The organism is Pseudomonas sp. FG98 (assembly GCF_057808595.1).
Genome location: NZ_JBMDIJ010000001.1, coordinates 56,915 through 170,730 on the forward strand (window position 1 = coordinate 56,915; position 113,816 = coordinate 170,730).

General features: G+C 63.4%; 105 protein-coding genes and 2 pseudogenes (1 of these 107 cut by a window edge). 44 read left to right on the top strand and 63 right to left on the bottom strand.

Annotation, left to right across the window (positions count from 1 at the left end):
- The first annotated feature begins 15 nt into the window (after positions 1-15).
- The 8 genes from ACODSK_RS00265 (at position 16) to ACODSK_RS00300 (ending at position 7,208) form a co-directional block, all read left to right on the top strand.
- Entirely contained in the window at positions 16-1,341 is a 1,326-nt protein-coding gene (locus tag ACODSK_RS00265) for an OprD family porin (protein WP_489013007.1), read from the top strand.
- A gap of 168 nt (positions 1,342-1,509) precedes the next feature.
- A complete protein-coding gene (locus ACODSK_RS00270) occupies positions 1,510-2,148 on the top strand; it encodes a peroxiredoxin (RefSeq protein ID WP_489013008.1) in 639 nt (212 codons plus the stop codon).
- A 333-nt stretch (positions 2,149-2,481) separates the two neighbouring features.
- Positions 2,482-3,075, top strand: coding sequence for an NADPH-dependent FMN reductase (gene ssuE, locus ACODSK_RS00275; protein ID WP_489013010.1), 594 nt, complete (start codon positions 2,482-2,484; stop codon positions 3,073-3,075).
- Between the two features lie 99 nt (positions 3,076-3,174).
- Entirely contained in the window at positions 3,175-4,140 is a 966-nt protein-coding gene (locus ACODSK_RS00280; protein ID WP_489013011.1) for a sulfonate ABC transporter substrate-binding protein, read from the top strand.
- Between the two features lie 58 nt (positions 4,141-4,198).
- Positions 4,199-5,347, top strand: coding sequence for an FMNH2-dependent alkanesulfonate monooxygenase (ssuD, locus tag ACODSK_RS00285; RefSeq protein ID WP_489013013.1), 1,149 nt, complete (start codon positions 4,199-4,201; stop codon positions 5,345-5,347).
- Positions 5,348-5,357: 10 nt separating this feature from the next.
- Positions 5,358-6,155 carry an aliphatic sulfonate ABC transporter permease SsuC gene (gene ssuC / locus ACODSK_RS00290; RefSeq protein WP_489013014.1) on the top strand — a complete coding sequence of 266 codons (798 nt, stop codon included), beginning with the start codon at positions 5,358-5,360 and terminating at the stop codon, positions 6,153-6,155.
- Entirely contained in the window at positions 6,152-6,964 is an 813-nt protein-coding gene (gene ssuB, locus ACODSK_RS00295) for an aliphatic sulfonates ABC transporter ATP-binding protein (RefSeq protein WP_489013015.1), read from the top strand. Before ssuC ends, ssuB begins: the two co-directional genes overlap by 4 nt.
- Positions 6,965-6,992: 28 nt before the next feature.
- The gene (locus ACODSK_RS00300) at positions 6,993-7,208 is read left to right on the top strand and encodes a TOBE domain-containing protein (RefSeq protein ID WP_009400132.1); all 216 of its coding nucleotides are present in this window, start codon (positions 6,993-6,995) and stop codon (positions 7,206-7,208) included.
- A 127-nt stretch (positions 7,209-7,335) separates the two neighbouring features.
- On the opposite strand, the gene ACODSK_RS00305 is transcribed toward ACODSK_RS00300, so the two are convergent.
- From ACODSK_RS00305 to ACODSK_RS00320, 4 genes are all read right to left on the bottom strand, one after another.
- On the bottom strand, positions 7,336-7,962 hold the full coding sequence (locus ACODSK_RS00305; protein ID WP_489013016.1) for a TetR/AcrR family transcriptional regulator: 627 nt from the start codon (positions 7,960-7,962) through the stop codon (positions 7,336-7,338).
- Between the two features lies 1 nt (position 7,963).
- Complete coding sequence (gene gshA / locus ACODSK_RS00310; RefSeq protein WP_489013017.1) at positions 7,964-9,547, bottom strand: glutamate--cysteine ligase; 1,584 nt, start codon at positions 9,545-9,547, stop codon at positions 7,964-7,966.
- Between the two features lie 154 nt (positions 9,548-9,701).
- Entirely contained in the window at positions 9,702-10,085 is a 384-nt protein-coding gene (locus ACODSK_RS00315; protein ID WP_489013018.1) for a PaaI family thioesterase, read from the bottom strand.
- Complete coding sequence (locus ACODSK_RS00320) at positions 10,085-12,403, bottom strand: Tex family protein (protein ID WP_489013019.1); 2,319 nt, start codon at positions 12,401-12,403, stop codon at positions 10,085-10,087. Before ACODSK_RS00320 ends, ACODSK_RS00315 begins: the two co-directional genes overlap by 1 nt.
- Before the next feature lie 241 nt (positions 12,404-12,644).
- On the opposite strand from ACODSK_RS00320, the gene ompR reads away from it, so the two are divergent.
- Positions 12,645-13,385 carry an osmolarity response regulator transcription factor OmpR gene (ompR, locus tag ACODSK_RS00325; RefSeq protein ID WP_489013020.1) on the top strand — a complete coding sequence of 247 codons (741 nt, stop codon included), beginning with the start codon at positions 12,645-12,647 and terminating at the stop codon, positions 13,383-13,385.
- Positions 13,386-13,511: 126 nt separating this feature from the next.
- Positions 13,512-14,825 (top strand): ATP-binding protein, encoded by a 1,314-nt coding sequence (locus tag ACODSK_RS00330; RefSeq protein ID WP_489013022.1) that lies wholly within the window; start codon positions 13,512-13,514, stop codon positions 14,823-14,825.
- 120 nt (positions 14,826-14,945) lie between these two features.
- Here ACODSK_RS00330 and rimK read toward each other — a convergent pair whose 3' ends face one another.
- Together rimK and rimB are read right to left on the bottom strand one after the other, a co-directional pair.
- The gene (gene rimK / locus ACODSK_RS00335; RefSeq protein ID WP_009400116.1) at positions 14,946-15,851 is read right to left on the bottom strand and encodes a 30S ribosomal protein S6--L-glutamate ligase; all 906 of its coding nucleotides are present in this window, start codon (positions 15,849-15,851) and stop codon (positions 14,946-14,948) included.
- Positions 15,848-16,330 carry a retropepsin-like aspartic endopeptidase RimB gene (gene rimB, locus ACODSK_RS00340; protein ID WP_489013023.1) on the bottom strand — a complete coding sequence of 161 codons (483 nt, stop codon included), beginning with the start codon at positions 16,328-16,330 and terminating at the stop codon, positions 15,848-15,850. The genes rimK and rimB overlap by 4 nt, the downstream gene beginning before the upstream one ends.
- Positions 16,331-16,438: 108 nt before the next feature.
- Between rimB and ACODSK_RS00345 the strand changes: the two genes are divergently transcribed.
- The gene (locus ACODSK_RS00345; protein WP_489013322.1) at positions 16,439-16,837 is read left to right on the top strand and encodes an RNA-binding S4 domain-containing protein; all 399 of its coding nucleotides are present in this window, start codon (positions 16,439-16,441) and stop codon (positions 16,835-16,837) included.
- On the opposite strand, the gene ACODSK_RS00350 is transcribed toward ACODSK_RS00345, so the two are convergent.
- On the bottom strand, positions 16,828-17,631 hold the full coding sequence (locus ACODSK_RS00350; RefSeq protein WP_489013024.1) for a phosphatase PAP2 family protein: 804 nt from the start codon (positions 17,629-17,631) through the stop codon (positions 16,828-16,830). The two genes, ACODSK_RS00345 and ACODSK_RS00350, sit on opposite strands and share 10 nt — an antisense overlap.
- A 106-nt stretch (positions 17,632-17,737) precedes the next feature.
- On the opposite strand from ACODSK_RS00350, the gene hslO reads away from it, so the two are divergent.
- The 3 genes from hslO (at position 17,738) to ACODSK_RS00365 (ending at position 21,167) form a co-directional block, all read left to right on the top strand.
- Positions 17,738-18,640, top strand: coding sequence for an Hsp33 family molecular chaperone HslO (gene hslO / locus ACODSK_RS00355; RefSeq protein WP_489013025.1), 903 nt, complete (start codon positions 17,738-17,740; stop codon positions 18,638-18,640).
- A 180-nt stretch (positions 18,641-18,820) separates the two neighbouring features.
- A complete protein-coding gene (locus tag ACODSK_RS00360; RefSeq protein ID WP_489013026.1) occupies positions 18,821-20,362 on the top strand; it encodes a phosphoenolpyruvate carboxykinase in 1,542 nt (513 codons plus the stop codon).
- Between the two features lie 358 nt (positions 20,363-20,720).
- Complete coding sequence (locus tag ACODSK_RS00365) at positions 20,721-21,167, top strand: acyl-CoA thioesterase (RefSeq protein WP_489013028.1); 447 nt, start codon at positions 20,721-20,723, stop codon at positions 21,165-21,167.
- Here ACODSK_RS00365 and ACODSK_RS00370 read toward each other — a convergent pair.
- The 10 genes and pseudogenes from ACODSK_RS00370 to ACODSK_RS00415 form a co-directional block, all read right to left on the bottom strand.
- Positions 21,148-21,804, bottom strand: a complete 657-nt coding sequence (locus tag ACODSK_RS00370; RefSeq protein ID WP_489013029.1) for a response regulator — start codon at positions 21,802-21,804, stop codon at positions 21,148-21,150. The two genes, ACODSK_RS00365 and ACODSK_RS00370, sit on opposite strands and share 20 nt — an antisense overlap.
- 154 nt (positions 21,805-21,958) lie before the next feature.
- Complete coding sequence (locus ACODSK_RS00375) at positions 21,959-23,026, bottom strand: protein-glutamate methylesterase/protein-glutamine glutaminase (protein ID WP_489013030.1); 1,068 nt, start codon at positions 23,024-23,026, stop codon at positions 21,959-21,961.
- On the bottom strand, positions 23,023-23,835 hold the full coding sequence (locus tag ACODSK_RS00380) for a CheR family methyltransferase (protein ID WP_489013032.1): 813 nt from the start codon (positions 23,833-23,835) through the stop codon (positions 23,023-23,025). The genes ACODSK_RS00375 and ACODSK_RS00380 overlap by 4 nt, the downstream gene beginning before the upstream one ends.
- Before the next feature lies 1 nt (position 23,836).
- Positions 23,837-24,340: a chemotaxis protein CheW gene (locus tag ACODSK_RS00385; RefSeq protein WP_489013033.1), complete on the bottom strand. Its 504-nt coding sequence runs from the start codon at positions 24,338-24,340 to the stop codon at positions 23,837-23,839.
- Between the two features lie 11 nt (positions 24,341-24,351).
- Complete coding sequence (locus tag ACODSK_RS00390) at positions 24,352-25,971, bottom strand: methyl-accepting chemotaxis protein (protein ID WP_489013034.1); 1,620 nt, start codon at positions 25,969-25,971, stop codon at positions 24,352-24,354.
- Positions 25,962-28,010, bottom strand: coding sequence for a chemotaxis protein CheA (locus ACODSK_RS00395; RefSeq protein ID WP_489013035.1), 2,049 nt, complete (start codon positions 28,008-28,010; stop codon positions 25,962-25,964). The genes ACODSK_RS00390 and ACODSK_RS00395 overlap by 10 nt, the downstream gene beginning before the upstream one ends.
- A 3-nt stretch (positions 28,011-28,013) precedes the next feature.
- Positions 28,014-28,337 (bottom strand): STAS domain-containing protein, encoded by a 324-nt coding sequence (locus ACODSK_RS00400; protein ID WP_489013036.1) that lies wholly within the window; start codon positions 28,335-28,337, stop codon positions 28,014-28,016.
- Positions 28,337-28,702: a response regulator gene (locus ACODSK_RS00405; protein WP_489013037.1), complete on the bottom strand. Its 366-nt coding sequence runs from the start codon at positions 28,700-28,702 to the stop codon at positions 28,337-28,339. The genes ACODSK_RS00400 and ACODSK_RS00405 overlap by 1 nt, the downstream gene beginning before the upstream one ends.
- A gap of 389 nt (positions 28,703-29,091) precedes the next feature.
- Positions 29,092-29,796: pseudogene (locus ACODSK_RS00410) on the bottom strand (methyl-accepting chemotaxis protein); the annotation flags it as partial.
- A 338-nt stretch (positions 29,797-30,134) separates the two neighbouring features.
- On the bottom strand, positions 30,135-30,605 hold the full coding sequence (locus ACODSK_RS00415; protein ID WP_489013038.1) for a YMGG-like glycine zipper-containing protein: 471 nt from the start codon (positions 30,603-30,605) through the stop codon (positions 30,135-30,137).
- Between the two features lie 581 nt (positions 30,606-31,186).
- Between ACODSK_RS00415 and ACODSK_RS00420 the strand changes: the two genes are divergently transcribed.
- Positions 31,187-31,543: a type II toxin-antitoxin system RelE/ParE family toxin gene (locus tag ACODSK_RS00420; RefSeq protein ID WP_489013039.1), complete on the top strand. Its 357-nt coding sequence runs from the start codon at positions 31,187-31,189 to the stop codon at positions 31,541-31,543.
- Positions 31,540-31,839 (top strand): helix-turn-helix domain-containing protein, encoded by a 300-nt coding sequence (locus ACODSK_RS00425; RefSeq protein ID WP_489013040.1) that lies wholly within the window; start codon positions 31,540-31,542, stop codon positions 31,837-31,839. The genes ACODSK_RS00420 and ACODSK_RS00425 overlap by 4 nt, the downstream gene beginning before the upstream one ends.
- Positions 31,840-31,897: 58 nt before the next feature.
- On the opposite strand, the gene ACODSK_RS00430 is transcribed toward ACODSK_RS00425, so the two are convergent.
- Genes ACODSK_RS00430 through ACODSK_RS00445 form a run of 4 tightly spaced genes read right to left on the bottom strand, consistent with a single transcriptional unit; the run spans position 31,898 to position 37,357 of the window.
- Positions 31,898-32,821: a sulfonate ABC transporter substrate-binding protein gene (locus tag ACODSK_RS00430; protein WP_489013041.1), complete on the bottom strand. Its 924-nt coding sequence runs from the start codon at positions 32,819-32,821 to the stop codon at positions 31,898-31,900.
- 3 nt (positions 32,822-32,824) lie between these two features.
- Positions 32,825-33,862 (bottom strand): L-glyceraldehyde 3-phosphate reductase, encoded by a 1,038-nt coding sequence (mgrA, locus tag ACODSK_RS00435; RefSeq protein WP_489013042.1) that lies wholly within the window; start codon positions 33,860-33,862, stop codon positions 32,825-32,827.
- Positions 33,863-33,873: 11 nt separating this feature from the next.
- A complete protein-coding gene (locus ACODSK_RS00440) occupies positions 33,874-35,205 on the bottom strand; it encodes an LLM class flavin-dependent oxidoreductase (RefSeq protein ID WP_489013043.1) in 1,332 nt (443 codons plus the stop codon).
- 1 nt (position 35,206) lies between these two features.
- Positions 35,207-37,357: a TonB-dependent receptor gene (locus ACODSK_RS00445; RefSeq protein WP_489013323.1), complete on the bottom strand. Its 2,151-nt coding sequence runs from the start codon at positions 37,355-37,357 to the stop codon at positions 35,207-35,209.
- 315 nt (positions 37,358-37,672) lie between these two features.
- Between ACODSK_RS00445 and ACODSK_RS00450 the strand changes: the two genes are divergently transcribed.
- Entirely contained in the window at positions 37,673-38,713 is a 1,041-nt protein-coding gene (locus ACODSK_RS00450) for a LacI family DNA-binding transcriptional regulator (RefSeq protein WP_489013044.1), read from the top strand.
- A 3,369-nt stretch (positions 38,714-42,082) separates the two neighbouring features.
- Here ACODSK_RS00450 and ACODSK_RS00455 read toward each other — a convergent pair.
- The 4 genes from ACODSK_RS00455 to epsC form a co-directional block, all read right to left on the bottom strand.
- Positions 42,083-42,799 carry a DUF4225 domain-containing protein gene (locus tag ACODSK_RS00455; RefSeq protein WP_489013045.1) on the bottom strand — a complete coding sequence of 239 codons (717 nt, stop codon included), beginning with the start codon at positions 42,797-42,799 and terminating at the stop codon, positions 42,083-42,085.
- Positions 42,796-43,278 carry an Hcp family type VI secretion system effector gene (locus tag ACODSK_RS00460; RefSeq protein ID WP_489013046.1) on the bottom strand — a complete coding sequence of 161 codons (483 nt, stop codon included), beginning with the start codon at positions 43,276-43,278 and terminating at the stop codon, positions 42,796-42,798. Before ACODSK_RS00460 ends, ACODSK_RS00455 begins: the two co-directional genes overlap by 4 nt.
- Positions 43,279-43,419: 141 nt before the next feature.
- Complete coding sequence (gene betT / locus ACODSK_RS00465) at positions 43,420-45,405, bottom strand: choline transporter BetT (protein ID WP_489013047.1); 1,986 nt, start codon at positions 45,403-45,405, stop codon at positions 43,420-43,422.
- Between the two features lie 286 nt (positions 45,406-45,691).
- Positions 45,692-46,624: a serine O-acetyltransferase EpsC gene (gene epsC, locus ACODSK_RS00470; protein WP_489013048.1), complete on the bottom strand. Its 933-nt coding sequence runs from the start codon at positions 46,622-46,624 to the stop codon at positions 45,692-45,694.
- Between the two features lie 531 nt (positions 46,625-47,155).
- Between epsC and ACODSK_RS00475 the strand changes: the two genes are divergently transcribed.
- From ACODSK_RS00475 to ACODSK_RS00500, 6 genes are all read left to right on the top strand, one after another.
- A complete protein-coding gene (locus ACODSK_RS00475) occupies positions 47,156-48,154 on the top strand; it encodes a D-cysteine desulfhydrase (protein ID WP_489013050.1) in 999 nt (332 codons plus the stop codon).
- 118 nt (positions 48,155-48,272) lie between these two features.
- Positions 48,273-49,073 (top strand): cystine ABC transporter substrate-binding protein, encoded by an 801-nt coding sequence (gene tcyJ, locus ACODSK_RS00480; protein ID WP_489013051.1) that lies wholly within the window; start codon positions 48,273-48,275, stop codon positions 49,071-49,073.
- Positions 49,070-49,744: a cystine ABC transporter permease gene (gene tcyL, locus ACODSK_RS00485; protein ID WP_489013052.1), complete on the top strand. Its 675-nt coding sequence runs from the start codon at positions 49,070-49,072 to the stop codon at positions 49,742-49,744. The genes tcyJ and tcyL overlap by 4 nt, the downstream gene beginning before the upstream one ends.
- A complete protein-coding gene (gene tcyN / locus ACODSK_RS00490; protein WP_489013054.1) occupies positions 49,741-50,490 on the top strand; it encodes an L-cystine ABC transporter ATP-binding protein TcyN in 750 nt (249 codons plus the stop codon). The genes tcyL and tcyN overlap by 4 nt, the downstream gene beginning before the upstream one ends.
- A 93-nt stretch (positions 50,491-50,583) precedes the next feature.
- Positions 50,584-52,443 carry a DUF3857 domain-containing transglutaminase family protein gene (locus tag ACODSK_RS00495; protein ID WP_489013055.1) on the top strand — a complete coding sequence of 620 codons (1,860 nt, stop codon included), beginning with the start codon at positions 50,584-50,586 and terminating at the stop codon, positions 52,441-52,443.
- Between the two features lie 238 nt (positions 52,444-52,681).
- Positions 52,682-53,122: a CBS domain-containing protein gene (locus ACODSK_RS00500; RefSeq protein ID WP_489013057.1), complete on the top strand. Its 441-nt coding sequence runs from the start codon at positions 52,682-52,684 to the stop codon at positions 53,120-53,122.
- Positions 53,123-53,125: 3 nt separating this feature from the next.
- On the opposite strand, the gene ACODSK_RS00505 is transcribed toward ACODSK_RS00500, so the two are convergent.
- The 8 genes from ACODSK_RS00505 to ACODSK_RS00540 form a co-directional block, all read right to left on the bottom strand.
- Positions 53,126-53,764 (bottom strand): NADH:ubiquinone oxidoreductase subunit N, encoded by a 639-nt coding sequence (locus tag ACODSK_RS00505; RefSeq protein ID WP_489013058.1) that lies wholly within the window; start codon positions 53,762-53,764, stop codon positions 53,126-53,128.
- A gap of 65 nt (positions 53,765-53,829) precedes the next feature.
- Entirely contained in the window at positions 53,830-54,069 is a 240-nt protein-coding gene (locus ACODSK_RS00510; RefSeq protein ID WP_489013059.1) for a DUF2789 domain-containing protein, read from the bottom strand.
- Between the two features lie 169 nt (positions 54,070-54,238).
- On the bottom strand, positions 54,239-55,639 hold the full coding sequence (locus ACODSK_RS00515; RefSeq protein WP_489013060.1) for an efflux transporter outer membrane subunit: 1,401 nt from the start codon (positions 55,637-55,639) through the stop codon (positions 54,239-54,241).
- Positions 55,636-56,511, bottom strand: coding sequence for an efflux RND transporter periplasmic adaptor subunit (locus ACODSK_RS00520; RefSeq protein ID WP_489013061.1), 876 nt, complete (start codon positions 56,509-56,511; stop codon positions 55,636-55,638). Before ACODSK_RS00520 ends, ACODSK_RS00515 begins: the two co-directional genes overlap by 4 nt.
- Positions 56,508-56,720 (bottom strand): DUF1656 domain-containing protein, encoded by a 213-nt coding sequence (locus tag ACODSK_RS00525; RefSeq protein ID WP_489013063.1) that lies wholly within the window; start codon positions 56,718-56,720, stop codon positions 56,508-56,510. Before ACODSK_RS00525 ends, ACODSK_RS00520 begins: the two co-directional genes overlap by 4 nt.
- The gene (locus ACODSK_RS00530) at positions 56,717-58,807 is read right to left on the bottom strand and encodes an FUSC family protein (RefSeq protein WP_489013064.1); all 2,091 of its coding nucleotides are present in this window, start codon (positions 58,805-58,807) and stop codon (positions 56,717-56,719) included. Before ACODSK_RS00530 ends, ACODSK_RS00525 begins: the two co-directional genes overlap by 4 nt.
- Positions 58,804-59,256, bottom strand: a complete 453-nt coding sequence (locus ACODSK_RS00535; protein ID WP_489013065.1) for a MarR family winged helix-turn-helix transcriptional regulator — start codon at positions 59,254-59,256, stop codon at positions 58,804-58,806. Before ACODSK_RS00535 ends, ACODSK_RS00530 begins: the two co-directional genes overlap by 4 nt.
- Before the next feature lie 222 nt (positions 59,257-59,478).
- Positions 59,479-60,300, bottom strand: a complete 822-nt coding sequence (locus ACODSK_RS00540; RefSeq protein WP_489013066.1) for a tetratricopeptide repeat protein — start codon at positions 60,298-60,300, stop codon at positions 59,479-59,481.
- A 209-nt stretch (positions 60,301-60,509) separates the two neighbouring features.
- On the opposite strand from ACODSK_RS00540, the gene ACODSK_RS00545 reads away from it, so the two are divergent.
- Positions 60,510-61,520 (top strand): helix-turn-helix transcriptional regulator, encoded by a 1,011-nt coding sequence (locus ACODSK_RS00545; RefSeq protein WP_489013067.1) that lies wholly within the window; start codon positions 60,510-60,512, stop codon positions 61,518-61,520.
- Between the two features lies 1 nt (position 61,521).
- Here the strand turns inward: ACODSK_RS00545 and ACODSK_RS00550 are convergent, their stop codons facing one another.
- The 10 genes from ACODSK_RS00550 to dadA form a co-directional block, all read right to left on the bottom strand.
- On the bottom strand, positions 61,522-62,388 hold the full coding sequence (locus ACODSK_RS00550; RefSeq protein WP_489013068.1) for an ABC transporter permease: 867 nt from the start codon (positions 62,386-62,388) through the stop codon (positions 61,522-61,524).
- A gap of 13 nt (positions 62,389-62,401) precedes the next feature.
- On the bottom strand, positions 62,402-63,265 hold the full coding sequence (locus tag ACODSK_RS00555) for an ABC transporter ATP-binding protein (RefSeq protein ID WP_489013069.1): 864 nt from the start codon (positions 63,263-63,265) through the stop codon (positions 62,402-62,404).
- A 4-nt stretch (positions 63,266-63,269) separates the two neighbouring features.
- On the bottom strand, positions 63,270-64,289 hold the full coding sequence (locus tag ACODSK_RS00560; protein WP_489013070.1) for an ABC transporter substrate-binding protein: 1,020 nt from the start codon (positions 64,287-64,289) through the stop codon (positions 63,270-63,272).
- Positions 64,290-64,307: 18 nt separating this feature from the next.
- On the bottom strand, positions 64,308-65,207 hold the full coding sequence (locus ACODSK_RS00565) for a TauD/TfdA dioxygenase family protein (RefSeq protein ID WP_489013071.1): 900 nt from the start codon (positions 65,205-65,207) through the stop codon (positions 64,308-64,310).
- 314 nt (positions 65,208-65,521) lie between these two features.
- Positions 65,522-67,399 carry an acetyl-CoA hydrolase/transferase C-terminal domain-containing protein gene (locus tag ACODSK_RS00570; RefSeq protein WP_489013072.1) on the bottom strand — a complete coding sequence of 626 codons (1,878 nt, stop codon included), beginning with the start codon at positions 67,397-67,399 and terminating at the stop codon, positions 65,522-65,524.
- A 124-nt stretch (positions 67,400-67,523) separates the two neighbouring features.
- Positions 67,524-67,928, bottom strand: a complete 405-nt coding sequence (locus ACODSK_RS00575; protein ID WP_489013325.1) for a c-type cytochrome — start codon at positions 67,926-67,928, stop codon at positions 67,524-67,526.
- A gap of 161 nt (positions 67,929-68,089) precedes the next feature.
- A complete protein-coding gene (locus ACODSK_RS00580) occupies positions 68,090-68,638 on the bottom strand; it encodes a cupin domain-containing protein (protein ID WP_489013073.1) in 549 nt (182 codons plus the stop codon).
- A 106-nt stretch (positions 68,639-68,744) separates the two neighbouring features.
- Positions 68,745-69,818 carry an alanine racemase gene (gene alr / locus ACODSK_RS00585; RefSeq protein WP_489013074.1) on the bottom strand — a complete coding sequence of 358 codons (1,074 nt, stop codon included), beginning with the start codon at positions 69,816-69,818 and terminating at the stop codon, positions 68,745-68,747.
- 81 nt (positions 69,819-69,899) lie between these two features.
- Positions 69,900-70,253 (bottom strand): RidA family protein, encoded by a 354-nt coding sequence (locus tag ACODSK_RS00590; protein WP_489013075.1) that lies wholly within the window; start codon positions 70,251-70,253, stop codon positions 69,900-69,902.
- The gene (gene dadA / locus ACODSK_RS00595; RefSeq protein ID WP_489013076.1) at positions 70,225-71,526 is read right to left on the bottom strand and encodes a D-amino acid dehydrogenase; all 1,302 of its coding nucleotides are present in this window, start codon (positions 71,524-71,526) and stop codon (positions 70,225-70,227) included. The genes ACODSK_RS00590 and dadA overlap by 29 nt, the downstream gene beginning before the upstream one ends.
- 155 nt (positions 71,527-71,681) lie before the next feature.
- Here dadA and dadR point away from each other — a divergent pair, with 155 nt between their 5' ends.
- Positions 71,682-72,170: a transcriptional regulator DadR gene (gene dadR / locus ACODSK_RS00600; protein ID WP_075805874.1), complete on the top strand. Its 489-nt coding sequence runs from the start codon at positions 71,682-71,684 to the stop codon at positions 72,168-72,170.
- Between the two features lie 112 nt (positions 72,171-72,282).
- On the opposite strand, the gene ACODSK_RS00605 is transcribed toward dadR, so the two are convergent.
- The gene (locus tag ACODSK_RS00605; protein WP_489013077.1) at positions 72,283-72,636 is read right to left on the bottom strand and encodes a YkgJ family cysteine cluster protein; all 354 of its coding nucleotides are present in this window, start codon (positions 72,634-72,636) and stop codon (positions 72,283-72,285) included.
- 114 nt (positions 72,637-72,750) lie between these two features.
- Here ACODSK_RS00605 and ACODSK_RS00610 point away from each other — a divergent pair, with 114 nt between their 5' ends.
- Complete coding sequence (locus tag ACODSK_RS00610; RefSeq protein ID WP_489013079.1) at positions 72,751-74,028, top strand: NAD(P)/FAD-dependent oxidoreductase; 1,278 nt, start codon at positions 72,751-72,753, stop codon at positions 74,026-74,028.
- 149 nt (positions 74,029-74,177) lie between these two features.
- Here the strand turns inward: ACODSK_RS00610 and ACODSK_RS00615 are convergent, their stop codons facing one another.
- Positions 74,178-74,408 (bottom strand): DUF1127 domain-containing protein, encoded by a 231-nt coding sequence (locus tag ACODSK_RS00615; protein ID WP_489013080.1) that lies wholly within the window; start codon positions 74,406-74,408, stop codon positions 74,178-74,180.
- Positions 74,409-74,586: 178 nt separating this feature from the next.
- Between ACODSK_RS00615 and ACODSK_RS00620 the strand changes: the two genes are divergently transcribed.
- Both ACODSK_RS00620 and ACODSK_RS00625 read left to right on the top strand, forming a co-directional pair.
- Positions 74,587-76,017 carry an aminotransferase-like domain-containing protein gene (locus ACODSK_RS00620; RefSeq protein ID WP_489013082.1) on the top strand — a complete coding sequence of 477 codons (1,431 nt, stop codon included), beginning with the start codon at positions 74,587-74,589 and terminating at the stop codon, positions 76,015-76,017.
- Between the two features lie 58 nt (positions 76,018-76,075).
- Positions 76,076-77,629, top strand: coding sequence for a phospholipase D family protein (locus ACODSK_RS00625; RefSeq protein WP_489013083.1), 1,554 nt, complete (start codon positions 76,076-76,078; stop codon positions 77,627-77,629).
- A 31-nt stretch (positions 77,630-77,660) separates the two neighbouring features.
- On the opposite strand, the gene ACODSK_RS00630 is transcribed toward ACODSK_RS00625, so the two are convergent.
- The 8 genes from ACODSK_RS00630 to ACODSK_RS00665 all read right to left on the bottom strand — a co-directional run bounded on the left by ACODSK_RS00630 (position 77,661) and on the right by ACODSK_RS00665 (position 89,160).
- Positions 77,661-78,245 (bottom strand): DUF6708 domain-containing protein, encoded by a 585-nt coding sequence (locus ACODSK_RS00630; RefSeq protein ID WP_489013084.1) that lies wholly within the window; start codon positions 78,243-78,245, stop codon positions 77,661-77,663.
- A gap of 182 nt (positions 78,246-78,427) precedes the next feature.
- Positions 78,428-79,216 (bottom strand): DUF6708 domain-containing protein, encoded by a 789-nt coding sequence (locus ACODSK_RS00635; RefSeq protein ID WP_489013085.1) that lies wholly within the window; start codon positions 79,214-79,216, stop codon positions 78,428-78,430.
- Complete coding sequence (locus ACODSK_RS00640) at positions 79,213-79,797, bottom strand: DUF6708 domain-containing protein (protein ID WP_489013086.1); 585 nt, start codon at positions 79,795-79,797, stop codon at positions 79,213-79,215. The genes ACODSK_RS00635 and ACODSK_RS00640 overlap by 4 nt, the downstream gene beginning before the upstream one ends.
- Positions 79,798-79,979: 182 nt before the next feature.
- A complete protein-coding gene (locus tag ACODSK_RS00645) occupies positions 79,980-83,153 on the bottom strand; it encodes a T6SS effector BTH_I2691 family protein (RefSeq protein ID WP_489013087.1) in 3,174 nt (1,057 codons plus the stop codon).
- The gene (locus ACODSK_RS00650; RefSeq protein ID WP_489013088.1) at positions 83,150-84,094 is read right to left on the bottom strand and encodes a hypothetical protein; all 945 of its coding nucleotides are present in this window, start codon (positions 84,092-84,094) and stop codon (positions 83,150-83,152) included. Before ACODSK_RS00650 ends, ACODSK_RS00645 begins: the two co-directional genes overlap by 4 nt.
- A complete protein-coding gene (locus tag ACODSK_RS00655; protein WP_489013090.1) occupies positions 84,091-86,160 on the bottom strand; it encodes a type VI secretion system Vgr family protein in 2,070 nt (689 codons plus the stop codon). Before ACODSK_RS00655 ends, ACODSK_RS00650 begins: the two co-directional genes overlap by 4 nt.
- 238 nt (positions 86,161-86,398) lie before the next feature.
- The gene (locus tag ACODSK_RS00660; protein WP_489013091.1) at positions 86,399-87,547 is read right to left on the bottom strand and encodes an MFS transporter; all 1,149 of its coding nucleotides are present in this window, start codon (positions 87,545-87,547) and stop codon (positions 86,399-86,401) included.
- Between the two features lie 119 nt (positions 87,548-87,666).
- A complete protein-coding gene (locus ACODSK_RS00665; RefSeq protein WP_330072790.1) occupies positions 87,667-89,160 on the bottom strand; it encodes an aldehyde dehydrogenase in 1,494 nt (497 codons plus the stop codon).
- A gap of 196 nt (positions 89,161-89,356) precedes the next feature.
- Here ACODSK_RS00665 and ACODSK_RS00670 point away from each other — a divergent pair, with 196 nt between their 5' ends.
- Both ACODSK_RS00670 and ACODSK_RS00675 read left to right on the top strand, forming a co-directional pair.
- Entirely contained in the window at positions 89,357-89,716 is a 360-nt protein-coding gene (locus ACODSK_RS00670; protein ID WP_489013092.1) for a cupin domain-containing protein, read from the top strand.
- 80 nt (positions 89,717-89,796) lie between these two features.
- Positions 89,797-90,000 carry a hypothetical protein gene (locus tag ACODSK_RS00675; protein WP_489013093.1) on the top strand — a complete coding sequence of 68 codons (204 nt, stop codon included), beginning with the start codon at positions 89,797-89,799 and terminating at the stop codon, positions 89,998-90,000.
- 124 nt (positions 90,001-90,124) lie between these two features.
- Here the strand turns inward: ACODSK_RS00675 and rpmG are convergent, their stop codons facing one another.
- Together rpmG and rpmB are read right to left on the bottom strand one after the other, a co-directional pair.
- Complete coding sequence (gene rpmG, locus ACODSK_RS00680) at positions 90,125-90,280, bottom strand: 50S ribosomal protein L33 (protein WP_003242516.1); 156 nt, start codon at positions 90,278-90,280, stop codon at positions 90,125-90,127.
- An 11-nt stretch (positions 90,281-90,291) separates the two neighbouring features.
- Positions 90,292-90,528, bottom strand: a complete 237-nt coding sequence (gene rpmB, locus ACODSK_RS00685; RefSeq protein WP_037058999.1) for a 50S ribosomal protein L28 — start codon at positions 90,526-90,528, stop codon at positions 90,292-90,294.
- Between the two features lie 363 nt (positions 90,529-90,891).
- On the opposite strand from rpmB, the gene ACODSK_RS00690 reads away from it, so the two are divergent.
- Positions 90,892-92,481 (top strand): ABC transporter substrate-binding protein, encoded by a 1,590-nt coding sequence (locus ACODSK_RS00690; protein WP_489013094.1) that lies wholly within the window; start codon positions 90,892-90,894, stop codon positions 92,479-92,481.
- A gap of 127 nt (positions 92,482-92,608) precedes the next feature.
- On the opposite strand, the gene radC is transcribed toward ACODSK_RS00690, so the two are convergent.
- Complete coding sequence (gene radC, locus ACODSK_RS00695; RefSeq protein ID WP_489013095.1) at positions 92,609-93,298, bottom strand: RadC family protein; 690 nt, start codon at positions 93,296-93,298, stop codon at positions 92,609-92,611.
- 150 nt (positions 93,299-93,448) lie between these two features.
- On the opposite strand from radC, the gene coaBC reads away from it, so the two are divergent.
- The 4 genes and pseudogenes from coaBC (at position 93,449) to argB (ending at position 97,557) form a co-directional block, all read left to right on the top strand.
- Complete coding sequence (gene coaBC, locus ACODSK_RS00700; protein ID WP_489013096.1) at positions 93,449-94,657, top strand: bifunctional phosphopantothenoylcysteine decarboxylase/phosphopantothenate--cysteine ligase CoaBC; 1,209 nt, start codon at positions 93,449-93,451, stop codon at positions 94,655-94,657.
- Positions 94,658-94,662: 5 nt separating this feature from the next.
- On the top strand, positions 94,663-95,118 hold the full coding sequence (gene dut, locus ACODSK_RS00705; RefSeq protein WP_489013097.1) for a dUTP diphosphatase: 456 nt from the start codon (positions 94,663-94,665) through the stop codon (positions 95,116-95,118).
- A gap of 126 nt (positions 95,119-95,244) precedes the next feature.
- Positions 95,245-96,618, top strand: a pseudogene (locus ACODSK_RS00710) (phosphomannomutase/phosphoglucomutase); the annotation flags it as partial.
- Between the two features lie 30 nt (positions 96,619-96,648).
- On the top strand, positions 96,649-97,557 hold the full coding sequence (argB, locus tag ACODSK_RS00715) for an acetylglutamate kinase (RefSeq protein WP_489013098.1): 909 nt from the start codon (positions 96,649-96,651) through the stop codon (positions 97,555-97,557).
- A gap of 55 nt (positions 97,558-97,612) precedes the next feature.
- Here argB and pyrE read toward each other — a convergent pair whose 3' ends face one another.
- Positions 97,613-98,254, bottom strand: coding sequence for an orotate phosphoribosyltransferase (gene pyrE / locus ACODSK_RS00720; RefSeq protein ID WP_489013099.1), 642 nt, complete (start codon positions 98,252-98,254; stop codon positions 97,613-97,615).
- Positions 98,255-98,334: 80 nt separating this feature from the next.
- On the opposite strand from pyrE, the gene crc reads away from it, so the two are divergent.
- Positions 98,335-99,114 (top strand): catabolite repression control protein Crc, encoded by a 780-nt coding sequence (gene crc, locus ACODSK_RS00725; protein ID WP_489013100.1) that lies wholly within the window; start codon positions 98,335-98,337, stop codon positions 99,112-99,114.
- A gap of 67 nt (positions 99,115-99,181) precedes the next feature.
- Here the strand turns inward: crc and rph are convergent, their stop codons facing one another.
- A complete protein-coding gene (gene rph / locus ACODSK_RS00730) occupies positions 99,182-99,904 on the bottom strand; it encodes a ribonuclease PH (RefSeq protein WP_075805853.1) in 723 nt (240 codons plus the stop codon).
- Positions 99,905-100,233: 329 nt separating this feature from the next.
- On the opposite strand from rph, the gene ACODSK_RS00735 reads away from it, so the two are divergent.
- Both ACODSK_RS00735 and gmk read left to right on the top strand, forming a co-directional pair.
- A complete protein-coding gene (locus ACODSK_RS00735; protein ID WP_489013101.1) occupies positions 100,234-101,097 on the top strand; it encodes a YicC/YloC family endoribonuclease in 864 nt (287 codons plus the stop codon).
- A gap of 13 nt (positions 101,098-101,110) precedes the next feature.
- Positions 101,111-101,731, top strand: a complete 621-nt coding sequence (gmk, locus tag ACODSK_RS00740) for a guanylate kinase (RefSeq protein ID WP_489013102.1) — start codon at positions 101,111-101,113, stop codon at positions 101,729-101,731.
- A gap of 21 nt (positions 101,732-101,752) precedes the next feature.
- On the opposite strand, the gene ACODSK_RS00745 is transcribed toward gmk, so the two are convergent.
- The 4 genes from ACODSK_RS00745 to ACODSK_RS00760 all read right to left on the bottom strand — a co-directional run bounded on the left by ACODSK_RS00745 (position 101,753) and on the right by ACODSK_RS00760 (position 107,144).
- The gene (locus ACODSK_RS00745; protein ID WP_489013103.1) at positions 101,753-103,285 is read right to left on the bottom strand and encodes an APC family permease; all 1,533 of its coding nucleotides are present in this window, start codon (positions 103,283-103,285) and stop codon (positions 101,753-101,755) included.
- A 53-nt stretch (positions 103,286-103,338) separates the two neighbouring features.
- On the bottom strand, positions 103,339-104,103 hold the full coding sequence (locus ACODSK_RS00750; RefSeq protein WP_489013104.1) for a gamma-glutamyl-gamma-aminobutyrate hydrolase family protein: 765 nt from the start codon (positions 104,101-104,103) through the stop codon (positions 103,339-103,341).
- A 148-nt stretch (positions 104,104-104,251) separates the two neighbouring features.
- Positions 104,252-105,745 carry an aldehyde dehydrogenase gene (locus tag ACODSK_RS00755; protein WP_489013105.1) on the bottom strand — a complete coding sequence of 498 codons (1,494 nt, stop codon included), beginning with the start codon at positions 105,743-105,745 and terminating at the stop codon, positions 104,252-104,254.
- 16 nt (positions 105,746-105,761) lie between these two features.
- Positions 105,762-107,144: a glutamine synthetase family protein gene (locus ACODSK_RS00760; RefSeq protein WP_489013106.1), complete on the bottom strand. Its 1,383-nt coding sequence runs from the start codon at positions 107,142-107,144 to the stop codon at positions 105,762-105,764.
- A gap of 169 nt (positions 107,145-107,313) precedes the next feature.
- Here ACODSK_RS00760 and ACODSK_RS00765 point away from each other — a divergent pair, with 169 nt between their 5' ends.
- From ACODSK_RS00765 to ACODSK_RS00785, 5 genes are all read left to right on the top strand, one after another.
- Positions 107,314-108,186: a LysR family transcriptional regulator gene (locus ACODSK_RS00765; RefSeq protein WP_489013107.1), complete on the top strand. Its 873-nt coding sequence runs from the start codon at positions 107,314-107,316 to the stop codon at positions 108,184-108,186.
- Positions 108,187-108,354: 168 nt separating this feature from the next.
- On the top strand, positions 108,355-108,618 hold the full coding sequence (rpoZ, locus tag ACODSK_RS00770) for a DNA-directed RNA polymerase subunit omega (RefSeq protein WP_009394405.1): 264 nt from the start codon (positions 108,355-108,357) through the stop codon (positions 108,616-108,618).
- Positions 108,619-108,678: 60 nt separating this feature from the next.
- Complete coding sequence (gene spoT, locus ACODSK_RS00775) at positions 108,679-110,787, top strand: bifunctional GTP diphosphokinase/guanosine-3',5'-bis pyrophosphate 3'-pyrophosphohydrolase (protein ID WP_489013108.1); 2,109 nt, start codon at positions 108,679-108,681, stop codon at positions 110,785-110,787.
- Between the two features lie 23 nt (positions 110,788-110,810).
- Entirely contained in the window at positions 110,811-111,191 is a 381-nt protein-coding gene (locus ACODSK_RS00780; protein WP_489013109.1) for a RidA family protein, read from the top strand.
- A gap of 54 nt (positions 111,192-111,245) precedes the next feature.
- Positions 111,246-111,983, top strand: a complete 738-nt coding sequence (locus ACODSK_RS00785) for a hypothetical protein (RefSeq protein ID WP_489013110.1) — start codon at positions 111,246-111,248, stop codon at positions 111,981-111,983.
- A gap of 198 nt (positions 111,984-112,181) precedes the next feature.
- Here ACODSK_RS00785 and ACODSK_RS00790 read toward each other — a convergent pair whose 3' ends face one another.
- Positions 112,182-113,042: an SDR family oxidoreductase gene (locus ACODSK_RS00790; RefSeq protein WP_489013111.1), complete on the bottom strand. Its 861-nt coding sequence runs from the start codon at positions 113,040-113,042 to the stop codon at positions 112,182-112,184.
- A gap of 197 nt (positions 113,043-113,239) precedes the next feature.
- On the opposite strand from ACODSK_RS00790, the gene exbB reads away from it, so the two are divergent.
- On the top strand, positions 113,240-113,816 hold the 5' portion of the coding sequence (exbB, locus tag ACODSK_RS00795) for a tonB-system energizer ExbB (RefSeq protein WP_489013112.1). It continues 434 nt past the right edge of the window; only the first 577 of its 1,011 coding nucleotides appear in the window; it begins with the start codon at positions 113,240-113,242; its stop codon lies beyond the right edge, outside the window.

Here is a 113,816-nt window from a genome sequence, read left to right on the forward strand (position 1 = left end):
AGGAGCAATTCAAATATGAAGAAGTCGACCCTGACTCTTGCCGTGGCCCTTGGGGTTCTGGCCCAGCAAGCGGGTGCTGCCGGTTTTGTCGAAGACACCAAAGCCACACTGAAGCTGCGCAATTTCTACATCAACACCGATAACCGCGATTCCCTGGGCAACCCCAACAAGCAGGAAGAGTGGGGTCAAGGCTTCCAACTGGACGTAACGTCCGGCTACACCCAAGGCACCGTCGGCTTCGGCGTTGACGCCATCGCTCTGTACGGCGTGCGTCTGGACTCGGGCAAGGGCACTCACTACAACCCGACCAGCTCCTCCTATGGCGGCACCATCTTCCCGACCGATAGCGACGGCCGCGCAGTCAACGACTTCGCCAGCCTGGGCGCTACCGCCAAGGTCAAGATCTCCCAGACCGAACTGCGCTACGGCACCCTGCTGCCGAAGACCCCGGTCATCTCGTACAACGATGGTCGCCTGCTGCCGCAAACCTTCGAAGGTGGCCAGATCGTCTCCAACGAGATCAAGGACCTGACCCTGACCGCCGGTCAGATCGAGCACGTCAAGGGCCGTAACTCGTCGAACAACGAAGGCCTGTCCATCGCTGGTGCCAACAACGCCCGCACCGGCCAGTTCAGCAACCAGTTCCGCTACGCCGGTGCCGACTACAAGCTGACCAAGGACCTGCTGGTTCAGTACTGGTACGGCGGCCTGGAAGACTTCTACAAGCAGCACTACCTGGGTGCCGTGCATAACTGGGCTATTGGCCCGGGTACCCTGAAGTCCGACTTCCGCTTCTTCCGCAGCACCGATGACGGCGCCAACAGCAACGATTCGCGCTACTACACCAGCGGCTACTACGGCAGCGGCGTAACCAAGGGCAAGGTCGACAACAAGCTGTGGAGCGCCCTGTTCCTGTACAGCGTCGAAGGCCATACCTTCGGTGCCGGTTACCAGCAAAGCAGCGGCGACAGCGACTTCCCATGGCTGAACCAGGGTGACGGCTCGTCCAACTACACCATCACCGACTCGCAGATCCAGAAGTTCGGCCGTGCCGGCGAGCGCACCTGGCAGGTTCGCTACGGTTACGACTTCGCCAAGGTCGGCCTGGCCGGTCTGACTGCGAACGCCGTCTACCTGAAAGGCGACAACATCGATTCCTCTATCGGCGACCGCTCCGAGTGGGAACGCGACTTCACCGTGGCCTACGTAATTCCGGAAGGTACCCTGAAAGGTCTGGGCCTTACCTGGAAGAACGCTGCATGGCGCAGCGACCTGACCAGCGCCAACCACGCTCAGGACGAAAACCGCGTGTTCCTCAGCTACACCTTCCAGCTGCGCTAACCCGCCGCGAGACATCCAACGCCCGCCCGGCTCCATGCCGCGCGGGCGTTGTTTTGTCCGTTATTTGTTATTCATTGCAGATCTAAATAAATCGATATTTATTCTTTTTAATTTCAGCGCTCCACAGGCAGAGTTGAGTCATTCAACGAACAGCCAAGGAGCCGCACCATGAGCCTCAGACTCGGCGATATCGCCCCCGACTTCGAACAGGATTCCAGCGCCGGCAAGATCCGCTTCCACGAGTGGCTCGGCGACAGCTGGGGCGTGCTGTTCTCGCACCCGGCCGACTTCACCCCGGTATGCACCACCGAGCTGGGCTTCACCGCCAAGCTGAAGGAGCAGTTCGCCGAGCGCGGGGTCAAGGCCATCGCCCTGTCGGTGGACCCGGTGGACTCCCATCACCGCTGGATCGAAGACATCAACGAAACCCAGAACACCACGGTCAACTTCCCGATCCTGGCCGACGCCGACCGCAAGGTCTCCGACCTGTACGACCTGATCCACCCCAACGCCAACGACACCCTCACCGTGCGCTCCCTGTTCGTGATCGATCCGAACAAGAAGATCCGCCTGACCATCACCTACCCGGCCAGCACCGGGCGCAACTTCCACGAGATCCTGCGGGTGATCGACTCGTTGCAGCTCACCGACAGCCACAAGGTCGCTACCCCGGCCAACTGGCAGGACGGTGACGAGGTAGTGATCGTGCCTTCGCTGAAGGACGAGGAAGAGATCAAGCGCCGCTTTCCGAAGGGCTACCGGGCGGTCAAGCCGTATCTGCGCCTGACCCCGCAGCCGAACCGTTAATGCTTTAGCCATCGCAGGGATTTTCGGGCCGTTTCGACGGCCCTTTTTTTTGCCTGCGGTTCGCCAATCCCGAACCCTGTGAAGAACCCTGTGGGAGCTGGCTTGCCAGCGATTGGGCCCTACCAGGCAACTGAGTTGCTCCTGCTGGCCTCATCGCTGGCAAGCCAGCTCCCACAGGGTTCTTCACAGGGCAGGATGCATATCTCCAATTCATATAAACAAATGAAAAAATATGATTTCTAGATATATACAACCACCTGTTAATGTCACTCCATTCCAGCGAGCCACCTAACTCGCGGGCCCTTTCAGAACAGTTCCAAGGATGCGCATTCAATGTTGGTCGTTTCTATTGGTGGAAGTCCCAGCCTGCGTTCACGCTCCGGCGTACTGCTCGAACGCGCCCGCGACTGGCTGCAAGGCCAGGGTGTGGAAGTGGTGACTTTCCAGGTGCGGGACTTCCCGGCCGAAGATCTGCTTCACGCCCGTTTCGATAGCCCTCAGGTCCAGCACTTCCAGCAGCTGGTGGAACAGGCCGACGGCCTGATCGTCGCCACCCCGGTGTACAAGGCGTCCTTTGCCGGCGCCCTGAAGACCCTGCTCGACCTGCTGCCCGAGCGCGCCCTGAATCACAAGGTGGTACTACCCATCGCTACCGGCGGCAGCATCGCCCACATGCTGGCGGTGGACTACGCCCTGAAACCGGTGCTCTCGGCCCTGAAGGCGCAGGAGACCCTGCAAGGGATCTTCGCCGACGACAGCCAGATCGCCTACGGCCAGGGCAGTGTCCCGGCCCATCTGGCGCCTGCCTTGGAGCAGCGCCTGAACGAGTCCCTGGAGCTGTTCCACAGCGCCCTGGCCCGCCGCCCGAAACCCCTGGCGCCCGGCCTGCTTAACGAACGCCTGATCAGTGCCCGCTGGAGCATCTGATCCCTAGCCACCGTTTCATCGTGTGACCCCCACCTTACTCGCCCGACAACGAGGCAAGCAGGTGCAGCCCGAACCCAATATCCGCAAAAGGAGAGCGCTATGCGCACTGTCGTTTTGCGTCGTGGTCTGGCCGCTCTGTTCGCTGCGGCTGTTACCTTCGGCGCCATCACCCAAGCCCAGGCCGAGACCCTGCGTATCGGTTATCAGAAGTACGGCACCCTGGTCCTGCTGAAGGCCAAGGGCAGCCTGGAAAAACGCCTCGCCGCCCAGGGCGTGCAGGTGCAATGGACTGAATTCCCCGGTGGCCCGCAGCTGCTGGAAGGCCTCAACGTCGGCTCCATCGATTTCGGCGTGACCGGCGAAACCCCGCCCGTGTTCGCCCAGGCCGCCGGCGCCGACCTTCTGTATGTCGCCTACGAGCCGCCAGCCCCGCACAGCGAGGCGATCCTGGTGCCGAAAGGCTCGCCGATCCAGTCGGTCAAGGAGCTGAAAGGCAAGAAAGTCGCGCTGAACAAAGGCTCCAACGTGCACTACCTGCTGGTCCGCGCCCTGGAAGACGCCGGCCTGAAGTACTCCGACATCCAGCCGGTGTTCCTGCCGCCCGCCGATGCCCGCGCCGCCTTCGAGCGTGGCAGCGTCGATGCCTGGGTCATCTGGGACCCGTACCAGGCCGCCGCCGAGCAACAGCTGCAAGCCCGCACCCTGCGCGATGGCCAGGGCATCGTCGACAACCACCAGTTCTACCTGGCCACCAAGCCCTATGCGCAGCAGCACCCTGAAGTGATCAGCGCGCTGGTGGACGAGGTCCGCGCCGTGGGCGAATGGTCCAAGGCCAACCCGCAGGAAGTCACCGACCAGGTCGCGCCGCTGCTCGGCCTGCCCGCCGACATCACCCTGACCTCGGTCAAGCGCCAGGGCTACGGTGCCGGCTTCCTGACCCCGGAAGTGGTCGCCGCGCAGCAGAAGATCGCCGACACCTTCACCACCCTGAAGCTGATTCCCAAGCCGCTGAGCATCAAGGACGTGATCTGGACGCCACCGGCCAAGGTCGCTACCGCGCCCTGACGTTTTGCCCGAGCCGGGGCGCCGCCCCGGTCTGAGCCACCCTTAGGAGACAACTCCAATGAGCCTTAACGTTTTCTGGTTTCTTCCGACCCATGGCGACGGCCATTACCTTGGCACCGCCGAAGGCGCTCGCGCCGTCGATCACGGTTATCTGCAGCAGGTGGCACAGGCCGCCGACCGCCTCGGTTTCGGCGGCGTGCTGATCCCCACCGGGCGCTCCTGCGAGGACTCCTGGCTGGTGGCCGCCTCGCTGATTCCGGTGACCCAGCGGCTGAAATTCCTCGTCGCCCTGCGCCCGGGGATCATTTCGCCAACCGTGGCGGCACGCCAGGCTGCGACCCTCGACCGGCTGTCCGGCGGGCGCGCGCTGTTCAACCTGGTGACCGGGGGCGACCCTGAAGAACTGTCCGGCGACGGCCTGTTCCTCAGCCATGAAGAGCGTTACCAGGCCTCGGTGGAGTTCACTCGCATCTGGCGCCGCGTGCTGGAAGGCGAGACCGTCGACTACGACGGCCAGCACATCACCGTGAAGGGCGCCAAGCTGCTCTACCCGCCGATCCAGCAACCGCGTCCGCCGCTGTACTTCGGTGGCTCGTCGGAAGCCGCGCAAGACCTCGCCGCCGAGCAGGTCGAGCTGTACCTGACCTGGGGCGAGCCGCCGGCCGCCGTGGCCGAGAAGATCGCCGAAGTGCGCGAGAAGGCCGCCAAGCTGGGCCGCACGGTGCGCTTCGGTATCCGCCTGCACGTGATCGTCCGCGAAACCAACGACGAAGCCTGGAAAGCCGCCGAGCGCCTGATCTCCCATCTGGACGACGACACCATCGCCCGTGCCCAGGCCTCCCTGGCGCGCTTCGACTCGGTCGGCCAGCAGCGCATGGCCGCCCTGCACGGCGGCAACCGCGACAACCTGGAAGTCAGCCCCAACCTGTGGGCCGGCGTCGGCCTGGTGCGTGGTGGTGCCGGTACAGCGCTGGTCGGCGATGGCCCGACCGTGGCCGCCCGGGTCAAGGAATACGCCGACCTCGGCATCGATACCTTCATCTTCTCCGGCTACCCGCACCTGGAAGAGTCGTACCGGGTTGCCGAGCTGCTGTTCCCGCACCTGGATATCGAACGTCCGGCACTGCCGCAGGAGCGTGGCTATGTCAGCCCGTTCGGCGAGATGGTAGCCAACGACATCCTGCCCAAAGCCGCAGCCCGGTCCTGAGGATCACGCCATGAGTCGTTCTTCTTCCTCATCCTGGGTCCAGCGCCTCGCGCCCTGGGCCCTGCCGGTGGCCTTGCTGGCGATCTGGCAACTGGCGGTCAGCGCCGGTTGGCTGTCGACCCGCATCCTGCCGGCGCCGAGCGCGGTGATCGCGGCCGGTGTCGAGCTGGTGCGCAGCGGCGAGATCTGGACCCACCTGGCGATCAGCGGCTGGCGTGCCGGCCTCGGTTTCCTGATCGGCGGCAGCATCGGCCTGGCCCTCGGCTTCATCACCGGCCTGTCGCGCTGGGGTGAGCGCCTGCTGGACAGCTCGGTGCAGATGATCCGCAACGTGCCGCACCTGGCGCTGATCCCGCTGGTGATCCTGTGGTTCGGTATCGACGAGTCGGCGAAGATCTTCCTGGTCGCCCTCGGCACCCTGTTCCCGATCTACCTGAACACCTACCACGGCATCCGCAACGTCGATCCGGCCCTGGTGGAGATGGCCCGCAGCTACGGCCTGAGCGGCTTCGGTCTGTTCCGTCAGGTGATCCTGCCGGGTGCGCTGCCGTCGATCCTGGTCGGCGTGCGCTTCGCCCTGGGCTTCATGTGGCTGACCCTGATCGTCGCCGAGACCATTTCGGCCAACTCCGGCATCGGCTACCTGGCGATGAACGCCCGCGAGTTCCTGCAGACCGATGTGGTGGTGCTGGCAATCGTTCTCTACGCCGTGCTCGGCAAGCTCGCCGACCTCGCTGCCCGTGGCCTGGAACGTGTCTGGCTGCGCTGGCACCCGGCCTATCAAGTGAGCAAGGGAGACCGCGCATGACCGTTCTCAAGGAACAGCCGCCGCGCCTGCTGCGTGGCATCCCCCTGGCGGTGCAGAAGGTCGAGAAGACCTTTGGCCAACGCAAGGTCCTGCGCAATATCGACCTGCATATCCCGGCCGGTCAGTTTGTCGCCATCGTCGGCCGCAGCGGTTGCGGCAAGAGCACCCTGCTGCGCCTGCTGGCCGGTCTCGACCAGCCAACTGGAGGTGAATTGCTGGCCGGCAGCGCGCCGCTGGCCGATGCCCGCGAAGACACCCGCCTGATGTTCCAGGAAGCACGCCTGCTGCCATGGAAACGGGTGATCGACAACGTTGGCCTGGGCCTCGAAGGCAAGTGGCAGGAGCGTGCGAAACAGGCGCTGGAGGCGGTGGGCCTGGCCGACCGCGCCAATGAATGGCCAGCGGCGCTTTCAGGTGGACAGAAACAGCGCGTGGCCCTGGCCCGTGCGTTGATCCACCAGCCACGCCTGTTGCTGCTCGACGAGCCGCTGGGCGCGCTGGATGCCCTGACCCGGATCGAGATGCAGCAACTGATCGAAGACCTCTGGCGCAAGCACGGCTTCACCGTGCTGCTGGTGACTCACGACGTCAGCGAAGCGGTAGCGGTCGCCGACCGGGTGATCCTGATCGAGGACGGCGAAATCGGCCTCGACCTGCATGTCGACCTGCCGCGACCGCGGGTGCGTGGTTCGCACCGCCTGGCCGCGCTGGAAACCCAAGTACTCAACCGTGTTCTCTCGGTCCCTGGCACCCCGCCCGGGCCCGAACCCGTAGCACCCTTGCCTACGCAACTGCGCTGGGCGCATTGACCTCAGAACCTACGAAGGAAGCAAGCAGATGACTATCAAAGCGATCAACGTGCGTAACCAGTTCAAAGGCACCGTGAAAGAAATCCTGGAAGGCCCGGTCCTGTCGGAAATCGACGTACAGACCGCCTCGGGCATCGTCACTTCGGTGATCACCACCCGTTCGGTCAAGGAGCTGGAACTGACCATTGGCAGCGAGGTGATTGCCTTTGTGAAATCGACCGAGGTTTCCATCGCCAAGCTGTGACAGATCTGCATAAAAACCTGTGGGAGCTGGCGTTGCCAGCGATGAGGCCAGCACTGGCAATAAGGTTGCCTGATCTGACGCCATCGCCGGCAACGCCGGCTCCCACAGGTTTCGTGGCGACCTTTAGTTAATGCTTGGGCAGAAACGGCGGCAGATAAAGCCCCACATACGCCTCGAACACCCGCATCCCCTCCTCCGCCATGCGCGGGGTGATCTGCCCGTGCAACTGCACCGAACGGGCATACACCCGGTCGCTCAGCTCCATCGCCAGGGCAAATACGTCCACATCATCCGGCAGTTCCGGCAAGCGGAAGTGCTGCGCGAACAGCTTGTGCATCAGGTCACCCAGCTCGATATCGTGCTGGCGGTCGGCCTGGGTCACTTCGCTCAATCCGTGCTGGGCCAGGATCAACTGCCGCGCTGCGGCGTCTTCCTGGTAGATCGCCAGCATCCGTGTTTCCACCAGCCGCGAAAGATCCCGCCAGGTGCCAAGGCTGGCAACGTCGATGGGCTCCTGCAGGCAAGCGCGGAAGGCACTGTGCACGTCGGCGGTCAGCGCTTCGAGCAAGGCCGGAACGCTGGCGAAGAAGTGATAGACCGAAGAAGGCGGGATCTGCGCGCGCTCGGCAACGCTGTAGATCGACAGGCTGGCCACGCCCTCGCTGGCCAGCAGGGTGCGGGCCGCGTCGAGGATCGAGTCGATCCGCGCCTGGCTGCGGGCGCGGGGTTTGCGAGGGGTGGTGCCGCGGCTCATGTCAGTTGCTGATCGCCAGGATGCTGGCCTGGTAAGCGCCAACGAACAGGTCGAAATCACCGACTTCCTGCTGCTCCAGGCGGCTTTGCTCTTCCAGCGAAGCACGGGCCAGGCTGTCGAAGCGGGCCTGCTCGGCGGCCGGCAGCGGCTCCTTGCGCAGGTAGTCGGCGTGCAGCTGGCTCTGGCGCAGGGCGAAGGCGGCGAAGCTTTCCTGGTGCGCGGTCATGCTGGCGAGCACCTGGGCCGACGGCGTCAGGGCCGGGTCATCGACCTTGGCTGCCTGGGTGGCCAGGGCACGGGCGTGCTCGTCGCTGCCATGGCTGCGGTCGAGCAGTTCGGCCAGCGGCGCGATGCGCGCCAGCAGCTCGGAGGCCCAGGTCTTGAGACCGACCGGCTGGCCGTTGCGCTGCAGTTGCAGGCCCGGGCGACGGCCTTCCTTGACCACGGTGAGGAAGTTGTCGGTGCATTGGCCGCACTCGCCGTTTTCCAGCAGCGGGCTGTCTTCCAGCGCGCAGAACAGCAGGAACGCATCGAGGAAACGCGCCTGCGGCAGGTCGATGCCGGTGGGCAGGAACGGGTTGATGTCCAGGCAACGCACTTCGATGTACTGGATGCCCCGGGCCATCAGCGCCTGGATCGGCCGCTCGCCGGTGTAGGTCACGCGCTTCGGACGGATGTTCGAGTAGTACTCGTTCTCGATCTGCAGGATGTTGGTGTTGAGCTGGACCCACTCGCCATCCTTGTGCGTGCCGACCTCGACATAGGGCGCATAGGGCGTGGCCACGGCGCGGCGCAGGCTGTCGGTGTAGCTGGTCAGGTCGTTGTAGCAGGGGGTCAGGCCGGCCTGGGCGTTGCTCTGGTAACCCAGGTCGCTCATGCGCAGGCTGGTGGCCCAGGGCAGGAACAGGGTGTCCGGGTCGAAGGACTCAAGTTGATGCGGGCGACCACGCAGGAAGCCGGCGTCCAGTGCCGGCGAAGCGCCGAACAGGTACATCAGCAGCCAGCTGTAGCGACGGAAGTTGCGGATCAGGGCGATGTAGGCCGACGACTGGTAGTCGCGATCGCTGCCGCTGGCGCCTTCGGCGTCACGCAGCAGCGGCCAGAGTTTTTCCGGCAGCGAGAAGTTGTAGTGGATACCGGCGATGCACTGCATGGTGCGGCCGTAACGCAGGGCCAGGCCCTTGCGATAGACGTACTTGAGCTGACCGATGTTGGAAGTGCCGTACCAGGCGATCGGGATGTCTTCTTCCGCTGGCAGCGGACACGGCATCGACGGGCTCCACAGGTACTCGTCACCGAGCTTGCTGACGGCGAAGCGGTGGATGTTTTCCAGGCTTTCGAGGGTCTGCGCCGGGTCGGCCAGGGCCGGAGTGATGAACTCCAGCAGCGACTCGGAATAGTCGGTGGTGATGGATTCGTGGGTCAGGGCCGAGCCCAGGGCCTCGGGGTGGGGTGTCTGGGCCAGGCGACCGTCCGCGGTCACGCGCAGGCATTCACGCTCGATGCCGTGCAGGCACTGCTTGAGCAGGGAGAGGTTGTCGCCCTCGCTGAGCAGGCTCAGGCGGCGGTTGAGAAGTTCGCTCAAGATGGGATTCCTTCACACGTCAGTCGCCCCGATATGGGGGTGGAGATGACGGTCTGCAAGGGTGGACAGGAGGAACTGGCGTTGTCGCCTGGTTTTCGCAGGAAATCGGCAGCGCCCGCGCACTGCCGAAAGTACCGCAGATGGCCTTTTGCGGCTAGAGCGCGGCGAACGTACCCTGGGCTTTGGCGACGAGTTTGTCGCCCTGGAATACGTCGGCGTCCAGAACAAGCGTGCGCCGTCCGGCGTGCAGAACGCGGGCGGTACATAGGACTTCGCCCTCGCTCACCGCACGCACGTAGTTGATCTTGCACTCCAGGGTGACGCTGCGCCGGTCGAAGCCATGGCTGCTGGAACAGGCCAGGCCCATGGCGATATCGACCAGGCTGAAGATCGCGCCGCCATGCAGGAAGCCGCCGCGGTTGCGCAACTGCGGCTCCAGTGCCAGGGCCACCTCGGCAACGCCCTCTTCAAGGCGTTGCAGACGGCAGCCCAGCAACTGGCTGAAGGCGCTCTGGACGATGTCCTCGGGCGCGTCCATCACTTCTTCTTCAACTGCTTGGCGTTGGCGAACAGCGCGGCCATGGCGTTGTTGGCCGGTGGCGGGGTTTCCTTGGCCCGTGCCGGCGCGCCCTGCTGCCGTGGCGCCGAGCCCGGACGGCTGCCACGGGCACCGTCGACCTTCTCGCCCGGGGTGTCGCTCATGCGCATGGACAGGCCGACGCGCTTGCGCGGGATGTCCACTTCCATGACCTTGACCTTGACCACGTCACCCGCCTTGACCGCTTCGCGCGGGTCCTTGATGAACTTCTCGGACAGCGCCGAGATGTGCACCAGACCGTCCTGGTGCACGCCGATGTCGACGAAGGCACCGAAGTTGGTGACGTTGGTCACCACGCCTTCGAGGATCATCCCCGGCTCCAGGTCCTTGAGGTCTTCGACGCCTTCCTGGAACTCGGCGGTCTTGAACTCCGGACGCGGGTCGCGGCCCGGCTTGTCCAGCTCCTGGAGGATGTCGGTGACGGTAGGCAGGCCGAAGGTCTCGTCGGTGAATTTCTTCGGGTCGAGACGCTTGAGGAAGCCGCTGTCGCCGATCAGCGAACGGATATCGCGGTCGGTGTCGGCGGCGATGCGCTGCACCAGCGGGTAGGCTTCCGGGTGAACCGCAGAGGCGTCCAGCGGGTTGTCGCCGTTCATCACGCGGAGGAAGCCGGCGGCCTGTTCGAAGGTCTTCTCGCCGAGGCGGCTGACTTTCTTCAGTGCGGCGCGGGTCTTGAACGCGCCGTTGGCGTCACGGTGGCTGACGATGTTCTGCGCCAGGGTCGCGTTGAGACCGGAGATGCGCGCCAGCAGCGCCACCGAGGCGGTGTTGACGTCGACGCCGACGGCGTTCACGCAGTCCTCGACCACCGCGTCCAGGCCACGGGCCAGCTTGAGCTGGGACACGTCGTGCTGATACTGGCCAACACCGATGGACTTCGGATCGATCTTCACCAGTTCGGCCAGCGGATCCTGCAGGCGGCGGGCGATGGACACTGCGCCACGGATCGACACGTCCAGGTCCGGGAATTCACGGGCGGCCAGCTCGGACGCCGAGTACACCGAAGCGCCGGCCTCGGAGACCATGACCTTGGTGACTTTCAGTGCTGGATATTTTTTGACCAGCTCGCTGATCAGCTTGTCGCTTTCGCGGCTGGCAGTACCGTTGCCGATGGCGACCAGTTCCACCGAGTGCTTGGCACACAGGGCGGCGAGGATGGAGATGGTGCGGTCCCAGTCGTTCTTCGGCGCGTGCGGGTAGACCGTGGTGTGGTCGAGCAGCTTGCCGGTGGCATCGACCACGGCGATCTTGCAGCCGGTACGCAGGCCCGGGTCGAAGCCGAGGGTCGCGCGCGGGCCGGCCGGGGCGGCCAGCAGCAGGTCGTGCAGGTTGTGGGCGAAGACGTTGATCGCCTCGCCTTCGGCGTTGTCGCGCAGTTCGCCGAACAGGTCGGTTTCCAGATGGCTGTAGAGCTTGACCTTCCAGGTCCAGCGCACCACTTCGGCCAGCCATTTGTCGGCCGGACGGCCCTGGTTGGCCAGGCCGAAACGCTCGGCGATCATCAGCTCGCACGGGTGCAGGGTGCCCGGCAGCTCTTCGCCGACCTTCAGCGAGGCCGACAGCACGCCTTCGTTGCGGCCGCGGAAGATCGCCAGGGCGCGGTGCGAGGGCACGCTTTTCAGCAGTTCGTCGTGTTCGAAGTAGTCGCGGAACTTGGCGCCTTCTTCTTCCTTGCCGGCGACCAGACGGGCGGACAGGGTCGCTTCCTGGGTCAGGAAGCTGCGCAGCTTGTCCAGCAGGGCGGCGTCTTCGGCGAAGCGCTCCATGAGGATGTACTTGGCGCCTTCCAGCGCGGCCTTGACGTCGACGACGCCTTTTTCAGCATCGACGAAGCGTGCGGCTTCGGCTTCGGGATTCAGTTGCGGATCGCCCAGCAGGCCGTCGGCCAGCTCGCCGAGGCCGGCTTCCAGGGCGATCTGGCCCTTGGTGCGGCGCTTCTGCTTGTACGGGAGGTAGAGGTCTTCGAGGCGGGTCTTGGTGTCGGCCAGCTTGATCTCGCGGGCCAGTTCCGGAGTCAGCTTGCCCTGCTCCTCGATGCTGGCGAGGATGCTTGCGCGGCGCTCGTCGAGTTCGCGCAGGTAGCGCAGGCGCTCTTCGAGGGTCCGCAGCTGGGTGTCATCGAGGCTGCCGGTCACTTCTTTGCGGTAACGGGCGATAAAAGGCACCGTGGAGCCTTCATCAAGTAGAGCCACGGCCGCCTCGACCTGTTGCGGGCGGACGCCGAGTTCTTCGGCGATGCGGCTGTTGATGCTGTCCATAAAACCACCTGACAAATTGTGAATGCTTGGGCCGCGGGGGCCGGCGCCAGAGGCGTCGGGGCAAGGCGGCACTCGGTGAAAAGCGGCGCATTATACCCAGCGCACAGGGCTTGCGGTGATAGCGGCTGGCCAGCCTGACGGACCATTCCGCTGGCACATGAGGAAAAATCTGCTAACAATGAGCTCGGACCCGCTAAAGATGGCTAAGCCATAATGCGCGCCGAGATTAAAGGAGCTACCCATGAGCAGCACTGCACAAACAGCCGAAGGCGAAAAAATCCTCATCGTCGACGACGACCCGGGCCTGAGCAGCCTGCTGGAGCGATTCTTCACCAGCAAAGGCTACCGCGCACGGGCAGTACCCAATGTCGAGCAGATGGACCGCCTGCTGTCACGCGAAGTCTTCAACCTGGTCGTCCTCGACCTGATGTTGCCCGGTGAAGACGGTCTTTCTGCCTGCCGCCGCCTGCGCGCGGCGAACAACCAGGTACCGATCATCATGCTCACCGCCAAGGGCGACGAATTGAGCCGGATCAAGGGCCTGGAGCTGGGCGCCGACGATTACCTGGCCAAGCCGTTCAACCCCGAGGAACTGGTCGCGCGGGTCAAGGCCGTGCTGCGTCGCCAGGCGCCAACGGTGCCGGGAGCGCCCGGCAGCGAGGACGAAACGGTCACGTTCGGCGACTACGAGCTGTCCCTGGCTACCCGCGAGCTCAAGCGTGGCGATGAAGTACACATGCTCACCACCGGCGAGTTCGCCGTGCTCAAGGCGCTGGTCATGCATGCCCGCGAGCCGCTGACCCGCGACAAGCTGATGAACCTGGCCCGTGGCCGCGAGTGGGATGCGCTGGAACGCTCCATCGACGTGCAGATTTCCCGCCTGCGCCGGATGATCGAGCCAGACCCGTCGAAACCGCGCTACATCCAGACCGTCTGGGGTGTGGGTTACGTGTTCGTGCCGGACGGCAACGCCGGCAAGTGATTCCAGGTTTCAAAGAGTGAGTCATCGAAAGCAGGGCCGCCGCAGGGCTGCCCTGCTTTTGCATGAGTCCGCCCCCGCCACGCCCGCGAGCCGCGCTCGCGCCTGCCAAGTGTGTAGCCGTCGTCCATGAAAACGCCGCTGTGGTTCCCGCAAAGCTTCTTCGCCCGCACCCTGTGGCTGGTGCTGATCGTCGTCCTGTTTTCCAAGGCGCTGACCCTGGTCTACCTGCTGATGAACGAGGACGTGCTGGTCGACCGTCAGTACAGCCACGGGGTCGCCCTGACCCTGCGCGCCTACTGGGCGACGGACGAGGAGAACCGCGACAAGGTGGCCGAGGCCGCCGGGCTGATCCGCGTCACCGGCAACGGCGTGCCCGAGGGCGAGCAGCACTGGCCGTACAGCGAGATCTACCAGCGGCAGATGCAGGCGGAACTGGGCGAGGACACCGAGGTCCGCCTGCGCGTGCATTCACCGCCGGCGCTCTGGGTACGGGCGCCAAGCCTGGGCGATGACTGGCTGAAAGTCCCTCTCTACCCCCATCCACTGCGTGGCCAGAAGATCTGGAACGTGCTCGGCTGGTTCCTCGCCATCGGCCTGTTGTCCACCGCCTCGGCGTGGATCTTCGTGCGCCAGCTCAACCAGCCATTGAAGCGCCTGGTGTTCGCCGCCCGGCAACTGGGCCAGGGTCGCAGCGTGCGCTTGCCGGTCAGCGATACGCCGAGCGAAATGACCGAGGTGTACCGCGCCTTCAACCAGATGGCCGAGGACGTCGAGCAGGCCGGGCGCGAACGCGAACTGATGCTCGCCGGGGTCTCCCACGACCTGCGCACGCCCCTGACCCGCCTGCGCCTGTCCTTGTCCATGCTGCCCAGCGAGAGCGACCTTACCGACGACATGGTCCGCGATATCGAGGACATGGACGCGATCCTCGACCAGTTCCTCGCCTTCATCCGCGACGGGCGTGACGAGCCGGTTGAAGAGGTGGACCTGAGCGAACTGGTACGCGAGGTGGTCGCGCCCTTCAACCAGCCGAAAGAGCGGGTGCGCCTGTGCCTGGAGCCGATCCCGCCCTTCCCGCTGCGCCGGGTTTCGATCAAGCGCCTGCTCAACAACCTGATCGGCAATGCTCTGCATCACGCCGGCAAGGGCGTCGAGGTGGCGGCCTATGTATCGGGTGACGTGAATGCGCCGTACGTGGTGCTGAGCGTGCTGGACCGTGGCACGGGGATCGATCCCGGCGAACTGGAGGCGATCTTCAACCCCTTCATCCGCGGCGACCGCGCCCGGGGTGGCAAAGGCACCGGACTGGGCCTGGCGATCGTGCGGCGGATCGCGGCGCAGCATGGCGGCAATGTCGAGCTGCGCAATCGCTCGGGTGGCGGTATCGAAGCGCGGGTGCGACTGCCGCTGGGACTGCTGTTGCCGAGAGATGCAGTCTGACTAAAAACCATTGGGGCCGCTCTGCGGCCCTTCGCGAGCAAGCTCGCTCCCACGGGGTGATTTGACTGTGGGAGCGAGCTTGCTCGCGAAGGGCTGCAAAGCAGCCCCAAGCGCTTCGCACTAACCTTTGCCTTTGGTCCGGGTCTGATTAGGCCCGCCATTCTTTTCCAGATGCTCGATGATCATCCCGGCAACGTCCTTGCCAGTGGTGACTTCGATACCCTCCAGCCCTGGCGACGAGTTCACCTCCATCACCAGCGGCCCGTGATTGGAGCGCAGGATATCCACACCGGCCACGCTCAGCCCCATCACCTTGGCCGCGCGGATCGCGGTCATGCGTTCTTCCGGGGTGACCTTGATCAGGCTCGCGGTGCCGCCGCGGTGCAGGTTGGAGCGGAACTCCCCCGGCTTGGCCTGGCGCTTCATCGAGGCGATGACCTTGTCGCCGACCACGAAGCAGCGGATATCCGCACCACCGGCTTCCTTGATGTATTCCTGGACCATGATGTTCTGCTTCAGGCCCATGAACGCCTCGATCACCGACTCGGCGGCCTTGGTCGTTTCGCACAGCACCACGCCGATGCCCTGGGTGCCTTCGAGCACCTTGATCACCAGCGGGGCGCCGTTGACCATCTGGATCAGGTCGGGAATGTCATCCGGCGAGTGGGCGAAGCCGGTGACCGGCAGGCCGATGCCACGCCGTGACAGCAATTGCAGCGAACGCAGCTTGTCCCGCGAGCGGGCGATGGCCACGGATTCGTTGAGCGGATACACGCCCATCATCTCGAACTGGCGCAGCACCGCGCAGCCATAGAAGGTCACCGAAGCACCGATCCGCGGGATCACCGCGTCGAAGCCTTCCAGCGGCTTGCCGCGATAGTGGATCTGCGGCTTGTGGCTGGCGATGTTCATGTAGGCACGCAAGGTATCGATCACAACCACTTCATGGCCCCGTTGCGTACCGGCCTCGACCAGACGACGGGTGGAATACAGACGCGGGTTACGCGACAGCACAGCGATCTTCATGCAGCACCTGTGGAGGGGGTAATGGTTGCCGGGAACACCGGCTTGTCCTGTACATACTTGAGCCCCGGGTTGACCACCAACTGGCCGTGGACCAGGGCCTTGGAACCTAAAAGAAGCCGATAGCGCATGGCCTTGCGGCAGGCCAGGGTGAACTCTACTTCCCAGACCCGATCGCCCAGTGCAAGTGCCGTCCGGATGACATAGCGCACCTGAGCGTGGCCATTGGAGCTCTTGATGGTCTTCATGGTCACCAGCGGCGCCTCGCAGCGACGGTGACGCAACTGCACCACCGAGCCAAGATGGGCGTTGAAGCGCACCCAGCGCTCGCCGTTGCGCATGAACGGCTCGACCTCGGTGGCGTGCAGGCTGGAGGTGCTGGCACCGGTGTCGATCTTGGCGCGCAGACCGGCCAGGCCGAGGTCGGGCAAGGCCACCCACTCGCGCAAACCGATAACGCTCAAATGATCAAATGTCTTCACGATGGGCAACCCGGAGAAATTCGGTGAACTGTAAGCAGGCAGCGGACTTTTTGCATCCGTCAGTTACGGTAGTACAGTTCCATGACCGCTATTAATTGGGGCTGTGTCATGGCTTATCAGGAAGACGACGACAAGGTTCGTCTGGACAAATGGCTCTGGGCCGCGCGCTTCTACAAGACCCGCGCCCTGGCCAAGGCTGCCATCGAGAGTGGCAAGGTGCATTGTCGCGGCGAACGCTGCAAGCCGGGCAAGGAGCCGCGCATCGGCGACGAATTCGTCCTGCGTACCGGCTTCGACGAGCGCACCGTGGTGGTCAAGGCGCTATCCATCGTGCGCCGGGGTGCACCAGAGGCACAGACGCTGTATGAGGAAACCGAAGAGAGCATCCGCCGCCGCGAACAGGCGGCGGATCTGCGCAAGGCAGGCGCCCTGGGCGTTACCACCGATGGCCGGCCGACCAAGAAACAGCGCCGGCAGATCCATCAGTTCCAGGGCAATTACGACTGAGCGCTGACCACGCTCAGACGCCCGAGCAGCGGCACGCGCGCGGCGCAGGCGAACAGCGGCTCGGTCCAGCGCAACAACGCCGCGCTGGCCTTGGCCGCCAGCGGCGTGTAGCAGCTCCAGCCGAGGGCCAGCAGCGCCATCAACAGGCCACCGATATAGTCGTCCTGCCCCCAATGAGCCCCTGCGACCAGGCGCGGCAGCATGAACAGCAGGGCCAGGCCCCAAACCACCAGGTTCTGCCACAGGCCGCGGGTAAACAGGCTCATGAACAGCGCCCAGACCAGCAGCACCGAGGCATGGTCACCGGGGAAGCTTTTGCTGGAGCGGTCCTTCAATTCCCAGGCCGACTCCAGATGCGGGTAGAAGTCGCTGAGTCGAACGGCGTTGTCGAACACCATCGATGGGCTGTGATGTTGCCAGCCCGCGGCATCCACCCACTTGGAAAACAGCGCGCGAACCACCACTAAGAGGAGCAGCGTGACGAAAAAGCCGAAAAAGGCTTCGCGCACCTGATGGGCCTTGAACACCCAATTGCCACGGATCAGCACGGCCAGCAGGATCAGGCCGACGACGATATCGAAAGGACGCAAGCTGCCAAGGGTCCAGAGGTAACGCCATGCAGCGTTATCGGCCAGCGGCGCGTTGAGGCCATGGAACAGCCACTCGTCGAAAGTCAGGCAGAGGATCTGGCCAAAAGGCCATAACCAGAAACACAGTAGTGCGATGGGCAGCAGCGTGCAGGCTGCCAATGGGCCCCAGGACCACCTCGCTTGGAACAGTGGTCGATTGTCCATAAGATACCTCTCCAAAATTGCCATGCGAGCGCCGTCAGGGCGCTCTGTCACAGGGGTTTCGACACCCTTGTAATCATTTTGTCACAATTTCGAACAGCAGATTCCCATGAGCGACTTGCCGGATACCGACTTCACCCAACGCTTCATCTTCGACGAGCGCGACGTACGCGGCGAACTCGTCAGCCTCGAAAGCAGCTATGCCCGCGTGCTGGAAAAGCACCCCTATCCGCAGCCGGTCGCGCAATTGCTGGGCGAACTGATGGCCGCTGCCGCCCTGCTGGTCGGCACCCTCAAATTCGATGGACTGCTGATTCTCCAGGCCCGTTCCGATGGCCCGGTGCCGCTGCTGATGGTCGAGTGCTCCAGCGAGCGCGAGATCCGTGGCATCGCCCGCTATGACGGCGAGGCGATCAACGCCGAGGCCGGCCTGCGCGAACTGATGCCCAACGGCATGCTGGCGTTGACCATCGACCCGCGCCAGGGCCAGCGTTACCAGGGCATCGTCGAACTGGACGGCGCCGACCTGGCGGAGTCCTTCACCAACTACTTCGTCATGTCCGAGCAGCTGGGCACCCGTTTCTGGTTCAGCGCCGACGGCCAGCGCGCCCGCGGCATGCTCCTGCAGCAATTGCCGGTGGACCGCCAGCCGGATGCCGACGACCGCGCAGAAAGCTGGGCCCACGTGTCCACCCTCGCCGGCACCCTGAGTCGCGAAGAGCAACTCGAGCTGGACAACCCGACCCTGCTGCACCGCCTCTATCACGAAGACGCCGTGCGCCTGTTCGATATCCAGCCGTTGCAGTTCCGTTGCAGCTGCTCGCGGGAGCGCTCCGGCAATGCCCTGATCAGCCTCGGCCTGGACGATGCACGCGAGCTGGTGACTGAACATGGTGGCCAGATCGAGGTCGATTGCCAGTTCTGCAACGAGCGCTATCGCTTCGATGTAGCCGATGTGGAGCAGCTGTTCGCTGGCGGTGGTGTGGACGCACCGTCAGATACTCGTCACTGAAACGTTTATGCACAGGGAATTCTCCTGTCGAATGCGCTTAAGACGCAGTTCTGACAGGAGGGCCCTACTTTTTTTGGGCGTTTCTGGCATAATCCGGCCACTTTTTTCGCTGTAGTAGTTTGTAAAGATCTACTACAAATCGTTTGGAGCACTCGGCCACCGGGCCGGATGGGGAATCTCATGACGCAAGCCAACAACGCCGTGTTCACCGATCTGAGCGTCGACGAGCTGGTAAAAGAAGCACTGAACCGCGGTGAAGGCGAGCTGGCCGACACTGGCGCGCTGGTCGTGAAAACCGGTCACCGCACCGGTCGTTCGCCGGTTGACCGTTTCATCGTCGAAGAGCCGAGCACCCAGGACGCCATCGCCTGGGGCCCGATCAACCGCAAGTTCCCCGCCGACAAGTTCGATGCCCTGTGGGCTCGCGTCGAGGCGTTCAACAACGCCCAGGAACACTTCGTTTCCCACGTCCACGTAGGTGCTGCCGAAGAGCACTACCTGGCCGTCAAGATGACCACCCAGACCGCCTGGCAGAACCTGTTCGGCCGTTGCCTGTTCATCAACCCGGCCCAGTACAACCCGGCTGGCCGCGAAGAGTGGCAAGTGCTCAACGTCGCCAACTTCGAGTGCGTGCCAGAGCGTGACGGGACCAACTCCGACGGTTGCGTGATCCTCAACTTCGCCCAGAAGAAAGTCCTGATCGCCGGCATGCGCTACGCCGGTGAAATGAAGAAAGCCATGTTCTCGGTGCAGAACTTCCTGCTGCCGGCCGCCGACGTGCTGCCGATGCACTGCGCCGCCAACATCGGCGAAGAAGGCGATGTGACCCTGTTCTTCGGTCTGTCCGGCACCGGCAAGACCACCCTGTCGGCCGACGAAAGCCGTTACCTGATCGGTGACGACGAGCACGGCTGGGGCGAAGGCGTTGTCTTCAACATCGAAGGCGGCTGCTACGCCAAGTGCATCGACCTGTCCGAGAAGAACGAGCCGGTCATCTGGAAAGCCATCAAGCACGGCGCAGTCCTGGAAAACGTCGTCCTCGACGATGCCAAGCACGCCGACTACGCCGATGGCAGCCTGACCCAGAACAGCCGTGCGGCCTACCCGCTGGAGCACGTCGAGAAGCGTTCCGAGAAGAACCTGGGCGGCGAGCCTAACGCGGTCATCTTCCTGACCTGCGACCTGACCGGCGTACTGCCGCCAGTGTCGATCCTGAACAACGAGCAGGCGGCCTATCACTTCCTGTCCGGCTACACCGCGCTGGTCGGTTCCACCGAAATGGGTTCGGGCGGCGGCATCAAGTCGACCTTCTCCACCTGCTTCGGCGCACCGTTCTTCCCGCGTCCGGCTGGCGAATACGCCGAACTGCTGATCAAGCGCATCAAGGGCTTCGGTTCCAAGGTCTACCTGGTCAACACTGGCTGGACCGGCGGTGGCTACGGCGTCGGCAAGCGCTTCAGCATCCCGACCACCCGTGCGGTGATCGCAGCGATCCAGAGCGGCGCGCTGATCGGTGCCGAGACCGAGCACCTGGACATCATCAACCTGGACGTGCCGAAGGCCGTTCCGGGCGTCGATACCGAACTGCTGAACCCGCGCACCACCTGGGCCGACAAGGCTGCCTACGACGAAGCAGCGAAAGGCCTGGCCTCGCTGTTCATCGAAAACTTCAAGAAGTTCGAAGTTTCCGACGCGATCAAGGCTGCCGGTCCTCAGCTGTAAGCTGATACCTGCTGCGCAAAAGCCCCGGCTCGAAAGAGCCGGGGCTTTTTTGTGGGCGCTGCGAATCTTGTGGGGGATTCCATGGTGGCAGGCGAGCAGATTGAGGTTGTGACTGCTGGCCTCATCGTCGGCAAGCCGACTCCCACAGGGTTCTGGCCAGCCACAGTCTCTGTGCTCGGCGCGGACCCTGTGGGAGCTGGCTTGCCAGCGATCAGGCCGGCAATGACAAAGATGTTGTCAGGTCGGGCCTCATCGCTGCGGTTCGGCGCCCCGACAAGCCAGCTCCCACAAGTCCGCATTCCACACCGGTGACATTAGCCGCTATGCTCGACGGCCACCTCCCCTCCAAGGACCGGCCATGTCCCCGACCATCCAGCGCACCGACTTCCCCCACCTGCACCCGCTCTCCTCCCGCTGGCAGGACAACGACCTCAACGGTCAGATCACCAGCTCCAAGGTCTATGGGTTCTTCGACACTGCCATCCAGGCCTGGCTGATCGAACAGGCCGGACTGGACCCGCAGGAAGGCGAGGTAGTGGGCTTCGTGGTCAGTTCCGCCTGCGATTTCTACGCCTCGGCAACCTTCCCCGATCTGCTGCAGATCGGTCTGCGGGTCGAGCGCCTGGCCGGCAGTTCGGTGGAGTTCACGGCGGCACTGTTCCAGGTCGGCCATGACCAGCCCTGTGCCGTGGGCCGGGTAGTGCAGGTGTTCGTCGAGCGCCGGTCCGGGCAACCGGCGGTGCTGCCTGTGGCCGTGCAAGGCGCACTGGAAGCCCTGCGCGGCATCAATCGTTCAACCGAATGATCCCTTCCCGTACCGCAAACAGCACCAGCCCCGGCACATCGTGAATCTGCAGGCGGTGCATGATCTGCGAGCGGTGCGCTTCGACGGTCTTGACGCTGAGCCCGAGGCCGTCGGCGATGGAGCGGGTCGATTCGCCACGGGCGATCAACCGCAGGATCTCCAGCTGCCGCGCCGTCAGTTGCATCGCCGCGCTGGCCTGCGGGCGCCGCCGGTTCTGCTTCACCGCCTGGCCGATCACCAGCGGCAGCACCGCCGACGACAGGTACTGCCCGCCCCCACGCAGTGACTGCAAGGCCAGCTCCAGCTCCTGCACCGTCGCGCTCTTGAGCAGAAAACCATGGGCACCCTGTTGCAGGCAGTGCATGACGAACTCCAGCTCCGAACGCGACGACAGCATCAACACCGTACAGGCCGGCACCCGCAGGTACAGCTCGCGCAGCAGTTCCTCGCCGGTCAGCGTGCCGAGGGCGATGTCGAGCACGATGATGTCGGGCTTGAGGGTCTCGGCCAGTTCCACGGTCGTTACCGTATCGCCTGCTTCGCCGACCACGGCATATTCTTGTTTTTGTTCGAGCAACGCTCGCAGGCCTGCGCGGAACAGGGGCGAGTCATCGGCTATCAGTAAACGGCAAAGCATAGGTTTGAGCCTGTGTCGCGTAGGTTGGACGGTGGGGTGAAGACGAATCGTCGCTGCGCTTTATTGCTCCCTTGGGGTGGACTGCCGCCCGTACGTCGCGCACCGCCCGGCGGTGTCGCCCGCGGGGCGGTCATGAAGGATGAAACGGGAATGCTCAGCCATTGCGGGCATTGATGCCGAACTGGTTGATCAGGACCGGCATGCGATCGAGCGGCTCGATGGTCTGGGCCGCGCCGAGGCGAATGGCTTCCTTGGGCATGCCGAACACCACGCAGCTGGCCTCGTCCTGGGCCACGGTGCTGGCACCCTGTTCGCGCATGGCCAGCAGGCCACGGGCTCCGTCGTCGCCCATGCCGGTCATGATGATGCCCAGGGCATTGCTGCCGGCATGGCGGGCGGCGGAACGGAACAGGACATCGACCGAGGGCTTGTGCCGGTTGACGGCGGGGCCGTCGAGCACTTCGACCAGGTAGTGGGCACCACTGCGCTTGAGCTGCATGTGCAGGCCGCCGGGCGCCAGCAGGGCGAGCCCGGTGTGCACGCGATCCAGATGCCTGGCCTCGCGCACTTCGATCTGGCACAGGCCGTTGAGACGGCGCGCGAAGTCGGCGGTGAACTTCTCCGGCATGTGTTGAACGATGACCAGGCCGGGGCAATCGCGCGGCAATTGCCGCAGAACGAACTCCAGCGCCTGGGTACCGCCGGTCGAGCAGCCAAGTGTAACGATTCGGTCGGTGGTTTGGCGCAGCGCCGGGCCGGGCGGCAGGTCTTTTTTTTCCGTCGCGGGCAAGGCGTGGCGGGCCACTGGCCGGGTTTTCGCCGCGTCCTCGATGCAGCGCACCAGGTTGCCGGCGATATTCTCCAGGCTCTGCTTGAGGCCCAGCTTGGCCTTGGTGAACACCCCCACCGCGCCAGCGGCCAGGGCCTCGACATTGAGGTCGTTGCCGGCCTCGGTGAGGGTTGAGCAGATGATGGTCGGGGTCGGTCGCTCGGCCATGATCTGGCGCAGGAAGGTCAGGCCGTCCATGCGCGGCATTTCCACGTCGAGCACCAGCACGTCGGGCCAGTCGCGGCGCATCTTGTCGATGGCGTAGAGCGGATCGGCGGCCATGCCGACCACCTGGATCCCGGGATGGTTGCCGAGGTACTGCCCGAGCACCTGGCGGACCAGGGCCGAGTCGTCGACGATGAACACGCGGATGGGAGTGGAACGCTCGATCATAAGCGCTCGAACACCGAGGGCCGCACCGGACGCAGCGGCAGGTCGAAGCCGTGGATGCTCTCGGCGTGGCCGATGAACAGCAGGCCGCCCGGGCGCAGGCGCTCGACCAGGTTGCGCACGATGCGCTGCTTCTGCTGGGTGTCGAAGTAGATCAGCAGATTGCGCAGGAAGATCACGTCGAACTGGCCAAGGCTTTCCGGCATCGGCTGGATCACGTTGACCTCGCGCAGCTGCACCTTGTTGCGCAGCCAGCCCTGCACGCGCATGCGCCCGTGCATGTCCTCGATCCCGCACAGGCAATGGCGATGTAGCCAGCCCTCGGGAAAATAGCGCGCCTGGGCCATGTCGTAGATGCCCTGTTCGGCGATCTCCAGCATGCTCTGGCTGAGGTCGCTGGCGAGGATCGACCACTCGTTGCCGCGCGCATGCTCGGCGGCGGTCATCGCCAGGCTGTAGGGTTCTTCTCCCGAGGAACAGGCCGCACTCCACAGGCGCAGCGGCCCGCCACGCTTGCTCAGCCACTGGCCGAGAAACTCGAAATGGGCGTACTCGCGGAAGAAGTAGGTTTCGTTGGTGGTCAGCAGATCTACCACCAGGCGCCGCTCGCGGGCGTACTGCGGGTACGCCAGGCAGTTGAGGTAATCCTCGTAGCTGTCGATCTGCAGATGGCGCAGGCGCTTGAGCAAGCGCCCGGCCACCAGCGAGCGCTTGTTGTTCGACAGATGGATGCCGGAGGCATCGCGCATCAGTTGCTGCAGCTGGCGAAAGTTCTGTTCGCCGAGCACCGGCAACGAGGGCATGGCAGACATGTCAGTGGACCTTCGACGCCTGGCTGAGGTGACGGATATCGTCCAGCGACAGCACTTGCAGCATGTTGAGAATGATCAGGAACTCCTGGGCCTGCTGGGCCATGCCAGCGATGAAGTCGGAGCGGATTGCCGTACCGAAGGCCGGCGCCGGCATGACCTGGCGCGGATCGATCTCCAGCACTTCGTCGACCTCGTCGACCACCAGGCCGATGCGCTGCAGGCCATCGGCAAGGGACAGCTCGATGATCACGATGCAGGTGCGCTTGCCCGGCTCGGTCAGGCTCAGGCCGAAGCGTGCGGCCAGGTCGAGTACCGGCACCACGTTGCCACGCAGGTTGATCACGCCGTGGATATAGGCCGGCATCATCGGCACCCGGGTGACCTCGGCGTACTCGATGATCTCGCGCACCAGGGCGATGGGCAGCGCATAACCCGCCTCGCGCACGCGAAAGCTCAGGTGCTGGATGGCGTCGGCTTGCGCCTCGATTCGTTGCGGCTGGCTCATGGGCACCTCGCTCAAGTGAAGCTGACGAACTGGCCTTCATCGATCAGCGCCTTCGGCCCGGGGCGTACCGGGGCCGGCAGGCTGTCGCCGCGCGGGTTGCGCACGACGACGCTGCCTTGTTCGAAGCGGAAATAGCCGATCAGTTCCTGAAGCTGGCTGGCCTGAGCGTTCATTTCCTCGGCGGTGGCCGCCAGTTCCTCGGACGCCGAGGCGTTCTGCTGGGTGATCTGGTTCATCTGGCCCATGGCGATATTGATCTGCCCGGCGGCGCTGCTCTGCTCCTGGGAGGCGGCGGTGATCTCCTGGACCAGGTCGGAGGTGCGCTGGATATTCGGCACGATCTCGCCAAGCAATTGCCCGGCCTGCTCGGCCAACTGCACGCTGCTCGATGCCACCTGGCCGATCTCCTGGGCCGCGACCTGGCTGCGTTCGGCCAGCTTGCGCACTTCCGCCGCGACCACCGCGAAGCCCTTGCCGTGATCGCCGGCGCGGGCCGCTTCGATGGCCGCGTTGAGTGCCAGCAGGTTGGTCTGGTAGGCGATGTCGTCGATGATGCCGATCTTGTCGGCGATCTGTTTCATCGCCAGCACCGTGTCGCCCACTGCGCTACCGCCCTGCACTGCATCGTTGGCGGCCTTGCCGGCGATGCCGTCGGTGATCTTGGCGCTTTCGGTGTTCTGCGCGATGGAGGCGGACATTTCTTCCACCGAGGCGCTGGTCTGCTCGACGCTGGCGGCCTGTTCGTTGGCCGCCTGGCTCAGCGATTGCGAAGTCGAGCTGACCTGCTCGGAGGCCGAGGACAGCGCGTCGGCGGAGCTGCGCACATCGCCGAGGATGCTGCGCAGGCGCTCGGTCATGTTCTGCATGGCGCCGAGCAGGCGGCCGGTTTCGTCCTTGCGATTGACTACCAGGTCCTGGCTCAGATCGCCGGAAGCCATACGGTCGGCAGCCTGCACCGCGCCGGCCAGCGGGCGGGTGATGCTGCGGGTGACCAGCACGCCGACCAGCATGCCGAGCAGGGTGGCGACCACCACCAGGATGATCATCTGGGTGCGCGAGCTTTCGGCGATGGCGGTGATCGACGCATTGGCCTCGCCGGCACGGGCCTGCTTGGCGTCGCTGGCGATGCCCAGCAGACGGTCGACCTCGTTGGCCGCCGCGGTGTTGCGCGGCATAAGCGCCAGGGCCGCGCTCATGGTTTGCAGCTCGCCGGATTGCTTGTGGGTATCGAGCATCAGGTTGGCGGCAGCGATGTATTCCTGCAGCGGCGCCTCGATGGCCTCGACCTGGGCCTTGCCCTCGCGGGTGATGAAGAATTCCTTGGAGCGGGTCAGCAGTTCGCGGGTCTTGTCCATCGCCGCGCGACCGACCGCAGCGGACTCGTCGCGAGCCTCGACGGTGGTGGCCATCAGGCTGGCACGCACCGCGCGGTTGGCGGTGAGCAACTGGATGTTCGCCTCCTGCAAGGTCGCCAGGCCGGTCACGTCGATATCGAACATGCGGTCGGACAGGTCGTTGACCTGGCTGAGGTTGCGGATGCCGATGAAGCCGATGACGGCGGTCAGCGCCACCACCAGCAGAAAGCCCAGGGTCAGGCGCACACCTATCTTCATGTTGCTGATCATTTGCATGGTGACTCTCCAAGAGGGCTAGGCATGTTCAAGGGGGTGGCCAAACGGGGTTCGCTTTCCGCGCGCTGCTGCAACTGGCGGAACAGGCTGGGGATATCGAGGATCAGCGCCACCTGGCCGGAGCCGAGGATGGTCGAGCCGCTGATGCCGGACAGGTGCTGGAACATCTGCCCCAGCGGCTTGATCACGGTCTGCAATTCGCCCAGCAGATGCTCGACGATCAGCCCGGCCTGCTGGCGGCCCTGGCTGACCACGACGATATTGCGCCGCGCCCGGGGGTCGCCGCGCAGGCCGAAGTGGCGGCCGAGGTCGACGCTAGGCAGCGGTTTGCCACGCAGGTTCAGGTGGCCACTGGTATCGCGGGCGTCGGCGCGCTCTTCCATGCATTCGGTGACCATGTCCAGGGGGATCACGAAGTGGTCGCCACCGACGCTGACCAGGAAGCCATCGATGATCGCCAGGGTCAGCGGCAGGCGGATACGGAAGGTGCAGCCCTGCCCCTCCCGGGACTCGATCTCGATGACTCCGCGCAGCTCGTCGATGGCACTGCGCACCACGTCCATGCCGACGCCGCGGCCGGACAGGTTGGACACCGCCTCGGCGGTAGAGAAGCCGGGCTCGAAGATCAGCAGGTGGATGTCCTGCTCGCTGATCTGCGCATCGGCATCGAGCATGCCGCGGGCGATGGCCTTTTCGCGGATGCGCTCGGTGTTCAGGCCACGGCCGTCATCACTCACTTCGAGAACGATCATCCCCGAGTCGTGACAGGCATTCAGGCGCAGGTTGCCCTGTTCCGGCTTGCCGGCGGCGCGGCGCTCGTCCGGCGGCTCGATGCCGTGGTCGATGGCGTTGCGCACCAGGTGCACCAGCGGGTCGGCGATGCGGTCGATGAGGGTCTTGTCCAGCTCGGTCTCGCTGCCGGACAGGCTCAGCTGGATCTGCTTGTTCAAGCCCTGGCTGACATCGCGGACCACGCGGTGGAAGCGGTTGAAGGTCTCGCCGATTTCCACCATGCGCAGCTTCAACGCGCGCTCGCGGATCTGCTCGACATGTTGCTGCACCGCCTGGACGCTTTCGATGCAGGCCGTGGAGCCGCTGCGCAGCGACTGCATATGGGCGCCGGCGGTGCTGATCACCAGTTCGCCAACCAGGTTGATCAACTCGTCGAGCTTGTGCGCGGCAACCTTGACCATGCTGCTGCCATTGCCGCTGCCGTTGCGTGGCTCGCTGCTGGTCGATGGCGGCGCAACCGGCGTGGCCGCGACCGGCGCCAACGTTTGCGCTGGAACGTCGACGCTGGCCGGCTCGGCGCTGTCGCCCTCCTCCTGCATTTGCAGGCGCAGGGTGCAGAAGTCTTCGACGAGGGCGAAGACGTCCAGCAGTTCCTCACGGCTGGCGGCGCTGCGCAGGGTCAGTTCGTAGCCCAGGTAGCAGGCCTCGGCGTCGAGGCCGTGCAGGTCCGGCACGGCCCAGGCCAGGGTCTGCAACGACTCGATGCGACCGAGGCGGTCCAGGTAACGCAGGAAGCTGCTCGGCTCGAAGCCGTTGCGCAGCAGTTCGTTGTCGAAGCGGATCGACAGGTACCACTCGTTGATCTCGCCGGCGTCGGCAGCACTTGCGGCAACTGCCTCGCCATCCGCCGCCACGGTACCGCCGAGGGCCAGCAGCAACTCGCTCTGACGCGGCGTGTGTGGCGCCAGGGTGCCATGCTGCGGATCGATGCTTTCGACCATGCCGTTGAGCTCGTCCATGCACTGCAACATCAGCGACACCAGCGGCGGGGTCAGTTGGCGCTCGCCGTCACGCACGCCCATCAGCTGGTTTTCCAGTTGGTGGGCCAGGGCGACCAGCGGCTCCAGGGAGAAGATCCCCGCCGAGCCCTTGAGGGTGTGCACCGCGCGAAACAGGGCGTTGATCACCTCGGCGTCGTCGCTGCCCTGCTCCAGGCGCAGCAGGTTGTCCTCGGCTTCCTTGAGCAGGTCGCGGGCTTCTTCGAGAAAACCTTCCAACAGTTGCGTCCACTGATCGCTATCGAACATCGCTCACTCCTCGCCAGCGCCGATGGCACCGGCCGGGTACAGGGATTCGAGGCGCAGCAGTTGCACCAGCGCGCGGGCCGGTTCGGCCAGTTCGATGACGTGTGCGCCCTGCGCCAGGGTCTTTTGCAGCGACAGCAGCAACTGCAGGCCGGCGCTGTCGATCTCTTCCAGGCCGCCGAGATCCAGGGCCCAGGGCCCCGGATCCTGTGCCAGCAAGGCAAGCAGGGTCTGTTGCGTGTCGCTGGCTTCGTAGATGGTCAGGTCGCCATGCACGCTCAGGCGCGCAGGCTCCAGGTCGCTGGCCGGATGCAGCGTGAGGCTGGCCATCAGCCGATCAGCTTTTCGACCGCCGCCACCAGTTGCTGGGGCTGGAACGGTTTGACGATCCAGGCCTTGGCCCCGGCGGCCTGGCCTTCGGCCTTTTTCGACTGCTCGCTTTCGGTGGTGAGCATCATGATCGGCGTAAAGCGGTATTCGGGCTTGGCCTTGACCGCCTTGACCAGGCCGATGCCGTCAAGGTTGGGCATGTTCACGTCGCTGATGATCAGGTTGATCTTCTGTCCGGTCAGCTTGCTCAGCGCATCGCGGCCATCGCTGGCCTCGATGATCTGGTGGCCGGCACCGGCAAGGCTGATTTTGACCAGTTGGCGCATGGAGGCGGAGTCGTCGACGATCAGGATGGTCTTGGCCATGTCAGGGCCCTCGGCAGTTAGAAAAAGGTGACGTCGCTGGCGGTGGCGGCCTGGCTATGGCCGGCGCGCTCCTCGCTGGTGGTGAAGCGCTCGCGCAGGCGCGCAAGCCAGGCCTGGGCATCGTGCAGGCGCTGGTCGCGGCGCTCGATGGCTTCGAGCAGTTGCTGCAGGTCGGTCTGAAGGTGGTCGAGCATCTGGTCGGCGCGGTCCTGGAACTGCAGGGCGACCATCACCGCGTGGATATCGCCCTGGGTCGAGCGGGCGTTGTCCTGAAGGCTGCGCGAGGCGGCGTCGAGCGCGTCGAGGTTGCCGCCCAGGCCGTCGATCACTTCGCCCAGCACCTGTTCCAGGCGGGCGAGGTTTTGCTGTTCTTCGGCGTTCAGTTCGTTGGCGGCTTCGATGCTGGCCTGGATCGCCTGGTTGATCTCGCCGACCTTGCTGTCCATCGATTGGCCGGTTTCTGCCGAGAGCCGGGAGAGCTTGCGCACTTCATCGGCAACCACGGCGAAACCGCGGCCGAACTCGCCGGCGCGGGCCGCCTCGATGGCGGCGTTGAGGGCCAGCAGGTTGGTCTGGCTGGCGATTTCCTGGACGTGGCGGGCCATCTGCTGCAACTCGCCGGTGTAGCCGCCGAGGTGGCCGATGGTGGCGAGGAATTCCTGCTGGCGACGGCTACCGGCGGCGAAGGCTTCGGTCACGCCATGCAGGCGCTGGTTGGCTTGACGCAGGTTCTCGCCGAGGCCGCCGCTGGTGAGCACGTCGTCACTCTGGTCGAGGCTGGCCTGGAGGCGCTGGCTGATATCGGTGAAGCGGTCGAGCAGGCCGCCGATGTTGTCGGCGAGCAGGCGGCGGCTCTGTTGCAGGCTGTCGGTCCAGGACGGTACGACCACCGGCAGCAGGTGTTCGAGGGCGTGGGGTTGAGGTTCGACCGGGAGATGTTCGACAGCGACCGGCTCGACGACTTTGCGCGGCCCCCAGAACAGCGCGGCGGCAACAATGGACAGGAGCCCGGCGATATTCAGCCAGTGCAGCCCGGACACCATCGCGGCGACGCACAGAATGACCCCGATCCCGATTCCTACGTGCATTCGCATCCCTTACGCCCACCGTCCTTCTGTGAAGGCCTCGCATGGTAGCGATAGTGATTTGACGTCAAAATCGGGACGCCCCTTAAGCCGACCGGGCAGTCACAAAAGTGCCATGGCAAAACAATACGGGAGTGCGCTGACCAGTCCGACAGGAATGTCGACTGAAACGCTTTAGGCGCCGCGCACCGGCAGCTTCCGAAGAGGATTAGGAGAAGGCAGGAACCGTAGGAGGATGGCTTAAGCCAAAGGTGTGATGGCGTTTAGCTTGATAAGCAATTGGTGGCAGGGAATGTGGGGGCTTTCCCGCATTCCGCCCTCCGGGAGAGCGGAATGCGGGTGATGGCTCAGTGGCGCCAGTGACGCTTGTGCTTGCGGTGGCCGTAGTGATGGCCACGGTCATGATAGCGACGGTCGTAGCCACGGCCGCGATCGCTGTAGCGGCGATCGTCTTCATCGGCCTTGTTGCCCATGTAGTTGCCCAGCGCACCGCCTGCGCCACCACCGGCTGCGGCGCCGATCAGGCTACCGGTGTTGCCGCCCATGCTACGGCCTACAACGTTGCCGCCGGCTGCGCCCAGGGCGCCACCAATGGCGGCTTCGCCGCGGCTGCGCTTGTCGGCGCCGACGGCACTACCAGCCGCGCCACCGAGGCCGGCGCCGATTGCCGAACCGGTGCTGCCACCGATCGACTGACCGACCACCGAACCCAATACCCCACCCAATGCGCCGCCAATACCGGCTTCGGCGGTGCCGCCTGCGCTGGCAACGCCACTGAGCAGGCTGAGGGACAACAGCAGAATCGAGGAGTACTTCATACGAGAGCCTCAAGGGGATGACGGCGCTGATCCTGCGTCCCGCGCATGAGGCTGACAATGGAAATCCGACGAGTAGCACGACTGTCACACATATTTCTAAGTTGTTGATTTTGTTGTGAAACTTATCGTGTTTTTGGCGGTCTTAGGTTACTTGCGAATCAAGGCTCTGACAGGAATGTCGGGGCCTTTTTTGTTTGCCATCATCCAATTACTCCTGATGGAGCCTGCAGGACTCTTCAGCCTGGCAATACTGCCAGCCAATCGCCGAACACGTGCTGAAATACTTATTCCCAGAGAAACAAGACGTGCCTGTTCGGGACATTCACACAAGGGTTTCAGCCCTTGATCTATGGACACCCCTGAAAAACGCTGGCCATAAGATCCATGTGTAGCACAAGCCCAAGTGATCCCGGCGCAAGCAAGCGCTCAAGCCGCCACGGCAAAGCGTTCCCATGCCGGTGAAACACATTCCGTCGCTCTACGATGCCTGATGCTGGTCAATGCAACCCGAGCAGGTGGTGGTCGACCACCCCCACTACTGCTCCGTTGAAATATGAACCAATTTAGGTACACTCTTCAGTATGCTGAATCAGCTTCTAGTAATGGACGCCAGCTTTTACCGCTCGGCCGCAGGCAACGAGCCGGTCCGTGAATGGCTGGCAGAGCTTCCTCGCGAGCACAAGCGAATGATCGGCACCGAGATCAAGACAGTTCAGATCGGCTGGCCGATCGGCATGCCGATTGTGAGAAAGCTTGAAAAAGATCTTTGGGAAGTGAGGGTGAACCTGAGCGATACCATCGCCCGCGTACTCTTCACCGTTTCCGGAAACCGCATGGTTCTTCTCCACGGCTTCATCAAGAAATGCCAGAAAACCCCAGCGGTCGACCTGCAAACAGCCAGGCAGCGCAAAGCATCCCTAGAGAGGAAAGCCCCATGAACCCGCACATTGGCTCCAGCTTCGACGACTTCCTCGCGGAACAGGATCTCGCTGAGGAAGTGTCCGCCACCGCGCTCAAACAGGTCATCGCCTGGCAGCTCGCCGAGGCGATGAAGTTGCGCAAGATGACCAAAAAAGCCCTTGCGGAACGCATGCAGACCAGCCGCACGGCAGTGGACCGCGCCCTGGACCAGAACGACCCCGGCATGACCCTGGCCACCCTTGCAAGTGCAGCCCGCGCCTTGGGCCAGAGGGTCGAGGTGCGATTGGTGCCGGAAGAGTTCACTCACGATTGAGCGAACGTGGACTCTGTGGGAACAAGCCCCACAGAGTCCACGGTGCTTTCGAAGGAACTCAGGGCAACGCCTTCTTCACCTCCAACCGCTTCGGCAACAAACGGTTCTCATAGAACAGATCCGCCGTCGCCTGCTGCGCCTGGATCACCGCCTCGGTGATCGGCAATACCGGCGATGGCGGCCGGTTATCCACATAGCTGGCCACTACCGCTTCAGGCAGCCCCATGGAAGCGCTCAGCACTTTCAGACTGGCTTCACGGTCGCTGTGGGTAAGTTGTTCGGCGGAGGTCAGCTCAGCCAGCAGGCTGTGGATAAACTCGCCATTTTCCGCCGCATAAGGCCGTCGCGCGGTGTAGACCGGCCCGGACAGCCCCAGCCCTTCGCCATCGGCCAGCTTGCGGCTGTGCCCTTCACTCAGCGCCAGGGACACATACGGGTCCCACACCGCCCAGGCATCCACGCTACCGTGCTCGAAGGCCGCGCGGGCGTCCGCCGGGCTCAGGTAGACCGGCTGGATATCGCGAAACGACAACCCGGCCTTGTTCAGCGCCCGCAGCACCAGGTTGTGCGAACTGGAACCCTTCTGCAGCGCGACCTTGCGTCCCTTCAGGTCCGCCACCTGCTTCAGCGCGCTGTCGTTGCGCACCAGGATCACCTCCGCCGACGGCTTGGCCGGCTCGGCGCCGATATACACCAGATCCGCTCCCGCCGCCTGGGCGAACAGCGGCGGGATATCACCGGTGGAGCCGACATCCAGGCTGCCGATGTTCAGCGCTTCGAGCATCTGCGGTCCGGCGGGAAACTCGATCCACTGCACCTGGGTCTCGGGGAAACGCTTTTCCAGCAGCCCATGCTCCTTCGCCAGCACCAGAGCGATAGATCCCTTCTGGTAGCCGATGCGCAGCGCCTGCGGATCAGCCTGGGCCACCGTCGCCAGGCCGAACAGGCCCAGGCCGGCGGCGAACATTGCCAGTAGCTTCATCGATCACTCCGCCAGCGAGGGCTTTTCCCAGAGGTTGATACCGCCTTCCACCGCATGCCGGTCGATCAGCGCCAGTTCTTCCGGACTGAAGACGAGATTGCTCAAGGCGCCGACGTTCTCGACGATCTGCTCCGGCCGGCTGGCACCGATCAAAGCCGAGGTAACCCGAGAATCACGCAGGGTCCAGGCCAGCGCCAATTGCGCCAGGCTCTGCCCGCGTGCCCTGGCGATTTCGTTAAGGGCACGGACATGCGCCAGGTTGGCCTCGGACAGGTGCGACGGCAGCAGCGAACCACCACCCGGCTTGTTGACCCGGGCATCACTGGGCACGCCGTTGAGGTACTTGTCGGTGAGCAGGCCCTGGGCCAGCGGGGTGAAGGCGATCACTCCGGCGCCCAACTCGTCGGTGACCTCCAGCAGATCCTTTTCCACCCAGCGATTGAGCAGGTTGTAGGCCGGCTGATGGATCAGCAGCGGCACCTTCCATTCCTGCAGAAGCCGGGCGATTTCCCGGGTCTTGCTCCCGGAATAGGACGAGATCCCGATATACAAAGCCTTGCCCTGCTGCACCGCCGTGGCCAGTGCGCCGGCGGTTTCCTCCAGCGGGGTGTCCGGGTCGAAGCGGTGTGAATAAAAGATATCCACATAGTCCAACCCCAGCCGCGCCAGGCTCTGGTCGAGACTGGCGAGGATGTATTTGCGCGAACCGCCGCCCTGCCCGTAAGGCCCGGGCCACATGTCCCAGCCGGCCTTGCTGGAGATGATCAGCTCATCGCGATAGCCCTTGAAATCCTCGCGCAGCAGGCGGCCGAAGTTGGTTTCGGCGCTGCCGTAGGGCGGACCGTAGTTGTTGGCCAGGTCGAAGTGGTTGATGCCCAGGTCGAAGGCGGTGCGCAGCAGGGCGCGCTGGTTATCCAGTGGCGTGCTGTCGCCAAAGTTGTGCCACAGGCCCAGGGACAGGGCGGGCAGCACCAGGCCACTGCGCCCCACGCGGCGGTAGGGCATGGCGGTGTAGCGGTTTTGCGCAGCGACGTAAGTCATGGGCGTACTCCTCAAGAGAAATAGGGATTGTTCGGTCGGCTCAGGCCGAGGTGCTCGCGCAGGGTGGTGCCCTCGTAGCGGGTACGGAACAGGCCGCGGCGCTGCAGCTCCGGCACGACGTGGCGAGCCACGTCTTCCAGGCCGCCCGGCAGATGGGGGACCAGCACATTGAAGCCGTCGGCGGCGTCGTTCTCGAACCATTCCTGCAACTGGTCGGCAATCTGCGCCGGCGTGCCGATCAGGCTGTGATGCCCGCGTCCGCCGGCAATGCGCCGGCCGAGCTGGGCCAGGTTGAGGTTTTCCCGCGCGGCCAGTTCGCTAAGCAGGTGCTGGCGGCTGCGCTGGCCGCTGTCGGTGAGCGGCAGCTCCGGCAGCGGGCCGTCCTGTGGATAACCCGACAGATCAAAGTTGCCCAGCATCCGCCCGAGCAAGGCGATGCCCACCTCCGGCTCCACCAACTCCTGAAACACCGCGAACTTATCCTCGGCTTCGGCCTGGCTCTCACCGGTCACGACAAACACCCCCGGCATGATCTTCAGCGCATCGCGGTCACGCCCATACGCAGCCAGCCGGCCCTTGAGATCGGTATAGAAAGCCTGGGCCGCCGCCAGCGAGGTCTGCGCGGTGAACACCACGTCGGCGGTACGCGCCGCCAGGTCCAGCCCGGCCGGCGACGAACCGGCCTGGACCACCACCGGGCGGCCCTGCGGGGTGCGAGCTACATTCAAAGGACCGCGCACTTTGAAGTGTTCGCCGTCGTGATTGAGCAATCGTACTGAATCTGGCTTGTAGTACGTACCGGATTTCTTGTCTCTGACGAAGGCATCGTCGGCCCAGCTATCCCACAGACCGACCACCACTTCATGAAACTCCCGGGCGCGAACATAGCGTTCTGCGTGGCCTACATGCTCGGCGAGGCCAAAATTCAAGGCTTCGGCGGCCGCATCGGAGGTTACCAGGTTCCACCCTGCCCGCCCTCCTGACAGATGATCGAGCGAAGCAAACTTGCGTGCTATGTGGTATGGCTCGTTGTACGTTGTAGTAGCTGTACCGACCAGGCCGATGCGCTCCGTGACCCCGCTCAACGCTGCTAGCAATGTCAAGGGCTCGAAGTGGTCGGAACGGGCCATCCGGCTGGCAATCTCACCCTCGGCAGCGGCAACGCTGTCGGCAACGAACAACGCATCGAAGCACGCGCCTTCGGCAACCCGGGCCAAGTGTCGGTAGTGCTGGATATCCAACCCGGCATTGGCCGGAACATCGGGGTGACGCCAGGCGGCGACGTGATGCCCAGTGGCCATTAAAAAGGCGCCGAGACTCATTTGCCGTGGGGTTTTGCTCATGTCAGAAGTCCTTGCGAAGCTGGATGCCGAAGTAACGTTCGTCATCGCGCGGAACAGCGCGGTAGACGTAGTTGCCGCCGGTGGCCAGAAGAGGTGAGTAGGATTTGTCCGCAAGGTTTTTGGCCAGCAACGCCACGCGCCAGCCTTCGTTGTAGTCCGCCAGGGCGACGCTGGCATTCCAGATGCCGTAGGCGCCCTGAATCGTGTCGGCGTTTTGGGAAATGTCGTACTGCACTTTGCTCTGCCAGCTGAAGTCCGTGCCCAGTTCGATATCCAGGCCGTTGTCCAGCGGGATGCTGTAGTCGGCGCGCACGTAGCTCTTCCAGTCCGGGCTGTAGGGCAGTGGCTTGCCGTTGACGTTGCACGACGCCGCCGCGCCCGCCGGGCAGGCGAATTCGTCGATGCGCGCCTTGGTGTAGGCCACTGCGCCGGAGAACTTCAGCTGCGAGGTGGCCTGCAGGGCGAAGTCCAGCTCGACGCCTTCGCTGCTGACGCTGCCGGCGTTGATCAGGCGGGTCACCACCTGGCCGGCGACGCTGTCGAAGAAGTTCGCCTGGTAGTTCTCGTATTCGGTGTGGAACACGGCGACGTTGGTGGTCAGGCGGTTGTTCCACAGGCTGGCCTTGAGCCCGGCCTCCCAGCTGTTGGAGGTCTCCGGCTTGAGCGCGTCGGTGTCGCGCGGCTGCATGTTGAAGAACACGTTGTAGGCCGGGCCCTTGTAGCCGCGGGAGTAGGTCAGGTAGCTGGTGATGTCGTCGGTCAGGTCGTACTGCACGCCCAGGCGGCCGGACCAGCCATCCTCGTCCACCGAACCGGAGCTGCTGGTGCCGGGCTGGATGCCGTTGACCGCCACGGTCGAGGTAGAGACCCGACGGTGGTCGTATTCGAGGTCGTCGTGGGTCCAGCGCAGGCCGGCAATACCGCGGAAACGCTCGGTGAAGTTGAGGGTGCTTTCACCGAACACCGCGTAGCTGTCGTTGGTGGTGCTGTAGTCGGCGATGCCCTGCTGGGTGGCGGTGGTGGTACGCAAGGTGCGGCGGTAGGTTTCCTCGTCCTTGCCGTGCATGTAGAACAGACCGCCGACGTATTCGAGGAACTGGCCTTTCGGCGAGGCCAGGCGCAGTTCCTGGGAGTATTGGTTGTACTCCAGCTCGCCCTTGTCCTCGATGCCGGGGAAGGCGGCGCTGATGGTCGCCAGGCGGTCGCCGTCCTGCCACTGGGTGTTGTCCCAGCCGCGCCAGGCGGTGATCGAGGTCAGGGTGTAATCCCCAAGATTCCAGTCGAGCTGGGCCGACAGGCCCTTGTTGGTGTCGTCGACATGGCTACGGTAATCGCTGACCACATCGCGGTTGTCGCTGTCGGCGCGCACCGGCGCCAGGGCATTGGAAAACGCTGGCAGCAGGGATTTCGCCACCACGCCGTTGGGCGCGTCGTCGCGGGATTTCAGGTAGTCGGCGGCGAGGGTCAGGCTGAGGTCGTCGCTGGGGGTGAACACCAGCTTGCCGCGCACACCCTTGCGGTTGTAGCCGTTGACCTCCTGGCCATTGGCCTTGTTGTCGACATTGCCGTCGTAGCTGCCGAACAGGGTGCTGATCGAGCCCTTGAGGGTGTCGGGGATCAGCGCACCACCGATGCCGAAGCGGGTACGGCTTTCATTGCCGCTGTAGTACGACTGCTCGACGAAACCGTGGGTTTCTTCAGTGGGTGCGCGGGTGGTGATGTTGAGCACGCCCGCCGAGGCGTTCTTGCCGAACAGGGTGCCCTGCGGGCCGCGCAGCACTTCCAGGCGTTCGATATCCAGCAGGTCCAGAGTCGACTGGCCCGGGCGACCGAAGACCACGCCATCGATCACCGTCGCCACGGTCGGCTCGACGCCCGGCGAAGTGGAAATGGTGCCCACGCCGCGGATGAACAGCGAGGTGTCCTTGTTCGAGGCGCCGGTGCGGAAATTCAGGCTCGGCACCTGCTGCACGATGCTCGCCACGCTGTTGCGGTTTTCCCGCTCCAGCTGTTCGCCATCCACCACCGAAACGGCCACCGGCACCTGTTGCAGCGAGGCTTCGCGGCGGGTCGCGGTGACGGTCACGGCCTTGAGGGTCGGGCTGTCGTCTTGCGCGCCAGGCGCGGTCTCGACGGCCATCACCGGGGCCATCGGCAAGGTGCTCAGCGCGAGCACGCCGAGGCTCAGGCGTTGACGGCGAATGGCCTGGGCCAAGGGAGAAATTGCGGAGGAAAACGCGGCACGGCTGTACATGGTTCGCTACTCGAAGAATGCCCTGTCCACCGCGATCGCTGACCGCGGCGCCTGATGAAACGTCAGCGCAGGGTCCTTGGGCATTCGCTCGTGCGAGTAGCAGACAAACCACTTTGTTAGCGCTAACATCGCCAGTATCATCGGGCGCCGAATAGATCGTCCAATACTGAAAAATTACTTTTATATGCCTTTAGGTTTTTAAGGACGTGCCTTGTGAGCGATGAAAAAAGCCCGCCACGCAAACGCCGTGGCGCCGGCCGCGTCACCTTGCAGGCGGTGGCGCGGGCCGCCGGAGTATCGGCGATCACCGTGTCGCGCTACTTCAACCAGCCGGAATCGGTCTCACCCGAGCGCCGCGAACGCATCGCCGAAGTGGTCGCCGAACTGGGCTACGTGCCCAACCTCGTGGCCGGTGGACTGGCGTCTGCGCGGGGGCGGATCGTCGCCATGGTCATCCCCAACATCTCCGGGCCGATCTTCGCCGACACCATCCAGGGTTTCAGCGACACCCTCACCCGCCACGGCTACCAGTTGCTGCTGGCGTCCAGCTACTTCTCCAGCGAGCAGGAAGAAAGCGCAGTCCGGGCGTTTCTCGGCTGGTCGCCGGCAGCGCTGGTGCTGACCAGCCACTTCCACAGCCCGGCCACGGAAAAGATGCTCGCCGAAGCGGACATCCCGCTGGTGGAAACCTGGGACTACCGGCCGGAGCGGACGCCGATCCAGATCGGCTTTTCCCATCATGAAGTCGGCGTGGTTGCCACCCGCCATCTGCACGACAAGGGCTACCGACGGATCGCCTTCGTGCAGAACAGCGCGGCGGGCGACTTCAGTGCCCTGGAGCGGCGTGATGGCTATATCGAAGCGCTCAAGCAACTGGGTGGCGAGCCGCAGGTATTCGCACCGGAGACGGACCTGGCGCCGTTCGAAGCGGGCAAGCAGGCGATGCTGTCGCTGATGGCTTCGGAGCAGCGGCCGGAAGCGATCATCTTCGCCAATGACAACCTCGCGGCGGGGGCCTTGCTGGCGGGGCAACGGGCCGGGTTCAGGATTCCCGAGGACTGCGCGGTGATGGGGTTTGGGGATTATCCGTTCGCCGCCATGCTGATGCCGGGGCTGACCACGGTGAAACCGCCGGCGTTGCAGATGGGGGTGCTGGCGGCTGAGCGGGTGTTGCAGAAATTGGGGGTTATCGAGGGGGAGGCGGAGCAGTTGAATTTGCTGGAGTGTCAGGTGATCGGCCGGGAAAGCGCTTGAGAACTATCTATTGCGGATATGCCACCAGGACTGCAACTTATCAACCACAGAAAACAAGGGCATAAAACACGCAACTATTGTCAAGCAGCATCGCTTAGTTGATATATTTACAAAAGAGATTTTTGCTTCTTTCTAAATAAGCGCCCGGGCTCGCTTTCCGACGGAAGCGCGAAGCAGTGAAGAACAGCAAACAGAAACGCAAACCAGCTTAACACAGGGTAGTCAAAGTGCAGATTCGGAAAATAGCCGACATACTTGACACAGCGCCGCACTATTATATCCAGATGAAAGATCCCAAAAGGGAAATTACAGACGACACAGAGTATGAAATACCTACCCTTAAATTTTACGCCAGAAAATTTTCGCCGCGCCCAATAAGAGACACAAATAACCAATGACGATAGAGAGACAAATACCACCGTGATCATTGTTCAGCCTCCGCCACAATCTGAATCAAGGTGAGTCTAATCATGTACACTTCAATCATGAAATTTATCATAGCCGCTTTGACCATCTCCTAAGCCTGATTCTGGGAACCCAATCTACGGGATGAGCGAAGCCATGTAGAATAAAACAGAAGAAAGATCCCCAAGCTATAACAGGATAATTTCCCTCAAAATCCGCAAAGCATTCAAAAAAGACAACGCATCCAGACTGCGCAAGCTTTAGATAAGAAAAACTCCAAAAAAAGTTATAGCACGTACACAACGCAACATAACGGCGCCTTACATCTGCGCCAGAAAATCTATCACGTAAAAAATATGCAACCAACACACTAAAAAAAGCAATAACAACGAATAGAAAAGTAATCATAGAGCCTCAAGCACCATTGCCCCACACGAGACCAGAAAATTAAAATCCAGCTACTTAGCTTCATCGGTTCTAGAGGGCATGGCTACCGCGTGCAATACAGCTGCAACCAACGCCATCGCGGCCATCAGAGGATAATCTTCATGCTGTTTGCCAAGACACTCAACCAGCACTATGCACCCTTGGTCGACAACCCTCATGTAGGTACATATGAATACAAAGTTAAACACCCCACAGAAGTAATATCGCCACGACTCATAACCGGCTCTTGAGCTCCACCTTTTAAAAAAGAAAGCACAGCATAGACTGGCTACCGTCAGAATTAAAAATCCACCAGACTCATTTATCACTCTTTAATTCTAGACATGAAAGACCTTACTAGCGTATGCAGATACCGAAGCCAATTACCTCCTCACTTACTTCCACGCGGTTTTTTTCGAAGTGGGAAAGGAACAAGCATGAACAATGGCGCAGATCAATGCCACCCAACCGACAATCGCATATTCGACCTGTGATTTATCCAGACACCCTTGAAATGCCATGCATCCACTGTCTACTATTCTTAAATAGTAGAATCCAAAAAGGCAATTAAATACTACGCATAAAAAGTACTTGCAGCCATTTAATCTCGACCCCGAAAACCACAAATTGAGTAAACGAGCAGACACAAAGCTTAAAACCGCAACAACAAAAAATTGCGAGCTACTCACACTCTGTTTCCAACACTCAGCATGAAAAATAAAAGGCTCATAATTAAACTGGCTTTTTCTTACGAAAAATCCATCGCTTAACCTCCGAGTCCACGGGAAAAGCGTAAGCGTGCAGGAATAGGCATACCAAGGCCGTCCAAAAAACAGCTGGATTCTCATTGATAAAATCTGGAACGCACCCATAAAACGAAATACATCTTTCCCGCGCGAGCTCCAAGTAGAAAAAACAAAACACTCCATTAAATACAAGGCAGCCGGCAGAGTACCTCAGTTTGAGATCCTCACCGGAAAAACAGCCTCTTAGAAAATAAGCTAGCGACACACTGCCGATTGCAACCACAAAGAACAGAAAAACCATCACTCATCTGAATCCTTATTCACACCATCATCCAGCTTATTCATCGGCGCCGGAATGCGATCTGAATCAATGTTATCCACACGCTAAAACCTCATTGGAAGTTTGTTCCGCTTTCGAAAAAAACCTCTACGTTCCCATGGCACGGGAAACGCGAATCCATGAGCGAAACCGAATCCAAGTGCTAACCATGTCAGAACCGGATAGTCCGAATCCAAATTTGGAAAACAAAAACCCTCTATTAAGCAGCCATCCATAAAAAGCCGCGAATGGAGCATAAGAAAAAAACTGTTTGGAAACATAAATACTATAGTCTTTATTTCAGAATAGTTAGCCCCGGACAATCTTCGCCCTACAAAACAAGCAGCAAAAAGGAGAAGAATCGAAAAACAAAAATACAGAAAAGTTATCATCTTTACCCCTGGCACGAATAACCATCAAGCAACTACTCCCGCCTATCATCTGACTAAGCACCGACGTGCAACACTGGAAAATTTCCACTTCACCCAATATAGAGCTAACCTACCAAGCTCACTTTAACTTCCTTCGAAATCTGATCCGAGGATTCCATTCCATGGGATGAGCCAAGCCGTGCAAGATAAAGCAGAAAAAAGACCCCCAAGCTATGATAGGATATTCTTTCTCGAAATCCGTAAAACACCCGTAAAAACTAATACACCCGTACTCAGCAAGCTTCAGATAAGAAAAACCAAAGACGAAATTATAGAAAAAGCATCCTATCGCCTGATGAGCTTTCAGATCCGGAGCAGAGAACCTAAAACGTAAATAATATGCTATCGCAACACTAGGCACCGCAATAAAAATGAACAGCAGCGTGATCATTCTTGCATGTCCTTGCACCAACACCTGCGTAAAGATGAATAAACGCTGAAAATAACGCCATCATTGTTTCTCCCATAGTGACCTCACTAGGAAGGAAACATTTTTCCACAAGACATTTCATAAGCATGGGAGTAGATATGACACGCCACCAGATTCATAACGAATAACAAAATACCTACCACTGCTTTTCTGCCCTATTAAATAGTAATCCCGCATCATCTTGAGACTTGCTAGGCCTAAACAGCTCAGAATGGCCAAATCAAGATAAATCACTCAACGCCCCTGGAAAACATTAATCCGAACTTGCCATTTTCCATGAGAACTCAATAAGCTAGAGTTGATTTTTTTTGTTCTTACGAAAAACCCATCGCCTAACCTCTGAGTTCACAGGGAAAGCGGAAGCATGCAGGAATAGACATACCAACGCCACCCAAAAAACAGCTGGGTTTTCATTGACGAAATCCGGAACGCATCCATAAAACGAAATACATTTTTCTCGTGCGAGCTCCAAGTAGAAAAAGCCAAATACCCAGTTAAAGACAAGGCAGCCGGCAGAATACCTCAGTTTGAGATCCTCACCGGAAAAGCAGCCTCTCAGAAAATAAGCTAGTGACACACTGCATATTGCAACCATAAAGAACAGAAAGACCATCACTCTTCCGAATCCTTATTCATATCATCATGCAGTTTTTTGATCGTCAAACCTGTTGCGAGAGAATCTAGAGAAAGAGCAATTTTTCCCGTCCTAGCGTAGGCGCGCTGCAAATCAGAGTCTAGATATCTAAATAATTTACGAGCGTTTCTCTTCGGCACAGGCCTCAAAAGTGATACCGCAGAGAAAGATATGTCCACAGAACCATAGGCAACATCACCTTTAACAGGATCTTTACCCATCCATCCAGCCGCACGCCGATAGACCCATCTCACCGGGCCGGTAGTGTCAGAGCGACCCGCCCATAGATTAAGGCCGTTTTCATAAATATTATTAAAGCCATGAGCTATCATGGGCAGTCCGATAATGCAACCTGCACGTGATCGACACAGATTTGCACCATCAAAAACTTGATACAATCCGGCTCTCAAACCAACAACCCCACTGCCGGTATCAAAGTGTGGCTGAAGCTCTTTGTGCAATGACTGAATTTGCTTTAATCCCTCCTCGATCGAGATCTTTGCACTCCTCACTTCCTGCAAAATCTGCCGCGCATAAAGCGTCACCTGACGATTAAACCGCGCCCGTATTCCCACATCCCTGATATGCCGAGAACTAACAATGCACGCATACTGCGTAAGATTCGCAGCACTTTGATGCAGCTCCCAGGACTCTTCCGGAAACCACTCTGGCGAAGTCGGGGACCATTTCTTCATTCGTCCAACCCCCAGAAGGCATAGCCATCGGTGCTGGCGATATGGTGGGTCCAGGTGATCTGCTCGTAGCGCAGCATGACCTGCTCGGTCGGCGCAGCATCGTTGAACACCAGTACATCGGGGATGTCGAGGCTGAGGCCGACAATCCGCGCGCCCAGGAGCTTGAGGGTGTAGTACTTCTGCTGCGTGCCATTGGCCGTGCGATAGAGATCGATCTCGCAGGACAGTTCTTCGCGGTCGGCCATGGCCTGGGCCAGCAAGGGGGAGGATTTGTCGAGGTGCTTGTGGATAAGCAGGGGGCTGTGAACTGCGCTGGAGACGTTGCTGACCGTGGTCATCTCGTGCGCCAGCGCCAGCACGAGGATCTGGTCGGTATGCCCGACCTGGCATTTGTTGCCGATCGAGTCGTGGGTGGAACACCCCGCCGAGATCAGGCCCATCTTCTTGCCGTTGATGGTCAGGTAGCTGTGGTTGGCCATGGATCGAACTCCTTTGTAGGTGGGAGTTCGCAGCCTAGGGAGGAGAAACGGCGGTGTCTGTGAGACGTTTCCGAAAGACGCTGCGGAAATTCAGCAAGCTCGCCGCGTGATCGGAAAATCACGCGGCGAGTGTCGGGCAAATCAACGCACCAGATGCAGGTACTGCAAATGCCGCTCGTACTGGTCGAGGATGTCGTTGATCACCTGCTCCTTGCTGTAGCCCATCAGGTCATAGTCCTGGCTGCCTTCGGCCAGGTGCACTTCGGCGCGGTAATAGCGGCGGTTCTTCAGCTCCTGGGTGCCGAGCCCGGCGAGGGCGAAGGACGGGGTGAAGTAGCCGCGCATCTGCACCTGGTAGAGGAACGGCTGTTCCTCGCCGTGGCCGATCTTCAGGCTGACGTTGTCGTGGCTCGGGTCTTCCTGGGTGATGACGCTCAGGCCCTTTTCCGCATAGACCTCGGTGACCTCGGCAATCGCCGGGCGCACCACGTCTTCCATGAAGCGGTACACCTCGTCCCGCGACGGGAAGTGCACCGCCTGGCTCAGGCGCTGGCGCCAGCCGTTCTTGCCGCGGCGCGAGCCGGCGGATGGCGACAGCGAGTGCATCTGCGCGATACGCCGCTGCGACTCCAGGTAGAACGCCTTGTGCAGGCCCCACATCATCGCCAGCAGGATCACCGAGAACGGCAGCGAGGTGAGCACCACCGCCGATTTCAGCGAGTCGATGCTGCCGGCGAACAGCAGGCCGCTGGTGACCAGCGCGGTCATCACGCCCCAGAACACCCGCAGCCAGTTCGGGCCGTCCTCGTCGGTGCTGCCGCCCTTGGCCGAGAGGGTCGAGAGCACCACGGTGCCGGAGTCGGCCGAGGTGACGAAGAAAACGAAGCTGATGAACACGGTGACGGCGATTACCGTCTTGCTCCACGGGTAGGTTTCCAGCAGCAGGTAGAGGGTCATCGACGGGTTGTTCACCGCCGAGTCGGCCAGGGCGGTCATGCCGTGGTCGAGCACCTGGGTCAGGGCGCTGTTGCCGAAGATCGACATCCACGCCAGGGTGAAGCCCAGCGGGATCAGCAACACGCCGAAGACGAATTCGCGAATGGTCCGGCCGCGGGAAATCCGCGCGATGAACAGGCCCACGAACGGCGCCCAGGCAATCCACCAGGCCCAGTAGAACACCGTCCAGTTGCCCAGCCAGTCGTTGGCGCCATCGTAGGCGTAGACGTCGAAACTCTTGCGCGGCAGCACGGCGAGGTAGTCGCCGAGGTTCTGGATCAGGGTGTTGAACAGGTGCTGGGTGGGCCCGGCGAACAGCACGAAAAGCAGCAGCGCGCAGGCCAGGAACAGGTTGACGTCGGACATCACCCGCACGCCCTTCTCCACCCCGGCCACCGCCACCAGCACCGCCGCGCCCATCATCAGGGCGATCAGTGCGACCTGCACCCATTGGGTGTGGGCGATGCCGAACAGGTAGTCGAGACCGGAATTGAGGTGCAACACACCGAAGCCCATGTCGGCGCCGAGGCCGAACACCGTGGCGATGATGCCGAAGCCATCCACCGCGTAGCCGATCGGCCCGTTGATGCGCTTGCCGATCAGCGGGTACAGCGCCGAGCGCAGGGCCAGCGGCAGGTTATGGCGGTAGGCGAAATAGGCCAGGGCCATGCCGACGAAGGCGAACACGCCCCAGCCGTGCAGGCCCCAGTGCAGGAACAGCACCTGCATCGCCTGGCGCCCGGCCTCCACCGTGCCGGCTTCGCCCTGGGGCGGCTGCATCAAATGGGTCAGGGGTTCGGAGACGCAGAAGAAGAACAGGGTGATGCTGATCCCGGCGGCGAACAGCATGCCGGCCCAGGACAGGTAGCTGAACTCGGGCTCGTCATGGTCGGCGCCGAGCTTGATCTTGCCGTAGCCGGACAGCGCGGTGACCACCACGAACACCAGGTACAGGGTCATGGCCAGCATGTAGTACCAGCCGACGGTATGCGCCGCCCAGTTCTGCGCGGCCAACAGCCACTCGCCAGCGGCCTGGGGGTTGGCGATGACGGTCAGGGCGAACAGCAGGATGAAACTGGCGGCGAAATAGAACACCGGGGGATTCATGCGGATCTTCGACGGGGCATTCATCGCAGAAGCACCCCGCAAGACGGAAGAGCGGTGGGGTTGAACGGGTTCAGCAAAGGCAGATCCTCCTGTTGAACACCGGCAGCGGACCAGCGTTTTAATTTGAACAAGCGTTCAAGTTAAACATGGATCAGGGATCGAGGCGACCTATAGCTGACTACTGGACTGGGAAATTTCTGGTGTTATCGAGGGCCTCATCGCTGGCAAGCCAGCTCCCACAAGGTCCGGTGCATGCAGTACCTGTGGAAGCTGGCTTGCCAGCGATAGGGCCCTCAAAGCCACGGAAAAACTACTTCTGCGCCCCCTCGTCCGACTGCAGGTTGGCCTGGGTGATATTGCTCTCCGCCGGCACGCTGCGGGTCAGCCAGACGTTACCGCCGATGGTCGAGCCCTGACCGATGGTGATCCGCCCGAGAATGGTCGCGCCGGCGTAGATCACCACGTCGTCCTCGACGATCGGGTGGCGCGGATGGCCCTTCTGCAATTTGCCGCATTCGTCCTCGGGGAAGCGCTTGGCGCCCAGGGTGACGTGCTGGTAGATGCGCACCCGCTCGCCGATGATCGCGGTTTCGCCGATCACCACGCCGGTGCCGTGGTCGATGAAGAAGCTCTTGCCGATCTGCGCGCCCGGGTGGATGTCGATGCCGGTGATCGAATGCGCCAGCTCGGAACTGATCCGCGCCAGCAACGGCAGCCCGGCGCGATACAGGTGGTGGGCCAGGCGGTGATGGATGATCGCCAGCACGCCGGGATAGCACAGCAGCACTTCATCGACACTGCGCGCTGCCGGGTCGCCGTTGAAGGCGGCCAGCACGTCGGTATCCAGCAGCACGCGCATGGCCGGCAGGGCCGCGGCAAACTCCTGGATCAGGCGCAGCGCTGTGGCGTCGACATCGGCGTCGTCCTGCTTGCCATGACGGGCGGCGTAGCGCAGTTCCAGGCGGGCCTGGGCCAGCAGCGCGGTCAGGGCCGAGTCGAGGGTGTGGCCGACGTAGAAGTCTTCGCTTTCCTCGCGCAGGTCCACCGGACCGAGGCGCATGGGGAACAGCGCGCCACAGAGTTGTTCGAGGATGTGCTTCACCGCCTCGCGCGATGGCAGCTCGCGCCCGCCCTGTTCGCCGCTGCTGCGACCATTGCGGGTGCGCCACTCATCTCGGGCCGAGCGTAGCTGGCCGACGATGGAATTCAATTGCCAATACCCGGATTGCGCGTTGTCGCTCACGGTGGTTTCTCCTGCTCGGCGGCGTGGGACTGGTAGGGGAATGCCGCTCTCTTGGTTCAGCACTCTACGTCATGGGCGGGGGGTGGAAAAAACACCCTGTTATGACGGTTGGCTATATGGGCGGCATAAGCAGGAATACCGGGGTGGCACCAATCGCTGGCAAGCCAGCTCCCACAAGGTCCGGTGGATGCAGTACCTGTGGGAGCTGGCTTGCCAGCGATGAGCATGGGTATCTACATATCTCTGCCATGCCCAACGCGGACCTTGTGGGAGCGGCTGTTAGCCGGGACGCCGGACCGCGCGATCGGCGGCGAAGCCGTCGCAAAACCTGAGTCCCAGGTCTGACTGACACACCGAGTGCACAGGTTTTATGGCCGCTTTGCGGCCAATCGCGGCTAACAGCCGCTCCCACAGGGGGTTGTGTTGTGCTTGATCGAGATGTGTAGATACCCATGCAGCGATGAGGCCGACCCGGTTGCCTGTGTCCCAATGCCTGCCTATGCTCGAATTTTCCTACAGCCGACTATCCCCATGATCGAACGACAGTTGTCCCGCTTCAATCGCCTGGAACTGCTCGCTGCGCCGACCCCGCTGGAAAAGCTCCAGCGCCTGTCGGACTGGGCCGGTCGCGACCTCTACATCAAACGCGACGACCTGACCCCACTGGCCCTCGGCGGCAACAAGCTGCGCAAGCTCGAATACCTCGCCGCCGATGCCCTGGCCAAGGGCGCCGATACCCTGGTCACTGCCGGGGCGATCCAGTCCAACCATGTGCGCCAGACCGCTGCCCTCGCCGCCCGCCTCGGCCTGGGCTGTGTGGCCCTGCTGGAAAACCCCATCGGCACCGACTCGGCCAGCTACCTGGCCAACGGCAACCGCCTGCTGCTGGACCTGTTCAATGCCAAGGTCGAGCTGGTGGACAACCTCGACAATGCCGACGAACAACTCCAGACCCTCGGCGTGCGCCTGCATGCCAGCGGGCGCAAGCCGTACCTGGTGCCCATCGGCGGCTCCAACGCCCTCGGCGCCCTGGGCTACGTGCGCGCCGGACTGGAACTGGCCGAGCAGATCGAGCACAGCGGCCAGCGCTTCGCTGGCGTGGTTCTCGCCTCCGGTAGCGCCGGGACCCACGCTGGCCTGGCGCTGGCCCTGGCCGAGCGCCTGCCGGACGTTCCGGTGATCGGCGTCACCGTGTCGCGCAGCGAAGAGGCGCAAAAGCCCAAGGTCCAGGCCCTGGCCGAGCGCACCGCCGAACTGCTAGGGGTGGCGCTGCCAAACGCGTTCAAGGTTCATCTGTGGGACGAGTACTACGCCCCACGCTACGGCGAAGCCAATGCCGGTGGCCTGGCCGCGATTCGCCTGCTGGCCAGCCAGGAGGGCGTGCTGCTCGACCCGGTGTACACCGCCAAGGCCATGGCCGGGCTGCTCGACGGCGTCGCCCGGCAGCGCTTCGACGAGGGTCCGCTGATTTTTCTGCACACGGGCGGGGCGCCAGCATTATTCGCCTACCCTGATGTCTATCAAGGCTGAGACCGGTGCCGGCTTGTAGAACTGAAAGATATAGAAGAATTCTTTTTTATTATTTTCAGGACTATTAGCCGCGCCCTTATAGTCACCACCACTTCCACAACAAGACTGGGGACAGGGCATGACGATTTCCGTTTTCACCAAACGCATTCTCGGTGTCGGCGCGGGCCTTCTGCTGGGTGCCAGCCTGCTGGGCCAGGCGGTTGCCGGCGAGCAGTTGCAGACGATCAAGGACAAGGGCGTGATCAACGTCGGCCTGGAAGGTACCTACCCGCCGTTCAGCTTCGTCGACGAGAACGGCAAGCTCACCGGCTTCGAGGTGGAGCTGTCGGAAGCCCTGGCCAAGGAGCTGGGAGTCAAGGCCAAGGTCCAGCCGACCAAGTGGGACGGCATTCTCGCCGCCCTCGAATCCAAGCGCCTGGACGTGGTGGTCAACCAGGTGACCATCTCCGATGAGCGCAAGAAGAAGTACGACTTTTCCGAGCCCTACACCATCTCGGGTATCCAGGCGCTGATCCTGAAGAAGAAGGCCGAGGCCCTGAAGATCAACGCCGCCGCCGACCTGGCCGGCAAGAAGGTCGGCGTCGGCCTGGGCACCAACTACGAACAATGGGTGAAGCAGACCGTCCCGCAGGCTGACGTGCGCACCTACGAGGACGATCCGAGCAAGTTCGCCGACCTGCGCAACGGCCGCATCGACGCGATCCTGGTCGACCGCCTGGCCGCCCTGGAATACGCGCAAAAGGCCAAGGACACCGAGCTGGCCGGCGCCGCCTTCTCCCGCCTTGAGTCCGGGATTGCCCTGCGCAAGGGCGAGCCGGAACTGCTCGACGCGATCAACAAGGCCCTGGACAAGCTGCGCGCCGACGGCACGCTGGCCAAGCTGTCGGAGAAATACTTCGGTGCTGATGTAACCAAATGATCGCCGAAAGCCTGCAACTGGTTGCCGATTCCACGCCCTTCCTGCTGAAGGGCGCTGGCTACACCGTGCTGCTCAGCGTCGGCGGCATGTTCTTCGGCCTGGTCCTGGGCTTTGCCCTGGCCCTCATGCGCCTGTCCAAGCGGCGCCTGCTGGACTGGCCGGCACGCATCTACGTGTCGTTCTTCCGCGGCACGCCGCTGCTGGTGCAGTTGTTCGTGATCTACTTCGGCCTGCCGCAGATCGGTATCGAGCTCGATCCGATCCCGGCATCGCTGATCGGCCTGTCGCTGAACATGGCCGCCTACATCTGCGAGATCCTCCGCGCAGCGATTTCCTCCATCGACCGCGGCCAATGGGAAGCCGCCGCCAGCATCGGCATGACCCGCACCCAGGCGATGCGCCGGGCGATCCTGCCGCAGGCCTTGCGCACCGCATTGCCGCCGTTGGGCAACAGCTTCATCTCGCTGGTCAAGGACACCGCCCTGGCGGCGACCATCCAGGTTCCCGAGCTGTTCCGCCAGGCGCAGTTGATCACCGCGCGAACCTTCGAAGTCTTCACCATGTACCTGGCCGTGGCAGTGATCTACTGGATCCTGTGCAGCGTCCTGGCGCACTTCCAGCACCGCATGGAAACCCGGGTCAACCGGCATGACCAGGAGCCGCAGCGATGATCCGGGTGGAAAAGCTCAACAAGCAGTTCAACGGCCACCCCGTGCTCAAGGACATCGACCTGACCGTCGAGCCCGGCGAGGTGATCGCCATCATCGGCCCCAGCGGCTCGGGCAAGACCACCTTCCTGCGTTGCTTGAACCTGCTGGAAACCCCGGACAGCGGCCTGATCCAGGTCGGCGAGGTGGAGATCGATGCCGGCAAGCCGCTGAACCAGCAAGGCAACCTGATCCGCCGCCTGCGCCAGCAGGTCGGTTTCGTGTTTCAGAACTTCAACCTGTTCCCTCATCGCACGGCGCTGGAAAACGTCATCGAAGGCCCCGTGGTGGTGAAGAAGACCGCGCGCGACCAGGCGGAGAAACTCGGCCGAGCATTGCTGGCCAAGGTCGGCCTGGCCGGCAAGGAAGACGCCTACCCCCGGCGCCTGTCCGGTGGTCAGCAACAGCGGGTGGCAATCGCCCGGGCGCTGGCGATGGAGCCGCAGGTGATCCTCTTCGACGAACCCACCTCGGCCCTCGACCCGGAGCTGGTCGGCGAAGTACTGGCAACCATCCGCGATCTCGCCCGGGAAAAACGCACCATGATCATCGTCACCCACGAGATGAGCTTCGCCCGTGACGTGGCCAACCGGGTGATCTTCTTCGACAAGGGGGTGATCGTCGAACAGGGCGAGGCCAAGGCGCTGTTCGCCAACCCGCAGCAGGAGCGGACCCGGCAGTTCCTCGGCAAGATCCTCGGCGCCAGTTGAGCCCTGCAGCAGGGAAGCACTTCAGGCACAATCGCAATATTGATTCGCATTACTGCGCATCGATTTCGAAACCCGCCTGCAAGAAGGATCTCTATGAAGTGGCTCGTTTCACGCCCGGCGCACTGGCTGGGCCTGCTGTTCTGCCTGTTTACCCTCAACCTGGCCCAGGCCGCGGAGGACGGGCGCGACCGCTCCGTCACCGTGGAAAAGGATGCCCGCCATTACCGCGTCGAAGCGGATGGCAGCTACGACCTGCGCCATGAGCTGGTCTTCCATATCGAGGAAGACCGCGCGATCAAGACCACCGCCCAGCAATCGCTGCCCTACAACCGCACCCTGGAAAGCCTCGAAGTGGTCGAGGCGTATACCGAGAAGCCCGACGGGCGCAAGGTCCAGGTCAGCGCCGAGCAGATCAAGGAGCAACAGCAGCAGGCTTCGGCCGATGCGCCGATGTTCCTCGACAGCTTGGTCAAGGTGGTGATCTTCCCCGAGGTCGCCGTGGGCGACCGCCTGGTGCTGACCTACAAGCGCCATCGCAGTACCGCGCTGTTCCCCGGCCAGTTCGAGGACACGGTGTTCCCCTACATCTACCCGGTGAAGCAGATGAGCGTGGTCTATGACCTGCCCGCGACCCTGCCGCTGCAGGCCGATGCCCACGACTTCAAGCCGTCCAGCCCGCAAGCGGCAAGCGGTCGCAAGCTGTGGCGCTGGGACTACCAGCACGACGCACAGCCGCGCATGGAAATGGGTTCGGTGTCCTACTCGGACTACGGTCAGTACCTGGCGGTCTCGACCTTTGCCGACTACGCAGCGTTCGCCAAGGCCTATGCGGCGCGCTCACAGTTCGAAGTGACCCCGGCCATCGCCGAGCTGGCCAAATCCCTGACCGCTTCCGTCAGCGAACCTCGGGCCAAGGCCCTGGTGCTGAGCGACTGGGTGCGCAAGAACGTGCGCTTCGTCGCCGTCTATATCGGCGCAGGCGGGGTGGTGCCGCATGCCGCCGACACCGTGCTGAGCAATCGCTACGGCGACTGCAAGGACCATGTCGCGCTGCTTGGTGCCTTGCTCGCCGCCGTGGATATCCACAGCACCCCGGCGCTGATCAACCTGGGCAACGCCTACCAGTTGCCCAAGGTGCCGACCCTCGGCGTGATCAACCACGCCATCACCTACATCCCCGAACTCGACCTCTATCTCGACCCGACCATGAAGGGCATCGCCGCCGGCTTCCTGCCGCTGCCGGACATGGACAAGCCGGTGGTCCTGGTCGGCCCGGGCACCCTCGCCCGCACGCCGAAAACCCAGCTCAGCTCGGTGAAGAGCCGCACCACCTTCAGCATCAGCGACAGCGGCGAGGCGGATTTCAGCAATGATTCGACCATCGAGGGCTGGGGCGCCGAACTGAACCGCTACGGCCTGCGCAACATGGCGCCGGGCGAGCGCGACATGCTGGTGCAACGCATCCTCAGCAGCTACGGCCACTCCGGCATCGGCCGGGTCGAGGGCAAGAAGCTGGACAAGCAGGGCCACGGGTTCCAGATGCAGATCAGCGGCCACCTGCGCAACCTGGTCAACCTGCCCGGGCCGATCGGCGTGCCGACCCTGAGCAGCTTCGCCGGCGGCATTGCGCAGAACGCCCAGGGCTTTATCAGCGAGAAGGAGCGCAAGCAGCCGTTCCTGTGCGTCTCCAGCCTGAGCGAGGAAGAAGCGCGCTTCGACTTCCCGGCGCAGGTGCAGATCATTGCCGTGCCCAAGCCGGTGGTGCTGAAAGCCAGCAACCTCGATTACCGCGCCGACTACCGCCGCGAAGGCAACAGCGTGGTGGTGACCCGGCGCATGGACTTCCGCAACGACGGCTCGACCTGCACACCGGAGCAACTGCGGGTGCTGATGCCGACCGTCGAGGCGCTGATCCGTGATCTGAACAGCCAGGTGATCGTGCAGCAGAGCTGAAAACATGGGGCTGCTTTGCAGCCCTTCGCGAGCGAGCTCGCTCCCACGACAAGCAGTCCATCCGGGACCATCGTGAGAGCGAGCTTGCTCGCGAAGGGCCGCAAAGCGGCCCCAACCAGCACCATGACGTTTTTCAATCGCTTCAATGCCGCAATCCGCCTTGCCCGATTGCCCGCCGTGCACGATTCTTGAGGGTATCTGCCGTTACAACAACCACCCCCCATGCAGAGGGTCCGCAATGAAGACCGTGGCACAGCTATTGAAGTTGAAGTCGCAGCACACGCATCAGGTGTACACCATCGCCCCGCACCAGACGGTGCTCGAAGCCCTGATGGTCATGGCCGAGAAGAACGTCGGCGCCCTGCCGGTGGTCAAGGACGGTCAGGTGGTGGGGATCGTCAGCGAGCGTGACTACGCGCGCAAGATGGTGCTCAAGGGGCGTTCGTCGGTGGGTACCGAGGTGCGCGAGATCATGAGCTCGCCGGTGATCACCGTGGACTCGCACCAGAACGTCGAGACCTGCATGAGCATGATGACCAACAGTCACCTGCGCCACCTGCCGGTGGTGGAGGACGGCAAACTGCTCGGCCTGCTGTCGATCGGCGACCTGGTCAAGGAAGCCATCGCCGAGCAGGCCGATCTGATTCGCCAGCTGGAAGGCTATATCCGCGGCGAGTGACGCCTAGCGGTATTCGCCTTCCAGTTCGTCCAGTTGATGATCGAAACTGCGCAACCGCGCCGACCAGGTGTACACCAGCACCTCGAGGTCGCGGTTGAGCACCGCCGCACCGCGCCGCGAGCTTTGCTGCGAATCGCACAGGTCCAACTGATAGCGCTCGCGGGCCATGGCCGTGGCCACGCTGGACAGCTCGCGGGCGTTGTTCAGCCAGTGGCGGTGGCGGTCGTGGGTTTCCTGGTCGAGCTCCTGGCACTGCGTCTTGAGCGCTTCCAGGCTGCGTTCCAGCGGCGTGCCTTCAAGCTCGCCCATGACTTCCTGGAAGGTGCGTCCTGGTTGCCAGTAACTGCCCCAGAAATAACGGTCGAACACGGTTTCCACGCGGCGCAGGGCAACCTTGGTATTCCAGATGGCGACCAGCGTGCGTCCTTGCTCCAGCTGGCGCCGTCGCGTCTTCAGCAGTTGCCAGCGAATCCACGCCAGCGCGCTGAGGGCGAGGGCCGCGATCAGGCCGGCGGCTCCGTAAAGGAACAGGCGGGCCTGATCGAGCTGGTGAACTTCCCTGACCCCGTAGAAATAACCGGCGGTCAGCAGGCCCAGGGCTGTCACGGCAGCCCAGAAGCCAACGGCGTAGGGGTCTTTCATTGGCGCTGTCCCCTTGTTGTTTTTTTCTGAGCATAGCAACGCCACTGACGCTCATAGGGTGCCGCTCAGCGTTTATTTCTAAGGGCCTCGTTGAGCTGGTCGACCATCACGATCCAATCGGAATCCTCGATGAACTGGTCCTTGAGAAAGGCGCGCTGGGCATCGGTCCAGAACGGCGCATCGACCAGCTTCACCTCGTTCTTCAGCGGGGAATGGCTGGTGATGAATTGATCGATACCCTTGGGGTCGTCGGGCAGGCCGAGCTGTTTGAACAGCTCGTGGAACTTGTGGTTGGTCAATTCCATGGGGGCACTCCTTTAGGCTGGGATTCAAAGGGATTGATTGCCTTGGGGAGTGAAAGTTTAGGTCAGGTATTTTTCTGGTGTTTCTAAAGGACTCATCGCTGGCAAGCCAGCTCCCACAAGGTTCGGCGCATGTAGTACCTGTGGGAGCTGGCTTGCCAGCGATTAGGCCCTACCAGCCACCACCCAGGGCCAGGAACAACCCGATCTGCCCCATCGCCACCTGGGTATTGGCCGTCGCCAACTGGGCGCGCATGTCGGTGTAGGTGCGGGTCGCTTCCAGATCGGCGAGGAACGACGCCCGCCCGGCCTGGTAGAACCTGTGGGTCTGGTCCGCCGCCAGCTTCGCCGAGCGCTCGGCCTCCTCCAGTGCATCACGCCGGTCCAGCAAGGCGCTGTACTGGGACAGGCTGGTCTGAGTCTCGCGGATGGCGTTGAGCACCACTCCATCGAAATTGGCCAGCGCCGCCTGGGTGCTGGCCTCGGCCTCGCGGATCCGCGCCCGCGAGCCATTGGTCGGCACGGTCCAGGTCAACAGCGGGCCGAAGCCCCAGCGGTTGGTCGCCGGTTTGCCGAGGTTTTCCAGGATGCCGATGGTCCCCACCTGCGCACCGATGCTGATGTCCGGATACAACTGGCCGGTGGCGACGCCGATGGTCGCGGTGGCGGCGGCCAGTTGCCGTTCGGCACGGCGCACATCCGGTCGGCGCTTGAGCAGCGCAGCGCCATCGCCTACCGGAATCAACTGGGCGATATGCGGCAGCTCGGCACAATCGGCGGTACCGGCCGGCAACTGGTCAACCGGTTTGGCCAGCAGCATCGACAAGGTATACAGCCCCGCGTCCCGCGCCGCCTGGTAGCGCGGCAGTTCGGCGCGCAGCGATTTGAAGCGGGTCTCGGTGCGGGTCACCTGGGTTTCATCGCCACGCCCGGCATCGCGCAGGCGTCGGGTCAGGCTGACGCTCTGGTCCTGCAGGTCCAGCGACTCGTGGGCGATGTGGTATTCCTCGTTGGCCGCACACACCTGGGTGTAGGCCCGCACCACGTCGGCGACCACGGTGATCCGCGCGGTATCCGCCGCCGCCTGAACCGCGTCGGCATTGGCCTGGGCCGCCTCGACGCCGCGCTTGAGGGTGCCCCACAGGTCGAACTGGTAGGACGCACTGATGATCGCCTCGCCGATGTTCGCCACCGGCACCTTGTCCGCCAGCAGGAAGGCTTCGCCGGACTCCTGCAAGCGTTGCGCCCCAAGCTTGACCCCACCATTGAAACCACCCTGCGCCTCGGCCTCTTCGACCTGGGCCCGGGCACGGGCGATATTGGCCGCAGCCACGCGCAATTCGCTGTTGGCCGCCAGTGCCTGGCTGACCAGGGCATCCAGGCGATCATCGCGGTACAACCGCCACCAGTCCGCCGGCACCGGCGCCGACACCACGCTGTCGGCGTCGGCACGCAATTGCCCTTGCAGGTCCGCACGATTGAACGCGGCCTTTTCCGGCAGGTGATAATCCGGCCCGACCATCTGGCAGGCCGACAGCGTCAGAGCCAGGCCCAGCAGCGACAGCCTTTTCATTGCTTGGCGTCCTCGATGATCGACACCGTGGCGGTACGCCCGGCGATCAGGCGGAAGTCCGCCGGCACTTCGTCGAAGACGATACGCACCGGAATCCGCTGGGCCAGGCGCACCCAGCTGAACGCCGGGTTGACGTTGGGCAGCAGGTTGGCGCCGGCGCTGCGGTCACGGTCCTCGATGCCGGCGACGATGCTCTGCACATGGCCGCGCAGGCGAGTGTTGTCACCCATCACGCGAATATCCACGGCCTGGCCGACATGGATGCCGGACAGCTTGGTTTCCTCGAAATAGCCCTCGACGTGGTACGACTCGCTGTCCACCAGCGCCAGCACCGGGCGTCCGGCGCTGACGAACTCGTGGGCGCGCGGCGTGCGGTCGTTGAGGTAACCGTTGACCGGGCTGCGTACCACCGAGCGATCGAGGTTGAGCTGCGCCGCGTCCACCGCCACCTGGGCTTCGTCCAGCGCCGACTGGGCGCGGGCCTGGCGCGACTGGCTCTCTTCCAGTTGCTCGGCGGCAACCAGGTTGCCCAGGCCCTTGTTGCGCTTGGCCTCGCGTTGCGCCTGGGCCAGGGTTTCCTTGCGCTCGGCCAGGGTCGCCTGGGCCTGGCGCAGGGCCAGGCGGAAGCGGTCCTGGTCGATGGTGAAGAGCACGTCGCCGCGCTTGATCGGCTGGTTGTCGCGCACCGCGACCTCCTGGATCAGGCCGGAAACGTCCGGGGCGATCTGGATCACGTCGGCGCGGATATGCCCGTCGCGGGTCCAGGGGGCGAACATGTAGTACAGGACCATCTGCCAGACCAGCACGGTCGCCAGGGTCACTACCAGCAGCGTCAGGACCACGCGGCCCAGGGTCAACAAAGGTTTTTTCATGGCAGCATCAGGCTTCGGCAAAAGTGGTCGACCGTGCCCAGCAGCACGGCGTAGAGCGCAACGTTGAACAACGCCCGGTGCCAGACCAGGCGGTAGAAATGCAGGCGGTTGAGCACTGCGTGGATGCCAAGGAACAGCAGGTAGCTGGCCAGCATCATCACCAGCAGCGTGGGCAGGAATACCCCGCTGATATCCAGTTCACCGATCACAGCGGGGCTCCGTCGAGACCATAGGGCAGTTGCGATTGAGGATCGGCCGGCTCCAGCACCACTTCGACCCCGGGCAGCAGCGCCAGGCGCAGGCCGCTGAGGGCGTGAAGCAGGTGCAGGCGGGCTTCGGCGCAGCCTTCCATGGCTTCGAGGTTAAGGGCGCGGCGGGCCTTTTCCATGTTGCCCAGCAGGGCTGGCGGCGCATGCAGGCGCTCGCCGGCATCGAGGCAGGCCTGGAAATGCGCGCCGACCTCGTCGATCACCTTTTCCAGCGCCGCACGCGGTGCCGGGGTGGCCCGTGGCAGATAGGCGAGCAGGTCCAGCAGGTTCAGGCCGACGCGCAGGTCGCGCAGCGCGCTGCCGCTGTCCTGGCCGGTCTGGCTCAGGCGTGGCAGGTGCTGCATCAGGCGGTCGAGCATCTGCACGCCGAGGCGGCGGTGCTCGGCCAGGGTCGCCGGCCGGGTCATGCCGACGATGTCGCGCCAACTGAAGCGGGTCAGGCGGCGGGCCGCCAGTTCGACGCCGAACGGGCGCATCACCAGGGTCCAGATAAAGGCGAAGAGCAGCCCGACCGGGCCGGCGATATTGGCGTTCACGAACGCCAGGAAGTCCGCGTCGTAGGCGCCCTGGATGCTGATGAACGAAGCGGTGTTGACGATGGTCAGCAGCGTACCGAGGTAGAACTGCGGCTGCACGGTCAGGGTGCCGACGCAGATGAACGGCACGGCGAAGGCCAGCACCAGCATCGGGAAGTCATGCAGGTTGGGCAGCACCAGGAACAGGTACAGGCTGGCGAACACCACCGACAGCGTGGTCCAGAAGAAGAACCGGTAGATCTGCGGCGCCGGGTCGTCCATGGCGGCGAAGAAGCTGCACGCCACCGCCGCGAGGATCACCGCACTGGCACCGTCGGCCCAGCCGAGCAGGATCCACAGGCCGGTGGCCACGGCAATCGCCGAGAAGGTGGAGAACACCGAATAGAGCATCAGCCCGCGGTCGAGAAACGGCGTCAGCCGGCCCAGGCGCCAGTGCCGGTAGACCGCGCGCCAGGGCGACAGGTCTTCGTTGGCGATGGCGTGCTTGAGGCTGCAGCAGTCCTGCCACAGGTCGATCCATTCGCCGAGGCGATAGAGCGCGTTGGACAGCAGCAGGCCGGGGCGCTGGTCGAGTTCGGCGACGCTGGGCTGCAGGCGTTCGAGCTTGTCGCGCAGCGCCGACCAGCGCGCTACCGAGGCGTCGGTCGCGGTGCTCTTCAGCCATTCGCGGGCCTCCTCCAGCAGCGGCTTGAGCTGCGCGGCCTGCTCCGGCGCGCGGCCTTCGAGGGCGAGCAAGGCGTCGTCGAGGGCATCGATCACCGGCAGCAGGTGGATCATGCGGCCGCGCAACTCGCGGGCGTTCTTCACCGTCTGCGGGCGGGCGCCTTCGTGGGACAGCTGGCCGATCATCATTTCCAGGGTGTTGAAGGTCGCCACCATCGAGCCGCGCAGGCTACCCACGCTATCGGCGGCGACGTTACGGGCAAGGAAGGTATCGCAGTAGCTGATCGCCCCGGCGAACCAGTTGCCGGTGGCGCCGACGAACACCGGGGTCAGCCGTCGCGGCCAGAACACCGCACCGACCACCGCCGCGCAGACGATACCCAGGCAGATCTCCTGAGCCCGGGACGAGGCGATATCGAACACGGCCAGCGGGTTGTCGACCACCGGCAGGGCGATCATCGGCAAGGTGTAGCCAGCCAGCATCAGGGTGTAGCTGTTGGCAGTGCGCAGGTGCAGGGAAAGGAACAGGAGGGTCGCGGTCCACAGCGCCACGGCCAGGGTCAGCAGCACCGGCGCCTGGACCAGCAACGGCACCAGCAGTACGGCGCCGGCAGCGCCGAGCAAGGTGCCCACGGCGCGGTACAGGGCCTTGGAGCTGGTCGGGCCGACGAAGGGGCTGGAGACGATATAGACGGTCGCCATCGCCCAATACGGCCGCGGCAGTTGCAGAAGCAGGGCGATGTACAGGGCGATCATCGACGCGGCGAAGGTGCGCACGCCGTAGAACCAGTCCCGGGCGGGCGGCATCGAGCTGAAGAAGTGCTTCACAGGGGCAGGCCCGGCGAACGCTGCGCCGCCTCTTCGAAGGCCTTGACCACGCGCAGGGCGGCTTCCAGGTCGGCGGCGGGAATGTCCTTGAGCACATCGCGGCGCAGGCGCACCAGCTCACCTTCGATGGCTTCGGCCAGCTCGCGGCCCTTGTCGGTCAGGGACAGCGCCTTGGCCCGGCGGTCGCCCGGGTCTTCGCAGCGACAGACATAGCCGGCGTTGCACAGCTGGTCGAGCAGGCGCACCAGCGACGGGCTCTCCACCCCTACCGCCTGGGCCACCGCGACCTGATGCACGCCATCGCCAAGGCGCAGGATCATCAACAGCGGCACGGCGCAGGCTTCGCTGATGCCGAAGCGCGCCAGGGTGGTCTGACAGATGCGCCGCCAGCTGCGGCTGGCCATGACCATGCCGCTGCTGGTGTTCAATTGCAGTGCGTCGAGCTTCATGGGGATCGTTGCTTGCCATATTCATAGTTTGCTAACTATCAATATACGCCGACCCTTGGGGGGAGCGTCAATAGCCGTCCGGGAGATGGTTCTGGCTAAAGGCTTCTTTGTTCATGCCGGCCTCATCGCTGGCAACGCCAGCTCCCACAGGTTTTGCGGTGTACGCGGACCTTGTGGGAGCCGGCGTTGCCGGCGATGAGGCCCGCGCGTGCGGCGCTGCTTTCAGGGACGCAACTGATCCTCGACCTTCATCGCCAGCGCCAGCGGGCTACCCAGGCCGATCGCCTGGTCGCGCCAGAACAGATAGCGCAGTTCATTCCCGCCCGACTGGAAATGCAGGGCCAGCTCCTCCGCCGCCTGCATTACCCCGGCCACGGCGGCCAGCTCCAGCCAGTAGATCCCGGCGCGGCTGTCCGCCGGCACCTGGTGCCCATGCAGCAAGCGATAGCCCGCCTCGAAGCGGCAGCGTGCATCGCCGCGCTGGGCGCCCCGCAGGAACCACTCATAGGCCTGTTGCGGGTCCACCTGCCACGGGTTGGGTTCGCTGTCGCTATCGCAGACTTCCTCTTCGTACAGATCCCCCAGCGCCGCCGCAGCCTCCGCCAGCCCTGCCTCGAAGGCGTGCCGGTAGTACTCCGCCGCACTGGCATACGCGATCGCCACGCCCTTGCCGAAGTAGTACTGCTGCCCGAGGTTGAACCAGGCCACGGCACTGCCCTGCAACGCCGCCATGCGCAGCAGGTGCCCGGCCAGTACCGGATCGGCGCGCCAGTAGCGGCCATTCAGCCAGATCCAGCCGAGGTCGTTGAGGGCCGTCACGCTGCCACTCAGCGCCTGGTCACGCAGGTCGGCGTAGACCGCCTGCAAATCCGGCGCCTCGTCCAGCAGGCTGACCAGGCTGAAGCGCTCCCCCAGCGCCGCGCGCTGCGTCGGCATGCCTACGCCACTGTACAAACGCCGCATATGCACACGGCCGGGCGCGAGCACGACACGCTCCGGCAACAGGCGCCCGAGCAGAGAATAGATATTGCTGGCAGCTGACATGTTCATCCTCATGGAACCGCCCTCCTTCTTGGCTTCCTTCTGGGCGTCGAGGGGTGATTCTGCGCAGCGTCACGACAAAACCTGTCGCGAACACGTTCGTCGGGGCAATTCAACGATTCGTCCCTTGGGTGACTGAACTAATGGCAGAATGCCATATCTTATGGGCGACTCATTGCTATCGCCGCAAGCCTAGACAAGGACCCACCGTTTTGCCCTCCGCCACCACCCGCGCCACCCTCAGTCGTCAATGGGAACTGCTGCGCCAGCTGCCCAACCGCTCGCCCGGCATTACCAGCGCGGAGCTGGTCGGCCGCCTCAAGGACGCCGGTTTCACCATCAGCAAGCGCAGCATCGAGCGCGACCTCAACGAGCTGTCGCTGATCTTTCCCCTCGAACGCAACGACCGCAGCATTCCCTTCGGTTGGTATTGGGCAACGAATGCCTGCATAGAGTTGCGTGGCTTGAGCGTGAGCGAGGCCCTGAGCCTGGCCCTGGTGGAAGAAGCGGTACGCCCGCTGCTGCCCGGCAGCATGCTCAAGGGCCTGGACGCACGTTTCGCCCATGCCCGGCAGAAGCTGGAAACCCTGTCGGCGGAGAACAAGGCGGCGCGCTGGCTGGACAAGGTCGCCAGCGTGCGCCCGGAAATGAACATGCGCGCCCCCGAGGTCTCCGACAGCATCCTCGAAACCGTGCAGAAAGCGCTGCTCGAAGAGCATCAGTTGCAGAGCCTGTACTACTCGGCGCACAACGATCGCACCGTCGAGCTGACCCTCAATCCGCTGGCCCTGATCCAGCGTGGCCAGGTCGCCTACCTGATCGCCACGGCGCAGCCCTACGCCGATATCCGCCAGTTCGCCGTGCACCGTTTCCGCCAATTGACCGTGCTGGACAGCCCGGCCCTGGGGCTGGACGACTTCGACCTGCAGGCCTACCTGCGCAGCGATGCCCTGCAATTCGGCAGTGCCGAGAAGATCGAGCTGCAAGCCTGGATCAGTGACAACCTGGCCCGGCGCATGCGCGAAACGCCGTTGTCGCCGGACATGCAACTCACCGACCTGGACCACGGCCACCGCCTGCAAGCCACCGTCAGCAACAGCTGGAGCCTGCGCTGGTGGCTGCTGAGCCAGGGCGACGAACTGGTGGTGGAACAGCCGCCGGCGTTGCGTCAGTTGATCTCCACGACCTTGAGCAACGCGGCGGCGGCTTACCAGGAAGACTGATTCAGCGCTGCATGCCCCAGCGCCGCACGGTCACCCGCTCCAGCACGTTGAACACCAGGCTCTCCACCAGCAGGCCGATCAGGATCACCACCGCCAGGCCGGCAAAGACCTTGTCGGTGTACAGCTCGTTACGGTTCTGGAAGATGTACCAGCCCAGCCCGCCCTTGCCGCTGGTGGCGCCGAATACCAGCTCGGCGGCGATCAGCGTGCGCCAGGCGAAGGCCCAGCCGATCTTCAGCCCGGACAGGATCGACGGCAGCGCCGCCGGCACCAGGATGTGCAGGACCAGGCGCAGCCCACGCAGGCCGTAGTTGCGCCCGGCCATGCGCAGGGTTTCGTTGACCCCGAGAAAGCCGGCGTAGGTGTTCAGCGCCAGGGCCCACAGCACCGAATGCACCAGCACGAAGATCAGGCTGTTCTCGCCCAGGCCGAACCACAGCAGCGCCAGCGGTAGCAGAGCGATCGCCGGCAGCGGGTTGAACATCGAGGTCAGGGTGTCGAGCAGGTCGCGGCCGATTTGCGTCGACACCGCCAGGCTGGTCAGGCCGAAGGCCAGCAGGATGCCCAGCGCGTAGCCCTTGAGCAGCACCACCAGCGATACGCCGACCTTCTCCAGCAGTTCGCCGCTGAGCAGGCCGTCGTACAGCGCCGTGGCGGTTTGCAGGAAGGTCGGCAGCAACAGGTCGTTGCCCTGGTAGCGCGCAGCGGCTTCCCAGAGGATCGCCAGCACAACGAGGATCACGCTCTTGCGCAGCCAGCTGTGCTGCCACAGGCGCTGGAGCAGCGGCAGTTCACGCTCCAGGGCGACGCCGTCCCAGGGCTTGAGGTCGATTTCGTACTCCTGGCGCGGGGTGGATGGTGTGGTCATGAACGGCTCCCGGTCAGTAGGCGATACGGATATCGGTGAAATCCAGCGCGGCCTCGTCAGCCGGCGCCTGGCCGTCTTCGAACAGCAGGCTGTGGATACGCCGGGCACTGGCCTGGAAGTCGGCGCCGCCGAGGCTGTGCAGGTCGTACTGGTGGCTGTGGATCTCGGCACGCACCCGGCCCGGGTGTGGCGACAGCAGCAGGATGCGATTGCCCACCACCAGCGCCTCCTCGATGGAGTGGGTGACGAACAGCAGGGTGAAGCGCACCTCTTCCCACAGCGCCAGCAGCTCTTCCTGCATCTTGCGCCGGGTCAGGGCGTCGAGGGCGGCGAAGGGCTCGTCCATCAGCAGGATCTTCGGCTGCATGGCCAGGGCCCGGGCGATCGACACCCGTGCCTTCATGCCGCCAGAGAGGGTGTGCGGATAGGCGTCGGCAAAGGCGGCCAGACCGACCTTCTCCAGGTACTCCAGGGCCCGCTGTTCGGCCTCGGCACGCTTGAGGGTGCCGGACACCAGCAGCGGGAACATGACGTTCTGCTTCACCGTCTTCCACGGCGGCAACTGGTCGAACTCCTGGAACACCACGATGCGGTCCGGGCCCGGGCCGTTGACCGCCTGGCCTTGCAGGCGGATGGCGCCTTCGCTCGGCTGGATGAAACCGCCGACCGCCTTGAGCAAGGTCGACTTGCCACAACCGGACGGCCCGAGGAGGACGAAGCGATCCCCCTTGTCCACTTCGAAACTGACCTGGTGGGTGGCCCGCACCACGCGCTGCGCGGTGCGGTATTCCAGGCTGAGGTTATCCACCTGCAACAGCGGTGGCGTTGCGACAGGGCTCAGCTTGCTGGCCGTGTGGCCTTGCAGTTGGGCGGTCATGACATCAGCTCCCCTGCAGCGGCTTTTCATCCTGGAAGAAGTAGTCCTTCCACGATTCCGGCTTGTGCTTGATGGCGCCGACCCGGTAGAGGAAATCGGCCAGCTTGTAGGTGTTCTTCGGGGTGACGGTGAACTCGTACTTGGGGTTGTCGATGATCTTCAGCAGCTCGTCGCGGCTGATCTTGGCCTTGGTCACGCGAATGTAGGTGTCGGCTGCGGCGGCCTTGTCGTTCTGGGCGAAGTCCGCCGCCTCGGCCAGGGCCTCGACGAAGGCCTTGTAGGTCTTGGGGTTGTCCTTGCGGAATTTCTCGGTGGTGAACAGCACGGTCGGCGAGTTGGGGCCGAGCAGCTCGTAGGTGTCGAGGACCACGTGCACGTCCTTGTTGGCCAGCGCCTGCTCCTGGAACGGCGGGTTGGAGAAGTGGCCATTGAGCTCGGTACCGCCGGCGATCAGCGCGGCGGTGGCGTCCGGATGGGGGACGGCCAGGGTGTACTTGTCGAGGCGGTTGAAGTCCTTGTCGCCCCACTGCTGGGCAGCGGCATATTGCAGGAAGCGCGACTGCACCGAGACGCCCACCGCCGGCAGGGCGATGCGGTCCTTCTCGCTGATGTCGGCGATGGTTTTCACGTTCGGGTTGCTGCTCAGCAGGTAGTACGGGAAGTTGCCGAGGGAGGCCACGGCCTTGACGTTCTGCCGGCCGTAGGTGCGATCCCAGATGGTCAGCAGCGGGCCGACACCGGCACCGACGATGTCCACCGAGCCGGACAGCAGCGCGTCGTTGGTCGCGGCACCGCCGGACAACTGGGTCCAGTCCACCTTGATATCGATGCCCTGCTCCTTGCCGTGCTTCTCGATCAGGCCCTGGTCGCGGACGACGTTGAGCAGCAGGTAGACGATGCCGAACTGCTCGGCGATGCGGATTTCGCCCTCGGCCTGGGCCGCGGTCGGTGCCACCAGGCTACCGGCGATCAGGCTGGCGCCCAGGCCGATGCTGGCCGCGAGGCGGCTGAATGATTTGCGCATGATGAATTCCTCGACGGATCAGAACGGGGCATCGCCCTGGATGGTGGTGCGGTACAGCTTGCGACGCAGGTGCGCCGGGCAGCCGGTGGCAAGGTGGATCAGCGAGCGGTTGTCCCAGAACACCAGGTCGTGGGGCTGCCACTGATGGCGGTAGATGTTCTGCTCCAGCACGCTGTGGGCGTACAGCTCGGCGAGGATCTGCCGGCTTTCGTCGTCGGGCAGGCCGACGATGCGGGTGGTGAAGCCTTCACTGACGAACAGCGCCTTGCGCCCGTTTTCCGGGTGGGTGCGGACCACCGGGTGGATCACCTCGGCGACCTGCGCCAGTTGCTCGGCGGTCAGGGTCGGGCGCCAGTTGCCTTCGAACTTGGTCTCGCTGTAGCGCGCGGTGTAGGAATGCGCCGCCTGGCGGCCTTCGACGGCCTTGCGCAGGGCTTCAGGCAGGCCTTCCCAGGCCTTGTGCATATCGGCGAACAGAGTGTCGCCGCCTTCGCTGGGCAGCTCCTGGGCATGCAGCATCGAACCCAGGCTCGGCAGTTCCTTGTACGACAGGTCCGAGTGCCAGAATTTGCCGGCATCGCCCAGGCCGACGTTCTGGCCGTTCTCGACGATGTTGGAAACGATGAGGATTTCCGGGTGGTTGGCCAGCAGGAACTGCTTGAGCACATGGATCTGCAGCACGCCGAAGCGGCGGCTGAAAGCGATCTGTTGTTCGGGGGTGATGCGCTGGTCGCGGAAGACCAGGACATGGTGGTCGAGGTGGGCGCGATGGATCTTGGCGAAGTCCTCGCCGTTGACTGGTCGGGACAGGTCCAGACCGATGATCTCGGCGCCGACAGCGCCGTCGAAAGGCCGGATATCGAAGGATTGCTGCAGTGCGCTGTCGTTGGCCGACAAGGCGTTAGAGGCCGCTGGCATGATGTTGCTCCCACGCAGAGCGCGCACAATCGGTTGGCGCGCATCGATCAAGAAACTCACGGGTTCGCCGTGTTCGTTCGTGTTCGTGCGGCGCGCCGATTGGTCGGCGGGTACGCAGGGGACCGACTATAAAGGCATAAGAAAAATTATTTAAATACCTTTAAGAAATATGAATATGAGGTTTTTGTGGTGCTCTTCAGGGCCTCATCGCCGGCAACGCCGGCTCCCACAGGTTTCTGTGTCAGGCCTGGATCATGTGGCTGGCCTGGAACTTGTGGGAGCCGGCGTTGCCGGCGATGAGGCCCGGGAGACAGTCACCCATCCCGCCCGGTGGCCTGCAACCCCGCCAACAACAACCGCTGATACAACTCCTCCTTCAGCCCCTCCGGATTCTCCAGCCCCATCCGCGCCAACTGCGCCGGCCACTCTTCCGCCGGTGGTGCATCCAGCGCCGCCTTGCCCAGTTCCAGCACCTCGCTCAGCTTGAACTTGCTCTTCAGCCAGTTGAGCGCGCGCAACAGGTCGCGCTCCTCAGGGGTGAAATCACACCCCAGCGGATACTCCGGAAACAGCCGGCCATGCCGCTGGCGGATGGCCTTCAGGCGCTGCGGTGTGTTGTCGGTGTAACGCGGATCCAGCTGGAAATCCGCCGCCAGCTTGCCGGCCTTCTGCGCCTGGGCCTGCAAGTGCGGCTGGAAGCGCGAGTCGCTGATCGCCAGCAACCGGGCAATGACCTCGGCATCGGTCTGTCCGCGCAGGTCGGCGATGCCGTACTCGGTCACCACTACATCGCGCAGGTGCCGAGGAATGGTGCAATGCCCGTAGTCCCAGACGATGTTGGAACTCACCTCTCCGCCCGCCTCGCGCCACGAACGCAGGAGCAGGATCGAACGCGCCCCTTCCAGGGCATGGGCCTGAGCGACGAAGTTGTACTGCCCGCCGACGCCACTGAGCACCCGGCCGTCCTCCAGCTGGTCGGCCACCCCGGCGCCCATCAGGGTCATGGTGAACACCGTGTTGATGAAGCGCGCATCGCGGCGCTGCTCACGCTTGAGCGCCTCCTGGCCATACAGCTCGTTGATGAAGCTGATGGCGCTCATGTCGATGCGCCGTCGGCTCGCCAACGGCATTTCGCGTAGCCGCTGGTAGAACGCCTGCGGTCCGAGGAAGAAACCGCCGTGCACCAGCACGTCTTCTTCACCGTCCGCCGGCACTGCTCTACGGAGGATGCCCGCGTCCAGCAACACCAGCAGACCGTTGACCAGCATCTCGCTGCAGCCGTAAAGCCCCTCGGCGAAGGGTGTCACCCCGCCCTCCCGCTCTATCAGCCGGTGCCACGGCGACAGGTCGAGATCGCCGAGCAGTGCCTGATAGCCTTCGCTATCCGCCTGCCGCGCCAGCAGCGCCGCTGTCAGTGCATCGCCCATGGCGCCAATGCCGATCTGCAGGGTGCCGCCGTCGCGCACCAGGGTGCTGGCATGCACGCCGATGAAGTGGTCCTGGGTGCCGACCGGCATGTTCGGCGTAGAAAACAGCCGGGTACGCTCGGGGGCGTCGATCAGCAGGTCGAAGTCCTCGCGCCTGAGCTCGGAACTGCCGGGCATGTACGGCAATTCGGCGTGCACCTGGCCGAGCAGGAGAATGGTCTCGCCCGCCGCGCGGCGGCGCTCGATCATCGGCAGCAGGTCGAGGGTGATGTCGGGGTTGCAGCTCAGGCTCAGGTGACCCGGGCGCTCGCCATCCTCGGCGACGATCTGCGCGATCAGGTTCAGGCCCTTGGCATTGATATCGCGGGCGGCGTGGCTGTAGTTGCTGCTGACGTAGTCCTGCTGCGCCTGCGGGCTGTGCAGCAGGCTGCCGGGCTGCATGAAGAACTGTTCGACGCGGATGTTCGCCGGCAAACGACTGGCGCGCAGGTCGGCCAGGTAGTCCAGTTCGGGATAATCGGCGAACACCCGTTCGACGAAGGGTTCGAGAAAGCGTCGCTGCAGGCCATCGCCCAGGTCGGGCCGGCCCAGGGACAGCGCGGTGTAGATGGTCAGCCGCCGCTCGGGCAGCTCGCGTACCCGCGCATACAGGGCGTTGACGAACCGGTTGGGCTTGCCCAGGCCCAAAGGCAGGCCCAGGTGGATGTGGGCCGGCAGGCGCGCCAGCACCTGGTCCACCGCTGCGTCTATCGAATAACTGTGCACGCCGTCGCCTCCCCGTGAGGTCCCTTGAGTACAGCTTGGACCGGGGCACCGTGCGAATTACTGCACAACGGGCAAAAACGACGAAGCCCGCACAAGGCGGGCTTCGCTGCGGTATTCGCAGGGCTTACAGGCCGGACATCTTCTTGATGGCGCCTTTCAGGTCGTCATCCGAGCAGTCGGCGCAGGTGCCTTTTGGCGGCATGGCGTTGATGCCGGTAATGGCCTTGGCGAGGATGCCGTCCAGACCACCCTGGTGGTCGGCGCGCTCTTTCCAGGCCGCGGTGTCGCCGATCTTCGGCGCACCCAGCAGGCCGGCACCGTGGCAGGCGTTGCAGTGCTTGGCGATGATTTCATCAGGGGTCTTGGCGCCGCCACCGGCCGCGCTGGCCGCGACTTCCATGCCCTTGCATTCCTGCCCCTGGACGCAGACCTGGCCGACCGGCTCCAGTCGCTTGGCGATCTCGTCATTGGTCGTAGCCTGGGCACTGACTGCCCAAAGGGCCACTACGGTTGCTGGTATGGCCAGCATCATTCTGATTGGATTCACACGTACACCCTCATGGTGGCTAGTCACGCCCGCGGCCACGGTTTTCGCAGGCGGCGCAAGTATAGCGGGAACCCTGACTCACCGGAACAACCACATTAAATAAAGGGGTTTATCCGCGACAATCAGCCGCGCCACCCTCTCTGTCAGAAGTTCGCCGGGGTGGCTGCGCTGATAAGCCGGGCCGGCTTATCGTAGGGATTACGAAAACGGTGTGGCTTGGTGCTTTCGAAATAGTAGCTGTCGCCAGCCTCGAGGATGAAGGTTTCCAAACCGACCACCAGTTCGAGCTTGCCTTCGAGGAGGATGCCGGTCTCTTCGCCATCATGGGTGAGCATTTCTTCGCCGGTATCGGCGCCCGGCGGGTAGATCTCGTTGAGGAAGGCGATGGCCCGGCTCGGATGGCCGTTGCCGACCAGCTTCATGGTCACTTCGCCGTCCGAAATGTCGATCAGTTCGTGGGCCTTGTAGACGATCTGCGTCGGGTTCTCCGGCAACAGGTCTTCGGAAAAGAACTCCATCATCGACATCGGGATTCCGCTCAACACCTTGCGCAGCGAGCTGATCGACGGGCTGACGCTGTTCTTCTCGATCATCGAGATGGTGCTGTTGGTGACACCCGCGCGCTTGGCCAGCTCCCGCTGGGAGAGGCCCTTGATCTTGCGAATGGCTTGTAGTCGTTCACCGACGTCCAATGCTGGAGCCTCCTGACGAAACGAAATGGGGTCGAAATGTGCGCCATCATCGCAACAGCGTTCAGTATTTACAACACTTCGACCCGCAGCTCGTCAGCGATGGCGCTCACTCTCCGGTATAGACCAAAGGCGCCCGACGCAGGTTGCAAAAGATCTGGTAGGGAATGCTGCCGGCCTGGGTCGCCACGTCGCTGGCCAGGATGTTCTTGCCCCATAGCTCTACGGTGCTGCCGAGCCCGGCTTCGGGAACGTCGGTGAGGTCGATGCACAGCATGTCCATCGACACCCGGCCGATCAGTTGGCTGCGCTTGCCCGCCACCAGTACCGGCGTGCCGGTCGGGGCGTGGCGCGGATAGCCGTCGGCGTAGCCCATGGCGACCACGCCGACCCGGGTCGGACGCGGGCTGACGAAGCGCGCGCCGTAACCCACCGGCTCGCCCGCCGGCAGTTCGCGCACGCTGATGACTTTCGATTCCAGGGTCATCACCGGTTGCAGGCGGGCAGCTTCGGGCTGCTCGGTCTCGAAGGGCGTGGCGCCGTACAGCATGATGCCCGGGCGCACCCAGTCACTGGGGATCTGCGGCCAGCCCAGCACGGCCGGCGAGTTGCGCAGGCTGACCTCGGCCTTGAGGCCCTGGCGTGCCGCCTCGAACACCGCGACCTGCTCGTTGCTGGCCTGGCTGTCCAGCTCGTCGGCCCGGGCGAAGTGGCTCATCAGGACGATCTTCGCCACCTTGCCGCTGGCCTGCAGGCGCTGGTACGCCGCCTGGTAGTCACGCGGATGCAGGCCGACCCGGTGCATGCCGGTGTCCATCTTCAGCCAGACCTGGATCGGTTTGGCCAGGCTGGCTTTCTCGATCGCTTCCAGTTGCCAGGTCGAATGCACCACGCACCAGAAGTCGTGCTTGACGATCAGTTCCAGTTCACTGGCCTCGAAGAAGCCTTCGAGCAGCAACACCGGGGCCTTGATCCCCACCTCGCGCAGCGCCAGCGCTTCCTCGATGCAGGCCACGGCGAAACCGTCGGCTTCCGCCTCCAGGGCCAGGGCACAGCGCACCGCGCCATGGCCGTAGGCGTCGGCCTTGATCACTGCCAAGGCGCGGGCCCCGGTCAGTTGGCGGGCGAAGCGGTAGTTGTGGCGCAGGGCCTGGAGGTCGATCAGGGCACGGGCAGGACGCATGACGGCAGCCTTCTGGCAGTCTGGTTGTGGATAAAAAGGCCCGCTGCCTGAAGACCAGAACAGCGGGTGAAGAGAGGAGGTTTACGAAAGCGCGGCGACCACCGACATTTCAACGAGGATTTCCGGCTCGCAGAGCTTGCTCTGCACGGTAGCCCGGGCCGGGGCGACGCCCTTGGGCAGCCACTTGTCCCAGACCGCGTTCATGCCCTGGAAATCGGCATCGATGTCCTTCAGGTAGATGGTCACCGACAGCAGGCGGGTCTTGTCGGTCCCGGCCAGGTCCAGCAGGCGCTCGATATTGCCCAGCGTTTCCCGGGTCTGCTGTTCGATCCCGGCGTTCATGTCGTTGCCGACCTGGCCCGCCAGATAGACGGTGCCGTTGTGGGCGACGATCTGGCTCATGCGGTCATTGGTGAGCTGGCGCTGGATTGCCATGCTTGGCGGTCTCCTGAGTGTGTCCATAACGGGAAATGTCGAGGCCCTCGGCGCTGATCTGCGGTTTCTTCCGCGCCATCAGGTCGGCCAGCAGACGGCCGGAGCCGCACGCCATGGTCCAGCCGAGGGTGCCATGACCAGTATTGAGGAACAGATTGCGGAACGGCGTCGCGCCGACGATCGGCGTGCCATCCGGCGTGGTCGGACGCAGGCCGGTCCAGAACTCGGCCTCGCGCAGATTGCCGCCGAGAGGATAAAGATCGTTGACGATCATCTCCAGCGTTTCGCGCCGACGCGGGTTCAGCGACAGGTCAAAACCGGCGATTTCCGCCATGCCGCCAACGCGGATGCGGTTGTCGAAACGGGTGATGGCGACCTTGTAGGTCTCGTCGAGAATGGTCGAGGTTGGTGCCATGTCCGGGTTGGTGATCGGTACGGTCAGCGAGTAACCCTTGAGCGGGTACACCGGGGCCTTGATGCCCAGCGGCTTGAGCAGTTGCGGGGAGTAGCTGCCCAGGGCCAGCACGTAGCGGTCGGCGGTTTCCAGCTTGCCGTCGATCCACACGCCGTTGATGCGGTCACCGGCGAAGTCGAGGCGCTGGATGTTCTGACCGAAACGGAACTCGACGCCCAGCTTGACCGCCATCTGCGCCAGGCGGGTGGTGAACAGCTGGCAGTCGCCGGTCTGGTCGTTGGGCAGGCGCAGCGCACCGGCAAGGATATCGGAGACATTGGCCAGGGCCGGCTCGACCCGGGCGATGCCTTCGCGGTCGAGCAGTTCGTAAGGCACGCCGGCCTGTTCGAGGACGGCGATGTCCTTGGCGGCGTTGTCGACCTGGGCTTGCGTGCGGAACAACTGGGTGGTGCCGAGGGTGCGGCCTTCGTAGGCGATGCCGGTTTCGGCGCGCAGTTCGTCGAGGCAGTCGCGGCTGTATTCGGACAGGCGGACCATGCGCTCCTTGTTCACCGCATAGCGGTTGGCGGTGCAGTTGCGCAGCATCTGCGCCATCCACAGGTACTGGTCGACGTCGCCAGTGGCCTTGATCGCCAGCGGTGCGTGACGCTGCAGCAGCCACTTGATGGCTTTCAGCGGCACGCCCGGAGCGGCCCAGGGCGAGGCATAACCCGGCGACACCTGGCCGGCGTTGGCGAAACTGGTTTCCATGGCCACCGCCGGCTGGCGATCGACCACCACGACTTCGAAACCTTGCCGGGCCAGATAGTAGGCACTGGCGGTTCCGATCACACCGCTACCGAGTACCAGAACGCGCATGTTGTTATCCCTCGAGGCGGCGCACCGCCACAAATCTTGTGAATGGCATGAATGCGCGCAGTGTAAAAAACTCGAGGCAGTGCATTTCACTATATAAAAACCTATATTTGGCGAGAATTCTCGGCAAAGTCGGCTTTTACAAAGGGGCATCCACTATGAGAACCCAGCACCAGAGCAAGCGCGAGCTGGACAAGATCGACCGCAACATCCTCCGCATCCTGCAAAGCGACGGGCGTATTTCCTTCACCGAACTGGGCGAAAAGGTCGGCCTGTCGACCACCCCCTGCACCGAGCGGGTCCGCCGCCTGGAACGCGAAGGCATCATCATGGGCTACAACGCCCGGCTCAATCCGCAGCACCTGAAAGGCAGCCTGCTGGTGTTCGTCGAAATCAGCCTGGACTACAAGTCGGGGGATACCTTCGAGGAGTTCCGCCGGGCAGTGCTCAAGCTGCCGCACGTGCTGGAGTGCCACCTGGTATCGGGGGACTTCGACTACCTGGTGAAGGCGCGGATTTCCGAGATGGCCTCGTACCGCAAGCTGCTCGGCGACATCCTGCTCAAGCTGCCCCATGTGCGGGAATCGAAGAGCTATATCGTGATGGAAGAGGTGAAGGAGAGCTTGAACCTGCCGATTCCGGATTGAGATTGGCGGTGATCATGAGAGCCTCATCGCCGGCAACGCCGGCTCCCACAGGGTACTGGCCTGCCACGCCCCTTGTGGGAGTCGGCGTTGCCGACGATGAGGCCCTCAGCCGCTACACCAGAACTTGCCGGGTAGTAGCAATAAACTGATGCACCAACCGCTCCGCCCCCGGATCGATCATCTCCTCCGGCCCCCGCCCCCGCGGGCACGGTAACCGCGGCGTGGTGCCGAACAAACGGCAGATCAACGGCCGCTCCTCATACACCGTGCAACCCTGCGGCCCGAGGTGCACACAGTTCAGCTCGTTCAGCGCCGCCTCCTGCTCCTCGGCACTCTTGCGCGGCAGCCGGGCCATTTCCTCGGCCGAGGTGGTCACCGGCCCGCAGCAGTCATGACAGCCCGGCACGCACTCGAACGACGGAATCTGCTCACGCAGAAATCGGATTTTGTGACTGTTGCAGGCCATGACGTGGAACCGCGCGGAAGAAGAAAGCTGCCATTTTGCCTGACGGTTGCCTAGCCCCGAAAGCACCGCCTATGCTGCCCGCCTTGCCCAGACACTGACTCCAGGACGACGCCCATGCACACCGCTTCCTACTACGCCGCCAGCAGCGTCCCACAGCCGGATTACCCGCGGCTGGACGGCGAGCACCGCTGCGACGTCTGTGTGGTCGGCGGCGGCTACTCCGGGCTGAACACCGCCATCGAACTGGCCGAACGCGGTTTCAGCGTGATCCTGCTGGAAGCACGCAAGGTCGGCTGGGGCGCCAGCGGGCGCAATGGCGGGCAACTGATTCGCGGCGTCGGTCACGGCCTCGAGCAGTTCGAGCCGGTCATCGGCTCCGATGGCGTGAAGCAGATGAAACTGATGGGCCTGGAAGCGGTGGAGATCGTCCGCCAGCGGGTCGAACGCCACAACATCGCCTGCGACCTGACCTGGGGCTACTGCGACCTGGCCAACAAGCCGCGGGAATTCGAAGGCTTCGCCGAAGACGCCGAAGCCCTGCGCGCCCTTGGCTATCGCCACGAATTGCGCTTGGTGCCGCCGGAGCAGATGCACACGGTGATCGGCTCGAAGCAGTACGCTGGCGGCCTGGTCGACATGGGCTCCGGTCACCTGCACCCGCTCAATCTTGCGCTCGGCGAGGCGGCCGTGGCCAGCGGGCTGGGCGTGCGGATTTTCGAACACTCGGCGGTCACCCGCATCGACTACGGGACGGAAGTCAGGGTGCATACCGGGCAAGGCAGCGTCCGCGCCAACACCCTGGTGCTGGCCTGCAATGCCTACCTCAATGACCTGAATCGCGAACTGGGCGGCAAGATCCTCCCGGCCGGCAGCTACATCATCGCCACCGAGCCGCTGGACGAGGAGCGGGCGCGACAACTGCTGCCGCAGAACATGGCGGTGTGCGACCAGCGGGTGACGGTGGATTACTTCCGCCTCTCCGCCGACCGCCGCCTGCTGTTCGGTGGCGCCTGCCACTACTCGGGGCGCGACCCGCAGGACATTGGCGCCTACATGCGGCCGAAGATGCTCAAGGTGTTCCCGCAACTGGCCGATGTGCGCGTCGACTTCCAGTGGGGCGGGATGATCGGCATCGGCGCCAACCGCCTGCCGCAGATCGGCCGCCTGCGCGAGCAGCCCAATGTGTATTACGCCCAGGCCTATGCCGGGCATGGCCTGAACGCCACGCATCTGGCCGGGCGTCTGCTCGGCGAGGCGATCAGTGGCCAGCAGAGCGGGCGCTTCGACCTGTTCGCCAAGGTGCCGCACATCACCTTCCCCGGCGGCAAGCATTTGCGCTCGCCGCTGCTGGCGTTGGGGATGTTGTGGCATCGGTTGAAGGAGCTGGTTTGAGTTCTTCAACGTTCATGGTGTTGCTGGTGGCCTCATCGCCGGCAATGCCGGCTCCCACAGGGTTTTGGGCCAACCGCATGATCCAGGCCCGACACAGAAACCTGTGGGAGCTGGCTTGCCAGCGATGAGGCCATCAGCAGCAAAAGACTTCAGTCTCTCCAGAACGGCTTGAGCCCTTCCTCTACCGCATCACCACGGCTCAGGCCAATGTCCTTCAGCTGCGCGGGCGTCAGCTCCAGCAGTGCCCGCCGTGTTTCCCAGCGATGCACCCACAAGCGCAAGGTGCCCATGAACCGTGGCGCGCGCAGCTTGGCTTCGCGCTGAGCCCGCTCCAGTTCGCTGCCATACAGTTTCAAGCGCACATCGCTCAGCCCGTTCATTGCGTGTTCCTCCAGGGTTGGTAAACCGTGGAGAAAGCATGCGCGCAAGGAAAAATCCGTTACAGATTCAACCGCTCGGAATTTTCTTCATACAGATTTCGCTATTTCCTCTCTGAATGCTGTATTTTTCCGAAATCTGTACTGGTTATTTCCTACAGCTTTTTCCGGAGTACGCCCCATGACCCTCTATGTCAATCTCGCCGAGCTGCTCGGCGCCCGCATCGAGCAGGGGCTGTATCGTCCGGGCGACCGCCTGCCGTCGGTGCGTGCCCTGAGTCTGGAGCATGGGGTCAGCCTGAGCACGGTGCAGCAGGCCTACCGCCTGCTGGAAGACAACGGCCTGGTGGCGCCGCGGCCGAAATCCGGCTATTTCGTCCCGCAGAACCGCACCCTGCCCGCCTTGCCTGCGGTGGGTCGGCCAGCACAGCGGCCTGTGGATATCTCTCAGTGGGAGCATGTGGTGGAGCTGGTGCGCAGCGTGCCGCGCAAGGACATCGTCCAGCTCGGCCGGGGCATGCCCGACGTCAACAGCCCGACCCTGAAACCGCTGCTGCGCAGCCTCGCCCAGCTCAGCCGGCGGCAGGACATGCCCGGCCTGTACTACGACACCATCAGCGGCACCCAGGCCCTGCGCGAGCAGGTCGCGCGGCTGATGCTCGACTCCGGTTGCAGCGTCGACGCCGCCGACCTCGTGATCACCACCGGCTGTCACGAAGCGCTCTCGGCGAGCATCCGCGCCGTGTGCGAGCCTGGGGACATCGTCGCGGTGGACTCGCCAAGCTTCCACGGCGCCATGCAGACCCTCAAGGGCCTGGGCATGAAGGCCATGGAGATCCCCACCGATCCGCTCACCGGCATCAGCCTCGAAGCCCTGGAACTGGCCCTTGAACAGTGGCCGATCAAGCTGATCCAGGTGACCCCGAGCTGCAACAACCCGCTCGGCTACATCATGCCGGAGGCGCGCAAGCGGGCCCTGCTCAGCCTGGCCCAACGCTTCGACGTGGCGATCCTCGAGGACGATGTGTATGGCGACCTGGCCTACACCTACCCACGACCACGGACGATCAAGTCCTTCGACGACGACGGACGGGTGCTGCTGTGCAGTTCCTTCTCCAAGACCCTCGCCCCCGGCCTGCGCATCGGCTGGGTGGCGCCTGGCCGTTACCTGGAGCGGGTCCTGCACATGAAGTACATCAGCACCGGCAGTACCGCGACCCAGCCGCAGCTGGCGATCGCCGACTTCATCGAGGCCGGCCATTACCAGCCGCACCTGCGGCGGATGCGCAGCCAGTATCAGCGCAGTCGCGACCAGATGATCGACTGGGTGACCCGCTACTTCCCCGCCGGCACCCGGGTCAGCCGGCCCCAGGGCAGTTTCCTGCTGTGGGTCGAATTGCCGGAAGAGTGCGACACCCTGAAACTGAATCGCCTGCTGCTCGAACAGGGCGTACAGATCGCCATGGGCAGCATCTTTTCCGCCTCGGGCAAGCACCGTAACTGCCTGCGCATGAACTACGCGGCACGGCCGACCCCGACCATCGAGGCGGCGGTGCGCACGGTCGGGGAGAACGCCATTCGTCTGCTGGGCGAGGAAGCGAAGCACGGGTAACCTTTGCCTGTTGCACGCGGTCTACAGTTCAACTGCCCTGCGACCACGGAATCCACCCTTGACCCGCCATCGGCTCCTGCCCGTCCTGCTCACCCTGTTGCTGGCCCTGTCTGGCTGCGCCAGCGTCAGCGTGCCCCGCGACGTGACCCAGGCGATCCCCGCCAGCCAGTCTGCCTTCGGCCGCTCGGTGCAGCGCCAGGCCGAGGCCTACGAGGGGCGCTCCGGGTTCCGCCTGCTGCCCAACAGCAACGAAGCGTTCCGCGCTCGCGCCGAGCTGATCCGCAACGCGCAAAGCAGCATCGATCTGCAGTACTACATCGTCGCCGACGGCCTCAGCACCCGGGCACTGGTCCACGAACTGCTGGCAGCGGCCGACCGCGGCGTGCGGGTGCGGATCCTTCTCGACGACACCGCCAGCGATGGCCAGGACGGCCTGATCGGCACCCTCGCCGCCCATCCGAACATCCAGATCCGCGTTTTCAACCCGCTGCAACTGGGGCGCGCCACCGGCGTCACGCGGACCATGGGCCGCCTGTTCAACCTGTCGCGCCAGCACCGGCGCATGCACAACAAGCTGTGGCTGGTGGACAACAGCATGGCCATCGTCGGCGGACGCAATATCGGCGACGCCTACTTCGATGCCGAACCCAACCTGAACTTCACCGACATCGACCTGCTCGGCGTCGGCCCGGTGGCCGAACAACTGGGGCACAGCTTCGACCAATACTGGAACAGCGCCCTGAGCAAACCCATCGGCGACTTCCTCTACAGCCAGCCGGACGCCGACGACCTGCGCGCCAGCCGCCAGCGTCTGGAACAGTACCTGGCCGAGGCTCGCAGCCAACGCACGGCCCTGTACGAGCGGCTGATGGCCTACCAGACCGAACCGCGCCTGGACGTGTGGCGCAACGAACTGATCTGGGCCCACGGCCAGGCCCTGTGGGACGCACCGAGCAAGGTGCTGGCCGACGACGAACCCGACCCGCAACTGCTGATGACCCGGCAACTGGCGCCGGAGCTGAACGGCGTGCGCAAGGAACTGATCCTGATCTCCGCCTACTTCGTGCCCCGCGAAGAAGGCCTGCTGTATCTCACCAGCCGCGCCGACGCCGGGGTCCGGGTCGACCTGCTGACCAATGCCCTGGAAGCCACCGACGTACCGGTGGTCCACGGCGGCTACGCGCCCTATCGCCGGGCGCTGCTGGAACACGGCGTGAAACTCTTCGAACTGCGCCGCCAGCCCGGCGACCACAACCAGCCGCGATACCGCTTCAGCGGCGCATCGGACTCCAGCCTGCACAGCAAGGCCATCGTCTTCGACCGGCAGAAGACCTTTATTGGCTCATTCAACTTCGACCCGCGCTCGGTGCTGTGGAACACCGAAGTCGGCGTGCTGGTGGACAGCCCGGAACTGGCCCAATACACCCGCGACCTGGCGATCCAGGGTATGGCGCCAGCGGTGGCGTACCAGGTGGAACTGCGCGACGGCAAGCTGGTGTGGGTGACCGAGGACAATGGTCAGCCGCATGTGCTGACCACTGAGCCTGGAGGGTTGTGGCGGCGGTTCAATGCGTGGATTGCCAAGGCGGTGGGGTTGGAGAAGATGCTTTAGGGGCGAAGGCGGTTGGTGGGGGTTGCGCTGGTCATGGTGCTGTCGTTGATTCGAGATCCATATCAGTAGGCCACTCGACCTTCGGCGCCAGCAGCATGGCGATGTTGCACCACAGCACATCGTTGTGGTCCCAGGGCGGGCCTAGGGGCGGCAGTGCGTCGGGGCCTTGTTGCATGTAGGTGCAGACGTAGGCCCAAGCGTGCGCGTCGGCGCCCATGGCGGTCAGGGGGAAGCGGTCGATGACTTGATTGGTGCCGGGTTTGACGATGGACAGTTCGACGCCGAACTGGATGATGGCGCCGCCTTGGGCGGTGAAGTGGGTTCGTCTCCAGCGTTCGGCTCGGACCTGTGACCAGTCGTAGGCCACCGGTACTACCCGCCACTCCTCGAAGGGATTCCACCAGCGGTATTTGAAGTTGTAGGCATAGAGGCGTTGGCGGGCGCGGTTGAAGCGGAGTGGTAAATCGCGAGGAGGGGCTACATCGAACTTCCAGAAAAACAGAACTGACCACACTCCGAAGGGGATAGAGAAAACAAGCATCATCCACTCTTCAAAACTGAGGTTGCGCCAGCCTGACAAGAAAAGTAACCACATGACCGAGAGAAGGATACTCATGATCGGTACGAACCAGATCACAACTCCCCTAACAAGTGCCGAAGCACGTGGAAGTTCCAGAAAAGTATCGTCCTGATGGTTAGGTGTATCGAGCCCGAGTGCTGGGCTGACAGCCGGCACCTCATTGGGTGTAGGCAAATCCTCCTGCCAACCAAGGCATGGAGGCGCTAGCTTAGGTTTTCTCATATTGTTCGGGGCGCGGTCCTCGATTCCAAGTCCATATCGGCAGGCCACTCAACCTTCGGCGCCAGCAGCATGGCGACGTTGCACCACAGCACATCGTTATGGTCCCAGGGCGGCCCTGGGGGCGGCAGCGCGTCGGGGCCTTGTTGCATGTAGGTGCAGACGTAAGCCCAAGCGTGCGCGTCGGCACCCATGGCAGTCAGGGGGAAGCGGTCGATGACTTGGTTGGTGCCGGGTTTGACGATGGACAGTTCGACACCGAATTGGATGATGGCCCCGCCCTGAGCAGTGAAGTGGGTTCTTCTCCAGCGTTCGGCTCGGACCTGTGACCAGTCGTAGGCAACGGGTACTACCCGCCATTCTTCGAAGGGATTCCACCAGCGGTATTTGAAGTTGTAGGCGTACAGGCGTTGGCGAGCTCGATTAAAACGGAGAGGTAGATCGCGGGGAGGAGATACATCGAATTTCCAGAAAAATACGGTTAACCAAATCCCAATGAGTGAAGTGGATATAAGAATGAGCCACTCTTCGATCACCAGCGTTCGCTCGGCGAATAGATAAAGCCATGACGATATGAAAAGAGATATGGCTGAGGGAGGCACGAACCATATCACCACCCCTCTAACAAGAGCCGATGCCCGAGGCAATTCCAGAAAAACATCATCTTGATGATTAGGCGTATCAAGCCCGAGGTCCGGGGAAACGACTGGTAATTCGTAGGGACCGGGCAGGTCCTCTTTCCAGCCGGGACAAGGCGGTATGAGCTTGGGCGCTTTCATCCTGCTCATGGCGCGGTCCTAGATTCCAAGTCCATATCGGCAGGCCACTCGACCTTCGGTGCCAGCAGCATCGCGATGTTGCACCACAGGACATCGTTATGGTCCCAGGGCGGCCCTGGGGGCGGCAGTGCATCGGGGCCTTGTTGCATATAGGTGCAGACGTAGGCCCAGGCGTGCGCGTCGGCGCCCATGGCGGTCAGGGGGAAGCGGTCGATGACTTGGTTGGTACCGGGTTTGACGATGGACAGTTCGACACCGAACTGGATGATGGCGCCGCCCTGGGCGGTGAAGTGGGTTCTTCTCCAGCGTTCCGCTCGAACCTGTGACCAGTCATAAGCAACGGGTACTACCCGCCACTCCTCGAAAGGGTTCCACCAGCGGAATTTGAAGTTGTAGGCGTAGAGACGTTGGCGAGCTCGGTTGAAACGCAGTGGTAAGTCTCGGGGAGGAGTTATATCAACTTTCACGCAAAACACGAGTGACCAGATTGTAATTACCACAGCCGTGATCAACATGATCCATTCTTCAAGCTCCAATACACGCCAGTCTGAAACGATGAACCACAACAATCCGATTAAGAGGATGCTCATGACGGGCGCGAACCATATCACTACTCCTCTGACAAGTGCCGAGGCGCGCGGTAGTTCCAGAAAAGCGTCATCTTGATGATTAGGTGTATCGAACCCAAGTGCTGGAGTCACAGCTGGCTTTTCATCAGGAGTAGGTAAATCTTCTTGCCAGCCAGGACAAGGCGGGGTGAGTCTAGGTCTTCTCATATGGCCTCCAGCCTTGCTTGGGCCTTGATCTTGTCCTCTTTGATGATGAGCCGGGCAAATCCTGACTTGTCACTCTCGTCAGGCCAATAAGACACCTCAAGCTTAAAAGCTTGAACCTCAAGATGACCAAAGAAGCTGATAGACCCACGAATCTCTAGGGCTTGGGCAATGAGGGTAATGACAGGAGCTGTAGTTTCAGGGTGATATCCAGGCCTCTTCCACGCAGAGGGAGACGGCAACGGACCATTCACTCCATCACTACGACCACTCGCGATGGTTTCTCCCAAAGCCTGGTTTGGCCGGTATACCTGCAACGCCCATTCGTAACCTGATAAACCAGCCTTATACCCAGGCAGGACGAGTTTGTAGTCCAGAAAGAGCCCGGCAGGAACTGCATCACCGATGGGAACTCCACCTGTCGGCTCAGCCTTAACAACCATTCCTACCTCCGCAGTCAAGCCCAGCAGCGCTGCGTTCAAGACGCCAATTGCGGCATCGACGTCCTCTGGGGTCGTCCAACGGCGGTATTCGGTTGGAAGGCCCCAGCGGGAGTGGCGCGCCCAGAGCTCCAAGGGCTGTGACTCTTGTCTTTTTGCCCACACTGCCAAGCCGAATGCAACAAGACCTAGCAGTACGGCCGCGGCAAGTGGAATTAGTGCAAATGCGGCTGGAGCCAAGGCCCCCCAAACCCCGAGCACTGCTGAACCTGCAGCCGAAGCAGTCGCTAGTGAATATTTAACACTTGCCCCTCGGTCACCAGAGGCTTTTGAGCGAACCGCCGCAAACGCATACTGCAACCCCTCCAACGCACTTGCCAACGCCACCAGCGCCCCACCGTACTGGACGATCCGTGCTCCCACCCCAACTGTCTGTCCGACAGTCCGCGTCGGTATGGTCAGATCTGGCCGCACCATCTGAATCACCCCACCGACCACCTCGACACTTGCCCCCATCACGCCAATCGATGCCGACATGACCGCTGCCACGGCTTCGGGATACTTGTCCCCCACGGTATCGAGCAGGCTGGCATAGCTTCGGCGCAGGCTGTCCTGCTGGAACCACAGGCTGATCAGGCCCAGCCCCATGGCGCTGGCGCCTGGTACGCCGGCAACAGCGGCGTTGCGCATGCTGTGCATCGATTCCCGCACCAGCTGGACGGAGCCCTCGGCATTGAGGGTCACCTTGCGCGCCAGGTTGTCCATGGCCCCTTGGACTGCTTCGGCACCGATAGTGACACTGCGCAAGGCATCGCCAATGCCGTCGCTGACCCCGGTGCCGAGCTTGTCCAGCCGGGCCTTCAGGGCCTCGGCGTTTTCCAGGGTCCAGAACGTGACTTGGACCAGCTTGCCAGGGGTGCCCGGCACGGCCGCCGACAGGGTGTTGCTCAGCAGCATGGCACGCACCTTGCGCTGGGCCGGCTTGCGGAACTGCTGGTCGAGCCGGGTCAGGTAGCGATCGGTGCTTTCCTGCAGCACTTCGTTGAGCAGCGAGAGGTACTCGCCCACCTTGAGGGGAACGGTGATCCGCGTGACCGCCACCCCGTAGTAGCGCAGCAGGTTTTCGCGGTGCAGGTGCCCGAGCAGTGCCCGGGTTTTGTCCGACAGTTGGTCACCAAGACGACTGCTGGCCGTCGCCGCCGCGGCCAGCAGTTGCCCGATGGCATCCTGTACGGGCCCGGTCATCAGGTTCTTGGCTTCCTGGGTGGTGATGAAGGTCTTGATGGCGTGGTAGACCCGGGTGCGCTCGTCACCGACGAGAGCGCTATGCAGTTCTCCGAACAGCGGCCTGACCCCCGCGGTCAGGGCACGGTGCAGCAGACTGTCCTCGTTCTCCAGCAGGGTTTTCCACAGGCGCAAGGTAGGGCCCAGTGGACCGTCCCCGCTACGTTCGGTCGCGCCACCGGACAGGCAGGTCGCCAACATGCGGGTGAACAGCTCGGTCGAGCGCTCGTCGGTGATGCTGTAGTCATGCAGGGCCGCGCGCTGATAGGCCGCGTCCTGGTAGTAGCGCTCATAGTCTTCGGCAACGTCGTTGATGACCTGTTGCCAGCCGGCGAGGGTGTGCTGGAAGTCCGCCTCAAAGTCTGCACGGGCCTGCTCGTCGTAGCGTTCTTCCAGGCGCTTGCTGGCCTTCGCTTGCCACATCGAAGCCACACGTTCGGTTTCCGCCTCGACATTGAGCTTGGGCAGGTTCGGATTGAGCACCGGATTTTTGTTTTGCTCCTGTCGCCACTTGACTGCGTCTTCCGCGCGCTTCTTCGCCTTGAGTCTCGCCATTTCGAACTGATGCCCACGAATCGCGAGCAAGGCCTGGGAAGTGAAGTGCTCGAAGCTGCGCTGCGGTTCGGCACACCATTGCAGCATGGCCTGGTGGCGGAGCAGATGCTGGGCATTGAGCTCCTGGACCACGCCGATGGGGTCGGGCAGCACCAGGGCCAGTACGCCGTTGGGCAGCTCCTGTTCCTGGATCACGGTGCGCAGATGCCCCTTGAGGGCGCGCAAGCGGTGCTGGCGACCGTAGAAGCCATGCACGCTGCGGAAATCGCCGGGGATGTTTTGCGCGTACTCGAGCACCTGGTGCAGCTGCGGGTCGCTTTCGCTCATGGCGATACCGACGCTGGCAGGCTCATCGCGGGCGGCCTTGAGGTCGAGTCGGTGGAAGCGTTCGTTGAGGTTCACGCCGTCGACCACGCCGCCATGCTTGTAGGCATCCAGCACCGCCTCGGGCCAGGGATCGTTGGCGATGGCCAGCCAGGCGGTGGAGTACTTGCGGGTGTCGATGTTGATGAAGGCGGCGGGAATATCGTGATCTTCGCGAATGCAGGCCTCGCACAGCGGGCGAGGCTCCTCGCGCGGCATCTGGTACGGGCGGAACTGGCTCAGCGCCCCTTCGGGCGAGATCTCGTAGGCCTGCCATTCGCGCCGGTCGAGCAGCACGTAGAGGTAGCCCTGGCGCAGGATGCGCGGTTGATCGAAGCGCATGTTGACGGCCTTGACCTCGGGGATCTTGGGCAATGGCCGCAACTGGGTCTCCCAGGGCTCCGGGGCATAGGCGGCGCGCAGGGGCAGAATGGGCAGGCCGCTGCGCTGGCAGGTGGGACAGATGTCGCTGGGAACCGGGCAGGCTTCGCCGGTGGCAATGTCGGAGATGACACTGAAGCTGGTGGTCATGAATAGTCCTTCGCGCTGGGCAGGTCGATGTACGTGCGTTTCCACAGGGCTTCGTCGTAGTGGCTGGCGAAGTGGCTTTGCAGGTCCAGGGCACCTGATCCGGCCTTGGTGACGAGCGCCTGGATTTCCGGGTGTCGCCACAGCAGCGGGTGGATGAACACCTGGTGCAGGCACAGCGCGATGACGTCGCGCTGATTACACAGACCGAGTCCATGCGCAGCACGAATCAGGTTCAGCGCATGCAGTGCTGCGTTGGGTGGGAGGATGGTTTTGCCGGCCCAGCGCCATGGGGCGAAGCCGACAGGGCGCTGCTGGAGGTGCTGCCAGATGCCGAGGAAGTTGTTGATCAGCGGCACCCAGTACTGGGCTTGCCGGGCCGCCGCCGGCATGACCACCTCGACCGGTTTGTCGGTGCCGTCTACCACGGTATAAGTCCCCCAACTGAGCGGTAACAACCAGTAGCGGATGGGGCACAGCAGCCAGCTTATCTCGCTGACCGCCGTATAGCACAACAGCTCCAGCCTCAGTGGCTCGAACCAGGGCGAGGGGCGTCCGCTCTCGGTCGCCGTGGTGTGGCAGTCGGCCGCGATCTGCTCGGCGATGACCTCGAGTGGTTGCGGGCTGAGCAGCCAGCCGCAGACATAACGCTTGTGATAGCCAAGGTCTTTCGATGAACGCTCGGCGCTAAATTCGAGATGGTGCAGCGCCGGTGCTTCACCGGGTTTGGCCAGTTGCACCAGCGCGGGACAGACCTCGGGAGTGTGGGCGAGGTCCGGGCGCAGGACGCGGGTGACCGCAGCATTGCCGAGCGACTGGGTCAGGGACCGCACGCTGAGCGGGTGCTCCGGGGCACATTCGGCCAGGCCGTCCAGCAGCAGATAAAGGTAGTCATCCGGCTTGCGGTACTTCTCGAGGAAGTAGGTGACAGACTCGATGCTCATTTGACTTTCCTTTCGCAGGTGTCCTGCTCGCCTTCCAGCACCTCGCTGGCCTGCGACAGGCTGTTGCCACTGCCGCCTGGCGGCTTGTTCATGGGGCCCTTGAGCGTGAGGGCGATGCCATCCAGGGTGATGCCCGCGGCATCGATGCGCAGCGTGCCGCCGGGGGCTTTGATGACCACGGTGTCGGCCGTGCTGATTTCATAGGTCCGGGTGTGATGCACGATGCGCTGGCTCGCGTGCAGGATGACGTCGCCTTGCACCTGCTGGTGCAGGTGACCACCGATCTCGATGTAGTGATCGGCGGTCGTTGTGTCATGGCGGTCAATGCCGACCACTTCGGTTCGGTCACCGGCGATGCTGATGCTGTGATTGCGATCGATCACCAGCTCATCGTCCTCGCCGATCCGCTGCCGCCGGTTGCGCCCGATGAGCAGTGTTTCGTCGTTGCCCACGGTGTCCTTGCGGTCGTGGCCGATGGTGAGGGTTTCGTCGTTCTCCACCTGCTCGCTGCGGTCGTGACCGACGAAGGTGGTTTCGTCGTGCTTGACGACGTTGTTCTGGTCCCGCTGCGCGTGGATGAACACCTCTTCCTGGCCTCCCTCGTCCTCGAAGCGCAGCTCGTTGAAACCATCGCCCTTGTGGCTCTGGCTCTTGATGGTCATCCGGGTCTTGTGCCGGGGCAGTTCGTAGGGCGGACGCTGCAAGGCGCTATAGCACCGGCCGATGATGATCGGTTGGTCCGGATCTCCGTCCATTGCGCCCACTATTACTTCCTGACCAATGCGCGGTATCGCCATATGCCCCCACAGCGCCCCGGCGATGTTCTGCGATACGCGGACCCAGCAGGAACTGTGCTCGTCTTCCTTGCCTTCCCGGTCCCAGGGGAACTGCACCTTCACCCGGCCATATTCGTCGCAGTAGATCTCCTCGCCCGGCGGGCCCACTACCCTGGCCGGCTGCGGGCCGTCGATGCGCGGTTTGGGCAAGGCTTCAGGACGCCATTCGGTGTCGTCCGGGACCAGGGTGGCAATGCAGTTGTAGTGGATGCCCTGGCGCGCGTCGGCGCTGTCTTCGGCGAGGCTGGTGTATTGCTTGCCGTGGTGCTCCAGATGGGTCGGGCGCCAGCCGCGGTTGAGGTCTTCACGGGGGTGGCCGATCAGGTCGAAGCAGATGCCCGGCACCAGTCGCGCATCGTCCCCTTCGGCGATGACCTGACAGGCATCACCACGCAGTCCTCGCAGGCGGTCGCGGGTGAAGGCCTCGCCAGCTTCGCCCTTGTAGCGGCCGGGATAGTCGTAGCGCTCGTAGTTGCGGTTCTGGTGCTGCAGGTCGCTGGCTTCGCGCCGGGTCTGCTGGTTGTACTTGGGATTCTTGAAGCTGTAGTCGCGCTGCACCTGGCGGGCGGTACGCACATTCTCGGTGTAGATGAAGCGATGCAGCGCCGGACCCGGGCGGTCGCCGCCGGGCTTGGCGTTGTATTCCACCGGCAGGCCAGGCTGCTTGCCGAAGATCCACAGGCGGTCGCAGTGGATCAGGCGGTGGCCTTCGGCGCTGTGCCGGAAGCCGTAGAAGAAACCTTCTTCTCTCATGATCCGCTCCAGAAATCCGTAATCGGATTCCCCTGCCTGCGTGCAATATTCTCTCGTCTCGTGGGGGTTGGTGACACGCTGCTCGTAGTCGAGGGTGAGGGCGTGTTTCTTCAGCATCGCGGTGGCGATGTCGGGGACGTTGAGGGTCTGGAAGATGCGCCAGTCCGAGGACAGCTTCATCCGCGCCAGGCGCGGCTCGACCACGGCGTGGTAGCGGGTGCAGCGAAAGCCGGTGTCGCCCTGCTGGAACGAGCTGACCGAGCCGTGCACGTAGCGCACCGGCTGTTCGCCTTGCCAGAGGGTGAACAGCGCCGGACGGTCGAGGATTTCGCCGAAGTCGACGGCGGGGTTGGTGCAGCTCAGGTCGATGTCGAGACGGAAGGTTTCGGACAGGCCTTCGCGCAGGCGGAATTCGACGACTTCAAATTCATCGTTGCCCGCGCTGAAGGTAAAGCGCAGATCGGATTGGACGGGCATGCAGTGCTCCCTGCAACTACGCACCCATCGCGAACATCAGCGCCGGGCCGCATGTGGATTGGGGAATCCACCTGGGCGCCGGACCGGAAGAAAGGCTGGCCGCTGACCGAGGGGATGTCCATGGAAGTGATTCCGTGGAGATCCTGAACCTCGGTCAGCAGCGGGAATATAGGAAAATTCCTAAGTAATGCGGCGAAATGGCTGCGCGTTTGGGAAACGCGCGAGCCATTGCCAGGAATCAGTCCGCAACGGCGGCTACGGGCGCGAATGCGTTGGCACGCCGCGCCAACAGCACCAGAACCACCGCCCCCACCGCCATGAACCACGGCAGCGCATGCCCACTCAACCACTGGCTCCCCGCCCCCGCCGCGAGCGGCCCGATCAGGCAACCGATACCCCACAACTGCGCCACATGGGCGTTGGCCCGGACCAGGGCATCGTCGCGATAACGCTCGCCAATCAGGATCAGCGACAGGGTGAACAAACCACCGGCACTGGCGCCGAACAGCACCCATAGCGGCCAGATCAGCGGCGTTTGCAGGAGCAGCGGGATCATCAGGCTGGATATCGCCAGGGTCACCGCACAGCCGCTGAACAGGGTGCGCCGCGACATGCGGTCGGCCAGTGCGCCGATCGGCAGTTGCAGCACGGCATCGCCCACCACCACGGTGCTGACCATGAACAGCGCGACTTCCGCGCTGAACCCTTGTTGCAGGCAATACACCGGCAGCAGGGTCAGGATCATGGCTTCGAACGCGGCGAACAGGGCGATGGCCCAGGCGATCACCGGCAGGTTGCGGCAGAAGCCGAACAGGTCGCGGAAGGTCACGCTGGCCGCCTCGGTGCTCGGCGCGCCGCCGCGCCCGAACAGGAGCAGCGGCGAGACGATCAGCAGGCCGACGCCGATCCAGAAACCGAGGTCGTCATCCGAGCCGACCACGCCCAGCAGCAAGGGCCCGGCCAGCTGGCTCAGGGCGTAGCTGCTGCCGTACAGCGCTACCAGGCGACCGCGCCACTGTTCCACCACCAGTTGGTTGATCCAGCTTTCGCCGAGGATGAAGACGATGGTCAGGACCACACCGATCAGCAGGCGCAGCACCAGCCACACCGGGTAGCTGGGCAACAGCGCCAGGGCGCCGATGGACAGCGCGCCGGCCCATAGGCACAGGCGCATCAGGCCCGGCGTGCCGAACCGCGCCGCCAGGCGGCTGGCCAGGCTGGCGCCGAGCAATACGCCGATCGCCGGCATCGCCGCCATCACGCCGATGGCGAAGCTGCCATAGCCCCAGCCTTCCAGGCGCAAGGACACCAGCGGCATGCTGACCCCCAGCGCCAGGCCGACACTGAGCACGGCAGCCAGCACGGCGAAATAAGTCCCCCAACGCATCTCACACTCCTTGAAGAATTACCGTACAGCACAGACGACACAGCCGGACCGGCCTTTCGGCACGGCCCGGCTGCGTGACCGGATCGGACTGACGCGGCGTTAGCGCCGCGCCAGGGAAATTACAGCTTGATCCAGGTGGCTTTCAGCTCGGTGTACTTGTCCAGGGCGTGCAGCGACTTGTCGCGGCCGTTACCGGACTGCTTGAAGCCACCGAACGGTGCGGTCATGTCGCCGCCGTCGTACTGGTTGACCCAGACGCTACCGGCGCGCAGGGCCTTGGCAGTCTGGTGGGCCTTGCTGATGTTCGAGGTCCAAACACCGGCAGCCAGGCCGTACGGGGTGTCGTTGGCGATGGCGATGGCTTCTTCGACGGTGTCGAAGGTGATCACCGACAGCACCGGGCCGAAGATTTCTTCCTTGGCGATGCGCATGGCGTTGTTGACGCCGTCGAAGATGGTCGGCTCGACGTAGGTGCCGCCGGTCTCTTCAAGGATGCGCTTGCCGCCGACCAGCAGCTTGGCGCCGTCGGTATGGGCGGACTCGATGTAGCCCAGCACGGTGTTCAGTTGCTGGGTGTCGACCAGGGCGCCGACGGTGGTCGCCGGGTCCAGCGGGTTGCCGGGTTTCCAGGCTTTCAGGGCTTCCAGCACCAGGGGCAGGAACTGGTCCTTGATCGAGCGTTCCACCAGCAGGCGCGAGCCGGCGGTGCAGACTTCACCCTGGTTGAAGGCAATGGCGCTGGCAGCAGCTTCGGCGGCGGCCTTCAGGTCAGGAGCGTCGGCAAAGACGATGTTCGGGCTCTTGCCACCGGCTTCCAGCCAGACGCGCTTCATGTTCGACTCGCCGGCGTAGACCATCAGTTGCTTGGCGATCTTGGTCGAACCGGTGAACACCAGGGTATCGACGTCCATGTGCAGGGCCAGGGCCTTGCCTACGGTGTGGCCATAGCCAGGCAGAACGTTGAGCACGCCGGCCGGGATACCGGCATCCACCGCCAGCTGGGCGATGCGGATGGCGGTCAGCGGGGATTTTTCCGACGGTTTCAGCACAACCGAGTTACCGGTGGCCAGGGCCGGGCCGAGTTTCCAGCAGGCCATCAGCAGCGGGAAGTTCCACGGCACGATGGCGCCGACGACACCTACCGGCTCGCGGGTGACCAGGCCGAGTTGATCATGCGGGGTGGCGGCGACTTCGTCGTACACCTTGTCGATGGCTTCGCCGTTCCAGGCCAGGGCATTGGCCGCACCCGGAATGTCGATGGTCGAGGAGTCGCCGATCGGCTTGCCCATGTCCAGGGTTTCCAGCAGGGCCAGCTCTTCGACGTTGGCCTTGAGCAGGCCGGCGAAGCGGATCAGGGTGGCCTTGCGCTTGGCCGGAGCCATGCGCGACCAGACGCCGGACTCGAAGGTGGCACGGGCGTTTTCCACGGCGCGCTGGGCGTCGGCTTCATCGCAGCTGGCGATGTGCGCCAGCAGGCGACCGTCGACCGGGCTGATGCATTCGAAGGTCTGGCCGGAAACGGCGGCGGTGTATTCGCCGTTGATGAACGCACGACCTTCAATCTTCAGTTGCTGGGCACGCTGTTCCCAATCCGCACGCGTCAGGGTGGTCATAGCAAACTCCTCTTGTTGATGTGCAGTGTCGTGCGAGAGGTCATCGACACTGTCAGAAATTTCCGCCGGAGCTGTCATCGCTCAACAGCATTCGACACCCTAAACTACTGGGACCCGAATTATCAATATATTTGACATTAAGCTGCCAAAAGCCTAGTGATGTTCATTTTATTTAACAATCAGGTGAGCTCGTCCCATGAATATCCAGCAGATCGTTGATTTTGCTCAGGTCCTGACCGAAGCCGAACGCTACCGTCCCGCCGCCGAAAAGATCCTCAAGGGCGATCCTGAACAAGCGGTGTACAACCACTACGCCAGCCCGTGCGACCAGTTCGCTGCAGGTGTCTGGGAGGGCGCGGTTGGTCAGTGGACGGTCAATTACACCGAGCATGAATACTGCGAGATCGTTCAGGGCGTGTCGGTGCTGCGCGACGAACAGGGCCAGGCCAAGACCCTGCGCGCCGGCGACCGCTTCGTAATACCAGCGGGCTTCAAAGGCACCTGGGAGGTGCTGGAGCCATGCCGCAAGATCTACGTGATGTTCGAGCAGAAATAGATATGTAGCGCCGCCAGGGGGTGCCGCTTGTTGATCATGGCGTGGTCCATCCGGACCACCAACAACAAGGAAGAACAATCATGACCAATGAACAAGTACTGGTAGCCCTGGCCAAGCTGGTTGGCTGTGAATACCACGAAGCGATGAAGGCGCAGATCACCGAACTGACCGGCCGCGGCCGCGTCGCCGGCCCGAACGACATCACCACCAAGGAGTTCGACGAGTCGCGCATCCATGTGGTCGCGGGCGGCAACGGGGTGATCACCGGCTTCCGCTTCGGCTGATCCCGTAGAGCTCCAGGACGCCCGGTGCGAGAGCATCGGGCGTTTTTTTGTGCCCGTGAAAAATCCAGGGCATAAAAAAAGCCCGTATCCAGGGATACGGGCCTTTTCGCGAAAGCCGGACCAATTACTTGATCTTGGCTTCCTTGTACATCACGTGCTTACGGACGACCGGATCGTATTTCTTGATCTCGATCTTGTCCGGAGTGGTGCGCTTGTTCTTGTCGGTGGTGTAGAAGTGGCCAGTACCGGCGCTCGACACCAAACGGATCAGTTCACGCATGACGTTCTCCCTTAGACCTTGATGCCGTTACGGCGAATGTCGACCAGAACGGCGTCGATGCCGCGCTTGTCGATGATACGCATGCCCTTGGCGGAAACGCGCAGACGCACGAAACGCTTCTCGGACTCGACCCAGAAGCGATGATGCTGCAGGTTCGGCAGGAAACGACGACGGGTTTTGTTGTTTGCGTGGGAAATGTTGTTCCCGGTTACTGGACCCTTACCAGTAACTTGACAGACTCTCGACATGCCTCAGCCCTCTAAAACCACATGCCCAACCCGGCATGGGTTGGCCGCTTAATCTCTCAGTTTCTGGCGCCAGGCGCCGTGATTCTTCGGGGTCTTACCGGCTACACCCGAGGATGCTACACACCGGGCCCCTAGAAAAGAGCGCTGCTTTATACCAGAAAGACCAGAGCACAACAACACAAGATGTGATCGGAGCCCGCAGCCTGCAGCCCCGTGCAGCGCGGCAAACGGCCTGCACAGGGGTTTACCGCTCGTCGCGCAATTCGTTTAAAAAGGTGTTGGCGATTTGTAATCCGGGGCACTAGGGTAGGACTTTTCCAGACTGCACTGGCAGATGGGTCGTCGTTCAGCCTAGGAGTTCTCATGCGTCCCGCCGTTCTATCCCTGTTGCTCGCCTCCCTGCTCGGCCCTGCCGTGGCCCAGGCCGCCGCCCTGAGCGTGTGCACCGAAGCCAGTCCCGAAGGCTTCGACGTGGTCCAGTACAACTCGCTGACCACCACCAATGCCTCGGCCGACGTGCTGATGAACCGCCTGGTGGAGTTCGACGCGGCGGCAGGCAAGGTAGTGCCGAGCCTGGCGCAAAGCTGGACGGTCTCCGCCGATGGCCTGAGCTATGAATTCAAGCTGCGCCCCGAGGTGAAGTTCCACACCACGCCTTACTTCAAGCCGAGCCGCGCGCTGAATGCCGATGACGTGCTGTTCAGCTTCCAGCGCATGCTCTACCCGGCACACTCCTGGCACAAGATCGCCCAGAGCGGCTTCCCTCATGCCCAGTCGCTGCAACTGCCCGAGCTGATCAAGCAGATCGATGCTCCGGATCCGCTGACCGTACGCTTCACCCTGAGCCACCCGGATGCCACTTTCCTCGCCACCCTGAGCATGGGCTTTGCCTCGATCTATCCGGCGGAATATGCCGATCAACTGCTCAAGGCGGGCACCCCGGAGAAGCTCAACAGCCAACCGATCGGCACCGGCCCGTTCGTCTTCAACCGTTTCCAGAAGGACGCGGTGGTCCGCTATCGCGCCAACCCGGACTACTTCAACGGCAAGCCCGCAGTCGATCCGCTGATCTTCGCCATCACCCCGGACGCCAACGTGCGCCTGCAGAAACTGCGGCGCAACGAGTGCCAGATCGCCTTGTCGCCGAAGCCGCTGGATATCGCCGCGGCGAGCGAGGACGCGAACCTGAAGGTGGACAAGACCGAAGCCTTCATGACCGCGTTCGTCGCCATCAACAGCCAGCATCCGCCGCTGGACAAGCCGGAAGTGCGCCAGGCGATCAACCTCGCCTTCGACAAGGACAGCTACCTCAAGGCCGTGTTCGAAGGCACTGCGGTCGCCGCCAATGGTCCGTTCCCGCCCAATACCTGGAGCTACGACAAATCGCTGCCGGGCTACCCGACCAACCTGGACAAGGCCCGCGACCTGTTGAAGAAAGCCGGCCTGCCTGACGGTTTCAGCACCACCCTGTGGACGCGCCCGTCCGGCAGCCTGCTCAACCCCAACCCAAGCCTCGGTGCGCAGTTGTTGCAGGCCGACCTGGCCAAGATCGGGATCAAGGCGGAAATCCGCGTGATCGAGTGGGGCGAGTTGATCCGTCGGGCCAAGGCCGGCGAGCATGACCTGCTGTTCATGGGCTGGGCTGGCGACAACGGCGACCCGGACAACTTCCTCAGCCCGCAGTTTTCCTGTGCGGCGGTGACCTCCGGCACCAACTTCGCCCGCTACTGCGACCCGCGCCTGGACCAGTTGATCAGTGCCGGCAAGACCACCACCGACCAGAGCGTGCGCAGCCGCCTGTACCAGCAGGCCCAGGCGCAGATCCAGCAGCAGGCGCTGTGGCTGCCGCTGGCCCACCCCACCGCTGCGGTGCTGCTGCGCAAGGACGTGGAGGGCTATCAGGTCAATCCGTTCGGACGCCAGGACTTTGCCGGGGTGAAGGTAGAGAAGTAGCGCCATACAGTGGCCCCTATCGCTGGCAAGCCAGCTCCCACAGATTCAGCGGTGCACGCGGTCACTGTGGGAGTCGGCTTGCCGACGATGAGGCCATCAGCAGCAACCCGGAATTCCCCCGATCACTTCAAGCCGGATTGCTGAAGAAGTGCCCGCGCTCAAGCATCGATAGCGGCTCGCCGTCACCGATGATGAAGTGATCGAGCACTCGCACTTCGATACTCTCCAGGGCATCCACCAGCCGGTGGGTCAGGCGAATGTCGGCCTTGCTTGGCTCCGGGTTGCCGGACGGATGGTTGTGACAAAGAATCAGCGCCGCGGCGTTGTGCGCCAGGGCCCGCTTGACCACCTGGCGCGGGTACACCGTGGCACTGTCGATCGAGCCGCGAAAGAGGATCTCGAAACCCAACGGTCGGTGCTTGGTGTCGAGAAACAGACAACCGAACACCTCGTTGCGCTCATGGCGCATCTGCGCCTTCAGGTAGGTTTTCACCACGTCCGGGTTTTCCAGCGCTGAACCGCGCTGCAAGGTTTCCCCCAGGTGCCGCCGGGCCATCTCCATCACCGCCTGCAACTGCGCGAACTTGGCCGGCCCGAGGCCCTGCCCCTGGCTGAAGCCGCGCTGGTCGGCCTCCAGCAACCCTCGCAGCCCTCCAAAGCGCTGCAACAGGTCCCGGGCCACATCCACGGCGCTTTTGCCGCGTACGCCGATGCGCAGGAATATCGCCAGCAATTCGGCGTCCGACAGGTTCGCCGCGCCCCGCTCCAACAGCTTCTCCCGTGGCCGTTCCGCCATGGGCCAGTCCCTGATACTCATCAACAAATCCCTCTGTCTGTCCGTTACTGCTCCCGGCGCACTTGCAGACAGCACTGCTGTGCTATCTTAGCCGCCACTTTTTGCACAGCGATTCGGCCTGGGGAGGCGTCGGCGTTGTGCACAACTTTCCATCAGAAAAAAGGCAAGCCTATGCAGCGGCTGTATCGGAAACGCATCGTTCTCGGCGTCGGCGGCGGCATTGCCGCCTACAAGAGCGCCGAGCTGGTTCGCCGACTCCTGGAACACGGCGCCCAGGTGCGCGTAGTCATGACCCGTGGCGGAGCCGAGTTCATCACTCCGCTGACCATGCAGGCGCTCTCCGGGCACCCCGTGCACATGGACCTATTGGATCCCGCTGCCGAAGCGGCGATGGGCCATATCGAACTGGCCAAATGGGCCGACCTGGTGCTGATCGCGCCAGCCACCGCCGACCTGATCGCACGCCTTGCCCAAGGCGTGGCCGACGACCTGCTCACCACCCTGGTGCTCGCCACCGACGCCACCGTGGCCGTAGCACCGGCGATGAACCAGGCGATGTGGCGCGACCCGGCGACCCAGGCGAACCTGGACACCCTGCAGCAGCGCCAGATCCAGGTGTTCGGCCCGGCTTCGGGCAGCCAGGCCTGCGGCGACGTCGGCCTCGGCCGCATGCTCGAAGCCACTGACCTGGCGTGGTGCGCCGCCGAGTGCTTCAAGCGCGAATCGCTGACCGGCAAGCATGTGCTGATCACCGCCGGCCCGACCCAGGAAAACATCGACCCGGTGCGCTACATCACCAACCACAGCTCCGGAAAGATGGGCTTTGCCCTGGCCGAAGCCGCGGTGGAAGCCGGCGCCCGGGTGACCCTGGTCACCGGCCCGGTGCATCTGCCGACGCCGGACCGGGTCACCCGGATCGACGTGGTCAGCGCCCGCGACATGCTCGCGGCCTGCGAAGCGGCGATTCCCTGCGACCTGTTCATCGCCTCGGCCGCCGTTGCGGACTACCGCCCGGAAGTCGTCGCCCCGCAAAAACTCAAGAAAGACCCTACGACCGGTGACGGCCTGCTGCTGCAGATGGTGCGCAACCCGGACATCCTGGCCACCATCGCCACCCGTCCTGACCGCCCCTTCAGCGTCGGCTTCGCCGCCGAGACCGAACACCTGCTCGATTACGCTGCGCGCAAGCTCAAGGACAAGAACCTCGACCTGATCGTCGCCAATGACGTGGCCAACCCCAGCATTGGCTTCAACAGCGAGGAAAACGCCTGCAGCGTGATCGATCGCCAGCTCCACGAAACCCTGTTCGCGCAGACCAGCAAGGGCAAGATCGCCCGCCAGCTGATCGCTTTCATCGCCGAACGCCTCAACCAGGTTTGATCCACATGCACGCTCTACAAGCCAAGATTCTCGATCCACGCATCGGCGCCGAATTCCCGCTGCCGCAATACGCCACCCCGGGCTCGGCCGGCCTCGACCTGCGCGCCATGCTCAAGGAAGACACCATCCTCGAGCCGGGCCAGACCCTGCTGATCCCGACCGGCCTGTCGATCTACATCGGCGACCCGGGCCTGGCGGCGATGATCCTGCCGCGCTCCGGCCTGGGCCACAAACACGGCATCGTCCTCGGCAACCTGGTCGGCCTTATCGACTCGGACTACCAGGGCGAACTGATGGTGTCGTGCTGGAACCGTGGCCAGACCGCGTTCAACATCGCCGTCGGCGAGCGCATCGCGCAACTGGTCCTGGTGCCGGTGGTACAGGCGCATTTCGACATCGTCGAGACCTTCGACGAGACCCAACGCGGCGCTGGCGGCTTCGGTCACTCCGGCAGCCATTGATCCGCTGATCGCCCTCGACCGCCGGTCGCGGGCGAACTCTCCGCCGGAAAGGCCGTCCAAGCGTTCCATACGCCCGAAAGCCTTCGAGACTGGAGTCCCGTGATGAACGATATGGCCCAACTGATCCCCGCACTGCCCGACAGCATCTTCCGCGCCTACGATATCCGTGGTGTGGTCGGAAAGACCCTGCATGCCGAGACGGCCTACTGGATCGGCCGCGCCATCGGCGCCCAGAGCCTCGCCCAGGGCGAGCCGAACGTGTCGGTCGGCCGCGATGGCCGCCTGTCCGGCCCGATGCTGGTGGAACAACTGATCAAGGGCCTGGCGGACGCCGGTTGCCAGGTCAGCGATGTCGGCCTGGTGCCGACGCCCGCCCTGTATTACGCCGCCAACGTGCTGGCCGGCAAATCCGGGGTGATGCTCACCGGCAGCCACAATCCGTCGGATTACAACGGCTTCAAGATCGTCATCGCCGGCGACACCCTCGCCAACGAGCAGATCCAGGCCCTGCTGACCCGCATCAAGACCGAAGACCTGCCGCGCGGCGCTGGCAAGGTCGAGAAGGTCGATATCCTCCCGCGCTATCACCAGCAGATCGTCGGCGACATCAAACTCGCCCGCCGCCTGAAAGTGGTGGTGGACTGCGGCAACGGCGCCGCCGGGGTCAATGCCCCGCAGTTGCTGGAAGCCTTGAACTGCGAGGTCATCCCGCTGTTCTGCGAGGTCGACGGCAACTTCCCCAATCACCATCCGGACCCGGGCAAGCCGGAAAACCTCGTCGACCTGATCGCCAAGGTCAAGGAAACCGGTGCCGACATCGGCCTGGCCTTCGACGGTGATGGCGATCGCGTCGGCGTGGTGACCAACACCGGCAGCATCGTCTACCCCGACCGCCTGCTGATGCTGTTCGCCCAGGACGTGCTGGCCCGCAATCCGGGCGCCGAGATCATCTTCGACGTCAAGTGCACCCGCCGCCTGACCCCGCTGATCACCGAGCACGGCGGTCGCCCACGGATGTGGAAGACCGGTCACTCGCTGATCAAGAAGAAGATGAAGGAAACCGGCGCGCTGCTGGCCGGCGAGATGAGCGGGCATATCTTCATCAAGGAACGCTGGTTCGGTTTCGACGATGGCATCTACAGCGCCGCGCGCCTGCTGGAGATCCTCAGCAACACCGATCTCGACGCCGAAACCCTGTTCGCCGGCTTCCCGAATGATATTTCCACCCCGGAAATCAACATTGATGTGACCGACGAGAGTAAATTCAGCATCATTGATGCACTGCAACGCGACGCCGACTGGGGCAAAGCCGACCTGACCACCATCGACGGTGTACGGGTCGATTATCCCCACGGCTGGGGCCTGGTCCGCGCGTCCAACACCACGCCGGTGCTGGTATTGCGCTTCGAGGCCGACAATGACGCCGAACTGCAGCGAATCAAGGCTATATTCCACGCGCAGCTCAAGCGCGTAGCCCCCGACCTGCAACTACCGTTCTGACCGAACCACTTGTTCCAACTGGAGCCCTGCATGACCCTCGATCGCGATGCCGCCACCCATGTCGCCAAGGTACTGTCCGAAGCGCTGCCGTATATCCGACGCTTTGTCGGCAAGACCCTGGTGATCAAGTACGGCGGCAACGCGATGGAAAGCGAGGAGCTGAAAACCGGCTTCGCCCGCGACGTGGTGCTGATGAAGGCAGTCGGCATCAACCCGGTGGTGGTGCACGGCGGTGGCCCGCAGATCGGTGACCTGCTCAATCGCCTGTCGATCGAGAGCCGTTTCGTCGATGGCATGCGCGTCACCGACGCGGCGACCATGGACGTGGTGGAAATGGTCCTCGGCGGCCAGGTGAACAAGGACATCGTCAACCTGATCAACCGCCACGGCGGCAGCGCCATCGGCCTGACCGGCAAGGACGCCGAGCTGATCCGCGCGAAAAAGCTCACCGTCACCCGCCAGACCCCGGAAATGACCACCCCGGAAATCATCGACATCGGCCACGTCGGCGAAGTCGTTGGGGTCAATACCGATCTGCTGAACATGCTGGTGAAGGGCGACTTCATCCCGGTCATCGCGCCAATCGGCGTGGGCCCGAATGGTGAGTCGTACAACATCAACGCCGACCTGGTCGCCGGCAAGGTCGCCGAGGCGCTGAAAGCCGAGAAGCTGATGCTGCTGACCAACATCGCCGGCCTGATGGACAAACAGGGCACCGTGCTGACCGGCCTGAGCACCGAGCAGGTCGACGGCCTGATCGCCGACGGCACCATCTACGGCGGTATGCTGCCGAAGATCCGTTGCGCACTGGAAGCGGTCCAGGGTGGCGTGCACAGCTCGCACATCATCGACGGCCGCGTACCGAATGCCGTGCTGCTGGAAATCTTCACCGACAGCGGCGTCGGCACCCTGATCACCAACCGCAAGCCGCGTCACTAAGGGCTGCACATGAAAAAGGCGACCATCAGGTCGCCTTTTTCGTTTGGGCTGTCGCTCAGATGCCGTATTGCGCGCGGTAGGCCTCCACCGCCGGCAGGTGCTGCTTGAGCTGCGGGTCGTCGGCGAGGAACTCGAGGACCTGGGTCAGGGAGACGATGCTCACCACCGGAATGCCGAAGTCGCGCTCCACTTCCTGGATCGCCGACAGCTCGCCGTTGCCGCGTTCTTCGCGGTTCAGCGCGATCAGCACGCCGGCGGCGCGGGCCTGCTGGGCCTGGATGATCTGCATGACTTCGCGGATCGCGGTGCCGGCGGTGATCACGTCGTCGATGATCAGCACGTCACCGGCCAGCGGGGCGCCGACCAGGCTGCCGCCTTCGCCGTGATCCTTGGCTTCCTTGCGGTTGAAGCACCATGGCACGTCGAGCTGGTGTTGCTCGGCCAGTTGCACCGCAGTGGCTGCCGCCAAGGGAATGCCTTTGTAGGCCGGGCCGAACAGCACGTCGAACGGAATCTTGCTGTCGACGATGGCCGCCGCGTAGCAACGACCGAGCTGGGCCAGGGCCGAACCGCTGTTGAACAGGCCGGCATTGAAGAAATAGGGGCTGGTACGACCCGATTTAAGGGTGAACTCACCGAAGCGCAGAACCCCGCGATCGATGGCAAAACGAATGAAGTCGCGCTGATACGGCTGCATGAGGAGTCCCGGATACCACGGATTTAGCTAATTGAGTAGAGCTCGGGTATCATACACGCACGTGATTTTTGGGGCCATTTATGCGGATCATCAGTGTGAACGTGAATGGCATTCAGGCTGCGGTCGAGCGTGGGTTGCTCAGCTGGCTGCAAGCTCAGAATGCCGACGTCATCTGTCTTCAGGATACCCGCGCCTCGGCCTTTGAGCTCGACGACCCGGCTTTTCAGCTAGATGGCTACTTCCTTTATGCCTGCGACGCAGAAGTACCCGCCCAAGGCGGCGTGGCACTTTACTCGCGCTTGCAGCCCAAGGCAGTCATCATGGGCCTGGGCTTCGAGACAGCCGACCGCTACGGGCGTTACCTGCAGGCCGATTTCGACAAAGTCAGTATTGCTACCTTGCTCCTGCCTTCCGGGCAGAACGGCGACGAAGACCTCAACCAGAAATTCAAGTTGATGGACGACTTCGCCAAGTACCTGGACAAGCAGCGCCGCAAGCGTCGTGAATACATCTACTGCGGCTCGCTCTACGTGGCGCAGCAGAAGCTCGACATCAAGAACTGGCGCGACAGCCAGCAGTCGCCGGGCTTCCTCGCCCCAGAGCGCGCCTGGATGGACGAGATCGTCGGCAACATGGGCTATGTCGATGCCCTGCGCGAAGTCAGCCGCGAAGGCGACCAGTACAGCTGGTGGCCGGACAACGAACAAGCCGAGATGCTCAACCTGGGCTATCGCTTCGACTACCAGTTGCTGACGCCAGGCCTGCGCCGCTTCGTGCGTAGCGCGCGCCTGCCACGCCAGCCGCGCTTCTCGCAGCATGCGCCGCTGATCGTGGACTACGATTGGACGCTGACGATCTGATCCTCTGATCGCCAGGCACAAAAAAGCCGACCCTCGGGTCGGCTTTTTCATGTCCGCGATTAGCGGATCAGTCGGCCAGTGCGGCCTTCTGCAGCTCGAACAGATCGGCCATGCCTTTCTGCGCGATCGCCAGCATGGCGTTCAGTTCTTCCGGCTGGAACGGCGCGCCTTCGGCGGTGCCCTGGACTTCGATGAAGCCACCGGCGCTGGTCATGACCACGTTCAGGTCGGTCTCGGCCGCGGAGTCTTCCAGGTAGTCCAGGTCGAGCACCGCTTCACCCTTGTACATGCCTACCGACACGGCAGCGATCATGTGCTTGAGCGGGTCACCGCCCTTCAGGCCGCCACGCTTCTTGACCACGCGCAGGGCATCGACCAGGGCGACCATGGCACCAGTGATCGACGCGGTGCGGGTGCCGCCATCGGCCTGGATCACGTCGCAGTCGACGTACAGGGTGATGTCGCCGAGCTTGCTCATGTCCAGCGCGGCGCGCAGGGAGCGACCGATCAGGCGCTGGATTTCCAGGGTGCGGCCGCCCTGCTTGCCACGGCTGGCTTCACGCTGGTTACGCTCGCCGGTGGAGCGCGGCAGCATGCCGTATTCCGCGGTCAGCCAGCCTTGGCCCTGGCCTTTGAGGAAGCGCGGAACACCGTTCTCGACGCTGACCGTGCAGACCACCTTGGTGTCACCGAACTCGACCAGTACCGACCCTTCGGCGTGCTTGGTGTAGTTGCGGGTGATGCGGATCGAGCGAAGCTGATCGGCAGCGCGACCACTTGGACGTTTCATAAGGGATACCTGTACTGGGGGTTCGAACTGCCGAGCATTATAGAGCGCCAGACCCGCAGTGGACATGCCTGAAGCGGTATTGGCTGTACCGGCTTCATCGCTGGCAAGCCAGCTCCCACAGTGTCCGCTGCACCGCAAAACCTTGTGGGAGCTGGCTTGCCAGCGATGAGGCCCGGGAAAATGGCCCAGAACCCCCGGTCGGTATTTACCCTGGGCAATCGCACCGGTTTGTAACATCAGTGGATGGGACCGGGCAGCGCACTGCGTTACAATCCTGCGCCTTTGCAGCCCGTCGGCTTTCCCCTTCATCTATCTGCGAGGTACTTCCCATGGTGCACAGCATGACCGCCTTCGCTCGTGTCGAACGAGCCGGGACCCAGGGCACCCTCATCTGGGAATTGCGCTCGGTCAACCATCGTTACCTCGAACCCCACCTGCGCCTGCCGGAGGCCTTCCGCGACCTCGAAGGCGCGGTGCGCGAGTCGCTGCGCCAGGGCATTTCCCGCGGGAAGGTGGAATGCACCCTGCGCTTCACCGAGGAAAACGCCAGCAAATCGCTGCAGGTCGACCAGGACCGCGCCCGCCAGTTGGTGGAAGCCGCGGAGACCGTTGCCAGCCTGATCAAGAACCCCGCACCCCTGAACCCCCTGGCCGTGCTGTCCTGGCCCGGCGTATTGGTGGCCGATGCCGCCGATCCCCAGGCCCTGAACCAGGAAGCGCTGGAGCTGTTCGAGTCGGCCCTCGCCGAACTGAAGAGCGGCCGCAACCGCGAAGGTACCGAACTGGCCCGCCTGATCAACGAGCGCCTGGACAGCATGAGCCAGGAAGTCGCGACCCTGCGCACCCAGGTGCCACAGATGCTCGCCGCGCAACGGCAGAAGATCCTCGATCGCTTCACCGACATGAAGGCCGAACTGGACCCGCAGCGCCTGGAACAGGAAATGGTCCTGCTGGCGCAAAAGAGCGATGTCGCCGAAGAGCTCGACCGCCTCAGCACCCACGTCACCGAGGTGCGCCGCGTGCTCAAGTCCGGCGGTGCGGCGGGCCGGCGCCTGGACTTCCTGATGCAGGAACTCAATCGCGAAGCCAATACCCTCGGCTCCAAAGCCTTCGACCCACGCAGCACGCAAGCGGCGGTCAACCTCAAAGTGTTGATCGAGCAGATGCGTGAACAAGTACAGAACATCGAGTAAGGCCACCCCCACCATGAACCACAGCAGCGGCACCCTGTACATCATTTCGGCCCCGTCCGGCGCCGGCAAGACCAGCCTGGTCAAGGCCCTCACCGATGACCTGAACCACATCCGCGTGTCGGTCTCGCACACCACCCGTGCCATGCGTCCGGGCGAGCACGACGGGGTGAACTACCACTTCGTCGACCGCGCCGAGTTCGACCGTCTGAACGCCCAGGGCGACTTCCTCGAACAGGCCGAAGTATTCGGCAACTGCTACGGCACCTCGCGCAGCGCGCTGCAGCACACCCTCGACCAAGGCCACGACCTGATCCTGGAAATCGACTGGCAAGGCGCGCAGCAGGTCCGCAAGCTGATGCCTGGCGTGCGTTCGATCTTCATCCTGCCACCCAGCCAGCAGGCCCTGCGCCAGCGCCTGACCAACCGTGGCCAGGACAGTGACGAGATCATCGAAGGACGGATGCGCGAAGCGGTCAGCGAGATGGTCCATTACGACGAGTACGAGTACGTCATCATCAACGACGACTTCGCTACCGCGCTGGAAGACTTGAAAGCCGTGTTCCGCGCCAACCGCCTGCAACGGGACGGTCAGCAGCAGCGCCACGGCGAGCTGCTCAAGCAACTGCTGGCTTGAGCCCTCGCCGCCCCGGCCGCTTCAGCGGCGGCTGGGGACGATGGCATGACGACGCAGCGTCATGCCCAGGAAGAACGCCGGCGCGCGCAGACGCGACAGCAGCATCAGGACGATGCCCAGCAGCAGGATGATCATCGCGATCACGAACACCAGCCCCAAGCCCCCCACATGCGAGCCGCTACCGAACTCCGGCGAAGCGCTGTCGATGGCCGTCTGCACGAAGATCACCGAGAGAATCACACCGCCCAACAGCGGGCACAGGCCGCGCATGAAGAAGTGGCGCAGGCTGTCGAACAGGCTGTGGCGGAAGTACCAGACGCAGGCGAAGGCGGTCAGCGAATAGTAGAAGCAGATCATCATGCCGAGGGCGGTGATGGTGTCGGCCAGGACGTTCTCGCTGAGGGTACGCATGGTCACGTAGAACACCCCGGCGGCGACACCGGCGCAGATGGTGGCATAGCGCGGGGTCTGCGAACGCGGGCAGATGCGGGCGAAACGCTCCGGCACGGCACCGTAGTAGCCCATGGCGAGCAGCGTGCGCGCCGGCGAGACGAAGGTCGATTGCAGCGAGGCGGCGGTGCTCGCCAGTACGGCGATGGACATCAGGATCGCCAGCGGCCCCATCACCGGCCCGGCCAGGTGGGCGAAGACGTTTTCCTGGATCCGCGGATTACCCAGGCCCAGGCCTTCTTCGCTGATCCCGGCGAACTGCAGGGTGGCGATGGCGGTGACCAGGTACAGGCCGAGGATCAGCAGCACGGTCAGGGTCGCAGCGCGGCCGGGCACCTCATCGCTGCCCACCGACTCCTCGCTCATGGTCAGGCACACGTCCCAGCCCCAGAAGATGAAGATCGACAACGACAGACCGGCGGTGAAGGCCGAGAACGACTCAACGCCGAAGGGGTTGAACCAGCTCACATCAAAGTCCATCGGCGGTGTCTCGGCCGAGCCGCCGAACGCCGCGATGGCGAAGCCCACCAGCACCACCAGTTGCAAGGCCACCAGACCGTACTGCACGGCCATGGTGGTGCCGATGCCGCGACAGCAGATCCACACCGCCATGGCGATGAACACGCAACAGGTGACCACGTTGACCAGCAGGTTGTCGCTCAGCGCAGCCACCTCATGGCTGCCACTGAGTTGCCCGAGGAACAGATAGAAGAAGTCCACCGCCACGCCGGCCAAGTTGGACAGCACGATAGTGGTTGCCGTGACCAGCCCCCAACCACCGATCCAGCCGATCATCGGGCCGAAGGCCCGCGCCGACCAGGTGAAGGAAGTACCGCTGTCCGGCTCCGCTGCGTTCAGCTCGCGGTAGCCCAGGGCGACCAGCAGCATCGGCAGGAAGCCGACGATGAACACCGCCGGCAGGTGCTGGCCGACTTCGCGTACCGTCGGCCCGAGGGCGCCGGTCAGGGTGTAGACCGGGGCGATGGTGGAAATGCCCAGCACAATGCTGGCCAGCAGCCCGAGCCGGCCCTTGGCCAGCCCCTTGGATGCCTTGCGAGCCTGCCCCGCCGTACCCGAGGTCAGGCTTGCTTCGAATTCGCTCATGAGTAGATGTCGCCGCTATTGGAATTGTTTTTCAGGGCATCCGGGAATGCCCGCTACAGATTTGCCTCGCGGTAGCGCTGGCCACCGGCGTAGGCCTCACAGGCTGCACGGAACGCCTGGAACAGACGCAACGAAACCGGATTCTCGGCATAACGCCATTCCGGGTGCCATTGCACGCCGAGCACGAAGCCGGGTGCGTCCTCCATGGAAACCGCTTCGATCAGCCCGTCCGGCGCCAGCGCTTCGACGCGCAGGCCATCGGCAAGGCGATCGATACCCTGGGAGTGCAGCGAGTTGACCATGAAGCTGCGCGGCAGGCCCAGTCGCTGGAATTGCCCGTCAGGCTCGACCGTGACCGGGTGGCTCGGGCTGTACTGCACGTCCAGCGGCGCGTCCTGCGGTTCGCGGTGGTCCAGATAGCCGGGCAGCTCGTGGACACGCTGGTGCAAGGTGCCGCCGAGGGCCACGTTGAGCTCCTGGAACCCCCGGCAAACGCAAAACACCGGCACGCCGGCCGCGATGGCTGCGCGCAGCAGCGGCAGGGTCAGGCGGTCGCGCTGGAGGTCATGACGGGTGCCTTCCGCGCTGGGGGCGCCATTGTAATGATGCGGCTCGACATTAGAAGGCGAACCGGTAAAAAGAATGCCGTCGAGGCGCTCGAGCAGGCGCTGCGGGTCCAGCGCCTCGTCGAGTGCCGGGATGATCAGCGGCAGGCCGGCAAAACCGGCGGCCTCGACGTACTTGTCGCCCACGGTGTGGGAGGCAGTGTGACCAAGCATCTGGCGGCACGCAGTGACGCCGATCAAAGGGGTTTTCATCGATTCAGCCTCTCTTGAGCAACACATGACTCACGAAGCCAACGCGCCCCTTGTGGGAGCTGGCTTGCCAGCGATTGCTTTAGTGAATTCACCATCGCAATCGCTGGCAAGCCAGCTCCCACAGGGTCCGCGTCGCGTCAAAGATCTCTTAGAGCTTGATCCAGGTCGCCTTCAGTTCGGTGTACTTGTCGAAGGCATGCAGCGACTTGTCGCGGCCGTTACCCGACTGCTTGAAACCACCGAACGGCGCGGTCATGTCGCCGCCGTCGTACTGGTTGATCCACACACTGCCGGCACGCAAGGCACGAGCACTGCGGTGCGCCTTGGAGATGTCCGCCGTCCACACCGCCGCCGCCAGGCCGAAGGGCGAGTCGTTGGCGATGGCAATGGCTTCCTCGGCACTGTCGAAGGTGATCACCGACAGCACCGGACCGAAGATTTCCTCACGAGCGATGCGCATGGCGTTGGTCACGCCATCGAAGATCGCCGGCTCGACATACACCCCGCAGGTCTCCTCCAGCACACGCTGGCCACCCGCGACCAGGGTCGCACCATCGGCCTTGCCCGCCTCGACATAGCCCAGCACCGTGTCCAGCTGGGTGCCGTCCACCAGGGCGCCGACGCGGGTCTGCGGATCCAGCGCATGCCCCGGTTTCCAGGCCTTGAGGGCCTCCACCACCATCGGCAGGAAGCGCTCCTTCACCGAGCGCTCCACCAGCAGCCGCGAGCCGGCGATGCACACCTCGCCCTGGTTGAAGGCGATGGCGGCCGCGGCGGCTTCAGCGGCGGCAGACAGATCAGGCGCGTCGGCGAAGACGATATTCGGGCTCTTGCCGCCAGCCTCCAGCCAGACGCGCTTCATGTTCGACTCGCCGGCGTAGACCATCAGTTGCTTGGCGATCCGGGTCGAGCCGGTGAACACCAGGGTATCCACATCCATGTGCAGGGCCAGGGCCTTGCCCACGGTGTGGCCGTAGCCCGGCAGCACGTTGAACACGCCCGCCGGGATGCCGGCTTCAAGCGCCAGCTGGGCCACACGGATGGCGGTCAGCGGCGATTTCTCCGACGGCTTGAGGATCACCGAGTTGCCCGTGGCCAGGGCCGGGCCGAGCTTCCAGCAGGCCATCATCAGCGGGAAGTTCCACGGCACGATGGCTGCAACCACGCCGATCGGCTCGCGAGTCACCAGGCCGAGCTGGTCGTGGGGCGTCGGCGCCACTTCGTCGTAGACCTTGTCGATGGCCTCGGCCGACCAGCGGATCGAGTTCGCTGCCGCCGGGATGTCGATAGCCAGGGAATCGGCGATCGGCTTGCCCATGTCCAGGGTTTCCAGTAGCGCCAGCTCCTGGGCATTGGCCAGCAGCAAGTCGGCGAAGGCAATCAGCACACGCTTGCGCTGGGCTGGCGCCTGGTGGGCCCAGACGCCGCTGTCGAAGGTACGGCGGGCAGCGGCCACGGCCAGTTCGGCGTCGGCGGCATCGCAGCTGGCGATGGCGGCCAGGGCACGGCCGTCGACCGGGCTGATGCAGTCGAAGGTGTCACCGGAAACGCTGGCACGGTAGGCGCCGTCGACAAAGGCACGGCCTTCGATGCGCAGGCTTTGGTAGAGGGTTTCCCACTGTTCGCGAGACGGGATTGTCATTGTTGTTCTCCGGGCATCAGACCGTGTGCAGGTACCAGTTGTATTCGAGGTCGGAAATCGACACCTCGAACTCCGCCAGTTCGCTTTCCTTGCAGGCGACGAAAATATCGATGTAGTCGGGGCTGATGTACTGGTTCAGCACTTCGCTGTCGTCCAGCTCGCGCAGGGCGTCGCGCAGGTTGTTCGGCAGGGTCTGTTCCAGTTGCTCGTAGGAATTGCCTTCGATCGGCGCGCCCGGCTCGATCTTGTTGGTCAGACCGTGATGAATCCCGGCGAGGATCGCGGCCATCATCAGGTAGGGGTTGGCGTCGGCACCGGCCACCCGGTGCTCGATGCGTACCGCGTCGCTGCTGCCGGTCGGCACGCGGACTGCCACGGTGCGGTTGTCCAGGCCCCAGCTCGGTGCGTTGGGCACGTAGAACTGGGCGCCGAAGCGGCGGTAGGAGTTGATGTTCGGGCAGAGGAAGGCCATGGACGCCGGCATGGTTTCCAGCACGCCGCCGATGGCGTGGCGCAGGGCGTCGTTCTGCTCGGGGTCATCGCTGGTGAAGATGTTCTTGCCGGTGGCCTTGTCGAGCAGCGAGATATGCACGTGCAGGCCGTTGCCAGCCTGGCCCGGATAGGGCTTGGCCATGAAGGTGGAGTCCATTTCATGGTCGTAGGCGATGTTCTTGATCACCCGCTTGAGCAGCAGCGCGTAGTCGCAGGCCTTCATCGGATCGGCGACGTGGTGCATGTTCACTTCGAACTGCGCCGGGGCGCTTTCCTTGACGATGGCGTCGGCCGGGATGCCCTGCTCCTTGGCGGCTTCGAGCATGTCCTGGAGGCAGTCGACGTACTCGTCGAGGTCGTCGATCAGGTAGACCTGGGTCGATTGCGGGCGCTTGCCGGAAATCGGCGAGCGCGGCGGCTGCGGACGACCGTTGAGGTTGTCCTGGTCGATCAGATAGAACTCCAGTTCGAACGCGGCGCAGATGGTCAGGCCCAGGGCGTCGAACTTCTCTACAACGCCGCGTAGCACTTCCCGCGGGTCGGCGAAGAACGGCGTGCCGTCCAGCTCGTGCATGGTCATCAGCAATTGTGCGGTGGGGCGCTTCTGCCAGGGCTCGAAACTCAGGGTGCCGGGGATCGGGTAGCAGATGCGGTCGGCGTCGCCGATATCCAGACCCAGGCCGGTGCTTTCCACGGTGGAGCCGTTGATATCGAGGGCGAACAGCGACGCGGGCAGGTTGATGCCCTTTTCGTAGACCTTGACCAGGCTCGCCCGCTCGATGCGCTTGCCGCGCACTACCCCGTTCATGTCGGCGATCAACAGATCGACGAATTGCACCTCGGGGTGGGCCTTGAGGAATTCGCCCATTTCATCAACGGGGATGGCGCACGGGGAGACCGACGTCATGGCTAGGCATCCTTTGGAATTTTTGTAGGGGCAGCGATGTAGGGAGGTAATGCGGGTATTCGGGGGCGATGGCTGGTCTTGTTCTCGGGTAGTCCATCGAGGGAATCGCACTATAGAATGGCCTCCACGCAAACAAACATTGGCGTTTTGGCAAGCGAAGAGTGCACCGATGCAATATCAGATCAGCCATGCCGACCTCTCCCTGGTTCTCGCCCTGGTCCGCGGACGCTCCCTGGCGAAAGCGGCGGAACTGCTCAAGGTCGACGTTTCCACGGTGTTTCGCTCGATCCGGCGGATGGAGGCGGCGCTGGGCACCGCGTTGTTCGTAAAGAGCCGCAAGGGCTACATACCCACCGGCACCGCCCAGGCCCTGGCCGAGCAGGCCGAACGCGCCGAACAGGCCCTGGATGCAGCGCGGGTGGCGCTGGCCCATGGCGAGCAGGTGGTCAGCGGCACGGTACGCCTGACCTGCACCGACGCCGTGCTGCACAGCCTGCTGCTGCCGGCGCTGGCCGAATTCATGCCGGCCTACCCGGCCCTGACCCTGGAGCTGGCCACCTCCAACACCTTCGCCAACCTCAGCCGGCGCGACGCCGACCTGGCCCTGCGCCTGACCAATGCGCCGCCGGAGCATCTGGTCGGACGCTGCCTGGGCTCGGCGTCCTATGTCGTCTGCGGGCGTGAGGAGTTTCGTCAGCGCCTGAACGAAAATCCGGCCAGCGTGCCGTGGATCGCCCCGGACGATTCCATGCAGGACCACCCCACCGTGGTCTGGCGCAGCGAGAAACTCCCCGCCGTGCTGCCGCGCTACCGCTGCAGCGGAATCGCCTCCATCGCCCAGATGGTCGGCGCCGGACTCGGCGTGGCGGCACTGCCGGACTACATGGCGCATACCCTGCCGGGCGTGGCGCAACTGAGCGACGCCCTGCCCGGCTGCGACACTCAGTTGTGGCTGCTCACCCGCCCGGATTGCCGGGCCCTGCGCTCGGTGCAGACCCTGTTCGACGAACTGACGCCACGCCTGCGCAACGCGTTGATCTGAGCAATAGATGAAGACTATTGAAATAGACGCTTACAAGTAGGTATCGTCAGCCTATTCAGGGCTCGCGGCCGAAAACAGCGCTTCCATAAAGGCTGGTTATTTTTTAAACTGCCGAGTCCACTCGCCCACTCTCGGGCAGAACACCGCATTCGCTATTCGAGGAACACCATGGCCCGCGTAACCGTTGAAGACTGCCTGGAACACGTTGATAACCGTTTTGAGCTGGTCATGCTGTCCACCAAGCGTGCCCGTCAACTGGCGACCGGCGGCAAAGAGCCGAAAGTGGCCTGGGAAAACGACAAGCCCACCGTCGTGGCACTGCGTGAAATCGCCGAAGGTATCGTGACTCCGGAGTTCATCGCCGCCGAAGAGATCGTCACCGAAGACCCGGTCTTCCCGACGTTCGAGGACGAGGCCAACGAGGCCGTCTAAGTCCATGCCTGGTCGACGTTGTACGGCGCGGGTCCCTTATCCTCGGCAGGAGGTCGAATCTTGCCGAGCATAGACGCCCTCGCCGATCGCCTATCGACCTATCTGGGTCCCGACCAGGTCAACCTGGTCCGCCGGGCCTATTTCTACGCCGAGCAGGCCCACGATGGCCAGCGTCGCCGCAGTGGCGAGGCGTACGTCACGCATCCGCTGGCCGTCGCCAGCATCCTCGCCGACATGCACATGGACCATCAGAGCCTGATGGCGGCCATGCTGCACGACGTGATCGAAGACACCGGCATCGCCAAGGAAGCCCTCAGTTCGCAGTTTGGCGAGACCGTCGCCGAGCTGGTCGATGGCGTCAGCAAGCTGACCCAGATGAACTTCGAGACCAAGGCCGAGGCCCAGGCGGAAAACTTCCAGAAGATGGCCATGGCCATGGCTCGCGATATCCGCGTGATCCTGGTCAAGCTGGCTGACCGCCTGCACAACATGCGCACCCTGGAAGTGCTGTCCGGCGAGAAACGCCGGCGCATTGCCAAGGAAACCCTCGAGATCTACGCCCCCATCGCCAATCGCCTCGGCATGCACAGCGTGCGGATCGAGTTCGAGGACCTGGGCTTCAAGGCGATGTACCCGATGCGCTCGGCGCGCATCTACCAGGCGGTCAAGCGCGCACGCGGCAACCGCAAGGAAATCGTCAACAAGATCGAGGAATCGCTGAGCCACTGCCTGGCCGTCGACGGCATCCAGGGCGAGGTCAGCGGGCGGCAGAAGCACATCTATGGCATCTACAAGAAGATGCGCGGCAAACGCCGGGCCTTCAACGAGATCATGGATGTCTACGCGTTCCGCATCATCGTCGACAAGGTCGACACCTGCTACCGCGTGCTCGGCGCCGTGCACAACCTGTACAAGCCGCTGCCCGGCCGCTTCAAGGACTACATCGCGATCCCCAAGGCCAACGGCTACCAGTCGTTGCATACCACGCTGTTCGGCATGCACGGCGTGCCCATCGAGATCCAGATCCGCACCCGCGAGATGGAAGAGATGGCCAACAACGGCATCGCCGCCCACTGGCTGTACAAGTCCAGCGACGACGAGCAGCCCAAGGGCACCCACGCCCGTGCGCGGCAGTGGGTCAAGGGCGTGCTGGAATTGCAGCAACGTGCAGGCAACTCCCTCGAATTCATCGAGAGCGTGAAGATCGACCTGTTCCCGGACGAGGTCTACGTGTTCACGCCCAAGGGCCGCATCATGGAGCTGCCCAAAGGCTCCACTGCGGTCGACTTCGCCTATGCAGTGCATACCGACGTCGGCAACAGCTGCATCGCCTGCCGTATCAACCGCCGCCTGGCGCCGCTGTCGGAACCGCTGCAGAGCGGTTCCACGGTGGAAATCGTCAGCGCCCCGGGCGCCCGGCCGAATCCGGCCTGGCTCAACTTCGTGGTCACCGGCAAGGCGCGTACGCATATTCGCCACGCCCTCAAGCTGCAGCGTCGCTCCGAGTCGATCAACCTCGGCGAACGCCTGCTGAACAAGGTGCTCAACGGCTTCGACAGCGCCCTCGACAAGATTCCGCCGGAACGCATCCAGGCCATGCTCGGCGAGTACCGCCTGGAGCTCATCGAAGACCTGCTGGAAGACATCGGCCTGGGCAACCGCATGGCCTACGTGGTCGCCCGCCGCCTGCTGTCCACCGAGGGCGAGCAGCTGCCGAACCCGGAAGGTCCGCTGGCGATCCGCGGCACCGAAGGCCTGGTCCTGAGCTACGCCAAGTGCTGCACGCCGATCCCGGGCGACCCGATCGTCGGTCACCTGTCGGCCGGCAAAGGCATGGTGGTGCACCTGGAGAGCTGCCGGAACATCAGCGAAATCCGCCACAACCCGGAAAAATGCATCCAGCTGTCCTGGGCCAAGGACGTCACCGGCGAGTTCAACGTCGAGTTGCGCGTCGAGCTGGAACACCAGCGCGGCCTGATTGCCCTGCTGGCCAGCAGCGTCAATGCCGCCGATGGCAACATCGAGAAAATCAGCATGGATGAGCGCGATGGTCGCATCAGCGTCGTCCAGTTGGTGGTCAGCGTGCACGACCGCGTGCACCTGGCCCGCGTGATCAAGAAACTGCGCGCGCTGACGGGCGTCATCCGCATCACCCGCATGCGCGCGTAGCCCTTCCCTTGCAAGGAGTCACCATGACCAAGACCGTCATCAACAGCGACAAGGCACCTGCCGCCATCGGCACCTACTCCCAGGCGATCAAGGCTGGCAACACCGTCTACATGTCGGGCCAGATCCCTCTCGATCCGAAAACCATGGAACTGGTCGAAGGCTTCGAAGCCCAGACCGTCCAGGTGTTCGAAAACCTCAAGGCCGTTGCCGAAGCCGCTGGCGGTTCGTTCAAGGACATCGTCAAGCTGAACATCTTCCTGACCGACCTGAGCCACTTCGCCAAGGTCAACGAAGTCATGGGCCGCTACTTCGAGCAGCCATACCCTGCTCGCGCCGCCATCGGCGTTGCCGCCCTGCCACGCGGTGCGCAGGTCGAGATGGACGCTATCCTGGTTCTCGAGTAATACCCCCGCGGCGAGTCGTTCGGCTCGCCGCATCTTTTCCTGAAGGACCCCGCCATGCGCCACGCGCTTGCCCTTTCCCTGGTTGCCGCACTGCTGGGCGGCTGCGCCAGCCACAAACCCGAAGACTACAACGGCGTCTGGATCAACCAGAACGCGATCGATGCCGCCGCCAAGGGCACCGGCCTGCGCTATGCGCTGGAGCGCAATGGTCCGAACTTCGAGTGGAAGGTCAATGTCGCGGCGGGCCAGGCCAGCTACAGCAATGGTTTCGAACTGGTCGAAGGCCGCCTGAAAGCGATCGACGAAGACCATTGGCAAGTGCAACTGGATGGCGACCAGGTGGAAAACCTTGAGCTGGATGGCAAGGAACTGGTGCAGCAGGCCAGCGACTGGGCCCCGGAGCAACGTTTCCAGCGCAACAGCGACGTGATCGACGCCGACGTTCCGCCAGGGGCCATCTTCGAGAAAGCCCTGTATGGCGCCTACATGAAAGGCGACTGGCGTGTACTGGAAGGCCCGGGCCAGGGTGGTACCGTGCGCTTCCGCGACAATGGCGGCCTGGACGGCTTGCCCAACCTCGACCGCTACGCCCTGTGCCTGGCCGGCGACTGCGCCACCATGACCGGCAAGTACGACAGCATGTGGCTGGAGCGCAACCAGCAAGGCAACCCGTGGATCTTCAAGCGTGACGGCAAGCAGCTGGAAATCTTCCAGGCCATCAACGAAGCCCAGCCGGACGAGATGCCCGAACTGCGTCCGGGCGCCCGGCGCTGGCTGCTGGAGCGCAAATAGCACTCCGCCGGTTATGCGGACCCCGCGAGAGATTCTATGGTGGCGAGCAAGCAGATTGATGTTGTGACTGCTGGCCTCATCGTCGGCAAGCCGACTCCCACAGGGTTCTGGGCCAACCACAGTATCTGTGTTCGGCGCGATCCCTGTGGGAGCTGGCCTTGCCAGCGATGAGGCCCGCAGGGTCAATGATGTTGCCTGTCAGGACTTTTGCCCCTCGAGAATCGCCGCATACCCCTCGCGATAGCTGGGATAGGCCGGCGCCCAGCCAAGCGCCCGGGCGCGGGCATTGCTGCAACGCTTGCTGCCGGTCCGCCGGACCCGCTGCTGCTCCGACCACTCGGTAACACCCATGTACTCGCGCAACCAGGCAACCACCTCGGCCAGCGGCGCAGGTGCATCGTCCACACCGATATAGCAATCGTCCAACTGCCGCCCTGCCTGGTCGGCGCACAACAGGAAGGCCAGCAGGCCAGCGGCGTCCTCGGCATGGATGCGGTTGCCATAAAGCGGCGGCTCCTCCATCACCCTGTAGCCCTGGCGGACCTGGCTCAACAACCATTCACGACCCGGGCCATAGATTCCGGTCAAACGCACCACGCTGGCCGGAATGCCGCTATCGAGCGCCAGTTGCTCCGCCTCCAGCATCACCCGCCCGGAATACTCCTGCGGCGCGGTTTCCGCCGTTTCGTCTATCCACTCACCACCCTGCTGGGCATAAACGCTGCTGCTGGACACGAACAGCAGGCGACGCGGCTTTTGCCCACGCTCGGCCAGCCAGCCAAGGACATTGCGCAAGCCGTCGACATAGGCGCGGCGATAGCCAGGCTCGTCATGCTGGCTCGCAGCCACGCAATAGACCAGGTAATCCGGCCCCGCCAGCGGCCAGTCCGCCGGTGCCAAGGATTGCTCCAGATCGGCGGCGATCGCCGTGACACCGGCCGGTAATGCACTAACATTTCTGCGCAGTCCGCTGACCGACCAGCCTCCAGCCAGCAACTGCCTGGCCAGGCGACCACCCACATCGCCACAACCGACGATCAGTACTGAAGGTGCAGACATGATGAAACTCCCGTAATCAAAGACCCGGACTATCCCGGCAAAATCGATAGGCGGCTAGCGGCCCTGGAAAAAAAGCTACTTTATTACTTCTGCTAACAAGAATTACTTGCAATAATGGCCGCCCATTTTTCCGTTCTCGGCCTGTTTCGAGGCCTTGAGGACCATCCACTCATTCTTCTTCATCAGGTCCGGCCAGCATGACACGCATTCAACCCTCCGCTTCGCCAACCACGTCGCGCGCCCTGCGCGCCATCGCAGCGCTGATGTTCAGCCTGATGCTGACACCTGTCGCCATGGCTGAAGAGCCGACTGCAGCCCAGGCTGCTCCTGCCGCAGCAGCAGCGCCTGTCGCCCCGGTAGCGGAAGGTAGCACGCCAGCCGCCGCTGGCGCCGAGCACGCTGCAGCCGCTCCGGTCGACCCGGCTGCTGCCCCGGTGGAAGGCGCAGTCGAGCAACCACTGAATGAAGACGGCGAACCGATGGCCGACGATCCGACCCTGGGCATGGGCCACGATCTGTCGCCATGGGGCATGTACCAGAACGCCGACGTCGTGGTTAAAACAGTGATGATCGGCCTGGCCATCGCCTCGATCATCACCTGGACCATCTGGATCGCCAAAGGCCTCGAACTGGTACGCGCCAAACGTCGCCTGCGTGGCGAAATCGCCGCCCTGAAGAAATCGGCCACCCTCAAGGACGCATCGGAGAAAGCCGACAAGCCAGGCACCCTGGCCCACGTGCTGATCCACGACGCCCTGGAAGAAATGCACCTGT

Coding starts and splice junctions, on each gene's coding strand:
- ACODSK_RS00265 (WP_489013007.1), top strand. CDS start 16: ATGAAGAAGTCGACCCTGACTCTTGCCGTGGCCCTTGGGGTTCTGGCC.
- ACODSK_RS00270 (WP_489013008.1), top strand. CDS start 1,510: ATGAGCCTCAGACTCGGCGATATCGCCCCCGACTTCGAACAGGATTCC.
- ssuE (WP_489013010.1), top strand. CDS start 2,482: ATGTTGGTCGTTTCTATTGGTGGAAGTCCCAGCCTGCGTTCACGCTCC.
- ACODSK_RS00280 (WP_489013011.1), top strand. CDS start 3,175: ATGCGCACTGTCGTTTTGCGTCGTGGTCTGGCCGCTCTGTTCGCTGCG.
- ssuD (WP_489013013.1), top strand. CDS start 4,199: ATGAGCCTTAACGTTTTCTGGTTTCTTCCGACCCATGGCGACGGCCAT.
- ssuC (WP_489013014.1), top strand. CDS start 5,358: ATGAGTCGTTCTTCTTCCTCATCCTGGGTCCAGCGCCTCGCGCCCTGG.
- ssuB (WP_489013015.1), top strand. CDS start 6,152: ATGACCGTTCTCAAGGAACAGCCGCCGCGCCTGCTGCGTGGCATCCCC.
- ACODSK_RS00300 (WP_009400132.1), top strand. CDS start 6,993: ATGACTATCAAAGCGATCAACGTGCGTAACCAGTTCAAAGGCACCGTG.
- ACODSK_RS00305 (WP_489013016.1), bottom strand. CDS start 7,962: ATGAGCCGCGGCACCACCCCTCGCAAACCCCGCGCCCGCAGCCAGGCG.
- ACODSK_RS00315 (WP_489013018.1), bottom strand. CDS start 10,085: ATGGACGCGCCCGAGGACATCGTCCAGAGCGCCTTCAGCCAGTTGCTG.
- ACODSK_RS00320 (WP_489013019.1), bottom strand. CDS start 12,403: ATGGACAGCATCAACAGCCGCATCGCCGAAGAACTCGGCGTCCGCCCG.
- ompR (WP_489013020.1), top strand. CDS start 12,645: ATGAGCAGCACTGCACAAACAGCCGAAGGCGAAAAAATCCTCATCGTC.
- ACODSK_RS00330 (WP_489013022.1), top strand. CDS start 13,512: ATGAAAACGCCGCTGTGGTTCCCGCAAAGCTTCTTCGCCCGCACCCTG.
- rimK (WP_009400116.1), bottom strand. CDS start 15,851: ATGAAGATCGCTGTGCTGTCGCGTAACCCGCGTCTGTATTCCACCCGT.
- ACODSK_RS00345 (WP_489013322.1), top strand. CDS start 16,439: ATGGCTTATCAGGAAGACGACGACAAGGTTCGTCTGGACAAATGGCTC.
- ACODSK_RS00350 (WP_489013024.1), bottom strand. CDS start 17,631: ATGGACAATCGACCACTGTTCCAAGCGAGGTGGTCCTGGGGCCCATTG.
- hslO (WP_489013025.1), top strand. CDS start 17,738: ATGAGCGACTTGCCGGATACCGACTTCACCCAACGCTTCATCTTCGAC.
- ACODSK_RS00360 (WP_489013026.1), top strand. CDS start 18,821: ATGACGCAAGCCAACAACGCCGTGTTCACCGATCTGAGCGTCGACGAG.
- ACODSK_RS00365 (WP_489013028.1), top strand. CDS start 20,721: ATGTCCCCGACCATCCAGCGCACCGACTTCCCCCACCTGCACCCGCTC.
- ACODSK_RS00370 (WP_489013029.1), bottom strand. CDS start 21,804: ATGCTTTGCCGTTTACTGATAGCCGATGACTCGCCCCTGTTCCGCGCA.
- ACODSK_RS00375 (WP_489013030.1), bottom strand. CDS start 23,026: ATGATCGAGCGTTCCACTCCCATCCGCGTGTTCATCGTCGACGACTCG.
- ACODSK_RS00380 (WP_489013032.1), bottom strand. CDS start 23,835: ATGTCTGCCATGCCCTCGTTGCCGGTGCTCGGCGAACAGAACTTTCGC.
- ACODSK_RS00385 (WP_489013033.1), bottom strand. CDS start 24,340: ATGAGCCAGCCGCAACGAATCGAGGCGCAAGCCGACGCCATCCAGCAC.
- ACODSK_RS00390 (WP_489013034.1), bottom strand. CDS start 25,971: ATGCAAATGATCAGCAACATGAAGATAGGTGTGCGCCTGACCCTGGGC.
- ACODSK_RS00395 (WP_489013035.1), bottom strand. CDS start 28,010: ATGTTCGATAGCGATCAGTGGACGCAACTGTTGGAAGGTTTTCTCGAA.
- ACODSK_RS00400 (WP_489013036.1), bottom strand. CDS start 28,337: ATGGCCAGCCTCACGCTGCATCCGGCCAGCGACCTGGAGCCTGCGCGC.
- ACODSK_RS00405 (WP_489013037.1), bottom strand. CDS start 28,702: ATGGCCAAGACCATCCTGATCGTCGACGACTCCGCCTCCATGCGCCAA.
- ACODSK_RS00415 (WP_489013038.1), bottom strand. CDS start 30,605: ATGAAGTACTCCTCGATTCTGCTGTTGTCCCTCAGCCTGCTCAGTGGC.
- ACODSK_RS00420 (WP_489013039.1), top strand. CDS start 31,187: ATGCTGAATCAGCTTCTAGTAATGGACGCCAGCTTTTACCGCTCGGCC.
- ACODSK_RS00425 (WP_489013040.1), top strand. CDS start 31,540: ATGAACCCGCACATTGGCTCCAGCTTCGACGACTTCCTCGCGGAACAG.
- ACODSK_RS00430 (WP_489013041.1), bottom strand. CDS start 32,821: ATGAAGCTACTGGCAATGTTCGCCGCCGGCCTGGGCCTGTTCGGCCTG.
- mgrA (WP_489013042.1), bottom strand. CDS start 33,862: ATGACTTACGTCGCTGCGCAAAACCGCTACACCGCCATGCCCTACCGC.
- ACODSK_RS00440 (WP_489013043.1), bottom strand. CDS start 35,205: ATGAGCAAAACCCCACGGCAAATGAGTCTCGGCGCCTTTTTAATGGCC.
- ACODSK_RS00445 (WP_489013323.1), bottom strand. CDS start 37,357: ATGGCCCCGGTGATGGCCGTCGAGACCGCGCCTGGCGCGCAAGACGAC.
- ACODSK_RS00455 (WP_489013045.1), bottom strand. CDS start 42,799: ATGAAGAAATGGTCCCCGACTTCGCCAGAGTGGTTTCCGGAAGAGTCC.
- ACODSK_RS00460 (WP_489013046.1), bottom strand. CDS start 43,278: ATGGCCAACCACAGCTACCTGACCATCAACGGCAAGAAGATGGGCCTG.
- betT (WP_489013047.1), bottom strand. CDS start 45,405: ATGAATGCCCCGTCGAAGATCCGCATGAATCCCCCGGTGTTCTATTTC.
- ACODSK_RS00475 (WP_489013050.1), top strand. CDS start 47,156: ATGATCGAACGACAGTTGTCCCGCTTCAATCGCCTGGAACTGCTCGCT.
- tcyJ (WP_489013051.1), top strand. CDS start 48,273: ATGACGATTTCCGTTTTCACCAAACGCATTCTCGGTGTCGGCGCGGGC.
- tcyL (WP_489013052.1), top strand. CDS start 49,070: ATGATCGCCGAAAGCCTGCAACTGGTTGCCGATTCCACGCCCTTCCTG.
- tcyN (WP_489013054.1), top strand. CDS start 49,741: ATGATCCGGGTGGAAAAGCTCAACAAGCAGTTCAACGGCCACCCCGTG.
- ACODSK_RS00495 (WP_489013055.1), top strand. CDS start 50,584: ATGAAGTGGCTCGTTTCACGCCCGGCGCACTGGCTGGGCCTGCTGTTC.
- ACODSK_RS00500 (WP_489013057.1), top strand. CDS start 52,682: ATGAAGACCGTGGCACAGCTATTGAAGTTGAAGTCGCAGCACACGCAT.
- ACODSK_RS00505 (WP_489013058.1), bottom strand. CDS start 53,764: ATGAAAGACCCCTACGCCGTTGGCTTCTGGGCTGCCGTGACAGCCCTG.
- ACODSK_RS00510 (WP_489013059.1), bottom strand. CDS start 54,069: ATGGAATTGACCAACCACAAGTTCCACGAGCTGTTCAAACAGCTCGGC.
- ACODSK_RS00515 (WP_489013060.1), bottom strand. CDS start 55,639: ATGAAAAGGCTGTCGCTGCTGGGCCTGGCTCTGACGCTGTCGGCCTGC.
- ACODSK_RS00520 (WP_489013061.1), bottom strand. CDS start 56,511: ATGAAAAAACCTTTGTTGACCCTGGGCCGCGTGGTCCTGACGCTGCTG.
- ACODSK_RS00535 (WP_489013065.1), bottom strand. CDS start 59,256: ATGAAGCTCGACGCACTGCAATTGAACACCAGCAGCGGCATGGTCATG.
- ACODSK_RS00540 (WP_489013066.1), bottom strand. CDS start 60,300: ATGTCAGCTGCCAGCAATATCTATTCTCTGCTCGGGCGCCTGTTGCCG.
- ACODSK_RS00550 (WP_489013068.1), bottom strand. CDS start 62,388: ATGACCACACCATCCACCCCGCGCCAGGAGTACGAAATCGACCTCAAG.
- ACODSK_RS00555 (WP_489013069.1), bottom strand. CDS start 63,265: ATGACCGCCCAACTGCAAGGCCACACGGCCAGCAAGCTGAGCCCTGTC.
- ACODSK_RS00560 (WP_489013070.1), bottom strand. CDS start 64,289: ATGCGCAAATCATTCAGCCGCCTCGCGGCCAGCATCGGCCTGGGCGCC.
- ACODSK_RS00565 (WP_489013071.1), bottom strand. CDS start 65,207: ATGCCAGCGGCCTCTAACGCCTTGTCGGCCAACGACAGCGCACTGCAG.
- ACODSK_RS00575 (WP_489013325.1), bottom strand. CDS start 67,928: ATGCTGGCCATACCAGCAACCGTAGTGGCCCTTTGGGCAGTCAGTGCC.
- alr (WP_489013074.1), bottom strand. CDS start 69,818: ATGCGTCCTGCCCGTGCCCTGATCGACCTCCAGGCCCTGCGCCACAAC.
- ACODSK_RS00590 (WP_489013075.1), bottom strand. CDS start 70,253: ATGGCAATCCAGCGCCAGCTCACCAATGACCGCATGAGCCAGATCGTC.
- dadA (WP_489013076.1), bottom strand. CDS start 71,526: ATGCGCGTTCTGGTACTCGGTAGCGGTGTGATCGGAACCGCCAGTGCC.
- dadR (WP_075805874.1), top strand. CDS start 71,682: ATGAGAACCCAGCACCAGAGCAAGCGCGAGCTGGACAAGATCGACCGC.
- ACODSK_RS00605 (WP_489013077.1), bottom strand. CDS start 72,636: ATGGCCTGCAACAGTCACAAAATCCGATTTCTGCGTGAGCAGATTCCG.
- ACODSK_RS00610 (WP_489013079.1), top strand. CDS start 72,751: ATGCACACCGCTTCCTACTACGCCGCCAGCAGCGTCCCACAGCCGGAT.
- ACODSK_RS00615 (WP_489013080.1), bottom strand. CDS start 74,408: ATGAACGGGCTGAGCGATGTGCGCTTGAAACTGTATGGCAGCGAACTG.
- ACODSK_RS00620 (WP_489013082.1), top strand. CDS start 74,587: ATGACCCTCTATGTCAATCTCGCCGAGCTGCTCGGCGCCCGCATCGAG.
- ACODSK_RS00630 (WP_489013084.1), bottom strand. CDS start 78,245: ATGAGTATCCTTCTCTCGGTCATGTGGTTACTTTTCTTGTCAGGCTGG.
- ACODSK_RS00635 (WP_489013085.1), bottom strand. CDS start 79,216: ATGAGCAGGATGAAAGCGCCCAAGCTCATACCGCCTTGTCCCGGCTGG.
- ACODSK_RS00640 (WP_489013086.1), bottom strand. CDS start 79,797: ATGAGCATCCTCTTAATCGGATTGTTGTGGTTCATCGTTTCAGACTGG.
- ACODSK_RS00645 (WP_489013087.1), bottom strand. CDS start 83,153: ATGACCACCAGCTTCAGTGTCATCTCCGACATTGCCACCGGCGAAGCC.
- ACODSK_RS00650 (WP_489013088.1), bottom strand. CDS start 84,094: ATGAGCATCGAGTCTGTCACCTACTTCCTCGAGAAGTACCGCAAGCCG.
- ACODSK_RS00655 (WP_489013090.1), bottom strand. CDS start 86,160: ATGCCCGTCCAATCCGATCTGCGCTTTACCTTCAGCGCGGGCAACGAT.
- ACODSK_RS00660 (WP_489013091.1), bottom strand. CDS start 87,547: ATGCGTTGGGGGACTTATTTCGCCGTGCTGGCTGCCGTGCTCAGTGTC.
- ACODSK_RS00665 (WP_330072790.1), bottom strand. CDS start 89,160: ATGACCACCCTGACGCGTGCGGATTGGGAACAGCGTGCCCAGCAACTG.
- ACODSK_RS00670 (WP_489013092.1), top strand. CDS start 89,357: ATGAATATCCAGCAGATCGTTGATTTTGCTCAGGTCCTGACCGAAGCC.
- ACODSK_RS00675 (WP_489013093.1), top strand. CDS start 89,797: ATGACCAATGAACAAGTACTGGTAGCCCTGGCCAAGCTGGTTGGCTGT.
- rpmG (WP_003242516.1), bottom strand. CDS start 90,280: ATGCGTGAACTGATCCGTTTGGTGTCGAGCGCCGGTACTGGCCACTTC.
- rpmB (WP_037058999.1), bottom strand. CDS start 90,528: ATGTCGAGAGTCTGTCAAGTTACTGGTAAGGGTCCAGTAACCGGGAAC.
- ACODSK_RS00690 (WP_489013094.1), top strand. CDS start 90,892: ATGCGTCCCGCCGTTCTATCCCTGTTGCTCGCCTCCCTGCTCGGCCCT.
- radC (WP_489013095.1), bottom strand. CDS start 93,298: ATGAGTATCAGGGACTGGCCCATGGCGGAACGGCCACGGGAGAAGCTG.
- coaBC (WP_489013096.1), top strand. CDS start 93,449: ATGCAGCGGCTGTATCGGAAACGCATCGTTCTCGGCGTCGGCGGCGGC.
- dut (WP_489013097.1), top strand. CDS start 94,663: ATGCACGCTCTACAAGCCAAGATTCTCGATCCACGCATCGGCGCCGAA.
- argB (WP_489013098.1), top strand. CDS start 96,649: ATGACCCTCGATCGCGATGCCGCCACCCATGTCGCCAAGGTACTGTCC.
- pyrE (WP_489013099.1), bottom strand. CDS start 98,254: ATGCAGCCGTATCAGCGCGACTTCATTCGTTTTGCCATCGATCGCGGG.
- crc (WP_489013100.1), top strand. CDS start 98,335: ATGCGGATCATCAGTGTGAACGTGAATGGCATTCAGGCTGCGGTCGAG.
- rph (WP_075805853.1), bottom strand. CDS start 99,904: ATGAAACGTCCAAGTGGTCGCGCTGCCGATCAGCTTCGCTCGATCCGC.
- ACODSK_RS00735 (WP_489013101.1), top strand. CDS start 100,234: ATGGTGCACAGCATGACCGCCTTCGCTCGTGTCGAACGAGCCGGGACC.
- gmk (WP_489013102.1), top strand. CDS start 101,111: ATGAACCACAGCAGCGGCACCCTGTACATCATTTCGGCCCCGTCCGGC.
- ACODSK_RS00745 (WP_489013103.1), bottom strand. CDS start 103,285: ATGAGCGAATTCGAAGCAAGCCTGACCTCGGGTACGGCGGGGCAGGCT.
- ACODSK_RS00750 (WP_489013104.1), bottom strand. CDS start 104,103: ATGAAAACCCCTTTGATCGGCGTCACTGCGTGCCGCCAGATGCTTGGT.
- ACODSK_RS00755 (WP_489013105.1), bottom strand. CDS start 105,745: ATGACAATCCCGTCTCGCGAACAGTGGGAAACCCTCTACCAAAGCCTG.
- ACODSK_RS00760 (WP_489013106.1), bottom strand. CDS start 107,144: ATGACGTCGGTCTCCCCGTGCGCCATCCCCGTTGATGAAATGGGCGAA.
- ACODSK_RS00765 (WP_489013107.1), top strand. CDS start 107,314: ATGCAATATCAGATCAGCCATGCCGACCTCTCCCTGGTTCTCGCCCTG.
- rpoZ (WP_009394405.1), top strand. CDS start 108,355: ATGGCCCGCGTAACCGTTGAAGACTGCCTGGAACACGTTGATAACCGT.
- ACODSK_RS00780 (WP_489013109.1), top strand. CDS start 110,811: ATGACCAAGACCGTCATCAACAGCGACAAGGCACCTGCCGCCATCGGC.
- ACODSK_RS00785 (WP_489013110.1), top strand. CDS start 111,246: ATGCGCCACGCGCTTGCCCTTTCCCTGGTTGCCGCACTGCTGGGCGGC.
- ACODSK_RS00790 (WP_489013111.1), bottom strand. CDS start 113,042: ATGTCTGCACCTTCAGTACTGATCGTCGGTTGTGGCGATGTGGGTGGT.